This window comes from Bordetella genomosp. 8 (assembly GCF_002119685.1).
In the GTDB taxonomy this organism is placed as follows: domain Bacteria; phylum Pseudomonadota; class Gammaproteobacteria; order Burkholderiales; family Burkholderiaceae_B; genus Bordetella_C.
Genome location: NZ_CP021108.1, coordinates 3,644,909 through 3,756,007 on the forward strand (window position 1 = coordinate 3,644,909; position 111,099 = coordinate 3,756,007).

Annotated in this window: 115 protein-coding genes and 4 pseudogenes (2 of these 119 only partly in view); 48 read left to right on the plus strand and 71 right to left on the minus strand. The window is 63.5% G+C overall.

All coding sequences use genetic code 11. The annotated features are described in order from the left end of the window. A protein-coding gene (locus CAL12_RS16500) for an alpha/beta fold hydrolase (protein WP_232464544.1) crosses the window boundary here: on the plus strand, positions 1-702 show its 3' portion. Its footprint begins 252 nt before the window's first position; 702 of the gene's 954 nt are visible here — the last part of the coding sequence; its start codon lies beyond the left edge, outside the window; it ends in the stop codon at positions 700-702. Continuing rightward, entirely contained in the window at positions 699-1,085 is a 387-nt protein-coding gene (locus CAL12_RS16505; protein WP_086065634.1) for an ester cyclase, read from the plus strand. Before CAL12_RS16500 ends, CAL12_RS16505 begins: the two co-directional genes overlap by 4 nt. 31 nt (positions 1,086-1,116) lie before the next feature. Here CAL12_RS16505 and CAL12_RS16510 read toward each other — a convergent pair whose 3' ends face one another. From CAL12_RS16510 to CAL12_RS16545, 8 genes are all read right to left on the minus strand, one after another. After that, positions 1,117-1,704, minus strand: coding sequence for a DUF308 domain-containing protein (locus CAL12_RS16510; RefSeq protein ID WP_198298256.1), 588 nt, complete (start codon positions 1,702-1,704; stop codon positions 1,117-1,119). A 14-nt stretch (positions 1,705-1,718) separates the two neighbouring features. Beyond that, on the minus strand, positions 1,719-2,492 hold the full coding sequence (locus CAL12_RS16515; RefSeq protein ID WP_086065635.1) for a molybdopterin-binding protein: 774 nt from the start codon (positions 2,490-2,492) through the stop codon (positions 1,719-1,721). After that, on the minus strand, positions 2,489-3,346 hold the full coding sequence (locus CAL12_RS16520) for a cytochrome b/b6 domain-containing protein (protein ID WP_232464545.1): 858 nt from the start codon (positions 3,344-3,346) through the stop codon (positions 2,489-2,491). Before CAL12_RS16520 ends, CAL12_RS16515 begins: the two co-directional genes overlap by 4 nt. A 3-nt stretch (positions 3,347-3,349) precedes the next feature. Then, positions 3,350-3,985: a hypothetical protein gene (locus tag CAL12_RS16525; RefSeq protein ID WP_198298257.1), complete on the minus strand. Its 636-nt coding sequence runs from the start codon at positions 3,983-3,985 to the stop codon at positions 3,350-3,352. 95 nt (positions 3,986-4,080) lie between these two features. Beyond that, positions 4,081-4,731 carry a TetR/AcrR family transcriptional regulator gene (locus CAL12_RS16530; RefSeq protein WP_086065637.1) on the minus strand — a complete coding sequence of 217 codons (651 nt, stop codon included), beginning with the start codon at positions 4,729-4,731 and terminating at the stop codon, positions 4,081-4,083. A 16-nt stretch (positions 4,732-4,747) separates the two neighbouring features. Next, positions 4,748-6,130, minus strand: a complete 1,383-nt coding sequence (locus CAL12_RS16535; protein ID WP_086065638.1) for a pyridoxal phosphate-dependent decarboxylase family protein — start codon at positions 6,128-6,130, stop codon at positions 4,748-4,750. A 14-nt stretch (positions 6,131-6,144) separates the two neighbouring features. Beyond that, on the minus strand, positions 6,145-6,495 hold the full coding sequence (locus tag CAL12_RS16540) for a nuclear transport factor 2 family protein (protein WP_086065639.1): 351 nt from the start codon (positions 6,493-6,495) through the stop codon (positions 6,145-6,147). 99 nt (positions 6,496-6,594) lie between these two features. Continuing rightward, a complete protein-coding gene (locus CAL12_RS16545; protein WP_086065640.1) occupies positions 6,595-7,467 on the minus strand; it encodes an SDR family oxidoreductase in 873 nt (290 codons plus the stop codon). A gap of 141 nt (positions 7,468-7,608) precedes the next feature. Here CAL12_RS16545 and CAL12_RS16550 point away from each other — a divergent pair, with 141 nt between their 5' ends. Next, positions 7,609-8,490 (plus strand): LysR family transcriptional regulator, encoded by an 882-nt coding sequence (locus tag CAL12_RS16550; protein WP_086065641.1) that lies wholly within the window; start codon positions 7,609-7,611, stop codon positions 8,488-8,490. 23 nt (positions 8,491-8,513) lie between these two features. Here CAL12_RS16550 and CAL12_RS16555 read toward each other — a convergent pair whose 3' ends face one another. Next, complete coding sequence (locus tag CAL12_RS16555; RefSeq protein WP_086065642.1) at positions 8,514-8,999, minus strand: PaaI family thioesterase; 486 nt, start codon at positions 8,997-8,999, stop codon at positions 8,514-8,516. A 77-nt stretch (positions 9,000-9,076) separates the two neighbouring features. Here CAL12_RS16555 and CAL12_RS16560 point away from each other — a divergent pair, with 77 nt between their 5' ends. Further along, positions 9,077-10,429, plus strand: a complete 1,353-nt coding sequence (locus tag CAL12_RS16560; RefSeq protein WP_086065643.1) for an aminotransferase-like domain-containing protein — start codon at positions 9,077-9,079, stop codon at positions 10,427-10,429. Positions 10,430-10,440: 11 nt separating this feature from the next. On the opposite strand, the gene CAL12_RS16565 is transcribed toward CAL12_RS16560, so the two are convergent. Beyond that, entirely contained in the window at positions 10,441-11,391 is a 951-nt protein-coding gene (locus CAL12_RS16565) for a GlxA family transcriptional regulator (RefSeq protein WP_086067939.1), read from the minus strand. 202 nt (positions 11,392-11,593) lie between these two features. Here CAL12_RS16565 and CAL12_RS16570 point away from each other — a divergent pair, with 202 nt between their 5' ends. The 4 genes from CAL12_RS16570 to CAL12_RS16585 all read left to right on the plus strand — a co-directional run bounded on the left by CAL12_RS16570 (position 11,594) and on the right by CAL12_RS16585 (position 14,587). Beyond that, a complete protein-coding gene (locus tag CAL12_RS16570) occupies positions 11,594-12,352 on the plus strand; it encodes an SDR family oxidoreductase (protein ID WP_086065644.1) in 759 nt (252 codons plus the stop codon). 62 nt (positions 12,353-12,414) lie between these two features. Further along, positions 12,415-13,638: an MFS transporter gene (locus CAL12_RS16575; RefSeq protein WP_086065645.1), complete on the plus strand. Its 1,224-nt coding sequence runs from the start codon at positions 12,415-12,417 to the stop codon at positions 13,636-13,638. A 143-nt stretch (positions 13,639-13,781) separates the two neighbouring features. Continuing rightward, positions 13,782-14,015: an RNA-binding S4 domain-containing protein gene (locus tag CAL12_RS16580; RefSeq protein WP_086065646.1), complete on the plus strand. Its 234-nt coding sequence runs from the start codon at positions 13,782-13,784 to the stop codon at positions 14,013-14,015. Beyond that, positions 14,012-14,587, plus strand: coding sequence for a restriction endonuclease (locus tag CAL12_RS16585; RefSeq protein WP_086065647.1), 576 nt, complete (start codon positions 14,012-14,014; stop codon positions 14,585-14,587). Before CAL12_RS16580 ends, CAL12_RS16585 begins: the two co-directional genes overlap by 4 nt. Before the next feature lie 10 nt (positions 14,588-14,597). Here the strand turns inward: CAL12_RS16585 and CAL12_RS16590 are convergent, their stop codons facing one another. Continuing rightward, entirely contained in the window at positions 14,598-15,278 is a 681-nt protein-coding gene (locus CAL12_RS16590) for a GntR family transcriptional regulator (RefSeq protein WP_086065648.1), read from the minus strand. A 267-nt stretch (positions 15,279-15,545) separates the two neighbouring features. Here CAL12_RS16590 and CAL12_RS16595 point away from each other — a divergent pair, with 267 nt between their 5' ends. The 4 genes from CAL12_RS16595 to CAL12_RS16610 all read left to right on the plus strand — a co-directional run bounded on the left by CAL12_RS16595 (position 15,546) and on the right by CAL12_RS16610 (position 19,961). Continuing rightward, positions 15,546-16,361, plus strand: a complete 816-nt coding sequence (locus tag CAL12_RS16595) for an enoyl-CoA hydratase/isomerase family protein (RefSeq protein ID WP_086065649.1) — start codon at positions 15,546-15,548, stop codon at positions 16,359-16,361. Continuing rightward, entirely contained in the window at positions 16,354-18,495 is a 2,142-nt protein-coding gene (locus CAL12_RS16600) for an acetate--CoA ligase family protein (protein WP_086065650.1), read from the plus strand. Before CAL12_RS16595 ends, CAL12_RS16600 begins: the two co-directional genes overlap by 8 nt. A gap of 28 nt (positions 18,496-18,523) precedes the next feature. Then, entirely contained in the window at positions 18,524-19,507 is a 984-nt protein-coding gene (locus CAL12_RS16605; RefSeq protein WP_086065651.1) for a Bug family tripartite tricarboxylate transporter substrate binding protein, read from the plus strand. 73 nt (positions 19,508-19,580) lie between these two features. Further along, complete coding sequence (locus CAL12_RS16610; protein ID WP_157793016.1) at positions 19,581-19,961, plus strand: thioesterase family protein; 381 nt, start codon at positions 19,581-19,583, stop codon at positions 19,959-19,961. A 56-nt stretch (positions 19,962-20,017) separates the two neighbouring features. Here CAL12_RS16610 and CAL12_RS16615 read toward each other — a convergent pair. The 3 genes and pseudogenes from CAL12_RS16615 to CAL12_RS16625 form a co-directional block, all read right to left on the minus strand. Next, positions 20,018-20,586 (minus strand): annotated as a pseudogene (locus CAL12_RS16615) (SDR family oxidoreductase). 42 nt (positions 20,587-20,628) lie between these two features. Beyond that, the gene (locus tag CAL12_RS16620; RefSeq protein ID WP_086065653.1) at positions 20,629-21,303 is read right to left on the minus strand and encodes a peroxiredoxin-like family protein; all 675 of its coding nucleotides are present in this window, start codon (positions 21,301-21,303) and stop codon (positions 20,629-20,631) included. A gap of 90 nt (positions 21,304-21,393) precedes the next feature. After that, the gene (locus CAL12_RS16625; protein WP_086065654.1) at positions 21,394-22,164 is read right to left on the minus strand and encodes an enoyl-CoA hydratase/isomerase family protein; all 771 of its coding nucleotides are present in this window, start codon (positions 22,162-22,164) and stop codon (positions 21,394-21,396) included. Positions 22,165-22,303: 139 nt separating this feature from the next. Between CAL12_RS16625 and CAL12_RS16630 the strand changes: the two genes are divergently transcribed. Together CAL12_RS16630 and CAL12_RS16635 are read left to right on the plus strand one after the other, a co-directional pair. Then, positions 22,304-23,221 carry a LysR family transcriptional regulator gene (locus tag CAL12_RS16630; protein ID WP_086065655.1) on the plus strand — a complete coding sequence of 306 codons (918 nt, stop codon included), beginning with the start codon at positions 22,304-22,306 and terminating at the stop codon, positions 23,219-23,221. A gap of 296 nt (positions 23,222-23,517) precedes the next feature. After that, positions 23,518-24,273, plus strand: coding sequence for an SDR family oxidoreductase (locus tag CAL12_RS16635; protein WP_086065656.1), 756 nt, complete (start codon positions 23,518-23,520; stop codon positions 24,271-24,273). Positions 24,274-24,368: 95 nt separating this feature from the next. On the opposite strand, the pseudogene CAL12_RS16640 reads toward CAL12_RS16635, so the two are convergent. Then, positions 24,369-25,154, minus strand: a pseudogene (locus CAL12_RS16640) (arabinose transporter); the annotation flags it as partial. Between the two features lie 52 nt (positions 25,155-25,206). Further along, positions 25,207-25,866 (minus strand): O-methyltransferase, encoded by a 660-nt coding sequence (locus CAL12_RS16645; protein WP_086065657.1) that lies wholly within the window; start codon positions 25,864-25,866, stop codon positions 25,207-25,209. 244 nt (positions 25,867-26,110) lie between these two features. Here CAL12_RS16645 and CAL12_RS16650 point away from each other — a divergent pair, with 244 nt between their 5' ends. Continuing rightward, entirely contained in the window at positions 26,111-26,770 is a 660-nt protein-coding gene (locus tag CAL12_RS16650) for a TetR family transcriptional regulator (RefSeq protein WP_086067940.1), read from the plus strand. Positions 26,771-26,793: 23 nt separating this feature from the next. Here the strand turns inward: CAL12_RS16650 and CAL12_RS16655 are convergent, their stop codons facing one another. Then, positions 26,794-27,201, minus strand: a complete 408-nt coding sequence (locus CAL12_RS16655; RefSeq protein ID WP_086065658.1) for a DUF2000 family protein — start codon at positions 27,199-27,201, stop codon at positions 26,794-26,796. 53 nt (positions 27,202-27,254) lie between these two features. After that, positions 27,255-28,109, minus strand: a complete 855-nt coding sequence (locus CAL12_RS16660; protein ID WP_086065659.1) for an AraC family transcriptional regulator — start codon at positions 28,107-28,109, stop codon at positions 27,255-27,257. Between the two features lie 76 nt (positions 28,110-28,185). Between CAL12_RS16660 and poxB the strand changes: the two genes are divergently transcribed. Then, positions 28,186-29,907, plus strand: a complete 1,722-nt coding sequence (gene poxB / locus CAL12_RS16665; protein WP_086065660.1) for a ubiquinone-dependent pyruvate dehydrogenase — start codon at positions 28,186-28,188, stop codon at positions 29,905-29,907. A 26-nt stretch (positions 29,908-29,933) separates the two neighbouring features. On the opposite strand, the gene CAL12_RS16670 is transcribed toward poxB, so the two are convergent. Then, on the minus strand, positions 29,934-30,959 hold the full coding sequence (locus CAL12_RS16670) for a Bug family tripartite tricarboxylate transporter substrate binding protein (protein WP_232464546.1): 1,026 nt from the start codon (positions 30,957-30,959) through the stop codon (positions 29,934-29,936). A gap of 169 nt (positions 30,960-31,128) precedes the next feature. Here CAL12_RS16670 and CAL12_RS16675 point away from each other — a divergent pair, with 169 nt between their 5' ends. The 3 genes from CAL12_RS16675 (at position 31,129) to CAL12_RS16685 (ending at position 33,570) form a co-directional block, all read left to right on the plus strand. Further along, positions 31,129-31,725 carry a TetR/AcrR family transcriptional regulator gene (locus CAL12_RS16675; RefSeq protein WP_232464547.1) on the plus strand — a complete coding sequence of 199 codons (597 nt, stop codon included), beginning with the start codon at positions 31,129-31,131 and terminating at the stop codon, positions 31,723-31,725. Between the two features lie 98 nt (positions 31,726-31,823). Further along, positions 31,824-33,263, plus strand: a complete 1,440-nt coding sequence (locus CAL12_RS16680; RefSeq protein WP_086065661.1) for an MFS transporter — start codon at positions 31,824-31,826, stop codon at positions 33,261-33,263. Then, entirely contained in the window at positions 33,253-33,570 is a 318-nt protein-coding gene (locus CAL12_RS16685) for an EthD family reductase (RefSeq protein ID WP_086065662.1), read from the plus strand. Before CAL12_RS16680 ends, CAL12_RS16685 begins: the two co-directional genes overlap by 11 nt. On the opposite strand, the gene CAL12_RS16690 is transcribed toward CAL12_RS16685, so the two are convergent. After that, a complete protein-coding gene (locus CAL12_RS16690) occupies positions 33,567-34,508 on the minus strand; it encodes a DMT family transporter (RefSeq protein ID WP_086065663.1) in 942 nt (313 codons plus the stop codon). The two genes, CAL12_RS16685 and CAL12_RS16690, sit on opposite strands and share 4 nt — an antisense overlap. A gap of 82 nt (positions 34,509-34,590) precedes the next feature. Between CAL12_RS16690 and CAL12_RS16695 the strand changes: the two genes are divergently transcribed. Next, positions 34,591-35,460 (plus strand): LysR family transcriptional regulator, encoded by an 870-nt coding sequence (locus tag CAL12_RS16695; protein WP_086065664.1) that lies wholly within the window; start codon positions 34,591-34,593, stop codon positions 35,458-35,460. A 3-nt stretch (positions 35,461-35,463) separates the two neighbouring features. On the opposite strand, the gene CAL12_RS16700 is transcribed toward CAL12_RS16695, so the two are convergent. Together CAL12_RS16700 and CAL12_RS16705 are read right to left on the minus strand one after the other, a co-directional pair. Further along, entirely contained in the window at positions 35,464-36,429 is a 966-nt protein-coding gene (locus CAL12_RS16700) for an NAD-dependent epimerase/dehydratase family protein (RefSeq protein ID WP_086065665.1), read from the minus strand. Between the two features lie 2 nt (positions 36,430-36,431). Next, positions 36,432-36,980: a GNAT family N-acetyltransferase gene (locus tag CAL12_RS16705; RefSeq protein ID WP_086065666.1), complete on the minus strand. Its 549-nt coding sequence runs from the start codon at positions 36,978-36,980 to the stop codon at positions 36,432-36,434. Positions 36,981-37,269: 289 nt separating this feature from the next. Between CAL12_RS16705 and CAL12_RS16710 the strand changes: the two genes are divergently transcribed. Continuing rightward, complete coding sequence (locus tag CAL12_RS16710; protein ID WP_086065667.1) at positions 37,270-38,331, plus strand: aldo/keto reductase; 1,062 nt, start codon at positions 37,270-37,272, stop codon at positions 38,329-38,331. On the opposite strand, the gene CAL12_RS16715 is transcribed toward CAL12_RS16710, so the two are convergent. From CAL12_RS16715 to CAL12_RS16725, 3 genes are all read right to left on the minus strand, one after another. Continuing rightward, positions 38,328-39,215, minus strand: a complete 888-nt coding sequence (locus tag CAL12_RS16715) for a LysR family transcriptional regulator (RefSeq protein WP_086065668.1) — start codon at positions 39,213-39,215, stop codon at positions 38,328-38,330. The genes CAL12_RS16710 and CAL12_RS16715 overlap by 4 nt on opposite strands. 40 nt (positions 39,216-39,255) lie before the next feature. Continuing rightward, a complete protein-coding gene (locus CAL12_RS16720; protein ID WP_086065669.1) occupies positions 39,256-39,831 on the minus strand; it encodes a TetR/AcrR family transcriptional regulator in 576 nt (191 codons plus the stop codon). A gap of 120 nt (positions 39,832-39,951) precedes the next feature. Next, a complete protein-coding gene (locus CAL12_RS16725; protein ID WP_086065670.1) occupies positions 39,952-40,605 on the minus strand; it encodes a glutathione S-transferase in 654 nt (217 codons plus the stop codon). Between the two features lie 242 nt (positions 40,606-40,847). On the opposite strand from CAL12_RS16725, the gene bla reads away from it, so the two are divergent. Then, positions 40,848-41,720 (plus strand): class A beta-lactamase, encoded by an 873-nt coding sequence (bla, locus tag CAL12_RS16730; protein ID WP_086065671.1) that lies wholly within the window; start codon positions 40,848-40,850, stop codon positions 41,718-41,720. Next, entirely contained in the window at positions 41,717-42,850 is a 1,134-nt protein-coding gene (locus CAL12_RS16735; RefSeq protein WP_086067943.1) for an acyltransferase family protein, read from the plus strand. Before bla ends, CAL12_RS16735 begins: the two co-directional genes overlap by 4 nt. Here CAL12_RS16735 and CAL12_RS16740 read toward each other — a convergent pair. After that, positions 42,838-44,037 carry an MFS transporter gene (locus tag CAL12_RS16740; RefSeq protein WP_086065672.1) on the minus strand — a complete coding sequence of 400 codons (1,200 nt, stop codon included), beginning with the start codon at positions 44,035-44,037 and terminating at the stop codon, positions 42,838-42,840. The genes CAL12_RS16735 and CAL12_RS16740 overlap by 13 nt on opposite strands. A 120-nt stretch (positions 44,038-44,157) precedes the next feature. Here CAL12_RS16740 and CAL12_RS16745 point away from each other — a divergent pair, with 120 nt between their 5' ends. Further along, positions 44,158-45,066 carry a LysR family transcriptional regulator gene (locus CAL12_RS16745; RefSeq protein ID WP_086065673.1) on the plus strand — a complete coding sequence of 303 codons (909 nt, stop codon included), beginning with the start codon at positions 44,158-44,160 and terminating at the stop codon, positions 45,064-45,066. Positions 45,067-45,141: 75 nt separating this feature from the next. Next, positions 45,142-45,834: an SDR family NAD(P)-dependent oxidoreductase gene (locus CAL12_RS16750; protein ID WP_086065674.1), complete on the plus strand. Its 693-nt coding sequence runs from the start codon at positions 45,142-45,144 to the stop codon at positions 45,832-45,834. Positions 45,835-45,862: 28 nt separating this feature from the next. On the opposite strand, the gene CAL12_RS16755 is transcribed toward CAL12_RS16750, so the two are convergent. Further along, positions 45,863-46,471 (minus strand): TetR/AcrR family transcriptional regulator, encoded by a 609-nt coding sequence (locus tag CAL12_RS16755; RefSeq protein ID WP_086065675.1) that lies wholly within the window; start codon positions 46,469-46,471, stop codon positions 45,863-45,865. Between the two features lie 82 nt (positions 46,472-46,553). Here CAL12_RS16755 and CAL12_RS16760 point away from each other — a divergent pair, with 82 nt between their 5' ends. Further along, positions 46,554-47,468, plus strand: a complete 915-nt coding sequence (locus CAL12_RS16760) for an SDR family oxidoreductase (protein WP_086065676.1) — start codon at positions 46,554-46,556, stop codon at positions 47,466-47,468. 120 nt (positions 47,469-47,588) lie between these two features. Continuing rightward, a complete protein-coding gene (locus tag CAL12_RS16765; protein WP_198298259.1) occupies positions 47,589-49,160 on the plus strand; it encodes a methyl-accepting chemotaxis protein in 1,572 nt (523 codons plus the stop codon). Positions 49,161-49,196: 36 nt separating this feature from the next. Here CAL12_RS16765 and CAL12_RS16770 read toward each other — a convergent pair whose 3' ends face one another. The 6 genes from CAL12_RS16770 to CAL12_RS16795 all read right to left on the minus strand — a co-directional run bounded on the left by CAL12_RS16770 (position 49,197) and on the right by CAL12_RS16795 (position 53,427). Further along, a complete protein-coding gene (locus CAL12_RS16770) occupies positions 49,197-50,165 on the minus strand; it encodes a quinone oxidoreductase family protein (protein WP_086065678.1) in 969 nt (322 codons plus the stop codon). Positions 50,166-50,188: 23 nt separating this feature from the next. Then, positions 50,189-50,680, minus strand: a complete 492-nt coding sequence (locus tag CAL12_RS16775; protein WP_232464549.1) for a YybH family protein — start codon at positions 50,678-50,680, stop codon at positions 50,189-50,191. Between the two features lie 10 nt (positions 50,681-50,690). Continuing rightward, a complete protein-coding gene (locus CAL12_RS16780) occupies positions 50,691-51,182 on the minus strand; it encodes a nuclear transport factor 2 family protein (RefSeq protein ID WP_232464550.1) in 492 nt (163 codons plus the stop codon). Positions 51,183-51,268: 86 nt separating this feature from the next. Beyond that, positions 51,269-51,715 (minus strand): MarR family winged helix-turn-helix transcriptional regulator, encoded by a 447-nt coding sequence (locus CAL12_RS16785; RefSeq protein ID WP_157793018.1) that lies wholly within the window; start codon positions 51,713-51,715, stop codon positions 51,269-51,271. A gap of 117 nt (positions 51,716-51,832) precedes the next feature. Next, a complete protein-coding gene (locus CAL12_RS16790; protein ID WP_086065680.1) occupies positions 51,833-52,690 on the minus strand; it encodes an MFS transporter in 858 nt (285 codons plus the stop codon). After that, entirely contained in the window at positions 52,687-53,427 is a 741-nt protein-coding gene (locus CAL12_RS16795) for an SDR family NAD(P)-dependent oxidoreductase (RefSeq protein ID WP_086065681.1), read from the minus strand. The genes CAL12_RS16790 and CAL12_RS16795 overlap by 4 nt, the downstream gene beginning before the upstream one ends. A gap of 100 nt (positions 53,428-53,527) precedes the next feature. Here CAL12_RS16795 and CAL12_RS16800 point away from each other — a divergent pair, with 100 nt between their 5' ends. Continuing rightward, positions 53,528-54,160, plus strand: coding sequence for a TetR/AcrR family transcriptional regulator (locus tag CAL12_RS16800; RefSeq protein ID WP_086065682.1), 633 nt, complete (start codon positions 53,528-53,530; stop codon positions 54,158-54,160). Between the two features lie 37 nt (positions 54,161-54,197). Here the strand turns inward: CAL12_RS16800 and CAL12_RS16805 are convergent, their stop codons facing one another. Next, a complete protein-coding gene (locus CAL12_RS16805; protein ID WP_198298260.1) occupies positions 54,198-54,686 on the minus strand; it encodes a DUF417 family protein in 489 nt (162 codons plus the stop codon). A 92-nt stretch (positions 54,687-54,778) separates the two neighbouring features. On the opposite strand from CAL12_RS16805, the pseudogene CAL12_RS28515 reads away from it, so the two are divergent. Further along, positions 54,779-54,877: pseudogene (locus CAL12_RS28515) on the plus strand (1-deoxy-D-xylulose-5-phosphate synthase N-terminal domain-containing protein); the annotation flags it as partial. A 167-nt stretch (positions 54,878-55,044) separates the two neighbouring features. Next, positions 55,045-55,950 carry an NAD(P)-dependent oxidoreductase gene (locus CAL12_RS16815; RefSeq protein ID WP_086065684.1) on the plus strand — a complete coding sequence of 302 codons (906 nt, stop codon included), beginning with the start codon at positions 55,045-55,047 and terminating at the stop codon, positions 55,948-55,950. Between the two features lie 57 nt (positions 55,951-56,007). Here the strand turns inward: CAL12_RS16815 and CAL12_RS16820 are convergent, their stop codons facing one another. The 5 genes from CAL12_RS16820 to CAL12_RS16840 all read right to left on the minus strand — a co-directional run bounded on the left by CAL12_RS16820 (position 56,008) and on the right by CAL12_RS16840 (position 60,026). Continuing rightward, positions 56,008-56,631, minus strand: coding sequence for a TetR/AcrR family transcriptional regulator (locus CAL12_RS16820; protein WP_086065685.1), 624 nt, complete (start codon positions 56,629-56,631; stop codon positions 56,008-56,010). Between the two features lie 15 nt (positions 56,632-56,646). Beyond that, a complete protein-coding gene (locus CAL12_RS16825) occupies positions 56,647-57,138 on the minus strand; it encodes a DUF302 domain-containing protein (protein WP_086065686.1) in 492 nt (163 codons plus the stop codon). A 68-nt stretch (positions 57,139-57,206) separates the two neighbouring features. After that, entirely contained in the window at positions 57,207-58,661 is a 1,455-nt protein-coding gene (locus CAL12_RS16830) for an amidase family protein (RefSeq protein ID WP_086065687.1), read from the minus strand. Positions 58,662-58,791: 130 nt separating this feature from the next. Continuing rightward, positions 58,792-59,292 (minus strand): CinA family protein, encoded by a 501-nt coding sequence (locus CAL12_RS16835; protein WP_086065688.1) that lies wholly within the window; start codon positions 59,290-59,292, stop codon positions 58,792-58,794. 131 nt (positions 59,293-59,423) lie between these two features. Beyond that, positions 59,424-60,026, minus strand: coding sequence for a winged helix-turn-helix transcriptional regulator (locus CAL12_RS16840; RefSeq protein WP_086065689.1), 603 nt, complete (start codon positions 60,024-60,026; stop codon positions 59,424-59,426). A gap of 206 nt (positions 60,027-60,232) precedes the next feature. Between CAL12_RS16840 and CAL12_RS16845 the strand changes: the two genes are divergently transcribed. Together CAL12_RS16845 and CAL12_RS16850 are read left to right on the plus strand one after the other, a co-directional pair. Further along, positions 60,233-61,069, plus strand: coding sequence for a hypothetical protein (locus tag CAL12_RS16845; RefSeq protein WP_086065690.1), 837 nt, complete (start codon positions 60,233-60,235; stop codon positions 61,067-61,069). A 34-nt stretch (positions 61,070-61,103) separates the two neighbouring features. Then, the gene (locus tag CAL12_RS16850; RefSeq protein WP_086065691.1) at positions 61,104-62,081 is read left to right on the plus strand and encodes an enoyl-CoA hydratase-related protein; all 978 of its coding nucleotides are present in this window, start codon (positions 61,104-61,106) and stop codon (positions 62,079-62,081) included. 125 nt (positions 62,082-62,206) lie between these two features. Here CAL12_RS16850 and CAL12_RS16855 read toward each other — a convergent pair whose 3' ends face one another. Next, positions 62,207-62,593, minus strand: coding sequence for a hypothetical protein (locus CAL12_RS16855; RefSeq protein ID WP_086065692.1), 387 nt, complete (start codon positions 62,591-62,593; stop codon positions 62,207-62,209). 418 nt (positions 62,594-63,011) lie between these two features. Beyond that, a complete protein-coding gene (locus CAL12_RS16865) occupies positions 63,012-63,599 on the minus strand; it encodes a TetR/AcrR family transcriptional regulator (protein WP_198298261.1) in 588 nt (195 codons plus the stop codon). A 100-nt stretch (positions 63,600-63,699) separates the two neighbouring features. On the opposite strand from CAL12_RS16865, the gene CAL12_RS16870 reads away from it, so the two are divergent. Then, on the plus strand, positions 63,700-64,605 hold the full coding sequence (locus CAL12_RS16870; protein WP_086065693.1) for an alpha/beta fold hydrolase: 906 nt from the start codon (positions 63,700-63,702) through the stop codon (positions 64,603-64,605). A gap of 66 nt (positions 64,606-64,671) precedes the next feature. Here CAL12_RS16870 and CAL12_RS16875 read toward each other — a convergent pair whose 3' ends face one another. Continuing rightward, the gene (locus CAL12_RS16875) at positions 64,672-65,487 is read right to left on the minus strand and encodes an SDR family NAD(P)-dependent oxidoreductase (protein WP_086065694.1); all 816 of its coding nucleotides are present in this window, start codon (positions 65,485-65,487) and stop codon (positions 64,672-64,674) included. A gap of 203 nt (positions 65,488-65,690) precedes the next feature. Between CAL12_RS16875 and CAL12_RS16880 the strand changes: the two genes are divergently transcribed. Next, a complete protein-coding gene (locus tag CAL12_RS16880; protein ID WP_086065695.1) occupies positions 65,691-66,638 on the plus strand; it encodes a GlxA family transcriptional regulator in 948 nt (315 codons plus the stop codon). 12 nt (positions 66,639-66,650) lie between these two features. Here CAL12_RS16880 and CAL12_RS16885 read toward each other — a convergent pair whose 3' ends face one another. The 4 genes from CAL12_RS16885 to CAL12_RS16905 form a co-directional block, all read right to left on the minus strand. Further along, the gene (locus CAL12_RS16885) at positions 66,651-67,040 is read right to left on the minus strand and encodes a tautomerase family protein (RefSeq protein WP_086065696.1); all 390 of its coding nucleotides are present in this window, start codon (positions 67,038-67,040) and stop codon (positions 66,651-66,653) included. A 501-nt stretch (positions 67,041-67,541) separates the two neighbouring features. After that, positions 67,542-68,099: a carboxymuconolactone decarboxylase family protein gene (locus tag CAL12_RS16895; RefSeq protein ID WP_086065697.1), complete on the minus strand. Its 558-nt coding sequence runs from the start codon at positions 68,097-68,099 to the stop codon at positions 67,542-67,544. 158 nt (positions 68,100-68,257) lie between these two features. Then, entirely contained in the window at positions 68,258-69,169 is a 912-nt protein-coding gene (locus CAL12_RS16900; RefSeq protein ID WP_086065698.1) for a LysR family transcriptional regulator, read from the minus strand. Then, positions 69,170-69,937 carry a helix-turn-helix domain-containing protein gene (locus CAL12_RS16905; protein ID WP_086067948.1) on the minus strand — a complete coding sequence of 256 codons (768 nt, stop codon included), beginning with the start codon at positions 69,935-69,937 and terminating at the stop codon, positions 69,170-69,172. Between the two features lie 157 nt (positions 69,938-70,094). On the opposite strand from CAL12_RS16905, the gene CAL12_RS16910 reads away from it, so the two are divergent. Beyond that, positions 70,095-70,925 (plus strand): NAD-dependent epimerase/dehydratase family protein, encoded by an 831-nt coding sequence (locus CAL12_RS16910; protein WP_086065699.1) that lies wholly within the window; start codon positions 70,095-70,097, stop codon positions 70,923-70,925. A 5-nt stretch (positions 70,926-70,930) separates the two neighbouring features. Here CAL12_RS16910 and CAL12_RS16915 read toward each other — a convergent pair whose 3' ends face one another. Next, positions 70,931-71,689: an SDR family oxidoreductase gene (locus tag CAL12_RS16915; protein ID WP_086065700.1), complete on the minus strand. Its 759-nt coding sequence runs from the start codon at positions 71,687-71,689 to the stop codon at positions 70,931-70,933. A 139-nt stretch (positions 71,690-71,828) separates the two neighbouring features. Between CAL12_RS16915 and CAL12_RS16920 the strand changes: the two genes are divergently transcribed. Together CAL12_RS16920 and CAL12_RS16925 are read left to right on the plus strand one after the other, a co-directional pair. After that, on the plus strand, positions 71,829-72,731 hold the full coding sequence (locus CAL12_RS16920; protein WP_086065701.1) for a LysR family transcriptional regulator: 903 nt from the start codon (positions 71,829-71,831) through the stop codon (positions 72,729-72,731). Further along, positions 72,732-73,628 carry an oxidoreductase gene (locus CAL12_RS16925; protein ID WP_086065702.1) on the plus strand — a complete coding sequence of 299 codons (897 nt, stop codon included), beginning with the start codon at positions 72,732-72,734 and terminating at the stop codon, positions 73,626-73,628. It begins immediately after the preceding gene. 43 nt (positions 73,629-73,671) lie between these two features. On the opposite strand, the gene CAL12_RS16930 is transcribed toward CAL12_RS16925, so the two are convergent. Continuing rightward, a complete protein-coding gene (locus CAL12_RS16930) occupies positions 73,672-74,409 on the minus strand; it encodes an SDR family NAD(P)-dependent oxidoreductase (RefSeq protein ID WP_086065703.1) in 738 nt (245 codons plus the stop codon). Positions 74,410-74,557: 148 nt separating this feature from the next. On the opposite strand from CAL12_RS16930, the gene CAL12_RS16935 reads away from it, so the two are divergent. Further along, the gene (locus tag CAL12_RS16935; RefSeq protein WP_198298262.1) at positions 74,558-74,938 is read left to right on the plus strand and encodes a winged helix-turn-helix transcriptional regulator; all 381 of its coding nucleotides are present in this window, start codon (positions 74,558-74,560) and stop codon (positions 74,936-74,938) included. 78 nt (positions 74,939-75,016) lie between these two features. Here the strand turns inward: CAL12_RS16935 and CAL12_RS16940 are convergent, their stop codons facing one another. Continuing rightward, on the minus strand, positions 75,017-75,796 hold the full coding sequence (locus CAL12_RS16940; protein ID WP_232464551.1) for an SDR family NAD(P)-dependent oxidoreductase: 780 nt from the start codon (positions 75,794-75,796) through the stop codon (positions 75,017-75,019). 118 nt (positions 75,797-75,914) lie between these two features. On the opposite strand from CAL12_RS16940, the gene CAL12_RS16945 reads away from it, so the two are divergent. Beyond that, positions 75,915-76,448 carry a TetR/AcrR family transcriptional regulator gene (locus tag CAL12_RS16945; RefSeq protein WP_269768441.1) on the plus strand — a complete coding sequence of 178 codons (534 nt, stop codon included), beginning with the start codon at positions 75,915-75,917 and terminating at the stop codon, positions 76,446-76,448. A 163-nt stretch (positions 76,449-76,611) separates the two neighbouring features. Next, on the plus strand, positions 76,612-76,782 hold the full coding sequence (locus tag CAL12_RS28320) for a hypothetical protein (protein WP_198298263.1): 171 nt from the start codon (positions 76,612-76,614) through the stop codon (positions 76,780-76,782). Positions 76,783-77,446: 664 nt separating this feature from the next. On the opposite strand, the gene CAL12_RS16955 is transcribed toward CAL12_RS28320, so the two are convergent. The 5 genes from CAL12_RS16955 to CAL12_RS16975 form a co-directional block, all read right to left on the minus strand. Beyond that, the gene (locus CAL12_RS16955; RefSeq protein ID WP_086065708.1) at positions 77,447-77,689 is read right to left on the minus strand and encodes a hypothetical protein; all 243 of its coding nucleotides are present in this window, start codon (positions 77,687-77,689) and stop codon (positions 77,447-77,449) included. A gap of 106 nt (positions 77,690-77,795) precedes the next feature. Then, positions 77,796-78,260: a hypothetical protein gene (locus CAL12_RS16960; RefSeq protein ID WP_086065709.1), complete on the minus strand. Its 465-nt coding sequence runs from the start codon at positions 78,258-78,260 to the stop codon at positions 77,796-77,798. Between the two features lie 679 nt (positions 78,261-78,939). Continuing rightward, positions 78,940-79,590 carry a DUF7002 family protein gene (locus CAL12_RS16965; RefSeq protein ID WP_086065710.1) on the minus strand — a complete coding sequence of 217 codons (651 nt, stop codon included), beginning with the start codon at positions 79,588-79,590 and terminating at the stop codon, positions 78,940-78,942. Positions 79,591-79,594: 4 nt separating this feature from the next. Further along, positions 79,595-81,283: an adenylosuccinate synthetase gene (locus CAL12_RS16970; RefSeq protein WP_086065711.1), complete on the minus strand. Its 1,689-nt coding sequence runs from the start codon at positions 81,281-81,283 to the stop codon at positions 79,595-79,597. Between the two features lie 3 nt (positions 81,284-81,286). Beyond that, positions 81,287-81,832 (minus strand): hypothetical protein, encoded by a 546-nt coding sequence (locus CAL12_RS16975; RefSeq protein ID WP_086065712.1) that lies wholly within the window; start codon positions 81,830-81,832, stop codon positions 81,287-81,289. Between the two features lie 945 nt (positions 81,833-82,777). On the opposite strand from CAL12_RS16975, the gene CAL12_RS16980 reads away from it, so the two are divergent. Further along, positions 82,778-82,972, plus strand: a complete 195-nt coding sequence (locus tag CAL12_RS16980) for a hypothetical protein (RefSeq protein WP_157793020.1) — start codon at positions 82,778-82,780, stop codon at positions 82,970-82,972. A 19-nt stretch (positions 82,973-82,991) separates the two neighbouring features. On the opposite strand, the gene CAL12_RS16985 is transcribed toward CAL12_RS16980, so the two are convergent. Continuing rightward, a complete protein-coding gene (locus CAL12_RS16985) occupies positions 82,992-83,984 on the minus strand; it encodes an MBL fold metallo-hydrolase (RefSeq protein WP_086065714.1) in 993 nt (330 codons plus the stop codon). A gap of 9 nt (positions 83,985-83,993) precedes the next feature. Next, positions 83,994-84,665: an HD domain-containing protein gene (locus tag CAL12_RS16990; protein ID WP_086065715.1), complete on the minus strand. Its 672-nt coding sequence runs from the start codon at positions 84,663-84,665 to the stop codon at positions 83,994-83,996. A 181-nt stretch (positions 84,666-84,846) separates the two neighbouring features. On the opposite strand from CAL12_RS16990, the gene pdxR reads away from it, so the two are divergent. The 4 genes from pdxR to CAL12_RS17010 all read left to right on the plus strand — a co-directional run bounded on the left by pdxR (position 84,847) and on the right by CAL12_RS17010 (position 87,759). Next, positions 84,847-86,256: a MocR-like pyridoxine biosynthesis transcription factor PdxR gene (pdxR, locus tag CAL12_RS16995; protein WP_086065716.1), complete on the plus strand. Its 1,410-nt coding sequence runs from the start codon at positions 84,847-84,849 to the stop codon at positions 86,254-86,256. 119 nt (positions 86,257-86,375) lie between these two features. Continuing rightward, entirely contained in the window at positions 86,376-86,792 is a 417-nt protein-coding gene (locus tag CAL12_RS17000) for a cupin domain-containing protein (protein WP_086065717.1), read from the plus strand. Between the two features lie 21 nt (positions 86,793-86,813). After that, on the plus strand, positions 86,814-87,269 hold the full coding sequence (locus tag CAL12_RS17005) for a carboxymuconolactone decarboxylase family protein (RefSeq protein ID WP_086065718.1): 456 nt from the start codon (positions 86,814-86,816) through the stop codon (positions 87,267-87,269). 121 nt (positions 87,270-87,390) lie between these two features. Next, complete coding sequence (locus tag CAL12_RS17010) at positions 87,391-87,759, plus strand: VOC family protein (protein ID WP_086065719.1); 369 nt, start codon at positions 87,391-87,393, stop codon at positions 87,757-87,759. 383 nt (positions 87,760-88,142) lie between these two features. On the opposite strand, the pseudogene CAL12_RS17015 reads toward CAL12_RS17010, so the two are convergent. Continuing rightward, a pseudogene (locus CAL12_RS17015) lies at positions 88,143-88,742 on the minus strand (LysR family transcriptional regulator); the annotation flags it as partial. Positions 88,743-88,907: 165 nt separating this feature from the next. Beyond that, the gene (locus CAL12_RS17020) at positions 88,908-89,417 is read right to left on the minus strand and encodes a MarR family winged helix-turn-helix transcriptional regulator (protein WP_086065721.1); all 510 of its coding nucleotides are present in this window, start codon (positions 89,415-89,417) and stop codon (positions 88,908-88,910) included. 211 nt (positions 89,418-89,628) lie between these two features. Here CAL12_RS17020 and CAL12_RS17025 point away from each other — a divergent pair, with 211 nt between their 5' ends. Both CAL12_RS17025 and CAL12_RS17030 read left to right on the plus strand, forming a co-directional pair. Continuing rightward, positions 89,629-90,015 carry a nuclear transport factor 2 family protein gene (locus tag CAL12_RS17025; RefSeq protein ID WP_086065722.1) on the plus strand — a complete coding sequence of 129 codons (387 nt, stop codon included), beginning with the start codon at positions 89,629-89,631 and terminating at the stop codon, positions 90,013-90,015. Beyond that, entirely contained in the window at positions 89,969-91,006 is a 1,038-nt protein-coding gene (locus tag CAL12_RS17030) for an AraC family transcriptional regulator (RefSeq protein ID WP_086065723.1), read from the plus strand. The genes CAL12_RS17025 and CAL12_RS17030 overlap by 47 nt, the downstream gene beginning before the upstream one ends. 251 nt (positions 91,007-91,257) lie before the next feature. On the opposite strand, the gene guaA is transcribed toward CAL12_RS17030, so the two are convergent. The 3 genes from guaA to fusA form a co-directional block, all read right to left on the minus strand. Next, entirely contained in the window at positions 91,258-92,850 is a 1,593-nt protein-coding gene (gene guaA / locus CAL12_RS17035) for a glutamine-hydrolyzing GMP synthase (protein ID WP_086065724.1), read from the minus strand. An 82-nt stretch (positions 92,851-92,932) separates the two neighbouring features. Beyond that, positions 92,933-94,393 (minus strand): IMP dehydrogenase, encoded by a 1,461-nt coding sequence (gene guaB, locus CAL12_RS17040; RefSeq protein WP_086065725.1) that lies wholly within the window; start codon positions 94,391-94,393, stop codon positions 92,933-92,935. A 191-nt stretch (positions 94,394-94,584) separates the two neighbouring features. Next, on the minus strand, positions 94,585-96,693 hold the full coding sequence (gene fusA / locus CAL12_RS17045; RefSeq protein ID WP_086067949.1) for an elongation factor G: 2,109 nt from the start codon (positions 96,691-96,693) through the stop codon (positions 94,585-94,587). Between the two features lie 282 nt (positions 96,694-96,975). Between fusA and CAL12_RS17050 the strand changes: the two genes are divergently transcribed. Further along, positions 96,976-97,836: a class I SAM-dependent methyltransferase gene (locus CAL12_RS17050; protein ID WP_086065726.1), complete on the plus strand. Its 861-nt coding sequence runs from the start codon at positions 96,976-96,978 to the stop codon at positions 97,834-97,836. A gap of 26 nt (positions 97,837-97,862) precedes the next feature. Here CAL12_RS17050 and CAL12_RS17055 read toward each other — a convergent pair whose 3' ends face one another. From CAL12_RS17055 to CAL12_RS17100, 10 genes are all read right to left on the minus strand, one after another. Next, positions 97,863-98,411, minus strand: a complete 549-nt coding sequence (locus CAL12_RS17055) for a DUF1415 domain-containing protein (protein ID WP_086065727.1) — start codon at positions 98,409-98,411, stop codon at positions 97,863-97,865. Between the two features lie 3 nt (positions 98,412-98,414). Then, complete coding sequence (locus CAL12_RS17060) at positions 98,415-99,887, minus strand: M20 family metallopeptidase (RefSeq protein WP_086065728.1); 1,473 nt, start codon at positions 99,885-99,887, stop codon at positions 98,415-98,417. Positions 99,888-99,902: 15 nt separating this feature from the next. After that, positions 99,903-103,940: a phosphoribosylformylglycinamidine synthase gene (gene purL / locus CAL12_RS17065; RefSeq protein WP_086065729.1), complete on the minus strand. Its 4,038-nt coding sequence runs from the start codon at positions 103,938-103,940 to the stop codon at positions 99,903-99,905. 114 nt (positions 103,941-104,054) lie between these two features. Then, positions 104,055-104,612, minus strand: a complete 558-nt coding sequence (gene greB, locus CAL12_RS17070) for a transcription elongation factor GreB (protein ID WP_086065730.1) — start codon at positions 104,610-104,612, stop codon at positions 104,055-104,057. Between the two features lie 50 nt (positions 104,613-104,662). Continuing rightward, positions 104,663-105,511 (minus strand): 3',5'-nucleoside bisphosphate phosphatase, encoded by an 849-nt coding sequence (locus CAL12_RS17075; RefSeq protein ID WP_086065731.1) that lies wholly within the window; start codon positions 105,509-105,511, stop codon positions 104,663-104,665. Between the two features lie 35 nt (positions 105,512-105,546). Further along, a complete protein-coding gene (locus CAL12_RS17080) occupies positions 105,547-106,470 on the minus strand; it encodes an alpha/beta fold hydrolase (RefSeq protein ID WP_086065732.1) in 924 nt (307 codons plus the stop codon). 62 nt (positions 106,471-106,532) lie between these two features. Further along, a complete protein-coding gene (locus CAL12_RS17085; RefSeq protein ID WP_232464553.1) occupies positions 106,533-109,073 on the minus strand; it encodes a DNA internalization-related competence protein ComEC/Rec2 in 2,541 nt (846 codons plus the stop codon). 324 nt (positions 109,074-109,397) lie between these two features. Further along, entirely contained in the window at positions 109,398-109,742 is a 345-nt protein-coding gene (locus CAL12_RS17090; RefSeq protein ID WP_086065733.1) for a DUF4148 domain-containing protein, read from the minus strand. A 175-nt stretch (positions 109,743-109,917) separates the two neighbouring features. After that, on the minus strand, positions 109,918-110,727 hold the full coding sequence (locus CAL12_RS17095) for a TatD family hydrolase (protein WP_086065734.1): 810 nt from the start codon (positions 110,725-110,727) through the stop codon (positions 109,918-109,920). A 25-nt stretch (positions 110,728-110,752) separates the two neighbouring features. Continuing rightward, on the minus strand, positions 110,753-111,099 hold the 3' portion of the coding sequence (locus tag CAL12_RS17100; protein WP_086065735.1) for an ABC transporter ATP-binding protein. 328 nt of this gene lie beyond the right edge of the window; 347 of the gene's 675 nt are visible here — the last part of the coding sequence; its start codon lies off the right edge, out of view — the gene reads right to left on this strand; it ends in the stop codon at positions 110,753-110,755.

Sequence of the window (111,099 nt, forward strand, 5' to 3'; positions counted from 1 at the left end):
GGCCAGGGCGATTCCGACCGGCCGCTGGAAGGCTACGACACCAGGACCCTGGCCGAGCGCCTGCATGGCCTGCTCGCCGTCTTGGGCCTGCGTCACTACCATCTGGCCGCGCACGATGTCGGCGCATGGGTCGCCTACCCCTACGCCATGCTGTTCGGCGACGAGGTCCGTCGGCTCGCCCTGTTCGACGCCGGCATTCCGGGGATCACCTTGCCCGACGCCCTGCCCGCGGCGCCGGATCGCGCCTGGCGCACCTGGCACTTCGCCTTCCATGCGGTGCCGGACCTGCCCGAATCGCTGATCACGGGCAAGGAGGAGATCTACCTGGACTGGTTCCTGCGGCGCAAGGCTGCGAACCCGCAAAGCTTCACTGAAGCCGACATGGCCGAATACCTGCGCCTATTCACCAAGGAAGGCGGGTTGCGCGCCGGCCTGGCCTACTACCGCGCCGCGCACCTGTCCGCGCGGCAGAACCGCGAACTGAACAGCAAGGGCCGATTGCAAATTCCGCTGCTCGCGGTCAGCGCCGACCAAGGCTCCATTCCCGACATGGCCGGTCCGCTGCGCGCCTATGCCGACGACGTGCGAGGCGTGCTCATCACCCACTGCGGCCACTTCATCCCGGAAGAACAGCCCGCGGCCGCCACGGCGGCGCTGCTCGACTTCTTCGGCGACGCCCAGGCCCGGGAGAGCGTCGCATGACGAAGACCGAACTGGAAGCACGCTATACCGATTACATCGCCTGCCTGAACCGGCAGGACTGGACCAGCCTGGGGCGCTACGTCCATGACGACGTCTGGCACAATGGCCGGCCGCTGGGCCTGTCCGGCTATCGCGCCATGCTCGAAAAAGACCTCGAACAGATACCGGACTTGCGCTTCCACATCGAGAGGCTGCTGGTCGACCCGCCACGCGTCGCGTGCAGGCTGCGCTTCGACGTTACGCCGAAAGCCGTGTTCATGGGGCTTCCGGTGAACGGGCGGCGAGTGTCGTTCCGCGAGCACGCCTTCTACGAATTCCGGGACGGCCGGATTTTCGACGTGCGCTCCGTCATCGACAAGGCCGCCATCGAAGCGCAGCTTTGAGCCTCCACGCGCGGCCGCCCTGGCAAACGCATCAAACGGCCTGGGCGGCCCTGCGGCGCAGGCTGACGAACAGCCATATCGCCGACACCAGGAAATACACCGCGCCCACGCCGGCGTAGCCGGCGACCCGGGTGATCGACATCGACGCCAGCGTAGGCGTGCGCGACTGCAGGATGAACAAGGTGCCGGCAAGCGCCGACTGCGCGCCGCTCAGGACCATCGCCCATTGCGCCCCGCTGCGCTTCCAGCGCCGCACAGCGGTGCCCAGTTGCAGCAAACCGGCCAGTATGGCCCATACGCCGAACACCGCCAGCACCGAGTTCGTCGTCATCTGCAACGCGACGAAGACCGCGATCGTCGTCACCACGCTGACGGCGACGTTGATGGCCTGCGTGCGGTTCCTGCCCAGGCCGCCGCTGCGCGCCGCATCGAAGTAGTTCGCCAGGGCGTCCCAGGCCGGATACAGGACCAGCAGCACTGCTGCGATTCCCGGAGACTGCTGCCCCACGGTGAACGCGGCAGCCACCCACACCGCCGATACCACGGCGCGAATGAAGTAATAGGTCTTCAGCCATTGTTCCTGGCTGGGGCCGGTATAGCCCATTTGCATGTCAGTCATCTCATTTCCTTTCATCAGATTCCGGCGTACCACTCGTAGCCCCGGTCTTCCCAATAACCGCCATTGCCGCCCCACAAGCCGGCATAGCTGTCCACGATCTCGATCCGCGTGATGTATTTGGCCTGCTTGTAGCCCAGCTGCCGCTCGACCCTGAGACGCAGCGGCGCGCCATGTCCCACCATCAGATCCTGGTCGTTCATGGCATAGGCCAATATCGTCTGCGGGTGATACGCATCGATAAGGTCTATGCTTTCGTAATAGCGCCCGCTGCCATCCAGCGTCTTCTCCAATTCATCCGCGCAATGGAAAACGGCGTAGCGCGCGTTCGGCTTCAGTCCCGCCGGTGCCAGGACGGTCGCGAGCGGAACACCCGTCCACTTGGCGATCGCGCTCCAGCCTTCGACGCAGTCGTGGCGCGTGATCTGGCTGCGGGCCGGCATCTTGCGCAGGTCCGCCAGCGAATACTCCTGCGGGCGCTCCACGAGACCGTCGATCTTCAGGCGCCAATCGGCGAAGTTGCCTTCCAGCAGCCGCGCATACTCCCCGCTGTCCGGCGCGCTCGTGCCGTTCACGCGGAACGACGGCGAGATATCGGCTTCCGAGAACTCGCGGGCGAGCGCGTGGCGTCCTTGCAGCAGACGCTGCGTTTTCATTGTCAGCTGCTCGGCGGAACGGATGAGGCCCGCGACACCATCGTCCTGTACCGCGGCGTCACAACCGCTCAGGACGAGCGCGCCGGCGCCCAGCGTGCCGCCGAACAGAAAGCGGCGGCGTGTCAGCTTGTTCATGCGTCTGGCTCCTGCTGGCGAATGGCATAGCGGCCCGTGATCATCGAACGCATGTTGTTCCACAGTCCCGACAGGACGACCATGGCCACATGCACGACGACGAACAGGACGATCAGCGATGCCGAGATAAAGTGCAGCGCCCGGGCGGATTGGCGGCCACCGAAGATGTCCAGCAGTATCGGAAATACCGCGTCCACACCCGGCGACATCGTCAGACCCGTCAGCACCATCAAGGGCAGCAGACCACCGATCACGACGATGTAGGTCAGCTTCTGCAGCGCGTTGTAGCGCTTGGCTGCCTCACCGGACGGGAAGCGCAGGCGGGCATGGTCGATGATCTCCCGCCAAAGATGCCGGGGCGCCAGCTCATGCCGGTTGGGCGCCAGGTCACGGCGAAAATGACCGCTAAGGACGCCCCAGGCTAGGTAGACCAGGCCGTTGAGAAAGAAAGCCCAGGCGAAGAAGAAATGCCAGCGCCGTCCAAGGGCCAGGTCCTGGTACGACGGCAGCGTGAGCCAGGCGGGAAAAGCGCGCGACGCCAATTCTCCATCCACCTTCGAGACGCCCAGGACACCGGTCGTGGACACGGACAGGCTGCCGATCTTCAGGAAGCCGTGCGGCGTGCCGCCGTCGTCGGTCGACCCGATTTTCAGGAAAGCCGGATCGTCGTCGGCGCCATACTGGCCCCAATGCAGCTGGGGGTAGGCATTGAATATCTGCAGTCCGCTCAAAAGCAGAAAGCCCAGGCACAACACGTTCAGCCAATGCGTCAGGCGCGTGGCCACGGAATGCCGCCGGACGAGCACGGTTCGCTCGCGCGGCATGGGCTGGGAAGCTCGCTTATCCCTGTTCATGGCTTACATCGGCGGGACGACGCCGTTGGTGCCCACCACCACGCGCTGCGCGCTGAGTGCGCCATCGGCGGCCTTGGTGGCGGATACGAAGACAACCGCGCCCGGCTTCAGGTCGGCCTGGGTAGCGGGCGCGAACGTCACGACGGGCGTGCCTTCCGGAATGGCGATCTTCTTCTCCTTGCCGTGATAGGAGACCGTGACGGTGCGTCCGTTCACGCCCTTGACGGCATCCGCGACCGTGGCGTTGGTCATGGTGCTGTTGGGCTTCAAGTCCCAGCCGTAGCTGCCTTCGGCGGTACCCTTCAGGGCGGGCGGGAAGATCAGGACTTCCAGCGCGCCATCGCCGCCGTCCTTGTTCGGCAAGGAAGCAATGCCCACATAATCGCCCGGCTTGATATCGGTAATGGCCGCGCGGGCGACGCTCGACACCATCCATCCCTGCGCAAGCGCGATGTCCACGGTCTGGCCTTCCCGCGTCTTGACCTTCAAGGCCTGTCCGCTGAAGTCGACGATATCGCCACGGACGCGCACCGGTTCCGGCTTGGCGTTCTGTGCGTATGCGGGCGAAGCGATGCCGGCCGTGAGCGGCAGGCTGACGACGGCGGCGGTGAGCAGGCCGCGTACGAATTGCTTGAACATGCTGACTCCTTATACCTACTAGTAGGTAGTTATCTGGCGCGAAAAAACAGGCTCGGACGGCGCGCCCCGCCAGAGCCAGACGACGTGGGCGGCTTCTACCGCCTGTTCGAACCTGCTTGCTTCTTCTGCGTGGCAGAGGAAGCCTTGGTGGGCGCTTCGGCCGCAAGCCCGGCCGTCAGCCTTTCTATGAGAGGGTCGGTAACGACCCTGAACACCTTCGTATCGCCATAGGCGCGGGCCGAAAGCATGGCGCCGTGTACCGCCGCCAGGAAACCTTCGGCCTCTGACTGCGCGCTACCGCGCAACGCCAGCTTGCCCTGCTGCGCGCCCTGTTCCAGGGCGGAGGTCAGCCATCCGGCCAGCAATCGGAAATGCCCGCGTACTTCCACGGCGATCTCCGGCGGCAACACCGGCATTTGCGTCGCAAGCAACGCGCACACGCAGAAGGCGCTGGTGGGATCCCCGATGCATGCGGCCCAATAGCCCGTATACGCCCGCAACTGATCGACGGGATCGGGATGGTGCTGCTGCATCGCGGCGATACCGGCTTCGGCTTCTTCGTGATAGCGCTGCAACAACGTGCGGACCAGATCGACCTTGCTGGGAAAATGATGGTGAATGCTGGCCTTGCGTATGCCTACGACTTCTGAAATGTCGGCATAGCTGAAGCCGTTGTACCCGCCCGCGATGATAAGGGCGCGGGCGCAACGCAGAATTTCGTCGAAGGTGCTGTTCTGAGTGACCATGGCCGTAGACTACCAACTAGTAGGTACGTCCGTCAACGGTTTTTTTCGCCGCACGCACCATGGCTTGCAGGCTGGCCTGGACATCGGCCTCGGTGGTCGCCCAGCTGGAGACACTGATGCGCATCGCGGTACGGCCCTGCCAGACCGTGCCGCCGCACCAGCATATGCCCTCCTCCTGCAGTCTTTCGATCACCGCTGCCGTGACCGCGGGCGAGCCGAAGCTGACCAGCACCTGGTTGAGCGCGACCTCGTTCAGCACCTCGAAACCGGCCGCTTGCAGGCCCTGTGCGAACACCCTGGCGTAGCCGCATGTGCGCTCCACCAGCCCCGCCACGCCCTGCCTGCCTAGATGCAGCAGCGCCGCCCAAATCTCCACCCCGCGAGCGCGCCGGGACGATTCCGGCGTGTAGTGGGATGGCTCCCGCTGTTCCGCGCCGTCTTGCGCCAGGTATGCGGCATTCAGCGACATGGCCGCGCGCAGCGCCGCGGCATCGCGCACCAGCACGATGCCGCTGTCATAAGGCACGTTGAGCCATTTATGACCATCGGTCGCCCAGGAGTCGGCTAGTGCGATTCCCTGTGTCCTGGTGTCGAACTTGTCGCTGGCCAGTGCCCAAAGGCCGAAGGCGCCGTCCACGTGTACCCAGGCGCCGGCCTGCCGGGCCATACGGCAGACCTCATCGGCCGGATCGAAGGCGCCGGTGTTCACATTGCCCGCCTGGATGCATACGATGGTGCGGTCGTCCAGCGCCGGCAATCGGCTGACCTGCATGCGCCCGTGGCGATCCGTGGGCACGACGGTGACCCGCTGGCGGCCCAGGCCCAGCAGCGCCAGGGCCTTGCCCACCGTGACGTGCGTCTCTTCACTGACGATGACGCGTATCTCCGGCGCGCCGTAGAGCCCCTGAGCTTCCACGTCCCAGCCCAGTCGCGACAACAGCGCATGGCGGGCCGCCGCCAGCGCGGCGAAATTCGCCATCGATGCGCCGGTAACGAATGCGCCACCAACATCCGCGGGCAGGCCGAACATCCGGGCCATCCATTGCAAGGACACGTCTTCCAGCGTCGCGGCGACCGGCGATGTGTGCCGAAAGCAGGCATTCTGGTCCCATGCGGTCGCGAGCCAGTTCGCCGCCACCGTGGCCGGCAGCGCGCCGCCGACCACCAGGCCGAAGAAGCGTCCGCCGGCGGTCGCGACCGTCGCGGGCGAGCCGCTTTCATCAAGTAGCCGCAGGACCTCGCGCGCATCGACACCCGTTTCGGGAAGCGGGTGCCTGAAGGCCTCCAGGCCTTGCAATGCCTCGGCCGATACGGCCACAGGCCGGTCGCGCACCGCCCCGACGTACGCAATCGCCCGCTGCGCGGCGTCGCGCAGCAAGGCTTCGACCTCGGCGTTCATAAGACGTGTCCTTGCTAGTTCGATTCGATGACGAATGCATTCAGCTCGGCCATCCGGCCATCGCGAAAGCGCCAGACGTCGGAGTAGCGGTTATTGACCAGCCGGCCGTCGCTGCCCCTGGAAACGATGGTGCCTAGCGCCACCACGTGGTCGCCTTCCGCGATCAGATGCGAAACGGTGAATTTGGGCGGCTCCGCGTACTCCTTCAGCATCGATTGCCGGACCGCCTCTTTGCCGTGCAAGCTCTCGCCCCCCACCGTCGTCCAGATTATGTCGTCGACGCAGAACGACAGGAATCCTTCGATGTCGCCGACGGTGATTGCTGCGTTGGCATTCTGCAGGACTGCTTTATTCTGCTGTGACATGGCCCTCTCCGTGGTTGTGATCGGCGCAAGGGACGCCGGTCGGTCGATGCTGGTCCAAGGTTAACCGGAGTCGGGACCGGCATCGTGCCGACCCGGCGCTCACGGTTTGTCGACCAGCGTCTCCCGGACAAAGTCGCGATAGGTGCGCAAGGGACGCCCAAGCAGCTTTTCCAGGCTCTGGACTGCTCCCGCGCCAGCGTGCATGCCGTGATGCTGGATGCGGTCCATCATCAGCCGCATGTCGTAGGCCAGCCAATCAGGCCCGTAGGCCGCCATCTGCTGTTCGAAGCCATCGACGTCATCGCCCCCGTATTGGACATCACGGTGCAAAGCCTCGCTCCACGCCTGCGCGGCGGTTTGCCCGGTCAGGGCCTCCGGCCCCACGACCTCCAATGTACGGGCCGGCAGCGCGACGGGCGCATGGTGCCGCGCCAGCAGCTCGGCCGCCGCCACATCGGCGATGTCGCGCACATCCACCATGCTCACGCCTGCCTTGCCGATCGGCATCGGATAGACGCCGTAGCTTTCAACGACGGACCTGATGCGCTCGTCGTTCTGCATGAAATAGGCCGGCCGCAGGACGGTGGCAGGCAGATTGAGCGTTTCGATCATCCGTTCGACCGTATGCTTGCCCGTGAAATGCGGCACATTGGTATAGAGATCGGCGTGGATGACCGACAGATACACGATGCGCTCGATGCCCGCATCCCTGGCCAGGTTCAAGGTGACCAGCGCCTGGGTGACCTCGTCGGCGGCCACCGCGTTCAGCACGAACAGGGTGCGCACGGAAGACAAGGCCGCACGCATTGCCTTGACACTGCTCATGTCGCCTACCACTTCCTGTGTACCCGGAGGCAGGGCGGCCTTCCCTGGCGTACGGACCAGCGCTTTCACCTCCACTCCGCTCGTGGCGAGACGCCGGACGATTTGTGAACCTACGGTGCCGGACGCACCAGTGACGAGAATGCTCATGATTGGCTCCATTTGGAAAGTCGATAGGGGGTAGTCGTCAGGTTGGCGACTTCCGTATCGCATAGGTCACACGATAGGCAGTTTCAGAATCAAAACAAAGACCATAAAATATAGACAGCCCGTATCAAAAACGAGACACACATGGATCTGAACGCCCTGGCGGATTTCCAATTGGTCGCCGCCCATGGCGGCTTCGGCCGGGCCAGCCGCGCCAGCGGCCGGTCCAAGGCCACGCTATCGCGGCGCGTCGGCGATCTCGAAGACTCGCTGGGTATCCGGCTCATCGAACGCGGCGCCCGCAGCCTGGAGCTGACCGAGGCCGGACAGATGCTGCTGGCCCGGACGGAAGGACCGATGCATGAAGTCGCGGAAGCGGCGGCCGCGGCGCGCGAAGGACTGGCAACGCCGCGCGGCCGGCTGCGCATCGCCGCGCCCATCCTGTTCTCGCAAGTGGCGCTGGGACGGCTCGCCGCCCGATTTGTCGCGCTATACCCCGACGTGCAGGTCGAAGCCGTCGCCGAAGACCGCTTCGTCGATCTGGTCGACGATCATTTCGACGTGGCCGTCCGCGCCAATCCCGGCAAGGACAGCACCCTGGTCGGACGCTGCTTCGCCAGAGACAGGCTGGTGCTGGCCGCCGCGCCATCCATCCGCAAGCCCAGGAGCCGCGGCGCGCCAGCCCTGCCCGTTCCGGCAGTCGTCATGACCAGCCACCGCGACGGAGAAGTATGGACGCTGCGCAACGGGCAGCTCAGCGTCGCGCCTCAACCGGTCTTGCGGCTGTCTTCCCTGCTGACGGTCCGCGATGCGATCGCCGCCGGCGCGGGCATCGCCATGCTGCCCGAATCCATCATTGGCGGCATGCTGGAAAGCGGCCAGCTGGTGTCATGGGGAATCACGGGCGACGACGTCGAGCTTTGGGCCTTGCACACGTCCCGGCGCCTGCAGAGCCCGAAAGTACGGGCCTTCGTCGACTTCATTTGCGAACAGTACCCGGATGGACGGTTCACGGTGCCAGGCTGACCGACGCACCCGCGCCCACGGTATCACCGGCCCTGGGCACGATCTCCGTTCAGCGTCATGACGGCGCTGGCGATGCTTGCCACGGTCTTGCCGTCGTCCCGCCGGATATCGCAGCGGTAATGGCTGATCGTCCTGCCCCGGTGCTCCGTCCAGGCCTCCGCCACCAGGCGAGCCTGCCATACCGGGCGAAGAAAGGTCGCCTTCAGATCGATGCTGGTGAAGCTCTCACCCGGATCCATCAGTGTCGAATGCGCCGTGCCGATGGCCGCGTCGGCCAGTTCGCACAGCAACCCTCCGTGGACGGTGCCCTGCTGATTGCCGTGGCGGGTGGCGTCCGCATCCAGTTCCAGGGTTGCCGTGGCTACGCCGATGGCGACGATACGCAGGCCCAGCAACCGCGAGATCGCGGTGGGATAGCGCATATGCGTCGTCGCGCCGTCCGGCAGCGTGCCGTCGAGCTGGCGTTGCAGGTATTCCAATACGGGCAGTTGTATGGCGGCTGTAGTCATGAAGGCGTGTTCCTCTTCCTACGCGCAGGCTAATCGCCTAAATTGGAACAATCAAAAAATTGTCCTAGATACATTGCATGCGCCCTTCCCCCCTCTCGCCCATCATCGAGAAACTGGCGGCCGACATCCGGAACGGCAGGCTGGCGCCAGGTGCGGCGCTGCCCACGCACCGGGAACTCGCCGCCCGCCATGGCGTGGCCATCGCCTCGGCCAGCAAGGTCTACGCGCGGCTCAAGGACATGGGCCTGGTCATAGGCGAAACGGGACGAGGCACCTTCGTGCGCGACCGGCCGCGGGAGCGGGACTGGGACCCAGGCGACGAAGCCCGGCTGAGCGCCGCCGCCACCGACCTGTCCTTCAATCACCCGACCTGGCCGGGCCAGGCCGACTTGTTGCGCGGCATGTTGCGCGAGCTGGCGGGCAGCGGCGACCTGGCCGCGCTGATGCACCAGCAACCGCCCGGGGGCCGGCGCCACGAGCGGCAGATCGTGGCCGACTTCCTGGCCAGGGAACGCGGCATCCGCGCGGACCCGCAATGCGTTTTCCTGGTCAACGGTGCGCAGCAGGGACTGGATATCGCCGTGCGCGCATTGCTGCGCGCGCATGACATGGTCGCCGTCGACGCCCTGACGTATCCCGGATTCAAGATGCTGGCCGAAGCGCACGAACTGGTGCTGAAGCCCGTCCCGGCGTCACCGCCGGGCGCGGCCGAGGGTCCGGACCCGCAGGCCCTGGACGCGCTGTGCCGCCGCCATCCCGTACGCGCGATCTACGCCATGCCGACACTGCACAATCCGCTGGGCTGGGTATTGACCGCGCGCCAGCGCGCACGGCTGGTGGAGATCGCCAGGCGGCACGACTGCCTGATCGTCGAGGACGCCGCCTACGCCTATCTCGCCGGCAACGCGCCGCCTTCGCTGGTGACGCTAGCCCCCGAGCGCACCGTCTACGTCTCCAGTCTGTCGAAAAGCCTGGCCAGCGGCCTGCGCTTCGGCTACGTGGTCGCGCCGCCATCGATGGCGATGCGCATCAAGGCGCAGATCCGTGCCAGCTACTGGAGCCTGCCCAGCCTGGTCACCGCCATGGCCACGCGATGGATGCAGGACGGGACGGTGAAGCGACTGGAATCCGAGCATCGCCATGGGGCACGGCTGCGCCAGGCCGTCGCTCGCAAGGTGTTCGCGGGCATGGACATGACCGCCCACCCCAACGCGCTGTTCGTATGGCTGCGCCTGCCACCCGACCTGCGCGCGGACCGCATCGTTATGGCGCTGGCCGAAAGGCAGATAGCGGTGTCAAAGGCGGAAGCCTACGCGACCACCCGCCACGCACCGCAGGCGCTGCGGCTGGGTCTGGGTTCCGTACCCTTGGACGAGTTGCAGGCCGTGCTCGCGCGGGTACGCGATGTCATCGATGCATACCCGATATAGTTCCGTGCGCCTCACACCATCGGCTGACTGCCCATGAGCACGAGGCTGCGCTTCAACCCCGTCGGCGGCTGCCCATAGGTCCTGAGGAAAGCACGGCGCATCCGGTCCCGGTCGGCGAAGCCGGTGTCGCGCGCCACCACGTCCATGGAATGCCGGCCGTCTTCCAGCATCGCCCTGGCAGCCTCCAGCCGCAGAAGCTCGACCGCCTTGGCCGGCGACTGGCCGGTTTCCTCGCGGAAGACGCGGCTGAACTGGCGTGGCGACAGGCTGGCTGCCTGTGCCAATTCTTCCACGTTGAGCGCGTTGCGGAGATTCTCCTTCGCATAGGTCAGGGCGCGTTTCACCCTGTCGGTACGAGGCTCCATCTGCAGCAGGGCCGAGAACTGCGATTGCCCACCCGGACGGCGGTGGTAAACCACCAGCTTGCGCGCGACCTGACGCGCCAGTTCCGCGCCATGGTCGTCCTCGATCAACGCGAGCGCCAGATCGATCGCCGCCGACATTCCAGCCGACGTCCAGATATTGCCATCCCGGATGAAGATACGGTCTTCGTCGACACGCACCTCGGGGAAACGTTCCTGCAGGCGTCGGGCATGCGCCCAATGCGTGGTGGCGGTGCGGCCATTCAGCAGCCCGGCCTCGGCCAGCACGAAAGCGCCCGTGCATACGCCGGCGATCCGCCGCGCCTCTACCGCGGCGCGGACCAGATAGGCCCTTACGCCAGGTGCGACGGGCCCGGGCTTCAACTCGCCCGCCACGATCAGTGTGTCGGGCATCACCCCGAAGGGCACCGACTCGATGCCCGCGCTCATGGTGGATCGAACGATGCCGCCGGCCTCGGAAAGTATGGTCAGCCGATAACCGTCGTCGCCGAGTTCGCCATTGGCGAGTTCGAAGGCGGCGATCGCGGACAAACCCATGAGCTGGAAGCCGTCCTCCAGGATCAACCCTATCTGGCGCATGCGTGTCTCGATATGCTGGATATGTGCCTCCAGGATACTGCAAAGCAGGCAGTAAAAGCCGGATTTCTGGAACGCCACACATATTCATGTCCTTAATTGCCGTTTCAATGACATTTGAGCCGACCTGAAACTACGGCAAAGTGACGACATGCGCGGTGCCTGAACCGTTCGGCGCCTATCTACTCCGCTAAAGGACATCCACATGAAGCTCAGCGACAACACCATCCTGATCACCGGCGGTACGTCCGGCATCGGCCGCGGCCTGGCGCAAGCGTTCCATGCCCTGGGCAATAAAGTCGTCATCGCCGGGCGCCGCCAGGCGCTGCTCGACGAGATAACGGCCGCCCATCCCGGCATGGAGGGCGTGCAGCTCGACATCGCCGATGCCGACGATATCGAACGCGTCGCCCGGACACTCATCGCCCGGTATGCAGGGCTCAACGTCCTGATCAACAACGCGGGCATCATGCCCTTCGACAACGCCGCCGCCGCGGTCGACGACACCACCTCGCGCCGCATCCTGGACACCAACCTGCTCGGTCCTATCCGCCTGACGTCGGCGCTGATCGAACACCTGAAAGCGCAGCCTCGCGCCACCATCATCCACAACACGTCGGTGTTGGCCTATGTGCCCATTGCGACGAACGCCGTCTACTCCGCGTCGAAGGCGGCACTGCACTCCTACGCGCTGTCGCAGCGCTTCATGCTGCGCGACACCAGCGTAACGGTGCAGGAAATCGCGCCGCCCTGGGTCGACACCGACCTGATCAAAAAGAGCGGGGACCCGCGCGCCATGCCGCTGGATGCCTTCATCGCCGAAACCATGAAGGGGCTGGCGACCGACGCGCCCGAAGTCTTCGTGGAAGGCATCAGGGCCTTGCGAGACAACCCGGGATCAGGCGAACACGCCTTCGTGCATGCGTTCAACCAGAGCATCGTCGACAACCCGATTCCGGTCTGACCGAAACGCTACGCCGGCGCTGGGCAAATATCGGCCAGCGCCGTGCAACACAGGAAGTTGCCATGTCCTCTCAATCCTGCACCGCGGATGTCGCTTGCAGCGCGGCGCGTCCGCAAGCCGCGCCGGATGCCACCCTGGTACCGGCGGCATTCCTCGCGCTGGGCACCTTCGCCATAGGCACCGAAGGCTTCATGATCGCGCCGCTGCTGTCGACGATGGCCGCCGACTTCCACATGACGGTGCCGCACGTCGCGCTGCTGGTGGTGGTATTCACGCTGACCATGGCCTTGAGCTCGCCGATATCCACGGTGCTGACGGGCCGGTTCAGGCGCCGTGGCACGCTGCTGCTCGCCATGTCGCTGTTTGCCGTGGGAAATCTGCTCGCGGCGTGGTCGTCCAGCTTCGGGATGCTGATGGCCGCGCGCGTCATGATGGCAGTGGCGTCCGGCCTGTACGTTCCCAATGCCAACGCACTCGCCGGCGTCATCGTGGCGCCAGCCAAACGCGGCAGCGCGCTCGCCATCGTGAGCGGCGGCATGACGTTGGCGATCGCGCTCGGACTGCCCTTGGGTGGCGTCGTGGGACATGTCTTCGGCTGGCGCGCCACCTTCCTCGCGGTCGGCGCCATGAGCCTGGCGGCCATCGTCGGGATCATGGCCGGCATCGCCAGGGATGCCGGCGCGGGCATCCCCGTCGCAACCCTGTCCCAGCGTGTCGCCGTCATCCGGCAACCCGCGATCCTGCGGCTGCTGTCGGTCAGCCTTTTCTGGTCCATCGGCGCCTATGCCGTCTACCCCTACATCGCGCCTTATCTGGCCAGCGTCCTGAATTATGGCGCGACGGGGATCAACGCCACGGTCTCGATGTGGGGGCTGGCCGCGGCACTGGGCGTGACGACAGGCGGAGCGTTGAACGACAGGCTCGGCTCCGATCGCGTGGTGCGGCTGTCCCTGATCGTGTTGGGCCTTTCGTTCTGGGCGTTGGCATTGGCCACAGGATTGCCTCCCAGCGTCGCCGCGATTCCGGTCCTGCTCGGCGTCGCGTCATGGGGATTCAGCGTCTGGGCTTTCTTTCCGGCCCAGATGGCGCGCCTCATTGCCGCCGGCGGCCCTGCCCAGGCATCGCTTGCCCTCGCCTTGAACACGTCGACCATGTACCTGGGATTTTCCATCGGCAGCGCCATGGGGGCCGGCATACTGGGCGCCGGCGCCATCTGGGGCATAGGCCTGCTGGCCGGCGCCGCGGAAGGCATCGCGCTGCTGCTCGATCGCCGCGTCCGCTCCTGATGCGGCGGCTCGCGCCCGGCGGTGCCCTGCGCCGCCCGTGTTTGCATTACAGTGAGGCCTGACCACGCGCCGACGCCGCCGCGCTCGAGTACCCCGTACTCGGCGGAAGGCTGGGTCGGTCGCCACTCTTACCCCTGCCTCAAATGCCCACGATAGATTTCGAACTCGCGCCCGGCCTCCCCTTTATCGAAGTGAACCACCTGCTCAAGGTAACAGGGGTCTGCGATAGCGGCGGCGCGGGCAAGCAACTGGTCGCGGACGGCAGGGTCAGCGTGGACGGTGTGCTGGAAACGCGCAAAACCGCCAAGATCCGCGCCGGGCAAACCGTCACTTGCGGCGACGTCCGCATCGTCGTCGGCCAGGCCCCCGAAGCATGAGGTTCAAACCCTCCAGGAATTCGATTTTCGGCGTGCTGCTGCGCTCTCCGTGGTGGATGAGCGCGGGGATCGCCGCCGCATTGCTCGTCGGCGCCGTCGCGGCCCTGCCGCGCGAGTACTGGGCGATCGGCGTATTCGCCTCCATTCCCTTCGTGGTGATTGCTTTCCTTGCCGGCTGGCGGCAGTTGCGCACGCCGTCCGATAGCCGCGTGGAAGCCATCGCGGCGGCGGCCGCGGCCATGTCCTGGCCCGCCTTCGCCGCCGCCATACGTTCCGGCCTGGAACGTGACGGCTGCCAGGTGGAAACCTATCCTGGCGCCGGCGCCGACTTCGTCCTGAGCAAAGGCGACCACATCGCCGTGCTCAGCGCGCAGCGCTGGAAAGCCGCCCGTACGGGTGTCGAACCTGTCCGGGCCCTGCAAGCGGCCCGCGAACGCCGGCAAGCGCGCGAAGCCATCTACGTCGCGCTAGGGGAAGTTTCACCGTCGGCCCGGGAATATGCCGCGACGCATGGCGTCTCCTTCATGACCGCGCCCGAGCTCGCCAAACTGCTGCGGCACGCGGCGATCTGAAGCCGGACCATCATTCTCCGCGTTCGAGCAGATTGCGCAGCTTCCGTCCGCTGTTGTAGCAATGCGCGCTGGCAAGCGCGCCCGCCTCGGTCGCCATGCCCTGCAGGATGGACTCCACGATGTTCCAGTGTGCCTCGCACACGGAATCGAAAGCCATGTGATGCATCCCCGTCGTGGCGGCGATGTACAGACGGATCTGGTGCGTCACGGGTGCGTAGTGCTGCGCCAGCCGGCTATGCCCGGCCAGATCGACGACAAGCTTGTGCAACGCCAGGTCCGCGTCGATCAATGCGGCGTGATCGGCCTGACTGGCGGCGGCGACCAAGCGATCGTACGCGCCTTGCAGCCGCTCGCGCCCGTGGTCGTCGATGCGCTCGGCGGCCAGTCGCGCCGCCAGCCCCTCGAAGTTGGCGCGCAAGGTGGAAATCTCCCAGGCATCCTGGACGCTCAGGCTGATGACGCGCCATCCCACATAGGGCTGCTGGATCACCAGGCCCTCGGTGACGAGCTTGTGCAGTGCCGCGCGTATCGGGCCGCGTGACAGCGTCATCTGCTCCGCCAACCGGGTTTCCGTCAATCGGCTGCCGGGCGCGATCGCGCCAGTCAGGATGGCTTGCCGCAGGGTGTCGGCAGCGGCCTGGTCGAGGCTGCGTTTGCCCGTTGCGGCGAGTGTGGTTTCTGCTTCCTGCACAGCGATTCATCTCCAGACGCCCGGCCCGGTCCCGGGCCGGCCGACGCCATTATTGCTTGACAAGCCCGGTAGCGGCGCCTACAGTCGCCGCAGACCCAGATTGTTAACAATATACCGCAGTTGCCGCACCGCGTCCTTCAAATGCACCACGATAGCGCGCTGAAAAAGCGCCATTTCTGTGCAGTGGGCAGGTAAGCTATCCCCAGAGCCGTGGCATTGTTAACAATCAGAGTAATTCTTGAGCATAACGACCCACAGGAGAAGCCGATGTCCAACGACCCGGTCGTGCTGTATGAAGTCGAGCAAGGTGTCTGCACCGTCACCCTCAATCGCCCGCGGGTACTGAACGCCATCAACCGCGAGATGAAATCGGAATTCGTCGCCGCGCTGGCGAAGGCGGAGGCCGATGCCGACACGGTGGTGGTCGTGGTCAGGGGCGCCGGCCGCGCATTCTGCGCCGGCGTGGACCTCAAGGACGCCGCGGTGAATCCATGGGACCACACGGTCGCGGGTTGGCGCTGGCACCTGACAGGCTGCCTGGAAATGTGCACGCAGATGTGGAACCTGAAAAAGCCCGTGATCGCGGCGGTGAATGGACACGCGCTGGGATCCGGCTGCGACCTCGCGCTGGCCGCCGACCTGACGATCGCGGCCGATACGGCGACCTTCGGCGAACCGGAAATACGCGGCATATCCGGTCCGCCCGGGCTCTTCATGCCCTGGGTAGCGGGAATGAAGCGCGCGAAGGAACTGCTCTTCTTCGGCGACACCATCGACGCCAACCATGCTGAACGGATCGGCATCGTCACCCGGGTCTGGCCCGCCCAGGATTTCGATGAAGGCGTCCGGCAATATGCGCGGCGCCTGGCGAAAGTGCCCGCCGTCGCGCTGGCGCTGAACAAGCGCACGATCAACAAGACATTCGAAATCATGGGGCTGCGCAACGCTCTCGATTTCAACACCGAGGTCATGATCTCGACCAATATGTCCAAGCCGGCGGGCGACCGCGAGGCTCGCCAGCGACAGATCGCCGAAGGTGGCCTGAAGGCGATGCTGCAGAAGCGGGACGCCGGCCATGAATGACAGGGCGACCGCCCCCCCGATCGTCGACCTGTCTCCGCTGCTTACGCCAGCGTCCATCGCCATCATCGGAGCATCCACCGACCCGAACAAGATCGGCGCCAAGCCGCTCAAGTTCCTCAGGAAATATGGTTATCGCGGCGCGATCCATCCGGTCAATCCCAGAGGCGGCGTCGTCGATGGCCTGACCTGCCACACATCGGTCGCCGAGATCGACGGCCCCGTCGATTGCGCCATCGTCGTGACGACGGCCGCGCACGTTCTTCCGGCGCTGCGCGACTGCGCATCGAAAGGCGTCCGCGCCGCCGTGGTGATCAGCGCCGGCTTCGCCGAAACAGGCGCGCAAGGCATGGCCGCCCAGGCCGAGATGCGTGAAATCGCCGCCGCCGGCCTCAGGATCCTGGGTCCGAACAACCAGGGCACGGTCAACCTCGGTACGGCCACCGTGGTCGGCTTCAACCCCCTGCTGGAGGCCCTCGATGGCTTCCGCAGCGGAACCATCGGCCTGGTCAGCCAGAGCTCGGGGGTCGGTTTCGGCCTGATGGGCCTGGGCCTGGAGCGCGGCATGGGTTTCGCTCATCTGCTGACCACCGGTAATGAGGCCGACCTGACCTTCGCCGACTGCGGGCTCGCCCTGCTCGAACGCGAGGAAGTGCGGGTCATTGCCGGCGCGATCGAAGGCATACGGGATCCGGCGACGCTGCGGCGCCTGGCGCGTCGATCCCATGAGTTGCGCAAGCCGGTCGTGATCCTGAAGGGTGCGACCAGCAAGGCGGGCATGCGGGCGGCGGCATCGCATACGGGCGCCCTGGCCGGGCATGGCGCGGTGTTTTCCGCGTTCTGCCGCCAGGAAGGCCTGATCGAAGCGGACAGCGTCGACGCGCTGCTGGACTACGCGCAGGCTTTCGCATCGCCACGCAGCCGGAAGATCGGTACGCGGACGGTGGCGATCACCGGCACCGGCGGGACCGCCGTGCTGATGGCCGACGCGTTGGAACGCGAGCAGTTCGACCTGCCCTCCCCAGGCGCCGCGGCGCTCGAGAAGCTGCGCGCCACCCTACCCGACATCGCCAGCCTTGCCAACCCGATCGACATGACGACGGCGAACCTGGGCAACCGCGCCCTGTTCACCGATACCGCGCATATCGTCGGCGCCGAGGGCAGCTACGACACCCTGATCGCCGTGGTCGGACCCGCCGTGGCCCAGAGCGGAGTGGACTACGCGCGCCAGATCGTGGCCTCGGCAAACTACCTGCCATCCACCGTCGTGACATGGACGGCGCCCGACGGACCGGGCCAGGACCTGCTACGCGAGAGCGGCATACTGGTGATTCCCTCCCCCCAGCGCCTGGCCGCGGCCATGAGCGCGCTGCGCCGCTTCAATGAATACGGCGCGCACCGTTCGGCGGCGGCAGCGGCACTGCCTGACGCCAGCACCGAGCGACGGCGCAAGGCACGCGATTTCCTGTCGCAGGTCGCCACCAGGCAGTTGGCGGAACATCAGGCCCGGACGCTATGCGCCATCTGGGACCTGCCATTTCCACGGCAGACGCTGGCGCACGACATCGATACGGCTGAAGCCGCCGCCCGCGAGATCGGTTTTCCGGTCGCACTGAAACTGCAATCGGCACAGATCGGCCACAAGACCGAGATCGGCGGCGTCGTGTTGAACCTGAAGGATGCGGACAGCGTCAGGGCGGCGGCCGAACGGCTGCTGAATACGGCGGGCCTTGCCGACGACGTGAAGGTCGACGGCGTGCTGGTCCAGGAATTGGTAAGCGGCGCGGGCGAAGTCATCGTCGGCGGAGTCAAGGATCCCGAACTCGGCATGGCCATCATGGCCGGGCCGGGAGGAACGCTGGCCGAGGTCATGCAGGACGTCTCGTTCCGCCTGGCGCCTTTCGACGCGCGGGAAGCCGAATGTCTCTGCAATGAAACGCGCCTGGCCGCGCTCGTGCATGGCGTACGCGGCCGGCCGGCGTGGGACTCGCCGGCGCTTTATCGAACCATCGAACGTATCGCCCTCATGGCATCGGAACTGGAGGATCTGGTGGATGAAATCGACTTCAACCCCTTGATCGTCCGTCGCGACGGCGAAGGCGTGGTGATCGTCGATGCACTCGTTGTGAAGATCTGATCATTGCTGGACCTACCTTTCGGGACTCATGATGACTATCAACCGACGCACCTTCGTAATGGGCATCCCCGCCCTCGCCATGGCCGGGCCGGCGCTATCGCTGGCCCAGGGCTCGTTTCCGGACCGGCCGATCCGGCTCATCGTTCCCTTCGTCGCCGGCGGAGGCGCGTCGGTCATCGCGCGGCTGATCTCCACGGTCGTCGCCCAGGACATGAATGCAAACATCATCGTCGAGAATCGGCCCGGCGCGGGCGGCAACGTCGCCACGGAATACGTGGCGCGCTCCGCGCCCGACGGATACACGATCCTCAACGGCACGCTGGGCACCCAGGCGATCAATCCCAATCTCTACAAGAACGTCAACTTCGACCCGATCAAGGATTTCAGCCCGATCTCCCGCGTCACCACCACGCCCAACGTCCTGGTCGTCAATCCCAACGTCCCGGCTCACACCCTGCAGGAACTGCTGGCCCTGGCGAAGCAGATGCCCGGCAAACTCAACTACGGATCGGGCGGCAGCGGCACGACGACCCACCTGTCCGGCGAGATGCTGCGCACGATGACCGGCATCAATATCGTGCACGTGCCGTATCGCGGCGACGGACCGGCCATCGTCGACCTGCTGGCCAACCGCGTGCAGATGATGTTCGGGAACCTGAACGGCATGACGCCCCTGATCCAGACCCAGCAGGTGCGGCCGCTGGCGATCACCAGCCTGCAACGATGGCCCACGCAGCCCGACATTCCGACCTTCGACGAACAGGGCGTCAAGGGTTACGAAATCAGCGGCTGGACGGGATGGCTGGCGCCGGCCGGCACGCCCCAGCCCGTCATCGACAAATTGAACAAGGCTTTGCGGCAGGCATTGGACAACCCTTCGCTGCAAGCGCAATTGAAGCAATTGGGCCTGCTCACCATCGGGGATACGCCCGAACAATTCAAGCAGGTCGAGATCGCCGATCTGGCCAAGTGGAAGAAGGTGGTCGCCGACTCCGGCGCGTCCGTCGACTGAAAAGCAGGCTCAACACCGACAACGAGCGTCCATGACGCAACGACAAGGGAAAGAAATGGCATTGGAAACCGGCATGACCCACACCCTCACCGTCAAGGTCGACACCGCCCTGAGCGCCGAGGAATACGGCAACGAAGGCTTCGCGGTCCTGGCGACGCCCGCGCTGGTGGGATTGATGGAAAGATGCGCGATCGAGTCCCTGGCGCCGTCGCTGCAGCCGGGCCAGGGATCCGTGGGTATCCACATCGGCATCGACCACCTGGCGGCCACGCCGCTGGGCTTCACCGCCACGGTCACCTGCACGCTGACCGCGATCGAAGACCGCATTCTGCACTTCGCGATCGAAGCCTCCGACGGCATGGACCTGATCGCTCGCGCGACCCACCGGCGGGCGATCGTCGACATGGCCAAGTTCCAGGCCCGCCTGGGCGCCAAGGCGGCGAAGGCATCCTGACGCCGCGCGGCACTCCGGCGACGATCGACGATCATCGCGGGTGCCGGCCATCGCGCCTAGAAGTGCACCCGCCCCAGTGATGCGCCGCCATCCACGTGCAGGGTCTGCCCCGTCATGAAACCCGCATCGTCCGACAGCAGGAACGCGATGGTGCCGGCGATTTCGTCCGGATTGCCGAACCGGCCCATGGGCACGCCCGCCAGATAGCGGCGTAGGCCGTGCGCTGGGGCATGCCCAGGATGGTCAGGCTCGAGATATTGACGATACGGCCCCAGCGTCGCTCCCGCATGCCGGGCAATGCGGCCTGCGCCGTCAATACCGCGGGATGCAGATTCACGCGGAAGACATCGGCCATTGCGCCCAGATCGACATCGGCCAACAAGGCTGGACGGACCAGGCCGACGTTGTTCACCACGCCATCCAGCACGTAGCGTTGCGAGAGGTCGGACAGGACATTCCGGGTCGCATCGTCGTCGCTGAGATCCACGGCGACGAATGTGCCCGGGAAATCCGGCGGCGCGCTGCGGGCCAGCCCGATCACGTGATGTCCGCCTGCGACAAGGCGACGCGTAAGCGCCAGGCCGATGCCCCTGGTGGCGCCGGTGATAAGGAAAGTACGGGACATGCGTGCTCCTTTGCCGCCCCATGGCGGCGATGCGCGTGCGGATCAGACCGTGTGGCCGGCGGCCTTGCGTATGGCCGGCAGCATTTCCGACGGGTCGGGCCGGCGGGTGTAGTCCGGATTCACCTCGGCATAAACGATCGTGCCGTCCGGAGCGATCACGTACCGCGCCGGCATGGGGAGCGTCCAGCTCGGATCGCCATTGAACGCGGGAAGATCGTTCTTCAGGGACTTGTAGAGCTCCACCAGGTAATCCTGCAATTCGAAGCGCAGGCCGAAGGACGCCGCGACGTCGTTATGCGCATCCGACAGAATCGGAAAGGACAGCGCGTTCTGGCGCACCGACTTGCGGCTGTTCGCCGCCACCTGCGGCGAGATCGCAACCAGGCTGGCGCCGGCCGCTTCGATCTCGGGCAGGGTGGCTTGCAGGGCCTGGAGCTCCATATTGCAGTAGGGGCACCACACCCCGCGGTAAAAGGTCACGACCAAGGGAGCTTTTGCCAGCAGCTCGGCCGAAGACACGGGATGGCCATTCGGATCGATCAGCGTGAAGCCAGGCGCGCGGTCGCCGGCCTTGAGCGCCCGCCGGGCAGCGCCGGAGGCGATAAGTTCGGCCGTGGCGCGATGCATGGTCTCGATGACGGCGGGCGGTACGTTGTAAGGCGGCTTGCCAGCCTGGAAGTCCGCCTTGAAGGCGTCGAGCTTGTCCTGGAGCGACATGGAAAAATCCTTTGCAGAAAAAGTGGGAGAAAAGTCCGGGATCGGCGTTTGGCGTTCGGCGCTGCCGGCGACTCCGGCAGCGCGGCCACGTCAGGCGGACGGATTGAAGGAGCGCGCGACTTCCGCGGCGCTGATGCCTTCAAGGGCCAGTCCGTAGCCGGCGCCTTCGTCGACGATCCGGCGCAACTTCTGGGTCAGCGCGATACGGGTGTAGCGGCTGGTCAGTGGCGGCAGCTTCGCCAATTCCGCCGCGATCTCACGCGCACGCGCCAGCAGGCGGTCGGCCGGAACGACTTCGTTCACCGCGCCCCACTCCTGGGCGGTACGGGCGTCCAGGCGCTGGCGCGTCAGGATGAAGTAGCGGCCGCGCACGCTGCCGATCACTTCGGGCCATAGCAGGTTCACGCCGTCGCCGGGCACGATGCCGAAGTCGAAATGCGGCTTGTCCTGGAACACGGTCTCGGGCGTGGCGAGGACGATATCGGCGAGCAAGGCATATTCCGAATGCAGCAGCACCGGACCGTTCAACGCGGCGATCACGGGCACCTCGATGTCGAGGATATTCATCAGGACCTTCTTGCCCTCGCGGTAGATCTTGTCGTAGCCGCGCGGCGTAAAGAAATCGAACCCTTCCGGGCTGATCTCGTCCATGAAGGCGTCGCCGGTGCCGGTCAGGATCACCACGCGGTTCTCCGGATCGCTGCCGACGTCATGGAACAGGTCGACGAACTGTTCATGCGTGTGGCCGTTGAAGACGAGTTTGCCGCCGTTGGTATGGAGGGCTATCTCCAGCACGCCTTCCGGCGAGCGCGCCAGGCGGGCATTGGGGTAGGCATCGCGGTAACGGTCGAAGCGGGACATGGTTGTTTCCTTTCCGAGAGGGTGGTCTGGCCTGGCGCGCCTCCTCGGCACGTCGATGGCATGGCAAGATTCTGGCTATCCTTTACTTGGAATGGCAGATATCATTCGTCGATATCATTTATTCCGGGTGGGAATAACCATGGATCGTCTTACCGCGATGACCCACTTCGTCCGCGTCATGGAAACGGGCTCGTTCTCCGGCGCCGCACGCGTCCTGGACATCGGGCAGCCCGCGGTGTCCAAGACGGTCGCGCAACTGGAGCAGCGGCTGGGGGTCAAGCTGCTGCTGCGCTCCACCCACGGGCTGACGCCCACCGAAGCCGGGCTGCGGTTCTACGAGCGCGCGCGGCTGGCCCTGCAAGAGGCGGATGAAGCCGAACTTGCCGCGCGGGGTGCCGGCGCCGGCCTGTCCGGCCGTCTGCGCATCTCGGCCGCGCCAACATTCGCGCGGCTCCACGTGCTGCCCCACCTGCCCCGCTTCCTCGACGCGCACCCCGGACTCGATATCGACGTGGTGCTGGACGATCGGACCATCGACCTCATCGCCGAAGGCATCGATGTCTCGCTGCGCATGGGCGTGCTGGCCGATTCCGCCATCGTGGCGCGCAAGCTCGCATCATCGCGTCGCTCGGTGCTGGCGACCGCGGAATATCTGTCCCGCGCGGGCACGCCCCGTGTGCCCGCCGATCTGGCAGATCACCAGACCCTCGTGTTCAGCCAACTGAGCAATGTCTGGAATTTCAGCCGCGATGGCGCCGAAGTCTCCGTGCTGGTGCAAGGCCGGGCGCGCTTCAATGCCGCTGAAGGCATACGCACGGCCGTACTCGCGCACATGGGTCTCACCATCGTGTCGGACTGGATGTTCGCGCCCGAGCTTGCCGACGGGAGCGTCCTGCGGCTGCTGCAAGAATGGTCCCTGCCCGACATCGACCTTTGGGCCGTATTTCCCACCGGCCGCCTGGCCACGGCCAAGGCCCGTGCGTTTTCCGACTTCGTGGCATCGGTGATGCAGACACCGGCGCCCGCTACGGCTGCCCGCGAATCGCAAGCGGGTTGACGGCGTGCCCGCGCGCCGTTAACGTTCGATCCGCAGCCATCTCCATGGCATTGCCGCAGGCGTTATCGTCATCCAACGCGCCCGATACCGAGTGGGCCTCAGCAGAGGGATCTCGGAAGCACAGGCGCACGGCAATGCCCTCTATCCTCCATCCGTTCGATCGCTCTCGCCTATCCTGCCGCCCCGCGGTGGAGCGGCGCCACGCCCCGCTTGGATGCGGTTCGGCGTCGTTCGGGTGCGGCGTCATGACGGTCGCCGTCGCCTTTTCGCCCACACCCTGATGGAAAGGCAACACCATGAAGATGACCGGCAACACCATCCTGATAACCGGCGGCACCAGCGGTATCGGCCGCGCACTGGCCGAGGCGTTTCATGACCGCGGTAACCGCGTAATCGTCACCGGGCGTCGACGCGCCTTGCTCGACGAGATCGCCGCCAGCCGTCCCGGTATCGTCGGCCTGCCGCTGGATCTGTCCGACCCAACCGCCCTGCCCGGCCTTGCCGAACATGTCCGCGCGCGCTATCCGGACTTGAACGTGCTGATCGCCAATGCGGGCATATCGCGGCCCGAGGACATCGCCTCGGATGCCTGGAATGCCACCGACGCCGAAGCGATCGTCGACACCAACATCCTGGGCGTGCTGCGCGTCACCGCGGCCTTCCTGCCCCTGCTAAGGCGGCAGCCGCACGCGGCCATCATGGCGACCAGTTCGGCGCTGGCCTTCGTGCCACTGGCCAGCTTCCCGACGTATTGCGCCAGCAAGGCCTTCCTGCACTCGTGGTTGACCTCGCTGCGCCACCAGCTGCGCAACACGCCGGTGGAAGTACTGGAGCTTTCGCCGCCCTACGTGCAAACGGAGCTGACTGGCGCGGGCCAGGCCAGCGATCCGCGCGCCATGCCGATAGGCGACTACATTGCGCAGGTGATGCGCATGCTCGAGCGCGCGGATCATCCTCGCGGCGAGCTCCTGCTCGAACGCGATCTCGCCAGGCGCTGGGCCGAACGGGATGCCACGTACGATGCGATCTACGGCGCAATGAACCCGGACTGACGGCGTCCCGCCGGCGGCGTGCCGGCACGGCCTGGAAGCAAAGCGTCCAGGCCGCCTTCGCCACAAGTCTTACGGCGTTGCCCGACGCGTGAAGGCCAGCTTCCAGGCGACGACCAGGGCGGACGCGGCGGCGCCCTGCGCACGGCTTCCACCCCGAAGCCGGGAAACGCAAGCGAATAGCCCAAACCCGTCAGCGCCGTTCCAAGATAGGCGGTCGACGCCGTATCGGCGGCCCAGATCAGCAGCTGGCCGAGCGCTTCTATGGCAACGCTTGCCAATGCCACCCTGGCGCCTCCGAGCTTGTCGGGCAAATGGCCGAAGAAAACGCGTGCAAGAATGAAGGCCAGGCCGAAAGCCGTGAATGCCAGCGACGCATTCCCCCAGTCCCTGGCGACGAACAGCAAGGCGATGAAGGCCGTGATCAGGCCGAAGCCCACGCTGGCCAGGGCCAATCCCATGCCGGGCCAGAACACGGCGCCCAGCACCTTGTAGAACGGCGTACGTCGGGTGGCCGACGGCGCCACGGCGCGAACCCGCGCCACGGCGGCCAGCGCCAGCAGCGGAATCACGATGACCGCGACAGCCACGCCTATGAATCCCCATTGCTCGTTCACGGCGACGCCTAGCGGTGCGCCCAAGGCATAGGCGCCATAAATCGCGATGCCTATCCAGACGATGACCTTGCCCGCGTTGCCGGGACCGACCAGCCCCAGCGCCCAGCCCAATGAACCGGTGGCGATCAGGCTCTCGCCCAGGGCCAGCAGGACGCGGCCGCAGGCAACGACCCACACCGATGCGATGGGCTCCGCGACAAAGGCCAGCGAAGCCACATAAACCAGGCCCGATGCCGCGGAAAACAGGCAGCCCGCGACAACGGCGCGGTACCGCCTGCGCCGTGCCTGGCGATAAGAGAGCGCTCCTGGTTCATGCGATTCAGTCCAGGCGCATGGACAATTCCACATCCTCGCCGAAAGGCAGGGACAGGTACCCGCTCCCCGGGGCGCGCACGCGCGCCAGGTAATCGGGGCTGTAGTCCGCGTTATCGGCCACGATAAGCGCGCCCGGTCGCAGCCTTGCCTCGACCAGATCGAGGATGTCGCCATAAAGCGACTTGGCTCCGTCCAGCAGCAGCAGGTCGATGCTGTCGGGCAGATCCGTGGCCAAGGTCTTCAGGGCGTCGCCTTCACGGATTTCCACCAGGTCCGCCAGGCCCGCCTCCACCAGATGCTGCCTTGCGCGAATCACCTTGGACGGTTCGAACTCGCTGCTTATCACGCGGCCACCGCCGTTATCGCGCACGGCCGCAGCCAGGTGGATGGTCGAAATGCCGAACGACGTGCCGAATTCGATGACGCTGCGCGCACGGGCGCTGCGCGCCAGCATGTAGAGCAGCCTGCCGGTCTCGCGCGACACGGGCAGCCAGAAATCCTTCAGCTGTCCATAGAAGGCCAGATATTCCGTCTTGCTGCGCATCATGCGGCCGAGTTCTTCGCGGGAAATCCCGTCCAAGGCAGGGCTGGCCGCTTCGTCGGCCTGCTTGAAAAGGCGGTCCAGCAGCGCCGCCAGGGGGCTATCGGTCAATGTTGACGTCATGACAGTTTCCAATGGTGTTTACGGGTTCAGTACGCCGCTGTATCGCGGCGGGGAGGTAAACGCGACGGCTTCGTCGCATTCATCGAAAGCATACGATCAAATAGTCGCATTCACCATTCGCATTGGAGTTCGCATTTTTCCGGCACTGCCGTGCCCTCGACAGGGCCCACGCAAAAATTGACGCCCTGGATAAAGATGCGAATAATTGATCGCATACATACCGGACCTTCATTCTCACGCCACCATGACCAGCCGCCGTCCGCAGATCGCTTCCCGCAAGCAGCCCCAGCAAGCCCGTTCGACCGAATTGGTCGCGGCGATCCTTCAAGCCGCGACCCAGGTGCTGGCAAAGGAAGGCGCTGCCCGCTTCACGACCGCCCGCGTGGCTGAGAAAGCCGGCGTCAGCGTGGGCTCCCTATATCAATACTTCCCCAACAAGGCGGCGATCCTTTTTCGCCTGCAGGTCGACGAATGGCAGCAGACCACGCAGTTGCTGTGCGGCATCCTGGAGGATGCCGGAAAATCGCCCCTCGAACGGCTACGTGTACTGGTCCACGCCTTCATCCGTTCGGAATGTGAGGAAGCGGACATGCGGGTTGCCCTCAATGACGCCGCCCCGCTCTATCGCGACGCGCCCGAGGCAAGGGCCGCCAAGGCGGCGGGAGAAAAAACCTTCCAGGCTTTCATGCGCGAGGCGCTGCCCAGGGCAACAAGAAAAACACGCACCTTGGCCGGCGACCTGATCACCACGACGCTCACTACCGTGGGGAAAGAGTTCTCGGAGACGCCGCGCACCCCGGCGGAGATCAAGACCTATGCCGACGCAATGGCCGACATGATGTGTGCCTACCTGAACGACCTCGAACAAAAGGCTGCCGTCGACCGCGACCGAAAGAAACAGTAGACGGGTCGCGGGCGCGGCCGGTCTCAGCGATGCAGGGCCAATCCCTTCGTGGCCTTATCCACGGCCTTCCTGGGTCCTCGTATCGCCAGGCCCACCAGGTCCGGATTGGCCGGATCCTCGGCAAGGAACGCCTGGCGATTGGCCTCGTCGTGCCCCGTTGCGAACATCGCGAACACATAGGGCAGCATCGTCACCTGCCGCTCCAATCCCACACGGTGCGCCGCTCGCAGGCCCGCGAGATCCGCCTCGAAAACCAGCATGGGCTGGCCCAGCATGTTTCCGTAGCGATAGCCGTTCGCATCGATATAGGCTTCGCCCATGGCATCCGGCGCCGCCGACGCGATGCCGGTGGCCAGAAACGCCACCACGTTCAGTCTTTGCCATATCGCCAGGTCATTGCGGACAATGAGGGCTACCTTGGTATCGAACACTCGGGACTCCAATCATGCGGGACCAGACAGGCATGATCGGCGGCGGCAGACACTCAGTCTAGAACGTTTGTGCACTGTCGCTGGTATGCCGCGGGCGTCAGCCGATAGGCGCGGCGGAACCAGCGGCCCAGATGGCTTTGATCGGCAAAACCGACATCCATGGCCACCTGCGCCGGCGCCAGGCCTAGCGCGAGCAAGGCCCGTGCTCTGCGCAACCTGAGCCGCACCAGGTAGGCGTGGGGCGACAAGCCGAAGGCCAGCCTGAACTGGCGAGTCAAACGAAATCGGTCCGTCCCGGCGTGGGCGGCCAGTTCGTCCAGACCGATATCCCGCCCCATCTGGTCGTGGAGGTAATCCCTGGCGCGGTCCATTCCGGCCGTCGAGCCGCCCCGCGCCGGCGTCGTCCGCGTGGACCACTGCCCGCACAGGAGACTCATCATGCGGTCCAGGCCCTGGTCGCGCGCCAGCCGCCCTTCTCCGTGATGCACGGCGACAAAGGCCTGCTGTATCGCGGCGCTCAACGCCGTGTCATCCGCCAGCGTGCTGCGAAAAGCAGGTTGGATCGCGGAAAGCTTCAGCCCGGCCAGCCCTTGCATCGAATCGGCCAGCCAAGGCAGCGGCAAGTACAACATGGCGTAGGTAAAACCGCTGTCCTCCGGTGCATGGCCGTCGTGCACGGCGCCGGGTTCGATCAGGATGGCGCGGCCAGGCGTGCTTGTATGGGTCCGTCGATGGCACCGAAAGCGCTGGACGCCCTGCTGGGTGACGCCCACCAACACCTCGTCGTGATCGTGCGGGTCGTAGGCATGGCCGCGGAAATGCGCGTGCACGCTTTCGATGCCGGTTTCCGGATCGCGGCGTATCCTCAACCAATCGCCGACGGCCGCGTTCTGACGCTTTGTATCCATATCGCTCACATGCCTCGCCGCCAGCACACAATACGCTACTATTTTTGCTCTACCGCACCGATCCGGAGAACCACCGATGGCCAAGCAGACGATAGCGGATTATCTGGCGAAAACCCTGGCCGCCGCGGGCGTGCAGCGAATCTGGGGCGTCACCGGCGACAGCTTGAACGGGTTGGCCTACAGCCTGGACCAGTTGGGGTCGATCAAATGGATGCATACCCGGCACGAAGAAGCCGCCGCCTTCGCCGCGGGCGCCGACGCGGCATCCACGGGGCAGCTCGCCGTCTGCGCCGGCAGCTGCGGCCCCGGCAACCTGCATCTGATCAACGGCCTGTATGACTGCCATCGCAACCGCCAGCCCGTATTGGCCATCGCGGCTCATATTCCCTCCACGGAAATCGGCCTGGGCTATTTCCAGGAAACGCACCCGCAGGCCCTGTTCGCCGAATGCAGCCATTATGTCGAGCTGGTCACCAACGCCTCGCAGTTCCCGCGCGTGCTGGAACGGGCGATGCGCACCGCCTTGCAGGAGCGCGGGGTCGCCGTCATCGTCCTTCCAGGCGACGTCGCACTGAGCGAAGGCCCGGATGTCGCGCCAGCCTGGACGCCGGTGGCGCCTCCGGCCATCACCCCGCCGGATACCGAAATCGACAAACTCGCGCGCCTGCTCGATGACGCCGACGCCGTGACGATCATGTGCGGCAGCGGCGTGGCCGGCTCGCACGATGAAGTCGTCGCGCTCGCCGACACCCTGGGCGCACCCATCGTCCATGCGCTGCGCGGCAAGCCCTACATCGAGTACGACAATCCCTACGATGTCGGGATGACCGGGCTGATCGGCTTCAGCTCCGGCTATCACGCCATGATGTCCTGCGACACCCTGCTGCTGCTGGGCTGCGACTTCCCCTACCGGCCGTTCTACCCGCCCGATGCGAAGATCATCCAGGTCGACAACCGGGGGGCGCAACTGGGGCGCCGGACCCCGTTGACCCTGGGCCTGGTCGGCACCGTCAAGGAGACCGTCGCCGCCTTGTTGCCGCGCGTGCAGCGCAAGACGCAGCGACGCTTCCTGGACAACGCCCTGAAGCACTACGCGGACGCCCGCAAGGACCTGGACAGCCTGGCGACGCCCTCCGCGCCGGGCCGCCCCATCCACCCTCAGTACCTGACCCGCCTGGTCGACCAGGTCGCCGCGCCGGACGCGATCTTCACCGTGGACGTGGGCACGCCCACGCTATGGGCCGCGCGTTACCTGACGATGAACGGCCAACGCCAGTTGCACGGCTCGTTCAACCATGGCTCGATGGCCAACGCCATGCCGCAGGCCTTGGGCGCGCAGGCCGCGCATCCGGCCCGCCAGGTCGTATCCCTGTCGGGCGACGGCGGCCTGTCCATGCTGCTGGGCGACCTGTTGACGGCCGTGCAGCATGAACTACCGATCAAGGTAGTGGTCTACAACAACAGCCTGCTGGGCTTCGTTTCGATGGAGCTGAAGGCCGCGGGGTATCTGGACACCAACGTCGATCTGTCCAAGACGGACTTTTCGCAGATCGCCAAGGGCGCCGGCATATGGTCCGTACGCGTCGAGGAGTCCGACGAACTGGAAGGCGCGCTGCGAGCAGCGTTCGCCCACCCCGGTCCGGCGGTGGTCGATGTAGTGACAGCCAAGCACGAACTGGCCATTCCGCCGTCCATCAACTACGCGCAGATGAAGGGCTTCAGCCTGTACATGCTGCGCGCGGTGTTCAGCGGGCGCGGCGACGAATTGGTGGAACTGGCCCGCACCAACCTGCGCTGACGGGCTGCCCGCTCATTCCAGCTTGATCATGCCGGCTTGATATTGCGGTCGCGGATGACACGACCCCACATCGCCGACTCGCGGGCGATTTCCTCGGCGAGCTCCTGCCGGCTACCCGGCGCCGGTGGCAAGCCATGCTTGTCCAGCGCGGCCACCACGTCGGGGGACTTCAGCACCTTGACCAGTGCGGCGTTCCAGGCGTCGAGCACCGCGACGGGTACCTTGGAAGAGGCCACGAAGGCGTACCAATTCGTCGCGTTATACCCAGGGTAGGTCTCGGCGATGGTCGGCAGGTCGGGCAGGGCCGCCATGCGCTTCAGGCCGGTGGTCGCCAGCGGCACCAGCTTGCCGGCATCGATGCCGGGCTGGGCCGTCGCCAAGGTGGAAAAATACGCCGCCACACGGCCGCCCATCAGGTCCTGAAAGGCCGGCGCGCCGCCCTTGTAGGGGATATGCACGATATCCACCTTCGCCATATCGATCAGCAGCTCACCCGCCATATGCGAGGCCGACCCGTGGCCGGTGGAAGCAAAATCGATCTTGCCCGGGTTGGCCTTGGCATAGGCCATGAACTCGGCGAACGTCTTGATGGGCAGGCTGCTGTTGACGACCAGCACATTGGGAAAGTTCACGCCCATGGTGATGGGCGCCAGGTCCTTCACCGGGTCGTACTGCAGGGGCATAAAGTGCGGCGCGATCGCCAGGGGGCCGACCGAGCCGAACAGAATGCTGCTGCCATCGGTAGGACTTTGATGGGCGGCATACTGGTGGGCGATGTTGCCACCCGCGCCGGGCTTGTTCTCCACGACCACGGGTATCCCCAGGTCGTCGGTAAGCTTCCTGGCTATGATGCGCGCCGCGGCGTCCGATGCGCCCCCGGCGGCGAAGCCGACGACGATGGTGGCGGTCTTGAACGGCGGGAACGCTGGCGTCCGGTTTTGGTTTGGCGACGGGTTCGGGCTTTGGGCCACGGCTTGCGCCCGAGCCAGGACAGGGGTCATGGCGAGTGCGACCATCCCCAGGCCAGAAGTAAGGAACTGGCGTTTTTTCATTTTTTATCTCCTCCGCGAGAGCCGCAAGTAAACCACATCCGTGATCTCGTCCCGCCTCCGCTGGAACGGTGAATGGCGCCGCCCGGACGCACGACTTGCCCCGAGTGAGATTCGGCGCTAATATGGGAACCATTCAGTTCCAAATAGCGACATGATCGGTCGAACAACCATGGCACCACAGACTTCCCCCGGACGCCCCCGCGAATTCGAGCTCGACGCGGCCGCGCGCGACGCGATGCATGTGTTCTGGAACCACGGCTATGAAGCCGCCTCCCTGCCCGACCTGATCGAGGGCACCGGGCTGTCGCGAGGCAGCATCTACAAGGCCTTTGGCGACAAGAAAGGCCTGCTGCTGGCCGCCCTCGATGTGTATATGGCCGACGGCCTCAAGCAAACCGCCGATCTCCTGTCCCAGCCCGGCTCGGTCAAGGAAGCCATACGTGCATCGCTGCGACGCTATGTACACCTGTCCTGCGACGCGGCCGGGCGTCGCGGCTGCTTGGTCGTGGCCATGGCCGTCGAACAGGCCGCGCATGACGCCGATATCGCCGAACGCACGGGTCGCATGTTCCGCCGGATCCAGCAGCTCTATGCCGGCGCCATCGTTCGCGGCCAGGCGAACGGCGAAATCCGCGAAGGCGACGAGCAGGCCATGGCGCGTTTCCTGGTTTGCCAGATACAAGGAATGCGCGTGCTCGGAAAGACCGGCGCGTCGGAAAGCGAGATGACCGAAATCATCGAAAACGCGATGCTCGTCCTCAACTGACCTCAATTTTTTTTACCCATTTTGGAACCAAACAGTTCCTAAAAAAGGCGCTTATGTCACCACAACACCTACCCCCCAACCATGATCGCCGCTGGGCAATGTTCGCGGTCCTGCTGGTCGGTTCCTTCCTGCCGCCGCTGGACTTCTTCATCGTCAATGTCGCCCTTCCCTCGATACAGGCGGACCTCGGAACGTCATCGTCCGCCGAGCAGTTGGTGATTTCTTCCTACGCCGCGCTTTATGCCGTCACGCTGATCACCGGCGGACGCCTGGGCGATCTGTACGGCCGCGGCCGCATGTTCTTCCTGGGATTGACCGGCTTCGCGGCTGCGTCGGTGCTGTGCGGCTTCGCCTGGTCTCCCTGGTCGCTGGTCGCCGGACGGGCCTTGCAGGGCGTGACCGCGGCAATCATGGCGCCGCAGGCGCTTGCCTCGGTCCAGGCGATCTTTCCCGAACGGGAAAAACCGCTCGCGCTCAGCCTCTACGGTGCCGTCTTCGGCCTGGCGTCCGTCATCGGACAGGCGCTGGGCGGCATACTGATTTCACTGAACCTGTTCGGCCTGGGATGGCGTGCGATCTTCCTGGTGAATCTGCCGGTGGCGGTGCTGGTCATCCTGTTCGGCATCCGGGTCTTGAAGGAAACACGTGCGCCCCACGCCAGCAAGCTCGACCCCGTGGGCATTCTGCTGTCCATGGCCACGCTGGGCGCGCTGATCGTACCGCTGGTGGAAGGCCGAGAGGCAGGCTGGCCTTTGTGGTCCTGGGTGTCGCTGGTCGCCGCGCCCATGCTGGCATGGCTGTTCTGGCGTTATGAGGCCCGGCTTGCTCGTCAAGGCGGCTCTCCCCTGCTGGACCCCACGGCGCTGCGGGCGCCGGGCCTGGGCCGGGCCCTGGTGATCGCCTTGCTCTTCTACTCGATCGCCGCCTTCTTCCTGCTGTTATCGGTGTACCTGCAGAATGCGCTGCATGTGGACGCGCTGGACGCGGGGCTGGTGTTCCTGCCGTTCGGCGCGGGGTTCCTGCTCGGTCCGCTGGCCACGCCGTCCTTCAGGCGCGTTCTGGGCGACTGGGTCAACCCCATCGGATTGGGGCTGGAGGCCGCCGGCTTCGTCGCGCTCGCCGTGTTGGTCGTCGGCACACCCACCGGGATGGCGCCCGCCTCCGTACTGCTGGGCGCCATTCTCTTCGCCATCGGCTTCGGACAAGGGCTCGGCATGCCGACGCTCATGCGCCTGGTGACGAGCCGGGTGGCCCCGGCTTACTCCGGCATGATCGCCGGCATCGCGAGCTCGACCCTGCAGGTCAGCACGGCGCTCAGCGTGGCCGTGATCGGCGGGGTCTTCTACACCGTCCTGGGTTCGCGGCACGATCCCGCGAGCATTACTCATGCCTTCCTGATCGCGATTCTTTGCATCGCGGTCTGCCTGGGCGCGGGCTCGATATTGGGCACCACATTCGCTCGGCGCAGCGGCGCGACGGCAGATGCGCCGAGCCGGGCAGGCCGCGCCATTTCGGGAGCCTACACCAATGAACGCTGAAAACACCCCCGTCGTCGTCTATGTCTATTATCGGGGTACGCCGCAAACCCGCTTCGACCGCCATTACTACATCCAGCATCACCTGCCCCTGGTCATGAAGTCATGGCAGCGGCACGGATTGATCAGTGCAAGCGCCTTCTATCCCGCCGTGGCGCACAGCGGCACCCTGGCCATCTGCGAATGCGTCTTCGAAAACGAAGCGGCCATGGAGGCCTCCTTCAATTCGCCGGAATCACCCGAAGTGATGGCGGACGTCCAGCGTTATACCGACGCGACACCGCTGCGCGTGCGCGCGGTGGCGCTCTAGGCTCGGCCGCCGGGTTCGGGAATATGCGCCGGCGCGCGCTCCGCGAACCAGATCGCGACCGCGATTGCCGCGACGCCCGTCAGCTGCATCCCGCTAAGGCGTTGGCCCAGCAAGATCCAGTCGATCACGATCGCGACCGCGGGATACACGAACTGGAACAAGGCGATGCGGTCCGTCTTCAGACGCGCCATGCCGCTATACATGAGCGTATACGCCAGCCCGGTGTGGATGATTCCCAGCCCGGCGAGCCATGCCCACGGCTCGCCCCACTCCGGCCAGCCATGCTGGGCCGGCCAGACCCATAGCGTGACGGCGCCGATGGCGCACTGCCACCACGCCAGGACGCCCGCCGGCAGACCGATCAACCGGCGCGCGATGATGGTCACGCATGCCATGCAGAACCCGGCCACCAGGCACAAGGCCACGGCGACCCAATACGCCTGATCATCGATGCCGGCCGTCGGATGCTCGGCGATACCCGCCGCCAGCACCAGGCCGATCATCGCCGCGCCAGCCGCGGCCATGCGGCGCTTGCCTGGCGATTCCTTCAGGCATAAAGCGCCCAATAGCAGCGCCCATATCGGATGCATATTGCATAGCACGATCGCCACGCCTGCCGACAGCTGGTCGATGGCGGTGAAGAACAGGCTCCAGCTGAAGACCATCAAGGAGGCGGCGGCAAGTATCCAAGCGACGGTCATGCGGGTCGGCAGCAGATGGCGGGCGCGCCCGCGCATCACCATCCACGCAGTCATTCCGGCCAGTCCAAACGCGCAGCGGAACCACGTTTCCGTCAGGGGATCGGCCCGGGCCTCGTTTACGAAGACGCCGATCGTCCCGAGCAGCGCATTCCCGAGTACGAAGAGTTGCGCACCCGACCAGGTTCGGGGCGCCGCAAGGCCCGCGCTGGTCTCCACTATCCGCTGGTTCGTGTTCATGCCCGGTAGTTTCCATGTGCCTGGAACCTATGGAAAGCGCATAATTCGCAGTTCAACCATTCGAAATTCGAAAGTATCGAACATGGATCAGCGCAATCTGCAGACGGACTGGCTGCGATGCTTCGTGGCCGTGGTCGACGCCGGATCGTTGTCGAGCGCGGCGACCGAAGTCCACCGGTCGCAGTCGGCTGTAAGCATGCAACTGAAAAAGCTGGAAAGCGCCCTGGGGCTGCGGCTCATCGATCGTGGCTCCCGCAAGCTGGAGCTCACGCCGGACGGCCAGACGCTGCTCAGCTATGCTCGCCGCATACTGGACCTGCACGCGGAAGCGCATATCGCCCTGCAAGGAGAGCAGCTCACCGGCCAGGTCAGGCTCGGCGTACCCGACGACTATGCCGAAAGATACCTGACACCGGTGCTGCGGCGATACGCGCCGCAACACAGCGGCGTGGAAATCGAGCTGGTCTGCGAGCAATCGACCTCCCTGATTCCGCGCATCGCAGGCGGCGAGCTGGATATCGCCTTGGTGTCGCGCGATCACGGACGACGGGGGACACTGCTATTCCACGAACCCATGGTCTGGGTGGGCGCTCCCCAATTCGAGTTGTGGCGCCGCGACCCCATGCCGATCGCCGTCTACGAAAGCGCAAGTCTCGCGCGGCGCAGCGCGATCCAGTCGCTCGCGCAGCAGGGACGGCGGTACAAAGTCGTCTACAACAGTTCCAGCCTTGCAGGGCAGATTGCCGCGGTCGAAAGCGGACTCGCCGTGGCGGCGCTGACTCAATGCAGCGCCCCCAAGCATCTGCGCATCCTGGGGCGCGACGAAAACCTGGGCCCGCTCGAACCGATGGAAGTGGCGGTCTACAGGAGCCGCGAATCGCGCGCTTCAAAGGCCGTCGACAGCTTGCAGGCGCTGCTGGTCAGGACATTGCGGCAGTCCGCGCCGGCCTGAGCCTCACCGTAGACACCCCTGCCCTTGGAGCGTCGCTTCGATCGCTTCGTCGAGCGGCGTGCGCGGTTCACGACCGAGCATAGCCACGAGCCGGGCATTATCCATACGCAGTGGCGTGCGCCACAGATAACGCAGCTCCTTCACTTCGCGGAATGTTTCGTTGAACGGCGCCCCCAGCGTAAACAGCCACCAGGGAAGGCTGGCAACACTCGGCTCCCGGCCTGTGCGCTTCGCCACCACCCGCTTGATGGCAGCGGCGAACTGCGTGCCGTCCTCGTCCCAGTGCCCGCCCATATGAAAGCGTGCGAAGGCATCGAGCGCATCGCGCCGCTCCAACAGTTCGACCATGGCGCGCGCCACATCGGGCAGATACGACCACTGATGCCCGACGCCCGGCGTGCCAGGGTTGGTAATCTTCTTCACGGGCCGGCCCGGCTTGACCAAGGCTTGTGAAAACCAGTTGCTGCCCGACCTTGGCCCGAAGAAATCTCCCGCACGCACAATCAAGCCGCGCGCACCCGACTGGGTCGCACGTTGGATGCGCGCCTCCATCTCGACGCGTATCGCGCCTTTTCGTGTCGCCGGATGCTGCGGCGAGTGCTCATTCAACAATGGAAATGCATCGGGCCCGAAGTTGTACACGGTACCCGGCAAGGCGATGGTCGCCCGCTCGGCCTGCGCCGCCGCGATGGTGTTGTCCATCATGGGCAGCACGAGTTCGGCCCAACGCCTGTACCCCGGTGGATTCACCGCGTGCACGATCACCGACACGCCCTCGGCGGCACGCATAACGTCATCGCGCTTCATCGCATCGCCGGCGATCCACTCGATACCTCGCTCCGCGTCGCCCCTGGACTGGTTGCGACGCAAGCCGCGTACGTCCCACCCCACATCCCGCAATTGCCGTGCGACCTCGCCGCCGATGCCGCCCGTCGCGCCCAAGACCAGAACACGCTTGCCATCGGTCATGGCTAGGCCCGTCCCTGCGTGGCTTGCGTCGATCGCAGCATCTTGCGCAGGGTGACCAGCGTCAGGTCGTCCCGCAACGGCACGCCGACGCTGGGGTCGTCGTACGGGAAAGCCTCGATTTCGCCGGTTCGTTCATAACCTCGCCGCTCGTACCAGGCGATCAGGCTATCCCGAACGTTGATGACCGATATCTTCACGCAAACCGCGCCCTGCGCGCCAACAAAGGATTCGGCGGCGGCCATGAGCGACTTGCCTATGCCAGCGGCCTGGCAGGCCGGGCTGACCGCCAACATCGACAGATACCACTCGTCCTTATCCATTGGGCGGACCGCGACACACCCTTGAATCCGATGCGAGTCCGGGTCTCTGGCGATCAGGATGGTCGTCTGCCCTTCCTGGATCATCCTGGCGAGCGCGGCCTGGTCGACGCGCCGTCCCTGTATCAGTCCCGCCTCGGTCGTCCAACCGCCGGACGAAACGCCGCGATATGCCTGATTGACAAGGTCGGCTAGGCCGTCGGCATCGTCCAGGGTAGAAATCGTCAGTCGCATGCAACTCCTCGTCGGCTTGCCGTTCTTCGAACGATTATGCCCTTGCGACCGCGCTGAACATAAACTTCACCAAAATTTTAACCAGGCGCCGGGCGCTTATGGTCAGCCGCTTCGCCCAGGCCCATGGGGCGCATAGAACGCACGGCGCCCGCGCACTTTCTAAAAACAGAAAATTATCCCTCAATAAACAATCTTTATTTCTTTTCTCGCAAACCTCACACTGGCGCCCAGCCGAGCCAACAGGCGGCGAAACCAAAGGACCGAACCATGGTTCTCTCCAGGAGCGCAAATGAAATACCAAACCTTGGGCAATACCGGTTTGCTCGTGTCGCGGCTTTGCCTGGGCACGATGACCTTCAGCGGCGGCAGCGGCGTATACCAGCATATCGGCAGCGTCGACCAGGCCGGCGCCGATGAACTCGTGAAGGCCAGTATCGACGCGGGAATCAACTTCTTCGATACCGCCGACGTCTATTCGGGCGGTGAAAGCGAAAGCACGCTCGGCCAGTCCTTCAGGAACCTGGGCATCCCGCGCAAGGATTATGTGCTGGCCACAAAGGTCTACAGCCGCATGGGTCCCGGCCGCAACGACGTCGGCGCGTCGCGCGGCCACATCATGGATGCCGTCGACGCCAGCCTCAAGCGCTTGCAGACCGACCACATCGATCTCTATCAGGTCCATGCAACGGACACCCTGACCCCGGCCGAGGAAACGCTGCGCGCGCTGGACGACCTGATCCGCCAGGGCAAAGTCCGCTACATCGGCGTGTCGAACTGGCAGGCTTGGCGCATCGCGACCGCGCTTGGAATCTCGGCCCGCCTGAACCTGGCGCGTTTCAACACGCTGCAAGCCTATTACTCGATCGCAGGCCGCGACCTGGAGCGTGAATTGGGTCCGTTGCTGGAAGAGGAGAAGATGGGCCTGCTGGTCTGGAGCCCCTTGGCCGGAGGCTTGTTGTCCGGAAAATTCAGCCGCGACAACCAATCGCCGGAAGGCTCGCGTCGCACGGGATTCGATTTTCCCATCGTCGACAAGGAACGCGCATGGAATGTCATCGACGTGATGCGGCCCATCGCCGAAGCCCACGGCTGCAGCCCCGCACGGATTGCGCTGGCGTGGCTGCTCTCCAAGCCTGTCGTCACGTCGGTGTTGGTGGGCGCCAAGCGCCTCAGCCAGTTGCAAGACAACATCGCCGCGGTCGATATCACGTTGAGCGAAGAGGAAATCCGGCAACTGGATGCGGTCAGCGAGTTGCCCCCGGAATACCCGGGCTGGATGCTCGCCACCCAGGGCGCCGATCGTCTCGGCCCCGTCGATCTTTGGGGCGGCAAGATGGCGTCCGCCTCCTAGCGGGCCACGGCGAGCCGGGGGTTGGCGTTCACCACCTGATCGGCCAGGAAATCGGCCACTGCCCGTATGCGCGCCGATGCCGCCAGGTCGGCATGGGTGACCAGCCATAACTCGTTGCTGAACACCTGCTCCGGCGGGACGACGCGCACGAAGTCGTCGTCCACGGCCAGGAAATCAGGAATGACGGCCAATCCCAGGCCGGCCCGGACCGCCGCGATCTGGGCGGGCAGGCTGCTGGTGATCAGCGCGATCCGGCAGGCCGGATGCTCGCGCGCCAGCCAGGCCGCCGCGGGCAGGTGCGCATGGCTCTCGTCCCAGGCAATGAAGTGGCGTCCCGCCAGCGGCTCGCCTTCGACAGGCGGATGGTCGTCCAGGTATCCGCGACTACCGTATACCGAATAGGTCATGTGGCCAACGCGCCTGACTTTCAGGTTGCCACGTGCGGGACGGATCACGCGCAAGGCAATATCCGCCTCCCGGCGACCGAGTTCGGCGGTGACCGTGCTGGTAATGATCTCGATGCAGATGCCGGGATATCGCGCCTTGAAGGCGGGCATGGCCGGGATGATGAGATCGGTCGCAAGGTTCTCCGACGTCGCCAGCCTGACCGTGCCCACAGGCATCTTGTCGATGCCCGCCGCCCCGCGCTCCAGTGCCATGACGCTGTCTTCGACCTGTTCGGCGTGCCTCAACACCTCGCGCCCCTCATCGGTCAGCAGATAGCCGGTCTGACTCCTGGCGAACAGAACGATCCCCAGGCTCGATTCCAACTCCCCGATGCGACGGCTGACCGTGGACTGGCTGACGTCCAGTTCGCCCGCTGCCTGCGTCAGGCTTCCGCTGCGGGCCACGCATAAGAAGTACCTCAGATCATTCCAGTCCATGTCGGGTTTGTCTATCGGAGGTGGAGTCTTCACTTTTCCTTCAGGCCGGCAACAACCCAGCCGCCCGATAGCCATCGATCAACGCGTCGAACAGCTTGATGTCGGAACGGCCGCGCGCCATCAGTTGCGCGCCCGCGATTGCGGCGAATATGGCACGCGCTCTTTTCTTCGCTTCCCTGGAATTGCCCATGCCCGCTGCCACAAGCATCTTCTCAAGCCAGGCAACGTTGACGTCGGAAAACGCCTGGACTTCCGTCTTGACCAGGTCGGGCAAATCATCGTATTCAGCGGCCATGAAGCTGCACAGGCATATGCGGTTGCCGTTCTCCAGCGACTTGCGGAATGTCTCCGGATATTTGCGCAGGCAGTCGGCCGGATCGGGAAACCTGGTCGACAGCGCTTCGAGCGCCGCCGCCGAGTCTTCCCAATAACGCCTGGCGACGGCGGCGGCAAGGTCCGCCTTGCTCGGGAAATGATGGTAGAGACTTGCCGCCTTGATGCCCACTTCCTCAGCCAGGCTGCGAAGGTTCAAGCCACCATAGCCATGCGCCTGCGCGATCTTTTTCGCGACCGACAGGATGCGCTCACTTGAGCTATTGTTTGCTTGAATCGCCACGATTCCACCTCGACGAACGTACTGACGAAGCGCAGTATATAACCCGCTATCGCTCGCACATTCCGTCGTCGGCAGCCTGCCCCGGTCACGTCAGGCCGACCGCGTCTAGGCCGACCGCGTCTAGCCGACCGCGATATCCGAAAATGCGGGCTGCCGGTGTACGCTGGGGCGCTGCTTCATGCGCTCGTACCATTCCAATAAGGCCGTGCATTCGGCGGGCACGGGCAGGTCGACGATCCTGGCAAAGACCAGGCCACCGATCACGGTAATGTCGGCCATCGAAAACTCCGCGCCTGCCACATAAGGCTGCTTGCTCAACACAGCGTCGAAGTAATGCATCCCGCGCAAGGCCTTGTCGCGCTGCCTGATTCCCCATTCAGGGTTCTGGTACAGCTCGACCTTGGGCCCCAACCCCGGGGTGCCGTGATGGAAGTACACGCTGATCGCATCGAGCAACTCGATCTCGGCCCGTTTGTTCATCATATGGATGATGCCTTTTTCAAGGGCGCTCCTGCCGGTGAGCGTGGGATGGTTGTCCAGTCCGTCAAGATATTCCGTGATGGCGGTGCACTCGGCAATGCAGGTACCGTCTGCAAGCTCGAGCACCGGCAATGTGCCCGAATAGTTTTTACGCGCCATGAATTCCGGATCCTTGTGCTCCCCCTTGTACAGGTCGACCATCACGAATCGCACACGGTCCTGCAGATTCTTTTCCGCGAGGGCGATGCGCACACGCGTGGGATATGGACCCTTGGGAAAATCATGAACCGTCATCAGCGGCTCGTCCTTCTCGACATTCCTGGCAATACCTGGCACCGGTTTTCTCCTGGTTGACGCCCGTTCCGGGCAAGTTGGCAAAGAGCCATTCCATTACCTACCTAACAGTTGTTAGTCAGAATAGAGGTCCATAGCTGCGTTGTCAAGACCAAGCCCTTTAGAATCCCGGTGCCGATGACGACCCGGTTGGTTGTCCACCGCGCTCACCGCCTTTCTTCAAGCCCATATCGGATCCGACCGTGACTCCTTCCCTCCTCCGCCGAAAACTATTGATTGGATTGCCGCTGCTCGCGGGCATGGGTGCGATCCGCGACGTCCATGCAGCCGGATCGGCGCTGGCCGATATCGAACGCCGTAACGGCGGTCGCCTTGGTGTTTTCGCGGTCGATACCGCTACGGGCCGCACCCTCGCCCATCGCGCCGACGAACGATTCCTGATGTGCAGCACCTTCAAGGGATTACTCGCCGCGCAGGTACTGCAACGCGTCGATGGCGGCGCCGAGCGGCTCGACCGCCTCGTGCGCTACACGGAAAAGGACTTGATTTTCACGTCGCCCGTAACCAAGGCCAACGTCGGACGTGGATCGATGTCGATCGAAGAACTCTGCCGCGCGGTCCTGGTGGAAAGCGACAATACGGCCGCGATCCTATTGATGCGCAGTGCCGGCGGCCCTGCCGGGCTTACCCGGTTCGTACGTGGCCTCGGCGACACCGTCACGCGCTCGGATCGCTATGAACCCGACTCGAACCGCGCGGACGGCGCCTTCGACACCACATCGCCGAAAGCCATCGCCACCGTGGCGCAAGGCCTGCTGCTCGGCGATGTCCTGAGCACGAACTCTCGCGCGACGCTGGAACGCGGGATGGCCGACTGCAAGCCGGGCCTCAATCGGATCCGCGCGGCGCTGCCAGCCGATTGGCAGGCCGCCGATCGTCCCGGAACCAACATCGACAACGAAACCAATGACTACGCACTCGTGCGCCCGCCCGGGCGCACGCCCTTGCTCGTCGCCGTCTACTACGATGCGCCGGGCGTCAAGATGGACAGGCGGGAGGCGGTTCTGCGCGAAGCAGGCAAGGCATTCGTGCAGTGGGCCACGAGCGCGGCATGAGCCCGGACGACCAGCGGAACAGGAAGATCGATCTCCTGCGCGGCATCTCCATCCTGCTCGTGCTGTTCCACCACTTCAATATCGCCTATCGGCTCGACGACACGTTCCTGTCGCGCGTAATCGGATGGGAAGCCGTCCGGGCCGTTGCGCGCAATGGCAACTACGGAGTCACGATGTTTTTCGTGATCTCCGGCTACCTGATCACCACCCATACGATGCGCCGGTGGCGCCGACCCGGCCTTGTCGACGCCAGGGGCTTCTACGCCCTGCGGATCGCCCGCATCGTCCCGTGCCTGCTACTGCTGTTGATCGTTGTGAACGCGCTGGCGATGGGTGGTATCGCCATCTTCCAGAATCATGCGCCGAACGGTGTGCCGGTCTCGCTGTGGCTGGTGAACCTGGCGTCGTTGACATTCTGGATGAACGTGCTGGTGGGTACGCATGGCTGGACCAACTATGCGCTCGGTGTGTTGTGGTCGCTTTCCGTCGAGGAAGTGTTCTACCTGTCGTTTCCGCTGCTCTGCCTGATACTGCGACGAGAATCGCGGCTTCTTGCCTTATGGCTCGCATGCATCGCCGTGGGTCCGATCTATCGGCTTTTCCATCAGGGCGACGAAGGCGGCTATCTCTACGCGTATTTCGCCTGTTTCGATGGAATCGCCATGGGCTGCTGCGCGGCCTTGCTCGCCAGGCGGCTCGAATGGGATGGCCGCGCGCGCCGCGTCGCGACATGGGTGACGGCGACATGCATGGCGGCTGTCTACCTTGCCTGGCCCATCCGGGATAGCAATGTATTAGGTGTCACGGCCATCGCTTTCGGCACGGCGGTCCTGCTCCTGGCCATGCAGGGTCGAGCGAACGAAACAAGGATCCAGCGCACGCATGCGTCCGCCGCATTGGAAGCACTCGGCAGACTGAACTATGAACTCTACCTGTTCCACCTGATCGTGCTGGGGGCATTACGAACGATAGCGCCGCCTTCCACCGTGTTGGGAGACCAGAAAATGGGGCTCCTGGCAGGCTACCTGCTGCTTTCCGTCGGCCTGAGCACGGTGGTCGCGCGGACCTATGCAGATCCTTTGAATCGCTACATCCGGCAACGGCTCCTGGTCGAACGTCATGCTTCCTGATCGGACTGCGACGCCAAGCGCGCGACCCAAGGCACCATCAACATCGCCAGGATGGCAATCGCGGCGGAGACATAACCCACGCGACCCAAGCCCCATTGCGCGATGACCAGTCCGCCGACGATCGCACCCAGCCCGATGCCCGCATTGGCAGCCGACACGTTCAGTGTGCCCGCGAGCGCCTGGGCGTGGGAAGCGGCCTTCATCACCCGAACCTGGCAGACCGGGAACAGCGCGGTGTAGGCAACGCCCCAGACCGCCAACGCGACCACCAGCAGACCCAGCGTATGCGCGACCGGCACGCTCGCGGCCATGCCCAGGCCCAGCAGCAGGGTGAAGACCAGCGTTGCCCTTAACGGCCGCCGGTCAACCAGCCGCCCGCCCAGCCAGTTACCCGCCAGGCCGATGGCACCGAAACCCATCAGCCACCAGCCTACGTGCGCCGGCGCCACGCCCGCTATGCGCTCCAGCGTGTCCGCCAGATAGGTGTAAGCGGTGAACATCGCTGTGAACACCACGACCGACAGCGCGACGTTCGCGATGAAGTGCGGGTCTTTCAGGATGCGAGCCTGCTCGGCCAGGCGCAAGCGCCGCGGCCGGGCCAGTGTCGGCATGAAAATGGCGATCAGCAGCGCCATTGCCAGCGACAGCGCCGCCAGCCCCCAGAAGGCGCCACGCCACCCGATGGCATCCGCCGCCAGCGTGCCTAGCGGGATACCGAATAGCAACGCAGCGGAAATGCCCAGGTACACCTGGGAAACCGCTCGCCCGGCGCGTTGTGGCCCGGCGAGTTGTCCCGCGGTCTCGCTGGCCGTTCCCCAGAAGACCGGTAACGCCAGCGCCGGGATGAAACGCGCCAGCGCCAGCACCCAGATGTTCGGGGCGAGCGCCGCCAGCACGTTCGCGGCGGTAAAGACCAGCAGGATGGCGACGAACAGCCGCTTTCGATCGACGTGCGACAGCAGCGCGGTCAAGACCGGGCCGAACAGCATCACCGTAAAGGCGAACAGCGTGACCAGTTGGCCGGCCAGCGATATCGAGATGCCCAGGTCGCGGGCCAAGGCCGGCAGCAAGCCCACGATCAGGTACTCGGTGGTGACGATGACGAAGGCCGCCACCGCAAGGATGAAAATGGAGAAGGCGCCGCGCCCGGAGGCAACCGCGTCACCAGGGACCGCCAAAGTGGACATCAGGAAGGGGCTCCAGCATGAATCGAGAAGCGGGAGCAAAGTCTATTGGAGAATAAAACTATTATTGATGGAGTTTATTCAAGATATTATGGACTTTCAGTCCAGATTCAAGGTCATCAGATGTTTTCTGCCGAGCGCCTGAAGGGTATCGGAGCCTTCGTGGCCAGCGTCGAGGCAGGCAGCTTCACCGCAGCCGCCGAACGCCTCAGCCTGACCAATTCCGCCGTCAGCAAGAGCGTGGCACGTCTCGAAGCGCGCCTGGCTGTGCGCCTGTTTGACCGCACCACCCGCAAGCTGGCCCTGACCGATGCCGGAGCCGCCTTCTATCAGACCTGCGTGCGCGTGCTGGCCGATCTGGCGGAAGCCGAGTCGGTGCTGGCGGCGGAGCGCACCGAACCCGTGGGCCGACTGCGCCTGGATACGCCTGCCGCCTTCGGAAGAATGCGGGTCTGGCCGCTGCTCCTGGCGTTCATCGGACGTCATCCACATCTGCACCCCCACGTGTCCTTCACCGACCGTTTTGTGGATCTGATCGAGGAAGGCATCGATCTGGCCGTGCGTATCGGCGGCCCGGAACGCTGGCCGCCCGCGCTGGGTCATCGCTATCTGGGCCGGGAGCGACTGATCTTTTGTGCCGGCCCGTCGTACCTGGCACAGCACGGCACGCCGGCTTCGTCCGATGAGCTGGCCGGTCATGCCGCGGTGCTTTATGGCCGCGCCGATGGCAGCACCAGCCCTTGGCTCATCGCCCATGCCGGCGGCACCGTAGAACGCCGGACGATGCAGGGACACATTGTGGTGGGCAGCGGCGAAGCCCAGGTGTCCGCGGTGCAGGCCGGCTGCGGCATCGCGCAGCTGGCGACATGGCTGGTCGAGGAAAAGCTCGCAAGCGGCGAACTGGTCGCCATCCTGCCGGAGCTGACCACCGACGGCCTGCCATTGAACCTGGTGTGGCCGGTCGGCCGCCAATTGCAGCCCAAGGTGGCCAGCGTCGTGACGTGGTTGGCCGATGGCTTGCGTGTCAACTAGGACCCGTGACACATTTACGGCTCGTGATGCAGCTCGTGATGCACCTGTCGCCGACACGAACCGGAGTAGCCAACCATGACGGATATCCCCTATCGCAACGCACTCATCATCGGCGCCGGCTCAGGTATCAGCGCCTCGCTGACGCGACTCCTGACGACCGCGGGCCTTCCCGTCGTCGTGGCAGCGCGGAATGTGGACAAGCTCGGCCCGCTGCTGGAAAGCACCGGGGCCACCGCCCTGGCCGTCGATGCGGCGGATCCGCGCCAGGTCGAGCAACTGTTTGCCGAAGCGGAACAGCGTATCGGCGCGCCTGAGATCGTGGTCTACAACGCGAGCGGCCGGGTGCGCGGCCCGATCGCCGATCTGGACCCCGGCGAAGTCGAGCGGGCCGTCGCGGTGACGGCAATGGGCGCGTTCTACACCGTGCGGGAAGCCGCGCGGCGCATGACGCCCGCCGGCAAGGGTGCGATCCTGCTGACCGGCGCTACCGCGGGCGTAAAAGGCTTCGCCCTGTCAGCCCCCTTTGCGATGGGCAAATTCGCACTGCGGGGACTCGCGCAGAGCGCCGCACGGGAGTTGATGCCCAAAGGCATCCACGTCGCCCACTTCGTCATCGATGGCTCCGTTCGTTCAAGCGAACGTGTGGACGCTGCCGACTCGACGCTCGATCCGGACGCGATCGCTCAATCCTACGTCGACCTGCTTCGCCAGCACCGTAGCGCCTGGTCCTGGGAAATCGAGGTCCGGCCGTGGGTCGAACGCTTTTGATTTCATCGTGAGGTCCGGATGGCACATGTCATTCGACCGCAACCTTCAGCGCCGCGAAGGTTTCCTCGAGGAACGCGGTGATCGGCCGCTCGCCGCTCTGGTTTCCCCAGGCCTCGATGGCCAGGCGCATCGCGCCGATGGAGACCATCGCGACGATACGCAGCGCCTGCCGTCGTTGTGGCTGGCGCCAGACTTCGCACAGCGTTGCGTGCAGCCCGTCCTCCTGTGCCGCATATTCCGCCTGTTTGCGGGCCTTGAGCGTTTCGCTCGCGCGCATCACGCGGTCGATCGCGCGCATTTTCTCCGAGTCGTAGCGCGAAACGTGATCGATCAGCGTTTTGCGCACGGCATCGAGCGGCGCCTCGTCGGGAGAGACTTTCAATAGATCTGCTCGCATCGCGTCCCATGCGCCTTCCTGCCAAGCGAGCAGAATGTCTTCCTTCGACCTGAAGTATGAGAAGAACGTACGCCGAGAGATGCCGGCCGCCTCGGCAACCGCGTCGAGCGTTGTCCCTTCGTAGCCATGGGCCAGAAAGAGCTTCAGGCCCGTTTCCGCAATGCGCAGGCGCGTCTCGCGTTGTTTCTGTTCGCGTAGCCCTCGACGCGCGGGTTGATCGTCAGCGGTTCTCGATGTCACCTAGATTTGCCTTGCAAAATTGCACCAAGTGCATAAATATATGCACTTGGTGCAGAAAATATCAGCCTCAAGAGCAGGAATCATGACCCACTGGACTGCAGCGGACATACCATCACAACGTGGCCGTACGGCCATTATTACCGGTACCGGCGGCCTCGGCCTCGAAGATGCCTTCGCGCTGGCCCGTGCCGGCGCGAACGTCATCATCGCGGGACGCAATCCGGCCAAGGGCCGCGCGGCCGTTGAACACGTGCGCCGAAATGCGCCCGAGGCAACCGTGTTTTTCGAGGAACTCGACCTCGCTCGCCTGGGTTCGATGGACGCATTTGGTTCAAGACTGCGTGCCAGGCTCGATAGCGTGGATATCCTCATCAACAACGCCGGCGTGATGACACCGCCGCAGCGCAAGACCACGGACGACGGCTTCGAGCTGCAGTTCGGCATCAACTACCTGGGGCACTTTGCACTCACGGCACACCTGCTGCCGCTTTTGCGCAATAGCACAAGTCCCCGCGTCGTGACGCTTTCGAGCATTGCCGCCCGCGACGGCGAGATCCATTTCGACGATCTGCAAGCCGAACGGACGTACAAGCCGATGCAGGCCTACGCGCAATCCAAGCTCGCCTGCCTTATGTTCGGCCTCGAACTCCAGCGGCGCAGCGATGCGACGGGCTGGGGCATTGCGAGCATCCCGGCCCACCCAGGCATTTCCCGCACCGATCTGCTGCCTAACGGGACCGGCCCGAACAGCGCTGTCGCCTTGGTGCGCAAATATCTCTGGTTCCTGTTCCAGCCCGCGGCCCTGGGGGCATTGCCAACGCTTTACGCGGCGACGTCACCGGCGGCGCAAGGCGGCGTGTATTACGGGCCCGCAAGATTGGCCGAAACACGCGGATTCCCGGCCAAGGCGAAGATTCCGCGGCAAGCGCTGGACATGGAGAACGCGGCACGATTGTGGGTGCTTTCCGAAAAGCTGACCGGCGTCGCATTTGGATGAGTCCCGGCGAAAAAATTAAGGCTTTCCTGTAACCAATACATTCCAGCCGCCGAACTACAAGTGATGGGCGTCAGCCGACGGACGGCTGACGGCGAGGAAAACTTTGAACCGGCGCGCACGATGCAAAAGAGAAGACTGTCTTTCGGACTTCTGCTGGGTACGGGTTTCGCGGTGGTCGTCCTATTGGGATGCGGAGCGTCCATCCTGGCCAGGCATTACCTGAGCGCGATCAAGGACGACGTGAACCTCCTGGCCAATGTGCCGATCGACAACCTGATCTATGTGCAGCAGATCAAGGATGGGATCGGCGTTCGTTCGCAGATCGTGCGCGACCTGCTCCTGGCGAGCGATCCCGACACCTTGGCCAAGATGGAAGGCCGCCAAGCCGACCTGGCTCGCCAGGCCGCAGCCGCCGCCGCGCAATTGGCGGACCGGGCGCTCGATACGCAAGCAGCGGAACTGGTGCGGCGGCTGGATTCCGCCCGGCCCGTCTATGACGACTTGCTGGCGAAGGCCATGGTCCATGCGGGCAAGCGCGACATCCCCGTCGCCACCGAGGTGCTCCTGAAGGAAATGCCCGCCGCCCAGGCGAACTACCTGAACGTCCTGAACGAAATGGCGGCGTACCAGCAGGATCAGGCATTGGCCGTGTCGGGTGACGCGGAAACGGTCGTCAGCCTGGCTGTGCGCATCATGACCAGTCTCGCGATATTCGCCGCCGTCTTCGGCGCCGCGGTCGCGATCGCCATTATCCGCAAGGTCCTGCGCCAACTGGGCGGCGAACCGGCCTACGCTGCCGCGGTGGCGCGGCAGCTCGCCGAAGGTGATCTTTCACTCGCCATACGTTTGCGCAAGGGTGACGAGTCGAGCCTGCTCGCGCACATCGAATCGATGCGGCACAAGCTGGCTGATATCGTCGATCAAGTCAGGCGCGGCAGCGAGTCGATCTCCGCCGGCACCGGCCAGCTCGCGGCGGGCAATGCCGATCTCAGCCAGCGGACGGAAGAACAAGCGGCGAACCTGCAAGAGACGGCTTCCGCGATGGAGCAGATGGCATCGACGGTTCGCCAGAACGCCGATACGGTTCTCATGACGTCTTCCCTGGCGGCACAGGCAAGCGAGGCGGCCGGCAAAGGCGGAGAGGCAGTGATGGAAGTGGTGCAGACCATGGACGAAATCTCGGCGAGCTCGCGCAAGATCGGCGACATCATCGGCATCATCGATTCCATCGCGTTCCAGACCAATATCCTTGCATTGAACGCCGCCGTGGAAGCGGCTCGCGCCGGCGAGCAAGGTCGGGGCTTCGCCGTGGTGGCCAGCGAAGTGCGCACGCTGGCGCAGCGCTCCGCCCAGGCAGCGCGCGAAATCGCCGGCCTGGTGACGGAAAGCGTGGACAAGGTGCGCAACGGGGGCGAAACCGTCGGCCGTGCGGGATCGATCATCAGCGACGTGGTACAGCAGGTGCGCCATGTGGCCAGCCTGGTCGGAGAAATCGGTACCGCCACGCGCGAACAGGAGCAAGGCATTTCGCAAGTCGGCATCGCGGTCACGCAACTGGATCATGTCACCCAGAGCAACGCCGCGCTCGTCGAACAGTCCGCCGCCGCGGCCGATAGCCTGAACGCCCAGGCCGCCCAACTCGTCACCCTGGTCGGCGCCTTCCGGCTTCAAGCCCATGAGCGGTACGCGTGAACGCGACCGGCTGGCTCGCTCACGCGACCCATGGGCTCAGGGCCGCAGGATTACCCTGCCGAAAACCTGTCTCGACATCACGTAGGAATGCGCGGCCTGGGCTTCCTGCAGCGGAAAGGTCTTGTCGATCACGACCTTCAGTTCCCCTGTCGCGACACGCTCCAACAAGCTCTGCACGCTTGCGTGGACCCGAGCGTGCTCCTTGTCCAGGAGCGAAGGAAAGAACACGCCATGCACGCTTTGGTTTCCCCGCCACAAGCTGACCGGATCCAGCTTGTCCTGGTCCCGGCCGGACACGCCGACCGTAACGATGCGCCCCTTGTACGCCAAGGCCTGGACGCCTCGCACCAAAGTGCTCCCGGCGATGCTGTCCACAATGAGATCCACGCCGCGTCCGCCCGTCAGCCTCGCGACTTCCGCCACGAAATCACTTTTGACGTAGTTGATGCCGGCCGTCATCCCATAAATCCGCAGGCGTGCGAGCCGTGCGTCATCCGACGCGGTCGTGTACACGGTGGCGCCGGCGCGATGCGCCAATTGGATGGCAGCCAGCCCCAGCGCACCGGCTCCCGCATGAATCAGCACGGATTGCCCGCTCTTGAGGTTTCCTGCATCGAAGAGGCACTCATGGGCGGTGCCCCACGCGACGGGCACCGCGGCCGCGACCGCTATATCGAGCGTTTCGGGAATCAACCAAGTGTCCACGGCCGGCGCGGCCACCCTCTGCGCATGCGATCCCCATGACAGGACCGCCACGACGCGATCCCCCGGCTGACGATCTCGCACGTTCCTGCCCGCCGCCTTGACTATTCCCGCGCACTGATAACCCACGATATGCGGAACACGCGCCAGAGGGCGCATTTCCCGATTGATCAGGTCCCCGCCCTCGACGGAGATCGCCTGTATCTCTATCAATACGTCGTCCGGGCCGCACGTGGGCTCATCGACCGTTTCATAGCGGAACACATCTGGTGGGCCGTTTTCATAATACACAGCTGCCTTCATGGACATACTCCTGCGTGCGACGATCACTGCGCCGCGATGGGAACGATCGAAGCAATCCGCCAACCAGCCGCGGTTCGTACCGCGACCTCGTAGACCAGGTATGGCGCCGTGCGCGCATCGGCCGCCGAGCGGCCCAATGTGATTTGCGTGGGCGCGTAGAGCTGGGCGACGTCGCTCGTCAGGGGAATCACGCGCAGCTTGCTCATATCGGGTTCGAACTTCCAAACCCCCTTGAAGGTTTCGCGGAAATGGTCGATGAGCGCCGGCTTTCCCCAGAACTGGTATGGCCGGGCGACGAACACCACCGGGTCGCCGAGATCGTTCGGCCCCGCGAAAACCGCGTCGAATGCCTTCAGGTCGTGCCGGGTCGCCGCTTGCGCCTGGCGCTCGAACACCTGCTGCACTTCCCGCCGATCCGTCTCGGTGAAAGTCGGGGCAGCGACACCGGCGCCAGACACCAGCAGCGCCGCGCAGGCGAATCCACGGCACAACGTGCCCTTGACTGACATTTTCATCTTGCTTCTCCTATTGAGCGGGCAGCGGAAGAATCGCCGTGAACCGCCAGCCTCGCGCGGTGCGTACGGCGAACTCGTTGATCAGGTAGGTGGCGGTCACAGGCGCCTGGCCGGGCGCCCCCAGCGTCACCTTGGTGGGTACGTATATCTGCGTCGTGTCCGCGCCGAGCGGCACGACACGGGCACGCGACATGTCGGGATCGAGCCGCCATGTTCCCTTGAACGTCTGTTCAAAATGCTGCATGACGGCCTTTTTGCCCCAGAACTCGTAGGCCCGCGCGACGAAGGACACGGGGGATGACCCATCGTCGGGACTGTCGGCCAGGACGCCATCCAACTTGGCGATATCGTGCGCGTTCTCCGCCTCGACCTGTCTCAGGAACAGCACTCGTACACCCTCACGATCGGCCGTCGCCGTATCCCCGGCGTGGACGGCGGCGCCTGCCGACATCGCCGCGACGACCAAACCGAACACGCCCTGCGCAAAAAGCTTTCGCATCATACATATAGCCTTATATGCCCATATTGGAGGCATCCTGACGACGCGGGCGTGTCATCCGATGCGTTGAACCTGTCTGCTTGGATTCGCTACTCGGGGCGTTCGAGATCCAGGGTGGTCACCCGCTGCATGACCCGGCGCATCGCCAGCGCGTCCTCCTTACCGAACGCCGCTTCGAATCGACGTTGCGCGCCTTCCCAGGCGATCCTGCCGGCGGCTTCCTTTGCCCGCCCCGCTTCCGTCAAGGTGATTTCCCTTTCTCTGCGGTCATTCTTGCCCACGGCGATACGGATCAGCCCATCGCGTTCGAGTGGGCGCATGTTATGCCCCATCGTCGCCCTGTCGGTGACCAGGATTTCGGCCAGCTCCGCGATCGTCAGCGCGCCGCGGGTGGCCAGCAGATTCAGGATCGCGTATTGCGTGATCCGCACGCCGGTCTGCGCCATGCACAAGTCGTAGAACCGTCCCAGATGGCGTGCTGCCTTGCGGATGGCAGTGCTGTTGCACGGCCCTGGCATGAGGCTGTTCTGGTTCATGCGTGAACGTCTCCCGATAAGTAGGGCAATAATAAGGGCATATAAGTGCTTTCTGCAAGCGATCGGTAATGCCCCATCAGCCAAGCAGCATGTCATCCCACTTGTGCCCTCACCACATCAACGTCGCTGTGGGGTCTGGAAGCTGGGCGCCACGCCACGACCTACCAGGACGAGTAACGGCAACGCGACGATGGCGAAGCCGATGGGCGCGAGACCGATCGCGCCGACCTGGAAACGGTCGATCACGCCGCCACCGCCCAGCGTGCCCAACGCGATGCCCAGGTTGGCGGCGGAGATGTTCATGGTCATCGCGAACGGTGGAGCTGGCTTGCCCGCCAGCGTGACCCGCACCTGCCCCAGCGTCACCAATGCGGTCTGGCTGACGCTCCAGAGGAACATGGGCACGGCCGCCATCGCCATCGAACCGCCGGCAAGCGCGGCCAGGTTGACGCCGGCGACCAGTACGATGATCGCAACGGCCGTCGATCGCAGCACTGCGCGATCCGCATATCGCCCGGCCAAGCTGTTGCCCAGCAGGCCCGCCACGCCGAACAGGAACAGCGTGAACGCGACGCTCGACGGCGACAGGCCGAAGGTCCGCTCGACCCAGGCGCCCAGGTAGGTATAGGCCGAAAACATCGACGAAAACACCGCCACGGATAACGCGAGATGTGCCAGGAACAAGGGCTGGCGCAGCAGGCGCAACTGGCCGGCCAACCCAAGGGCATCGGCCTTGGGCACCTTGGGGAACAGCAACGCGATGACAGGCGCCAGCAGCAATGAAGCCACCGCCAGCACCATGAACGGCATGCGCCAGTTGCCGCCCTGGGCGAGCGGAATGCCCAGGTCCTGTGCGATCAGGGGCAGGAGCCCCACGACGATTAGCTCCGCGCCGACGACGATTGTCGTCGTGGGCGCCATCAGCCACAGGGCCTGGACCAGCATCCGCTGGGAACGGTCGCCAGCGCGCGTCACGCGTTCGCTCCGCCGTCGACGGTGAAGCCGGTCCCGTTCACCGACCGCGCCTCAGGGCTGGCAATGAAGGCATAGAGCGCGGCGACGTCTTCCACCCGGCCATACTCCTTGATCGCCATCCGCTGCCGCTGCGCTTCCGCTTGGGGACCATCGGCCGGATTCATATCGGTATTGGTCGAACCGGGATGGACCAGGTTGACGGTGATGCCACGCGGGCCGAGATCGCGGGCGGTGCCCTTGGTCCAGGCGATGAGCGCGGCCTTGCTGGCGGAGTACAACGCCTTGCCCGCGTCGGGCACCCGTTCGGCGAGGTTGCTGCCGGTGGAGATGATGCGGCCGCCCTCGGACATATGCGGCAGCGCCGCCTGCGTCGCCAGGATCACGCCGCGGACGTTCACCGACAGGATGGCGTCGATGTCCTCGACGGTCACATCCTCGACCGTGCCGTACCGGATGATGCCGGCATTGTTCACGAGGATGTCCAGGCCGCCGAGTTCGGCGGCGGCGCGATCGACCGCCTGCTTGATCGACGCCGGGTCCGCCACGTTCATCTGGACGGCGACGGCGCGACCGCCCGTGCCTTCGATTTCCTTGACGATGGCATTGGCCGCATCGGCCGAGCGCTCGTAGCCGATGGCCACGGCGGCGCCGTCGGCGGCGAACCGGCGGGCGATGGCGGCACCGATGCCGCGGCTGGCGCCGGTGATGAAAGCACGTTTACCTTGAAGCGAAGACATGAGACTCACCTCCATTTTTGAAGTGATCGTTATATAATAGGAAGACCGAATTTCTAGTCAAGCGAAATCTATATCGTTCACTACATAACGGAGGATAGCCATGGCCGGCCGAGGTCGCCCAAGGGCATTCGACAGGGAGCAGGCGCTCGACCGCGCCATGGAAATCTTTTGGGAGCAAGGGTTCGAGGGCACCTCGATGGTCGACCTCACCAAGGGCATGGGGATAGGCGCGCCCAGCCTGTATGCCGCCTTCGGTTCCAAGGAGGAGCTGTTTCGGTCAGCAGTGACCCGCTACGTCCAGACCGACGGCGCGGACATCTGGGCGGCGATCAGCCAAGCGGACACCGCCTATGGCGCTATCGAGGGCTTCCTGATGGAAACAGCGCACAAGTTCAGCCGCCCCGACAAGCCCAGCGGCTGCCTGGTGGTGCTGTCGGCGCTGCATTCGACGGATGGCAACCAGGCGCTACGGGTGGAACTGACCCGCAAGCGCCTGCAAAACACGGCGGACCTGGCCGCCCGCCTGGCGAAGGGCATCGAAACCGGCGAATTGCCCTCTGGGACCGACGTCGACAAACTGGCGCGTTTCTACGTCACCGTGCAGCAGGGCATGTCGATACAGGCGCGTGATGGCGCAGATCGGGCAATCCTGGAGGAAATCGCGCGCTCCGCGCTGGCGGCATGGGGACGCCTGACCGCGACGCCAGCAGGCCGACAGGACGCGCACTCCTGACGGCGCGGCGCGCCTGGCAAAAGGCGCGCCGCGCGGCTCACTGCGTCCGCGGCCCCGACCTGGTCCCGGGCAGCGACGCCAGGAACAGGACCAGGCACACGCACAGCAGCACGATGTCCTTATAGAGAAACTCGCCGGTCAGGTTCCACGCGATCGGGTCCGTGGACAAGCTCCACTTCACCACGCCCGGCGTCGTGAAAAAGAAAGACCAGGTAATGGCGAAAGTGCCTATTCCCATCAGGGCGCCCAAGGCCGACAACAAGGGGAAGTACGCGCCCAGGGCCAGCAGCGCCGCCGTCGCCAGCTCGATGGAGCCCAGCAGATACGCTTCCCCACGTATGCCGAAGACCTGCAGCCAGGAAACGAAGGGGCTGTTCACGATGAACTGGGCGATGCCCTGCGCCGACTGCGGCGTGAACTTCTGGATGCCGAACGAGATGAAGATCAGCACCATCACCCAGCGCAGGATCGCCAGGGGCCAGTAGCGGCCCGCGCCTTTCTCTGCGACGTTGAACTCTTTCAGCATATGGGTCTCCGGGAGGTTGAATGGGTCGTACCACCCTTTCTTCGTTCCCGGAGGCGCCGCGGTTACGTCCACAGATGCAACAGTTGTCGCCAGTGATCCTGAACGACAACGATATGTCGATCCCGCCCCCTGTCGGCGCGCTGAACGAATATCCATCCCGCCTGAGGTCAGGCCACTCCCATGCGGCGTCAAATACGCCCTTTTCCGTCACGCTGTTCGAGGACCTCGGCCTGGGCTATTCTTACGCGGAAGCCGATCAGTGCCGCTTGGCGCGCACGCACGACGTCCTGGTCATCGTCCATTCGATTCGTGAACGTTCTTCCCGTCGCCAATCGCACACCTTGCGGAGCTCCCGTCCATGAATAAATCCATCGGATTCATCGGCCTGGGTGTCATGGGAACGCCCATGGCGGTCAATCTGGCCAGGAGCGGCGCCCCGCTCACCGTCTGGAGTCGCTCCCCCGACCAGTACGACACCCTGCGCGCCGCCGGCGCCACGGTCGCCGAAAGCGTGGATGCGCTGTTCTCCAAATGCGACATCGTCATCCTGATGCTGGCGCACGAAGCGGCCATCGATGAAGTCCTTGCCCGGCGGACGCCGCGGTTCGAACAACGTGTGGCCGGCCGGCTGATCGTCAACATGAGCACGACCTCGCCCGGCTACTCGCGCTCCCTGGGTGACGATATCGCGGCCAGCCAGGGCGACTACGTGGAGGCGCCCGTCTCGGGATCCCGCAAGCCCGCCGAAGACGCGCAGCTCGTCGTCATGCTGGCGGGGCCGCCGGAGCACGTCGAGACGGTCCGCGAGCTGGTCCGACCGATGTGCCGCGAGACCATCACTTGCGGCAAGGTCCCGGGCGCCCTGACGATGAAACTCGCGGTGAATCTCTTCCTGATCACCATGGTCACCGGCTTGACCGAGGCCACGCATTTCGCGCAGCGCCATGGCATCGATCTCGCGCAATTCGCGCAGGCCCTGAACGCCGGGCCGATGGCCAGCAACGTCTCGCGCGTCAAGATCGACAAGCTCGTCACGCAGGATTTCTCGGTCCAGGCCGCCATCACCGACGTCCTGAAGAACAGCCGCCTGGTGGCGGAGGCGGCGCGCGACGTCGGCATTGCCTCGCCCTTGCTGGACGTTTGTCATGCGCTCTATGGGGAAACCGAAGCGCTGGGGCATGGCGCGATCGACATGGTGGCGGTCATCCACGCCATCGAACAGCGGACCGCCGGGCTCGACCGTTCGGCGCCGGCTGGGCAGTGATCGCTTCCGCCTTTCTGGTCGCGCTCGCCGCCTGGGCACGACCGCCACGTCCCGGCCTCAGGGCTGTACCGATTTGGAGGATCCAGGCGGGACTTTACCGGGCGGACCGGAGGGGTGCGCCAACGTCAACGCCGCCTGTACGCCTCCCTCCAGGATGGCTTCCGCAAGCTTGTGATCCGACACCGCGCGCGCGATCTGTAGCGTCCCGACCATGAGGCCAAAAATGGCAATCGCCTGCTCCCGGCGCTTGGCGCGCTTCGGATCGGGAAGCAGACCGGCGAGGCCGTCGACGTAAGCGAGAACGGCTTGCTCGTATCGCTGTCTGGTCGTTTCAGGCTGACGGCCGATCTCGGGCAACAACGCCGCGGACGGGCAGCCCTCCTCATACCCGACCAGGTGAGACGTATTGAGGTAACGCCGAATGGCGTCTTCGATATCGGCCGCCCCCGTATCCTCATTCGTCAACGCATCCTGCTGGTCCTGCAATGCGCTGGAAAGCGCCTCCTTGACCAACGCTTCCTTGGACTCGAAATGGGGGTAAAAAGCCCCGTTGGTCAATCCGGACGCGGACATGATGCCGGCCAGGCCTGACGCCGCGATACCATCCCGTCGGAATTTCTTCGCGGCGACATCGATGATGCGTCTGCGCGTATTTTCCTTGTGGCCTTTTTCAAAACGCATGAGCTTGAACTCTCTTCAGGACGCAGCCTCTTCCAACACCGCCCGCAGATCCTTATCCAGTTGCACCGCCACCGCATCGATCTCCGTACTATTGAATTGTCCGAACATCGACACGGGACGATCGTACTCGAAGGACACAGTGCCTTCATGGTCCTCGCTAAGCAGGACTCGGATGGGAGCATAAAGACCGGCCGCAATCCGATGTCGCGTCATTTTAGATGCCGTCAATGGATTGCCGATGTCATACTGGATCGCAAGACGGCGCGGCCCCGCGATGCCCAGCAGTGCGCCATGATCCCGGAATCCAAAGATCGAGAGCGCGGGCAGCGCCTCCAGTTCCTTGAGCGCGCGCACGGTTTCGCCATAACGCAGCAAGGTAAAAATCCCATCGTCGATCCGACTCACCAAGCCTTCGAGCCTGGCCTTGACCGCGGAGAATGAATGACTGGAACGAATGCGGACGTGCTCGACCGCGATCGTGGTGGTTTCATAAGTGGGCTTGGACATTTTAATCCTTCAGGCAGTGCAGCCCGCCAGGGCCGCGAAACGTGTGTACCTTCGATTCCGTGCCACAGTCAGATGGGCGACGGCAATGTGCCCACCACCGCCTCCACGCGGCGTGCAACATATAGCAGCGACCGATCGCGCCCGTAAGGGCCGTCCAATTCGAGACCGATGGGCAAGCCCTTCTCGGATTCGCCAATTGGAAGACTGACACCCGGCAGGCCCGCCGCACTGGCTGGAATCGTGTTGTTGGCCAATACCAGTTGGCTGGTCTCCTGGCCACCCAACATGATCTTGTCTTCCTGTCCGATCATCGGCGCGGTGGACGGCGTAGTGGGCAGTATCAGCGCGGCCGCGCCAGTCCTTGCGAACGCTTCGGCATACCGGCGCTTGATTTCCGCGCGTTCCCTCCCCTGCGCATGGCGATACTCCTCATCGGAGATGTAGCCTTGCCCGCTCGGCAGCACGAATCGAGTCCATACATTTTTCAGTCCGGGCTTCAAGCCGTCCACGATCCCGTCGAACGTGACGGGGACGTTGTTCTGGCGTATGAATTTCTCCACTGCCGCCTTGGTCTCACGGAAGAAGATATGCCAGGTCGCGGTCAGGGCACGCTCGGAGAAATCCTGCCCCAGGTCGACCTCCACCACATTCGCGCCAGCGTCGCGCAGTTGCCAAACGGTTTCCTTGAAGCGCGCGGCAACTTCGGGCGCCGCCAGTTCCAGGAACTGGTGCGGCGCATAGGCCAGCGTGACGCCTTTCAAATCGGAATGAGTACTGCCGTCGGGGGTCTCGTCACGCGTAACCACGCGATCTATCAGGATGCAGTCTTCCACACGCCGAGCAAACACACCGGTGGTGTCGAGCGTGTGGGAAATGGGCGCGACGCCACTACGCGGCCAACGTCCGGTGGTGGGCTTGAAGCCGACCACGCCACATAGCGAAGCCGGCACACGGACGGATCCGATGGTGTCGCCTCCCAATGCCGCCGGCACCAGGCGAGCGGCCACAGCGACCCCGCCGCCACCGGAAGAACCACCCGAGACGTGATTCACATCGTGGGGGTTTCTGGCTTGACCATAGGCTTCGTTATGACCGGTCAGCCCGAAGGACATCTCCACAAGGTTGTTCTTGCCGAACACAATACCGCCACCATCCTTGATTGCCTGAACCGCGTCGGCGTCGTGCTCCGGCACAAAGCGATCGAGCGCCGCGAGACCGAGGGTAGTACGCAGTCCCTCGGTGAGATAGCTGTCTTTGATGGCAACGGGCACGCCAAGAAGCGGCGCCATGGCGCCGGCGGCTCTGTCTCTGTCTGCCTGCCTGGCGGCTTCCAGCACGGCGACTTCGTCGATGGTGATGAACGCGTTCAGATCCGCGTGATCACGAACCCGCTGCAATAGCGCGCCTGCATACCTTTCGGAAGAAATCTCGCCTTTGCGTATGGCCTGGGCGGCCGCCGCGACGCCCAGCGATGCGAGCGCGTCGGCCGTGGCTGTGTTGTTTGCCTCGGAGTTTCCCTGCATGACATGGCCCCATATCTGCGCGTCCCGGCGTGGCGATCCCAAGCCGGGACAACTATTGAATTACGATCATACTTTAATATTATGATCGTAATCCTAAAGCCGGTGCGGGCGCAAGTCCCCGGCACCGCGTCTAGCCGAGCAGTGGGCCTGGCTTGTCCAGCAACTGGTCCAGCAGGCGCAGGGCCTCGGCGGCGAACACCTGCATGTTCCGCCCGCGATCCGTATCGCCCGTTTCCACGGTGAGCGTCGCGCCGTGCGGACCACGCACGGCCAGGCACGCATGCCCGGGGGCATCGCCATAGCGATTCCCGCTCGGTCCGCTTGCGCCGGTTTCAGCGAGCACCCAGGTCGTATTCAGCTTCCGCTGCAGGCCTTCGGCCAGGAAGGCCGCGTAGTCTTCGGTTGCCGACCGCATCCCATCCGGCAGCGTCAACGGCAGGTCGAGCAGCGCGTGCCGCGACTGGGCGGTGTAGACAATGGCGCCGCCTATGAAATACGCCGAGGCCCCCGGCACTGCCAACAGGCTGGCAGCGATCAGCCCGCCAGCCGAACTTTCGACCGTGCCCAGCGTGTGCCCACGCTGTTTGAGTTTGCTGGCGATGGATGCCGCGCTCGCTTGCAGCTCGTTCATGGGAAATCCTGCTCCTTGGAGAGTGCGCGGCAGGCCATGAAGGGATGCCATCGAAGAGATTGTACTAACTGAGACTGGACACCAGCTCCCCTTGCATGCACGGCCCGCTGCGCGTCGCCTGCCAAGGACCTTCAGCTTTTGCCCTTCAAGCGCCGGGCGGGCAGCGTGCTGGGGACGTTCGCGGCGGGCTTCGTACGGGAATTGGATCCAACCAGAGCACTTTTTGGGTCGCCACCCTCATAACGTCGATCGGTATGAGACAGCCGCCACCGCATCAGGTCGTCCGCGCCAGGCCCCTCTTCGATCGCGATATCTTGACCTGCCACCGGTTCTCCCGTGCTCAGGTCGGTGAAGGTCCATTGGACGTCGGCACCTGTTCGCCGGTTCACGAACTTCAGTGGTGGAGCGGCGGCGCCGGAAAGGTTTAAGCGATCCCCGATCTTGGAGAGAAGCACCATGATCGGCGCAATCTGCCTGCCGCTTGTGGTGAGTAGGTATTCGAATCTCTCTGGGTTCATCTGATAGCGACGTCGCTCGATAAGCCCGTTCGCCTCCAGATGTTTGAGTCGATCGCTCAACGTAGCGTTGGTTACGCCAGACGACCGACGAAGATCGTCGTACCTGCTGAGGCCGAACACAAGATCCCGCAGAATCAGAAGGCCCCAACGATCGCCGATCGCCGCCATCACACCGGCGATCGAACACACCATTCCATCAAAACCTTTTGAACGCATAGATCGGTCCCAAGCCCTCGCGGACTGATGATTGATACTCTAATTATAAGAGATACACGACCTTGAATCCCTTGCTCCCCAGTCACTCTTATTATAAGATTAACTACATGGTCGGCGCACTTCATGACGAACAGCGTGCCGACCGACTAACGGCAAAGCGCTGCGAGGGTGATTGCCCTCCTGTCCATATCCAAGGAGTCTTCAAATTGCAATCACGCACCGCTTCCGGCCTCTTTCGTCCTCTTGGCGCGTTTGTCGGCACGGGGCTGCTTACATTCATCTGGCTGTTCGCACTCGTTGCATCGCCGGGACTTCAAAGGTCGGGAATATCGGTGATCGTCGCGCGGTTCGCCGTGCATTTGATCGTGCTTTCCGGCGCCTGGATGGCGTTATCGCACACATCGTTGACGGAATTGGAACGCCGTCGGACCTGGGCGGCGATCGCCGTTCCTTTGACTATTTGGCATGGGGCCGCCTGGACGATCGTCGCCAAGGGTCTCCTGCTACCAGGCGTAACCTCTATACCTTTGCTGCCGCTGATGATCATCGTCCCGACGGCTGCCGTCATCGCTGTTCTATGGCGCTCGAGCCGCATCGGTCTAATACTGGATGCCATGCCGCCGAGTTGGCTTGTAGGGTTGCAAGCGTATAGGGTGATCGGGGGCGTGTTCCTGGTTGACTGGTTTGCCGGCAACGCACCCGGTGCCTTTGCAATCCCCGCAGGGATTGGCGACGTGATCACCGGGCTACTCGCCCTGCCAACCGCGATACTGCTGGCGAAGGGCCAGCCGGGCAGCATCAGATCTGCCTTGCTCTGGAACTTCATCGGCATTTCGGATCTTGTGATCGCTGTCACCTTGGGCGCACTTACTTCGCCTGGACCGCTGCAGCACCTTGCTTTCGATAACCCCAATCTTCTGACCGGCGCATATCCCACCGCCATCATTCCCGCTTTTACCGTCCCCACCTCCCTCGTTCTACACGCGCTCTCTCTCCGCCAGTTGATCCGGCGCAAGCGGCCCGTAACGACGGCCAACGCCTGACCGTCAAGACCCTCCCACCCGAGCAAAAGACCTTATGGATAACCAACACTTCATTGCGCGCCGAGATTTGATGAAAAGAGCGGCGACGATAGCGACGGCGGTTCCGGCGCTTGTCGCAGCGACATCTGCCCTGGGAAATGAGTCAGGACAACACACCCAAGCTGGCGGACAGGCAAGTTCGTCCGCCACGGCCCCACTGCCCACGACGCTTGCCGAAGTACCAATCAACGCTGACTCCCGCATAACCATCGCCCGCAGGGACCAGCTTGCGTTGTTGGGTCTCAATCGCCCGCAGGCCGGAAATCGTATCGACCCGGCAATGTTCCAGGCACTTGCGAAGGCGCTCTACGACTATGACAACGATCCGTCACTACGCGTGGCCATATTGTTTGGTCACGGTGACGGCTTTTCCCAAGGCATCGACGTAGAAGCCTACAGGGCCGCTGCCAATACCGGCGGACCACTGGCCGGCCTCACGCACGTCGTTAATCCTTTGAACTACGGTGTCCAACGCAAGAAGCCAGTTGTCGCCGCCGTTCACGGTGATACCTGGAATATGGCCCACGAATTATTTTTGTCCGCGGATATCCGAGTAGCGGCGGCCAATACCGATTTTGGCCAGGACGAGAATACGCATGGCCGCTTTCCAGGCGGCGGATCGACCATCCGGTTCGTGCGCGAGGCTGGCTGGAGCAACGCGATGCGCTACATGCTTACCGGTGACCATTGGACCGCCAGCGACGCATTGCGGATGGGTCTTATCCAGGAGATCGCGGATACCCCGCAGGCAACGTTGGAGCGTGCGGTGGCAATAGCGAACAAAGTGGCCGCTTGTGCGCCGCTCGGCGTTCAAGCAACGTTAAGCTCCGCGCACCTGGCGATCGACAATAGCGAGGCGCAGGCTTTTGCGAAGCTTGGGGCCCAGTACAGCGCGCTTTATCGCACGAGGGATTTCGTCGAGGGACTGAATGCGCAGGCGCAAGGACGTTTGCCTGTCTTCCAAGGCGACTGAGTCCCCAATTGATATTTTCCGCCCCGCTGTCGATCCCAATCCAAGCCGCGGTAAGGTGCATGTCGATTCGTTCGATAAAGCCCAGTTCTTGAAAGAAATAGCACCCTCCTCTGCGTATCCGTACGCTAGCCTTCCAACAACTTCCGGGCCAGGGTCAGCGCTTCATCTTTCGTCTCAACGGTCAGCATGGGATAGCCCCAGAATTTCTCATATACCAGGGCGAATGCCTTGGTCGCCAAGCGCTTGGCGGCATTCGGTTCGATGTAGATCCCTGCCTTGACGAAGGCCCGCAATTCGCTTTTGTGGCGCTTCATCCAAAGCGAGGCCTGCTTCATTTCTTCCGGCGAATGTTCGGGTGCACCGCTATCAAGCCCCTCGTCATTGAGCAGAACGAAGACTTCCTTTCTGGCGAGCAATGCCTCGAACTCGGCAAAAGGCGAGGCCCCGGGATCGGGGCCAGGCGCGTTCAATTCCATCCAGACCAAGGGGAACTTCGAGACGTCCATCAACATGCCGGAATGCTCCTTCGAAACAGGTTCAATCGAACGATACCGACAGGTCAATTGGACGTCACTGTGCAATCTGGCCATAATATTTTTCAATCAGGCCAACTTATAAGCGCCGATCGGACGCTTCATACGCATCATGCCCCGCATTGCCACCACCGATCTGAGAGCGATAAACGATGTGGACCATGTCCCCCGGCCGATCGCGCGTTGTTGGATGAGTTGGCGGCGGCTCCCGTGGAAGACCTTCACTTGCCTATGCCCCGGGATCCGCGCTTGCGCCGACTCGCGGAAATGTTATTGGCCGATCCTGCGGACAAGTCCACAAAACGCGATTGGGCGACGCGCATAGGCATGAGCGAGCGCAACATGAGCCGGCTTCTGGTGCAGGATATCGGCATCGTGCTTCACGATCATGCGTTGATTAGCGGCCGAGAGCGGTCTCGACCGCGGCATCGACGATGCCTTCGATAAAGCGGTCATCGAACGCCTCTTTGGAAAACCAGCGCCGAAAAAATAGTGGCCCAACCACCGCCGCGACCAGGTCGGCGGCTGGCTTCTCCGGCTGCACCTCACCCCTGTCCCTGGCTATTTCGACGACCGCGTGAAACGGCGCCATGAAGGCCTTATGCAGTCCGGCCTGCAGCGCGGCGATTTCCGGATCGCGCTCCGCCGCGTCGACGATCGACGGATAGACCGTGGCCCATGCGGCGGACTGAAGCTGTTCCGCGAGCTTCGTCACAAGAGCGTGCAGGTCGGCGCGCAAAGTGCCCGTGTCCGGTGGCGGCGGTACGTCCCCCAGCCTGGAACAGGCATCGATCAGCAAGGCAGCGCGCGAAGGCCAGTGCCGGTAGATCGTCGTTTTCGAAACGCCGGACACGCGCGACACTTCGTCGATGCTGACGCCGCCGATCCCGCTCTGCGTCAACTGCCGATAGGTTTCGCTCAATACGGCTGCCTTGGAGCGCTCCACCCGCTTGTCTGCAATCTGAGCCACCTTCACCTTCCTCATTGACAATATCGATACGCTACGGTAGCGTACTACAAGTACGACACAGTACAGTATTGATGTTAAGGGACAAACCCGCAAGCTTGGGAGGAGCGCTTCAAAGATGGCTGACATGACCGAAGATCGAGACGCCGTCCCGGCATGGCTCGACCAGACGCTCTTTCCCTTCAAGAACCGTTGGATCGATATCGACGGCAATCGCATCCACTATGTCGATGAAGGCAGCGGACCTACCCTGCTCCTGCTCCACGGCAATGGCAGCTGGTCCTTTCTCTACCGGCATATCATCACCAGGCTCGCCCCACATTTTCGCTGCATCGCCTTCGACCATGCGGGTTTCGGGTTGAGCCGGGCCCGACCCGGCTTCACTTTCAAGCCGAGGGAGCACGCGACGGTTCTGGAGGGCCTGGTGCGCGCCCTGTCCCTGAGGGACATCCGCCTCGTCGTGCAGGATTGGGGCGGCCCGATCGGGCTGAGTTTCGCCGGCCTGCGGCCGGACCTCATCGACAAGCTGATCATCTGCAACACCTGGGCGTGGCCCGCCGACGGGATCAAGCACATCGAGAACTGGTCTCGACTTACCGGCGGCGGACTGGGCCGCTTCCTGATCGTCCGCTACAACGCGCTCACCCGGTTCCTCGTACCGATGTCCACGAAACGCAGGCTGACATCGACCGAAAAGGCGGCCTACGCAAGGCCCTATCCGACTCCGGCCTCGCGTATTCCCCACTCGCAGTTCGCCAAAGAGATTCCCGAAAGCCGCGATTTCCTTTCCGAGGTAGAGGCTGGCCTGGCGCGCCTGCGCGACAAGCCCGTCCTCATTCTTTGGGGAGACAACGACCCCGGCTTTCGAGATAGCGAGCGGCAACGCTTCGAAACCGAGTTCCCCGGCGCGGAGGTCCACGTTCTGACCGGCGCCAAGCATTTCGTGCAGGAGGACGCCCCGGCCGAGATCTGTCACGCGATCGAGCAGTTCGAAGCAGCGCACATGGAAGGTAGCCGCCCATGATCGGGGCAACCGTAAGGTCAGCGCTGGCCGCTTGACAGTGTGTCGCCACCTGGGAAGGGATACAGGTCAAGGCTTGGCGGCAGCAACGCGGTAGCGCGGAGCGGGCCTGGCATTGGCGAACTTCGGCGCCAGCGCTCGGCGGTCCGCTTCCCAGCGGGTCCAGTCGTCGCCATCTTGCAGCGTTGGGATAGTCACCCGTTCACCCTGGTCCAGGCCGGCCAGGGCGGCATCCACCAGGTCTTCGGCCGTCATCGTGCTCGCGGCTTCCTTCTGCTTGGCGTAGCCGGCAACATCCCAGAACTCGGTGGCGGTCGCGGCCGGCAGCACGGTCTGGATGCGCACGCCCTTATCCGCCAGGTCGCGCTGAAGTGCGTGGCCGAAGCTCAGGACGTAGGACTTTGACGCGCTGTAGACGCCGTTCAGGGCCTCCACGGCGATGCCGACAGCCGAGCTGATGTTGACGATCGTGCCCGAACCCTTGGCGGCGAAGACGGGTGCGACGGCATAGGTCAAGCGCGTCAACGCGGTGATGTTCAAGTCGATCATCGCTTCCATCTCGTCGGCATCGCTGTTCAGGATCGAAGCGACCGAGCCGACGCCGGCATTATTCACCAGCAAGGTAATGCTCTTGTCATTGCGCAGGATGCTCTCGATCTTCGCGAGATCGGCCTTGTCGTTGAGGTCGGCGGGGATGGCGCTCATGGAGCGGCCGGTTTCCGCGGCCAGCCGCGAAGCCAGCGCCGAGAGCCGCTCGGCATTGCGCGCGACCAGGATGAGATCGTAGCCACGCTTGGCGAGACGGTCGGCGTATACGGCGCCGATACCGGCGGAGGCGCCGGTAATCAGCGCAGTTCCTTTGTGGGTGGTGCTGGAGGAGGTCATGAGTGGTTTCCTTGTTGACGGGTGCATCCGACAGGGTGCCGGGCTGGATGTCATTCTGACCACACCTCCCCGCTTCCTCAATGACGTATATGCAATGATTCAGGTCATTGCCCCTGACCGCTATCTCTGCGACGAGCGTACCCGTCGCGGTATCTCTTTCATGATATGTTCAACGAATCAGGACAACCCTGTATAGCATCGTCATGCACACCATCGGACTCGTCGTTTATCCGAATTTCCAGGCCCTCGGCCTCGCCGTGGCGAGCGTGTTCGAATACGCCAATCTCTTGCGCGGGGAAAGGACGTATCACTTTCGGCTGGTGTCGGAGGATGGCGGCCCCGTGATGACGTCCCAGAGCTTTTCCGTCAATACGGATCGGCTTCGGGACTCGGCGTACGACACGCTCATCGTGGCCGGCGACAATGACTGCCGCCTGCCCCCGGCCAGCCTGCTGGACTACATACACAATGCGCCCAATGAAAGCAGGCGGGTCGCTTCCATCTGCACTGGCACGTTTGTCCTGGCCGCTGCGAGCCTGCTCGACGGCAAGCACGCGACGACGCATTGGTTCCATGCGCAAGCATTCAGAAAGCAGTATCCCAAGGTATTGCTCGACGAGGACCGCATCTTCGTGATCGATGGGCAGATATGGACTTCCGCGGGCATGACGGCGGGCGTCGATCTCGCACTCGCAATCGTAGAAAAGGACTTCGGGTTGGAGACGGCCCGCATGGTCGCGCGCAAGCTCGTGGTGTATCAACGTCGTGGCGGCGGCCAATCACAGTTCTCCGCACTGCTCGAACTGGACGCGAAATCCGATCGGGTCCAGCTGGCTCTGGCTCATGCCCGGGAGAACCTTGGCAGCAATCTGTCGGTGGAGTCCTTGGCCGAAGTCGCGCGGCTGAGCCCTCGTCAGTTCAGCCGCGTATTCCGGGAAGAGACAGGCCAATCGCCCGCCAAGGCTATCGAGCGTCTTCGCGTCGAAGCCGCCCGGTTGATGATGGAGACCACCCGTCACCCGATCGAAGTGATTGCGCGCGAAACCGGTTTCGGAGACCGCGAGCGCATGCGACAGGCATTTCTGCGCGCATTCGGACAGCCGCCGCAGGCGATACAGCGCACCTCGGGCGGCGCGGGGCGGCTACATTGATGACCGCACCGCCTAGGCCTCGTTCTCCGACCACTCAGGGCTGAAGCCACCCAAAGTCGGGTGGTACATCTCGTCGCCGGAATGTTGCGTGAACTCGACGTTCAGCCGGTCTTCCCGCAGGCCAAGAATAGCGATGCAATCGGCGCACAGGGCCTTCGCAACTTCCATCCGCAATTCCGACGGTCGCCCCCTGCGGATGTCGCACATCAGGACGGAGACCGGGACGGCCTCGCCGTCCACCGTCCGCCAAACGCCACCTTCGCCAACCTCCCTGATTGCGATGCTGATGCGGCGGATATCGACCGTCATGAGATCGGCGTAGGTCGTCGCCATCTTCCTGGCGAGTTTCTGTTTGACGTCGACGGGATAGCTGTCGTTCACGTCCAGCTGTAGGTAAGGCATCACGCACCTCCTGAGTCACCCAATGGGGGTTGCTGCAAGGCATACGCGAACGATAACCACGTGGGAATGCATGCATACGCCAACAAACAGGAATTTGATTGCATATGCCACTACCTGTCAAGGTGATGTTTGGGCGGTTCCGCGCCGGGAATGACAAAGGTGCTTCGCGGTATCGGCCGGGCCACAGCCTTAATGCTGGCCGTGGCAGGAGCGCAAGTCCTGGTTCACTACGGCAGCGGCGAGAAAGAGGCGACCGCCGTGGTCGACGAGATCCAGCACGCGGCGCGCGCAGAATCTATTCGCAGACATCACGCGCGGCTGGCCAAGTTTCCCTTCGCCGCTGGTACGACGCCGTCTCGCATCGCGACAGCGCAGCGGCTTGAGCACAGCCCGTACACGCCGCTGACGAACGCGCGCATGGAGAATTGCGCGTGGTCAGAACGGAGCAACCCTTCGAGACCAGGTAGCCGGACGCTTCATATGACGCCCTCCCCCCGGACTTCAGGCGGCCTGACGGGCCCTGGTTTGACGCGGCGGGAACGTCGCGTCGATGTCGGTCTTGAACGTGTTGTTGAAGAGGTTGGTGATGAAGCTGAAAGCGGTCTCGGCGACGATGTCGACGATCTGCTCGTCGGTGTAACCCGCGGCACGCACTGCTTCGATATCCGCGTCTTCAATGTGACCGCGCGACGTGGCGATCTTGTAGGCGAACTGCAGCGCCGTGTCGGCCTTGGGATCGGTCGAATGACCGTCACGATTGAGTTCCATGTCTTCCGGCGTCAGCCCCTGCAGCTTCGCGCCGAGGTAGGTGTGCGCCGACAGGCAGTAGTTGCAGCCGTTCACTTCGGCGGTCATCACGTGGATGCGTTCCCGAGTCTTGTGGCCGAGACTCTTGCCGAGTGCGCCGTGCATGTCGGCGATCGCCTTCAGGGCGTCAGGAGATTTCGAGATCAGGGCGAAGAAGTTCGGGATCACGCCGAGAACTTTTTCGTAGTTCGCGAGGATCGGTTGCGCTTTGGCGGGAGCGGCTTCTTTCGAGGGGATTGCAAGGCGGGCCATGAGATTTCTCCGTTAATCCGAGCCACCGTGGCTTCGGTAGGAGAAATAGTACAGACTTCCATTCAAGACAATAATTAGTCAATTTTGAGAACCAGTATTCCATCAAATGAAAGTATTAAGGAACTGGAAAAAAGCGCATTCGGCAAGGCGGAGGCCCGTCAGGCCCCACCCAGCTCGGACATCGCCGACCGCAACCGGTCGACTGCGAAGTCGAGGAAGACTCTCATCTTGAGCGGCAACAGCCCGCGCTCCCCATGGACGAGACTCACAGGTATCGACTCGACATCGAACTTCGGAAGGACGTGGACAAGCTCCCCTGCGCGGAGCGCGGCATCGCAGTGGTAGCGGTACACCCTCGTCAAACCGGTGTGACGGAGCGCCGCCTGTACCGCGGCCTCGGCGGTGGTCACCGACAGGCGCGGGATGATGTTGACGCTGAAATCACGTTTGGTCGCCGGATCCCGAAACCACCATGTTGCGGTGGAAGGGCCAGCGAAGACAACGCATGGAAGCTTTTCCAGGTCACTCGGGCGTTTTGGCTTGCCGTGCGCAGCAAGCAGGTCCGGCGAAGCACACACCAGTGTATCCATCGCGCCAACACGGGTTGCGATCATGTTGCTGTCCGGCAAGATGCCGATGCGGACTGCCATGTCAACGTGATCATCGTAGATATGAAGGTTCCGATCGGAGAGAACCAACCGCACGTTGATCTCGGGATAGGCAGCCAGGAAGTCGGTGACAATGGGCAAGATATACATATGGCCGAACAGCACTGGCGCGGTGAGAACCAGTTCTCCCCGAGGAGTGTTGTACTCGCCAGCCGCAGCTCGTTCGATTTCCTCGATGTCTTCCATGACACGTTTGACCGACTCGACATAAGCTTGGCCGGCATCGGTCAAGGTCAGCTTGCGCGTCGAACGATGCAGCAGCTTCGTGCCGAGGTACTCTTCGAGTTCCGTGACCTTCCGGCTAACGGTCGGCAGCGGCATATTCAAGGCCTTTGCGGCCGCGGTAAGACTACCTTTTTCGACCGTGAGCAGCACGATAGCCATCGCTTCCAGCCTGTCCATTCAATATTCCACCCAATGAAAGACCTCCAACGGGCCTAGCTTTCGGTCATGAGCGACGCTGATTTCGTGAATAAACGCCTCGGGCGTCACACCCGTGAAGTGGCGAAATTCTTCGATGAGGTGGGCCTGATCGTAAAACCCGGCTTCCGCGGCGATGCTCGCCCAGTTCGTGCGGCGGTCCGCACGCGCCAGGTCGGTCGCACGCGAAAACCGCCTCAGCCTGGAGAACATCTTGGGGCTCATGCCAACCGCTTCGATAAACACGCGCCGCAGATGCCGCTCGCTGATGCCGAGGCCGGCCGCAACCTCGTACACATTGGCGTCGAGCAACTTTCTTGCGGCTTCGCGCACGAGCAACGTGCGATCGCCAGGAGGCCGGTCGGGCAAGCACCGTCCCGCAATCGCGCGTTCGAGAATACGCGCAGCGTCGTTGGGGCTAGCCGCCGAGGCAAGCTGGTCGTATATCGCTCGCGCTTCACTTGCGCCCCAGACGTCTTCGACCGGCACGATAAGGCCCGAGACCGCGGATGCCGGCATCCCGAGCACCGCGGCGGCGGTTCCCAATTGAAGACGCGCGACGACAGTCAATTGCCCCTTGCGAATAGTCTTGCGCGTGACGTACCGACGGGCGCCGAGCACATGCATGTCCAATCCTCGCTGGGCCGAAGCTCCCACCCTGACGACGAGATGCACCTCCGGACGAGGAATCGCTACCATCGACTCGTTCGCAACGCATTCGTCGACGATCATCGATTCGATAAAGGACATGGGGTGCCTGCGCGACATGGAAACGGGATGCATGGCCTTATAGTAGACGACGCCTGGCCGTCGCACGACGCGGGCTCGCCCTGTCCGTTTTTTCCAATGCATGCCCGCCATAGCCCGATACAGTTTGCGTATCTCGCACCTTGGCTGGAGGCCTTGCATGACAATTCTCGTGACCGGTGCAACCGGAAAAGTCGGTAGCCGCCTCGTCAAACGGCTGGTACAGCGCGGCGACCGCGTGCGTGCCCTGATACGCGACCGCACTCGTGCGGCTGAACTGAACACGAATCAGGTCGAGCTCATCGAAGGCGACCTTCTCGATCCCGATTCGCTGCGTGCGGCGGTGCGCGACGCGGATGCAATCGTCCACTGCGCGGCGTTCTTTCGCGGTGCGACGCCGGAGCAAGCTCATAGCGTCAACGATCTGGGAACGCAGTCGCTTGCCGTCGCCGCGCGCGACGCCGGCGTGAAGCGGTTCGTTTTCCTGAGCACAGGCCTCGTCTATGGTTCAACCGGCGGACGCCCTGCATCGGAAGACGACGCTTGCGCGCCGACGGTCGCCTATCCGGTGAGCAAGCTGGCCGCCGAGGGCTTTCTTCTAGGTATGGAACACCTGGATGTGCGCGTGCTGCGTCTGCCCTTCGTCTACGGCGACGGCGATCCGCATATTGCGGAAATCGTGCCCCACATGCAGGGATGGCGGCCAACTCAGCGGATGTCGATCGGCCACCACGCGGACATCGCCCAGGCCGTGATGCGCTTGCTCGACAAGCCGGACCCGACGTATCGCATCTATAACGTGGCCGACGACGACGCGCCCGAGATTGCCGAACTACTGGCGGCGGTGGGCGCCACGCCGCCGGACGGATCGGCGGCCGAACGTGGCGCGGCATTCGATGCGCTACTCGACTGTCGCCGCATTCGCGACGATCTCGGCTTCAAGGCAATTTTCCCGCGTCTCGCGGATGCGATTGCGGCGGGCGCCCTCTAGCACCGTCAGTTGGCTGTATTCAACAGCCTGCCGCCATCCACGACAAGCTCCGCACCAAGCGTCCAGGCCGATTCGTCGGAGGCAAGATAGATCACCGCTTTTGCCACTTCGTCTGGCTTGCCGAAACGGCCGAACGGGATGGTGCGCACGATGTCCTGATTGACCTGGTCGCGATAAGCGTCGGGAATACCGAGCTTATCGTACAGCGGGGTTTCGACCGGGCCGGGACTGACCGCATTGACGCGCACACCGCGATCCAGCAGTTCGCTCGACAGCGTCTTGGAGAAGTTGAGGAACGCCGCCTTGGTCGCCGCATACACCGATGAACGCGCCGCGCCGACGTGCGCATTGATCGACGTGTTCAGCACGACCGACGCAGGATTGGAAAAAACCGGCAGCAGCGCCTGGATCAGAAAGTACGGTCCCTTGACGTTGATGGCGAACGAGCGATCGAACGTATCTTCCGTCCATGCCTCGATCGGTTGCCAGACCGAAACGCCCGCATTGAGGAAAGCGACGTCGAGCTGGCCGTAGTGCGCCTTGACGGCTTCGGCAAGCTGGCATTGCGCCGCGACGTCGGCGGAGTCGGCACGCAGTGCGAGCACGTCGGGGCCTAGCTCCGCCCGCGCCCTGGCGATGCTATCGGGGTTGTTGCCGGTGATGACGACGCGCGCGCCTTCCGCGAGAAATTGCTTCGCTGTGGCCAGGCCAATACCGGTGGTGCCCCCGGTAATGAGGGTGCGTTTGCCTTGCAGACGGGACATGATGGTGCTCCTGAGTGAACGATGCCAGCGCGCGGATGCGCGGCTGGCCCAGTCCGCAGGATGAACCCATGCCCCAGATAGGATAAGACTCGATAGCGACATATAATTCATGCCTGAATTGCATGAATAGAGGGCTGATTTGGATCGCTTCCTGCTGATGACCTGCTTCGTGCGAGCCGTGGAAACAGGCAGCTTTTCCGCGGCGGCGCGGGACCTGGGCCTCGGCCAGCCCAATGTGAGCCGGTATGTCGCCGCGCTGGAAGAGCATTTGCAAACGAGGCTGTTACTTCGTACGACGCGCCGGCTTACGCTGACCCCCGAAGGCGAGCGCTATTACGCAGAAACCCGCCAGATACTCGACGCGGTTGCGGAGTCGGAATCCTCCCTGCGCGACGAGGCCGAGCCCACCGGCCTGCTGCGCGTCGCATGTCCAACCGCATTGGCGCACACCTTCGTCCTGCCACAGGTGCCGGCGTTCCTCGCGCGGTACCCCGGCCTTGCGCTCGATCTTCAGATTGGTGATCGCTATGTCAACCTCGTCGACGAAGGCGCGGAACTGGCGATCCGCATCGGGCATCTCGAGGACAGCGCGTTACGCGCGCGCCGCATTGGACAGTTCGAGCGTATATGCGTCGCGAGCACCACTTACCTTGCCCGTCATGGTGTGCCGCGCGAGCCGGCCGATCTGCGCACGCATGACTGCATCGTCTACACGCTGTTATCGTCGGGAAGCAGCTGGCACTTCCGGGACGGCGACATTCCCGTCTCGGGAAGACTTCGGGTCAACTCGCCGCAAGCGGTCCAGGAAGCGGTCGATGCCGGCGTCGGTGTCGCCTACGGGCCGGCATGGTTGTTCGAGGCGGGGCTGGCCAGCGGCAACCTGCAACGGGTGCTGCCCGGCTACGAAGCACCGCTCGTACCGATCCAGATTCTGTATGCGGCGAACCGCCTTTTGCCCAGGCGCGCCATGGTATTCATGGATTTCATCGCTAAAGTGTTTGCAGGCATCGGCACACTCAACGCAATTGGGACGGCACGCTAAATGACGATTTCAGAAAATCCAACCATCGCCCTGATTGGGCCCGGGGCCATCGGTACGACCGTGGCGGCGGCCCTGCACGAGGCCGGGCGCACACCCGCCATTTTCGGCCGCTCGGCGCACGAACGCCTGGAACTGCGCTTCGACGGCGGTCATATCGTGGTACCGGGACCCGTGCGCACCAATCCGGCCGACGTTAAAGCAACGTTCGACCTGGTTTTTGTCGCGGTGAAGTCCACACAGGTGGACGCCGCAGCATCGTGGCTTTCTGCCCTGTGCGGAAACAGGACCGTGGTCTGCGTATTGCAAAACGGCGTTGAACAGGAAACGCTCTTTGCCCCATATGTGCCTGGTAGCGCAGTCCTGCCCTCGGTGGTGTGGTTTCCTGCTCAACGCGAGCACGACGCCTCGGTCTGGCTGCGGGCCAAGGCGCGGATTACATTGCCAGACACGCCAGGGAGCAGCATCGTCCAGACGGCCTTGAGAGGCACCCGGTGTTCAGTCGACGTCGTGGCGGACTTCAAGTCCGTCGCGTGGCGCAAGCTTCTACAGAACGCGGTCGCCGGCTTGATGGTACTCGCAGGGCGTCGCGCTGGCATGTATTCCCGTGCCGACATTGCCGGGTTGGCACTCGCGTATTTGCAGGAATGTCTTGAGGTTGCCCGGGCAGAGGGTGCGACGCTGGGCGACGAGGTTCCGCAAGAGATCGTAGACGCCTTCCAAGGCTACCCGGCCGACCTCGGCACTTCGATACTCGCCGACCGGCAGGCTGACCGCCCGCTTGAATGGGACTGCCGAAACGGGGTCGTGCAGCGACGGGGGCGATTGCACGGTATCCCTACCCCGATCAGCGATCTCGTCGTCCCGCTTCTTGCGGCCGCGAGCGATGGACCTGGCTGACATTTCTGCCATTGAGCGAAGTCACTTCGCTCAGTGGCCCCCTTCAAACCTGCGCCATCCCACCGTCAACGGCCAGTTCAGCGCCAGTCGTGAAACTGCTGTCGTCGCTTGCAAGGAAAAGCGCCGCGGCGGCGACCTCCTCAGCCCTGCCCAGGCGGCCGAGCGGGATGAGTTCGGTTAGCGTATCGCGCACCTCGTCCGAGACGGCGGCGAACATCGCGGTATCGATCGGCCCAGGACTGACGACGTTGACGCGGATGCCCCTGGGCGCAAGTTCGTTCGCCCACGTGCGAGCGAAGGAACGCACCGCGGCCTTGCTGGCGCCATAGACGCCATAACCTTTTGTGCCGATCGCGCCGGCGATTGAGCCGATAAGCACGATCGCCGCACCCGCCGGCATGAGATCGGCGGCGCCTTGCGCGGCGAAAACCAGCGAGCGAACGTTCAGGCCGAAGGTCCTATCGAAATGATCCTCGTCGATGCCGCCCAGCGGCGCGAATTCCGAAATGCCGGCATTGAACACCAGCACGTCGATCCGCCCTGCTTCCAAGCGGACCTTGGCGAAGACCTGTTCAAGATCGACGAGGCTGCCGGCATCGGCGCGAATAGTCCGAATGCTGCCTTCGCCCTGTTGCGGTGACGGTTTTGCAACGCTATCCGTGGCCGCGCGGCTGGTTGCGTAGACCTGCGCGCCCTCGGCCGCGAACCGTTGTGCGATGGCACCCCCAATGCCGCTGCCTCCGCCGATCACGACGGCAACCTTGTTCGCCAGTTTGCTCATAGGAACCTCGTCTGAAATTGATGAGGCTCATGATATACAGATTATACTTACGGTCAATTACGCACTATATATAGCCTAGATATCACTAAGTAAACCTATGCCTGACACTCTCCCGCAGTCACCGGCCCAGCCAAGCACGGCGCACCAGATGGAACATTGCGTCGAGGACGAAGCGCTGATTGATGCCCAAAGGACGCGGCCTATCCTGGAGCACATCGCCAACAAATGGTCGGTGCTGATCCTGACCGTTCTCTGCTCGAGGCCGTCACGCTTCAACCAGATCATGCGCCGTCTCGACGGCATCACGCACAAGGCGCTCGCCGATGCGCTGAAGCGCCTGGAGCGAAACGGCCTGGTCAGGCGAGAAGTGCTGCCCACGACGCCGGTTGGGGTCGAATACACGATCACGCCGCTCGGACGGTCGCTCCAACCGCCTTTCGCCGCGCTCTATGATTGGGCGCTGACCTATGGACCCCAACTGGAACGCGCTCAAGCGGAATACGACAGCGCGCGGGACAATGCACGCTAGCCGCGGATGATCCCGAATTCGACGCTGCCCGGCGTCCCCAGGGCGGTATCGGCTGCGGACAACACCTTCCGCGTCGGCTCAAACCTGCGCGAAACCACCGTCCGCCTGTATATCCGCCCCATTGATATAGCTCGCCGCGTCGGATGCCAGAAAGGCGACGACAGCTCCCATTTCTTCTGGCTGCCCCATACGCCCTGAGGGAACGGCGCCGACGATCCTCTCCTTGTACACCTGCATTGCTTTCGCGTCTGTCAGCGCAGCCGCCAGCGCGGGCGTCTCGACGGGGCCCGGGCTGACAACATTGACCCGAATACGACGGTCCCTCAGTTCAGTGACCCAGGTTCGCGCGAAGCTGCGAATGGCGGCCTTGGTTGCGGCGTAAACGGTGCGCTCGGGCAATCCCTTTGATGCGGTAGCCGAGGACACCAGAATGACCGATGCGCCATCGGTGAGCAGAGGAAGCGCCTGCTGCACGGTATGAATCGTGCCTTTGAAGTTGACGGCAAGTTGGAAGTCCAGGGCGTCGTCCGTAATCGAGCCCAACCCCTGCTTGACCTGCACGCCGGCGTTCGCGACCAGGATGTCGAGCCGGCCGCTGTGCGCGCGCACCGTTTCATAGAGCCGATCCAGGTCGGCGGGCTTGGCGACATCCGCCTGTACGGCGACAGCATTGCTGCCGATTTCCGCTGCTGCCTTGTCGAGCTCAGCCTTCCGGCGTCCACTGATAAAAACGGTAGCCCCATCTTCCGCGAGTTGCCGCGCGATCCCGAACCCGATGCCAGTGGCGCCACCAGTGACGACCGCGACCTTGCCCTTCGAAGACGTACCCATGAACCGCTCCAGTTTTGTAACGTTCATAACATAACCTGCCGCACCTGACCAGGCAAGAGAATTATGTAATGATCATCAAAATTGATAGGATCCTCAGATGGCGCGGCCGCGAATCTTCGACGAAGCACAGGTTCTGGATCGGGCAATGGAAGTTTTTTGGCTCCACGGATACGAAGGAGCATCCATGGCCGAATTGACCAAGGCAATGGGACTCAACTCACCCAGCATCTATGCGGCCTGGGGAAGCAAACGAGGACTCTTTGACGCGGTTCTGGCGCAGTATCGCAGTAGACGAACCGCGCGCCGGGACTATGTTCTGGCTGGAGCAACCGCGCGCGAAGTTGCGGAGCGAATGCTGTTCGACACCATCGATTGGCTCGTCGACCCGAACGAACCCCTGGGTTGTTTCCTGATTCAATCCGGACTTTCAGCCGGCGTCGGCAACGACGATGTTCCCCGCGCCTCGGCTGCCCAACGACATCGAACCAGGGAAGCACTGACGGAACGATTCGAGAAGGCGAAAGCGGATGGCGACTTATCGCCCAGCGCCGACCCAGGGGCGCTGGCGGCGTATCTTCATATGATTGCATTGGGACTCGCCGTTCAGGCACAGGATGGCGTCATCAAGGAACAACTGGAAGAATCGGCCAGGCGCGCTCTGACAGGCTGGCCTGCCTGAACCGCGTCATCCCGGCATAGAAGTTACACCGGGCGAACACGGATACTTCCTGGCGAATCCGGGCGCCGTCGCGCTGAGCAGATCGATGACGTGGCGCTCCGCATAGCGGATACCATCGTCGAACTCGTCCACTTCGGGACAGCCATTGCGCTGGCCCTTCAGTATGGGCTACCGGCTGGTTGAGCTGAGCCCCGATGCCTCGGTGGTGATCGACGCCAGCGACGCGGTGGCCCTAATCATCGCGGCGGGTGGCGGGATTGTATTTCACCGACCTAGCATGGCGCTGGGTCAGCGCTCGTCGCTCGTCGATATGGGCAATGCGGACATCAACTAGGCAGCGGCCAACCTGGCGCGGTCCGACCGCACGGCGTCCTTCAACACCGCAACGATTTGGCTTTCTGTAAACCTGCTTTTCTTCAAGGGAGTCTCCGACTCTTGGAGGCCCCGAAATTCTACTGGCTGATGTCTACGCAGTGGGGGAGCTTACGATCGCACTGAAAGAGCTCGCCGTTCTCGCGAACACAAAACGCGAGGGAGACGCGGCGGCGTGGCTCTCTTGGAGGGTGCTTCATGTCATCCTGAGAGTGCGCACAGATCAGTCCTGCGGGACAGATGAGCGGGCCAGCTCGATGGGAATGAAAGACAGCGGGAGGCGGGAGCCAATCCAGGCACGGCGCGAACAGAACCGAATTGGTATATATGCAGGTGGAAGTACGGATCCACCGCTATCTACTCCAGTTTGGTAAGGCGCGGTCGGCATGGCCGATTTCAAGGAGATTCATGGTGGATGGAGCGACAAGCTACACTTGAGATACTGGACCGTTCATCTTGAAGCGGCCCACAAGAAACGCAGGTCCGGCTACTACCGATTCGACGTGGGTCACGCTGAAACCAGCTCTCCAACCTACAGGAGACCGGCGCTTGCAGAATCCTTGGGCTGGGGCCCATACGATCCGCGAACCTAGCGTCAGTAGCATCGCACACAACCTACGCAGGGCCTAACAGCGACGGTTGGGCTCAGTTGCATTCTGATTGTTCATCTGCGCAACGACCTGGAGTATTGAAATAAGGCTACGGAAGATGACCTTTACTGTCATATAGAGAATGACTGCCGTCGCAAGTATGCAAACAGCTGACACTATCCCTTGATTGTCATGCAAGACCTTTGAAACCACATCGAACGCGCCTTCATCGATATTCACTGCTGTGCTGATCGTGATCAGCGGCTTAATTTCACTCACCTGGTCTCCTACACGTCTGCCGAGTGCTACAGCGGCCCTGATGTGCATTAAAGTGGTTAGCACCGAATTTTTCTAGGAAACAACTCAGGAGAATTCTTGCCAAGTTTCAGCCCTTCAGGCGGGGATCAGGGATCTTTTGCGCCAACACACCATCGCAATACTTGCGCATGTGTTTTCCAAGGGCATTCTCAATAGCCTCAGTGGAAACGTCGCACCGTTTGGCAATTAGCTCGCGCGCCAAGTTCTTGGAGATGCCGTACTCCACGACCAACAAGAAGAACGCCCATCTGACATTAGCGCGTGAAATTTTCGGAATAGCTCCCGCGGACCGTACTGGTGGCTCGAAGTCAGGTTCACCTTCGAAAAGCAAAATAGCGAAGGGACGCGACCACGGGAGGTCCGGGAAGCGCATCGGTTCTGCTGCAACCATACGAACGATCGCAGCGATCAACGTAGGGTTCCAAAGATATTGGTCTGCCTCGATCTCATCCGCCATCTTACGAAGGTGCTGCGCCCGACTATCCATCAACTCATCAATTCGTAGACAGCCGCCAACGATCTTGTCGCTCATTAGTTCGAAGACCGAGGCAGCTACGGTCTCATCTCTCTTTCGTCTCGCTTGACGAGTCAGCTTTACGTTTGCATGCGGCATTGCGCTAGCTCCATGGCTTCCGATGTAGTGGGAGTACTGCTTATAGGTCGAAACGGAAATCGATGGTCGTTAGAAGCGCGGACCAGTCAAGCACGTTACTTCTAACTCGGTGCTCGGGTACTTGTGGGGTCGCAAGACGTCCATGCGTCCAGCTAGAATGGAGGTTCAAGCCGATCCGGGGAGCGCCCGATGCAGGTGGCACGGCCGAACGTACGGTGGTTCTCGTCCGACCAATCCGGCTCAACAGCCAGATTGCCACGGCATCCAGCGTGGACAGTGCGCTGCCAGCAGAAGAGCGCGTATTTCGTCAGCTATGAGTACGTTTATGTGCTGACCGATTAAAATCCTGCGCAGTCGTAATCGAGGAAACGACTTTGAGCACGGAGATGAAGGAGACGCGAGTATTTGACAACAAGCACAAAGGCGCACTAGCGCACACCATCATTCAGCCCAACACGACGGTGGCGCCTGTCATTACACAATCTCGCGTCATCCCGCATTTCCGGCTTGAATCCCATCGAATACATTGGGGTCGACATGCAACCGCGTCGCGCGTATCTTAAGCGGATTCGTATCATACGGACCACGCCGGTCAAGGTTACAGTATCCGACCGAGCACCTCCTCGCCCCTCATTCGATGCACTTCGATCACATAGCGTGCGATATCCGGTACGCTTTGATCGACCACCAGTTCTGCCACCGGCTTAACTGGCTTTCCCGAAGCCTTCGCAGGATAGTCAGCAATCCGACGGAACGTATCCGTCCCGCGCTGGTGGGGTACCGGCCACGTGTTGCCAGAATTCATATGGCAAAGCCATATTCGATCTCTGTAGTGGCGGATGAACGAAGCCGCATCGATTGTCAACACATCATGCTCAAGTGCCCGATAGTCTCTCGCATTGAGCAAACCTATCAATCTCTCCCGTGTCGCCCAAAAGAAAACCTTGGCATTGATCATGCGGTACCACGCTTCCGGGGTAATCCCGTCCTGCAGAGCGGCCAAAAGCCGGCTTCGAGGCATCGGTTTTTGATCACGGAGCACAATTCCTTCCGGATGCTTAGCAAGCACTTCCATTTTTCTCGGACGCTGCATGCTCTCGTAGGGTGCCCGGTCATCACCTTCTAATTGAAAGTAGTCCAGCACAGCACTTGCGCTTAGCAGCCCGCGCGCGCTTATACTCTCCCATGTACCGCACTCCGCCATGTGATATAGCCGCGGGTACAACTCAATCAGTTTATCTATTTCCATGCTGTTATTTTGAGTGGGTACGTGCCATCCAGTTTCGTCGATCAATTAGCGAGCGCAGATCTTCGGTACCATCCTCTTCCCGAGGGAAACGCGTGTTAATAAGGGAAACCGGAGCTTGCGAAACCCGCTCCAGCTCCTCCACGAACTTGATGGTGTCAGGGGTCAACTGTTCGAAACGCCGCGCGTTTCGATTACTAGCGTCGAGATAGTCTGCGAAGGTTAAGACGATATCTGTCGGAGCATTCAGCGCGCAAGCCTTCCGGAATTGCTCCCACTCAAACCATCCGACCCGGCGTTTCCGCTTTGTCGTGGAAGTCTTTTCTGCCCGATGCAACGCCGTTGCGTCAAGCTTTGCACGTTTGGCAATCTCGTCAAACGTTGTATCGTGCTTCAGAGGACCAGATGTATGTCCTTGGTCGCCATCAGGATCGCCCACCCGGATCGGCATCGGCCGTATCACCATCAGGATTTTCCGTACCCGGCTTGGGGAAATGCCAGCCTCGGCAAGACACCCCGCGACATTGGTATCGCGTGAGGTCACATACGGGTAGGTCCCATGGAAAAGACTCAGCCCGCTCCCCTGGGTACCCTCAAGCAGGATAGATTGTCCTTTACGGTAAGCCTCCTCAAGCCTGTCTGCAGTCGTACCATGGTAATTACCTTTCGTACCCACGTACGGTGCGAGCGCCGGAACGTCTTTGGCCATACGAAAATTCGACTTTCCACGGCTCAATATACGTCGCGCTGTCGCCGCGCCGCTGCCGCTACCTGTCGATGCGATCGTCGAAACGAGATGCGCTCCCTCTCTCTCGACATCCTCATCTTCGATGATAGTAGCTTGCGGGTCTATAAAAAGCCGGTCCGGCCCAATATTGCAGTCGCAGATCTCATCAAAGAGCCCCTTCAGGCGAATTGTCATGCCGGGACCAAGCAACAAGCGACTGTCAACGTCGCGCGCACCGGAAGGCAGGTGGTGATAGGTGTATGGTCCCTGCGTGCTCGCGACCGTATGCCCTGCGTTTGGACCGCCAACCCTCACTATGACGTCATATTCGCGAGCGAGGTAAGAAACAACATTACCTTTGCCTTCGCTTCCATACTGACCGCCAATCAGAACGTCAACACAACGAATCTCGGGAGGCGTATAGAGATGCAAGCGGGCAGCCACCCGGACCAGCGTATCCCTTGCATCAGACCGCGTGGTGTAGATACGGACATCAGCATCGTCCTTGAGTGCGCGGATGTCCTCCTCGTCCTTCAGGTGGTCGATCTCGGCATACGCGGGCGCGCCTTCCCGCTGTCCCTCCGTGTGTGCGTAGCGCTCCTGCAGTGTCTGGTTGCTCGCATACAGATGCACATGAATCAAGTCCTCTCCGAAAACCCTCCGAAATTGGGCGACTTGCGCAGGAGTGCTGAGATGGTCAACAACAATCGATCTGTCTGGATCCAGTCCCCTCAAAACCTCTTGGGTCGCGTGAAGCAACCATTTTGAATCGGTGGCTTTGTCGGCTGTCACGCCACGCGCGATCAATGTCTGCCTGTCATCCCAGAATTTTTCCGGATTATCGAGTTTGGCCAATACCTGTCTGGTACGCACTACCCGGAAGTGAAACTCCCTTTCGAGGAGATTTGCCAGCCCTGTCTTGCCACTGCACGTCTTTCCGCTGATGACCACGATCTGGCGATTATGCATGGGTCAGGCTCTCCAAAGATGAATGATCTGCTTTGCGATCTCCAACGCCGAAGCTTGCGAAGTGTCGAAAGTTTGGTCAGCAAAGACACCTAACGAACTGGCGGCCACTTCATTCGGGTGTGCAATCGCGGACGAATAGGTAGGGTCGCCCGCCGAAAGCCCCGCTGCATACCGGACCTGCAGGATCGACTCTGGTGCGTAAAGGTGAACATGCCGCACAGCGTAGGGAGACCACGCCCGGAAGTGCTCGACTTGGCGTGGCTTTCGGACTGCGTCGATCAACCAGCTTTCAGTTGCGGGCGCTGCCTCCATTGCAGGAATAGCGACCGAGTCAACAACCCATGCAAAATCGGTTTCCTGGTCTAGCTGATCGCCGAGATTTTGCATCCACGAACGCGTGACGTCACCGCTCGCTGGGTGAATATGACTCTTGAGATACCCACTGGTGCTAATGCCTTGAAAATTATAATTTTCCTTAAGCACCTGTGCGAGCGAGCTTTTTCCAGACCGCATTTGGCCGCTAAGAAGCAGCAATCGCTTGACCGTCATGACCATTCTCCCGGGTCGGCGCCGTCCCATCGTCCGCAACTGCAAAATTCAAAAATGCGACCAAAGTTACAGATGAGGTAAGCCAGCCAGCGGAAAGATAATCACCCTTTCACCTTTAGTCAATCAATCATCGCTTGATCCGCTGATAGGCGATTAAAGCATGTTGCCGAAACAAATCTTGATCACCTAATACAACATTCATTTGAGTTATCTCGATCGAACTGGCTCCTATGTGAGGCGTTGCAACTGCACGACAGTCCAATCAATGGGGTGCGTCGACCGCCTTTGCTGGGCATGAGCCTGCCCTAATCTTTTGTCGCGACGTGAATTTTAGACAAAGCGAATCCGATTTCACAAGACGGAATGGCGGCTGAACTGTAAAGAAATCGAAGCACACCGAGCAGAGTTGCCGTCGCTGAAGCGGGGCGAGCTGGGCACGCCGGTGCCTGAGCTTTACCGCGAGATGTGTGTTATCGAGGCCGCGTTCTATAACCGGCAAAAAGGCTCTGAAGCCCCGACAGCGCCTTGGACTGGCGGACAACCTGAAGAATCGCTATGACATAGGCGTAACCAAAACATCCGCACGGGTGATGATGTCCGATCGCGGTATCGCTATGAGCATAACAGCGCGACAGCGACGCCCTAATAATGCGCACCCATGAGAGCGCGCACACTAGGGTGCATTATGAATACCTGCACGTGCACTTGATGTCGTGTCGTGAAGGCTATCAGGACAATCAAAAGCGGATTGCCAAGGGGAGAATTGACGCCTGGCGGACGTACTATAACGAGGCTCCTCCCCGCTCCGGACTGAAGCGGCAGATACCTGCCGAATACGCGCGCCAGCATTCGGCCAACGGTTAAAACGCTGTCTCCAATAGGCCGGAAGTTTATACTTCTGATTTGGCCGAGTCGAGATACGGGTCAGGCGATCTGGTGTTCCAAATGGAAGGCATCGATATCCCTGCGGAGAAGCCCTGGATGCGGCGTTGGCTGATCGGCGAGAAGGACGCTGAGGTGCACACGGATATCGCGCTCATCAGAGCCATTCGCGAAAAATTGCCCCAAGTACATCCAGTTCCGGCGCATGACTCCCGAGGCTACGCCGCGATTCCGGTCTACCCCGCATCGGCGCACTGAAAGAGCTCGCCGGACCCGCCTATAGACCCGCGTACACCATCTTCGTGAATTGATCGCCGTTGAACACGAAATTGCCCCATTTGGCGTCGAAAGCGGCCGTAGGTTTGGCGGCGACGATTTCGTCGAGCGATTTTCCCTGTCGTTTCAGCGCGGCCACGTTGTCGCGGACGGCGACCAGCATGTCCCGGAATTCGATCAGCTGAGCGCGCGTGCCGACGGGCCCGTGACCGGGAATGACTATCGTGTGCTCCGTCGTGCGCGCGACAGCCTCGTTGGCCCAATGGATCGCGCCGTCGATGTTGCCGCCGTCTTCATTGTCTATATACGGATAGAAACCGTTCCAGAAGGTGTCTCCCAACGCGAGTACGTCAGCCTTCCTGAAATAAACCCATAGGTCGCCGTCGGTATGCCCACCGCCGAAGTTTTCCACGTCGATTTCGGTTCCTGCGAACGTGAACGTCTTCTTGTGATTGACCAATAGCGTCGGCCGCGCTTCCACTGGAACGGGATAGAAGGTCCAGTTCCATGCATTGACGTGTGTCTTTTCGCTCAGGTGCTTCAGCGTATTTCCGTGCGACACGATGGTGGCCCCCGCCGCATGCATCCATCCGTCGCCATCGGTGTGATCCCAATGCCAGTGCGTGTTCACCACGTACTTCAGCGGTGATGAACTGATATTGTCCAATGCGGCCCGCAGCTTCTCGTGCGACTTGCTGATGCCGGCGTCGACGAGGAACTTGCCTTCCTTGCCGGACAGAACGGTTATGTTGCCACCGGAGCCCATCACCACCGAGATGTCTCCGCGCAAGGGTTCGATCGTGAGATCCGAATCAGCCCGCCGCAGGTATCGGGCGCCTGCACCCGTGTGGAAATAGTCATCGGGCGTCGCCGTTTGGCTGCTGGCAGATAACGCCGTCTGGGCGGTCAGCAGCGAGGTAGCGGCGATGGAGATCGATACCAGCAAGAGCCGGCTCGGTTTATTAACGAACGATTGGATATGGCGACGAGACATGGGACTTCTTCAGTGAGTGGGAAATGTCCACGGGGAACTCAAAATGATGCCGCACAGGTTCACGCGCTCGAAGTCCGGGTCCTTGTATGCCAGGAAATCGTCGTTGAACGTGCCGAACGTCGTGCCCGGGCGATGCTTCATGCCTTCGTAAAAGGCATCGATCATCCTGTCCGCGAAATCAGCGCCGCGCGGAAATCTCGCGATGACCGCCGCGCGCTGTTCCTGGGTAAAGTCGTCAAAGCCCCGTCCCGCCACGTCCATCCCCGCTCCGGCCTGCACCAGCGAGATTTCGCCGTGCATGTGCTCGGGAATGCCCGGCGTCGTATGGAGCGCAACTGCGCTCCATACCTTCGCGACATCCGCCTCGTCGACGTGATGACTGCGCAGAAAATCGCGCGCCGCGTTGGCGCCGTCAACTTCAAAACGCAATCCGCTTTCGCGATAGGCTGACGTCAAGCCAATATCGTGGAACATGGCCGCAACGTAGAGCAGCTCCGGATCGAAGGCGACACCCTTTCGTTTCCCCAGCAGCGCGCCCCATAGATAGACCCGTGTCGAGTGGTTGAAAAGCAATTCGCTTTCGGTGTCGCGGATGAGCTGTGCGGCCTCGCGCGCCAGCCGGCTGTCGGGAATGATGACGCCGGCCATGTCGTTCGCCGGTGTTTCTTTATCCTGGTTCATCAGGTGCCTCGAGCGATGAATAGCGGTCGGTTTCCGCGACACGCTGGACTTCCGGAGGGCGCCGCCTGGTCCGGAGACATCGCATGGGAATGCTCCGGCAGCGCCACACCGGCAAAGTTACGCTGCCCTTGGGTCATGCAAAAGACCCAAGTTTGAACAATCCGAATGTACTATCGCGTCCATGAGCAAGCTTTCCGTCGGCCTCGACCGCTCCGGGCGTATTTCTCTGTCGGCGCAAATCTACGGCTCGATTCGAGACGCGATCGGGTCGGGCCAGCTTGCCGCCGGCGCGCGGCTGCCCTCCTGGTCGGATCTGGCCGCCCAGCTCGGGGTGTCCCGGGGCACGGTGCGGGCCGCCTATGAACGTCTGATCGACGAGCAGTACGCGATCGGCCTGGGCGCGGCAGGCACCCGAGTCGCCGCGCGGCCCTCGCCAGCGACGACCGGGTGGTCGCCCGAGACGCCGCCGCTGCCTGATCTGTTCTACGACTTCAATGCGGCGCCTTTGGCATTTCAAATGGGTGTGCCCGCCCAGGACGCCTTTCCATTCAAGCTCTGGTCACGCATACAGGCGCGCGCGGCGCGCCGCGCGGCGGCAACTCCGGTCGGCTACCTCGATCCCCGTGGCGAACCGGACTTGCGACAGGAGATCGCGGCGTATCTTGGTGTCTCACGCGGGCTTCGATGCAGCCCGTCCCAGGTCTTCATCACGGCAGGTTTCTCCGGCGCGCTCAATCTTGCGATTCGTGCCCTGCGCGTGGAAGGCGGACAAGCCTGGATGGAAGACCCCGGATTCCCGCTCACGCGTACGGCGCTCGGGCTGGCGGGAATGACCGTGGCGGGCGTGCCGGTGGACACGAACGGGCTCGATGTCGACGCAGGCATCCGGATCGCCCCCGAAGCCGTCCTCGCGGTGGTGACGCCGGGCCAGCAGGCCCCGCTCGGGATGACGATGTCCCTCGCCCGACGGATGTCACTGCTCGGCTGGGCCAGACGACACGACGCCTGGATCGTCGAAGACGATTATCTCGGCGAGTTGCAGCTGAAAGGACGGGCCGCGCCGGCATTGGCCTCGCTGGATCAGGACGGGCGGGTGCTGCACGCCGGGACCTTCAGCAAAACGATCAACCCGGCGCTGCGCCTGGGGTTTCTCATTGTCCCGCCGGCCATGGCACGCCACTTCGACGACGTCGCGGCGTGCCTGTCCCCCGCCCCGGCCGCGCCTGTGCAGCACGCCGTCACCGAGTTCATGCACGAGGGACACTATTTGCGCCATCTGCGTCGAATGAAACGCCTCTACGCCGCGCGGCAGGAAGCGCTCGTCCGTTGTCTGAAGGAACAGGCCTCGGAATCACTCAGGGTGCAGGCCGCCGCCGGCATGACCGTCGTGGTCGCGCTTCCCCAATCCGCATCGGACGTCGATATCGCCTCGCGAGCGCGCGCTTTCGGGCTGGCGCCGGTGCCGCTTTCACCTTGGTACATGGGCGATAAGAGGCAGCAGGGGCTACTGCTCGGCGTGACGAATCTGGATGAAAGAACCCTGCCAGCCAACTGTTCCCGCCTGCAGGAAATCGCTCGTGGGCACCACTGACGGACCCGCGAGATCTGCTTTGCCACCGCTTCTTGGTACAGTGAAAATGTTCACTCCTGGTGCTTTTGCGTGCGCGCATGTGACACGACAATGCAGAAACGCAAAGGAGCCGGATTTCAATGAACATTCAATCCATCGCAAGAGCCGCCTGCACAGCCATGGCCGTTGGCATCGCCGTGCCGGCCTTGGCGCACGGCGGGACTGACACAGTCACACCGAACTTCCAGCACGCCATTCCCAATATCCCGGGCAAGTCGTTGACCGCCGTCGTCGTCGACTATGCACCCGGGGCAGCGTCTTTGGCGCACCGGCATGCAGGCTCGGCCTTCATCTATGCCTATGTCGTGTCGGGCGAGATCGAGTCACAGGTCGATGACGGGCCGAAGCGTGTCTACCATGCCGGCGAGAGCTTCTTCGAGACACCCGGCGCCGTTCATCGTATAAGCCGCAACGCGAGCGCAACAAGACCCGCAAAGTTGCTCGCCGTGTTCGTCGCGGACAGCGACGACAAAACCTTGACTACTCCCCTCAAGTAACCCCGCTCCAGGAGTCACATCATGAGCAAGCGCCTCGACTATGCACAGATTTCGCCCGCGGGCGTCAAAGCCCTCGGCGGCGTCTACGGCTACGTCATGCAAAGCGGCCTGTCGCCGGTTCTCGTCGACCTGGCTTACCTGCGCGTCTCGCAGATCAACAACTGCGCATATTGCCTGGACATGCATACGCGCGACCTGCTGTCAAAAGGCGTAAAGGTCGAGAAACTCGCCTTGGTGCAAGCGTGGCGGGAAGGCGGTGATCTCTTCGACCTCCGCGAGCGCGCGGCACTCGCGTGGGCTGAATCGGTCACGCTGGTGGCGCAGACCGGCGTGCCAGACGCCGCCTACGAGGCTGCCCGCGCCGTGTTCAACGAACGCGAACTGGTTGACCTGACCATCGCCATCGGCTTGATGAATACCTATAACCGTATGGCCATCAGCTTCCGGAACACGCCACAGGCCGTGATGGAACAGTAAAGGGTCCCCGTCATCGGGCTACGCCTACACCACGTCACACAGCCGGGTACACTGGAAACGATCGCGTGCGCAGAAGCCGAATGCCACCTGTCGCAACCCACACGATCGAGGATGGAAGCTCATGTTTGACCACATAGGCATACGCTCATGCAACCCTGAAAGCCTGGAGGCGTTTTTTCTTCGCGCTCTGGCGCCATTGGGCGTAACGATCGCCATGCGGGGCCCGCATGGCTCAGGGCTTGGAATGAGCGGAAAGCCCTCACTGTGGATCTACGCGACCGCTGAAAAGCCGACGCCGCTGCACCTCGCGTTCGCCGCCGAGCACCGCAGCCAGGTGGATGCGTTCTACGCGGCGGCCATCGCGGCTGGCGGTCAAGACAATGGGCCTCCCGCACTGCGGCCGCACTACCACCCGCACTACTACGCCGCCTTCGTCATCGGACCGGACGGCCACAACGTCGAGGTAGTCTGCCATCGGCCAGAAGCCTGATTCCGATGCCCCTCGGACCCGCCACACCTGCCGAAGCAGAGTGCAGTGCAGCGTCGGTCAGCATCGAGGTCCACGAAGGACGTCAAATCACTCCCACTCGATTGTCAACAGGTCTCGCAAACCCGCGTGGTTAAAGGGATTGCATAGATCGTCGCCTACCTAGTACGGTCAGCTTTGCACTGCTGTCGTAGCCGCTGCAGTCTGTCTGGACTACCGGCAAGCACTTCTACCGTCTCTGTAGGCTCAGCCTTGCTGCACGCGGCCAGAAAACACCACAAGTAAAAAAAGCATGAGCTTTTTCATGGTTCAATTTCTTCCGAAACATCGATGCCTTGTAATGCAGCAGATGTTTCCGTTGCAGGCGGTTCTAGTGTGCTTGTCCTTTCGCAAGCCTGAGGATCCGCGAGCACTAGCGGGTGGCCCAAAACCTCCTCCAGCGGGATGCGCTTGTACATCAATAGCGGGTGCCGTGCAGGCACGGCAACCACTAGTAGGTCATCCCAAACAGCTTCGGCGATGAGGCCATCGTCTACATGATTCGATCGAGCAAAGCCCAAGTCGTAAAGATCATCGTGCAGTCCTTTGATGTGCTGCACTAACGGAACCTCGAATAGCCGTATCTCTATTTCCGGGTCCTCCTCTCGGCACAGCGCTAAGAACGTGGAAAAACGTGACGGCGGAATGCCATCAGAAATCGCGAGACGCAGTTGGTGATGAAAGCCATTGACAGCAGCCTTAGCGCTGTCACGGGCCTGCTGCAACGCTGCGAAGACACGCGGAACGTGCTCCAAGAACAGTTTTCCGGCTCGCGTCAATCCGGTACTTCGGGTGGTTCGCACGAAAAGCTGCACACCCAACTCGGCTTCCAATTCCTTAACTGCTCTGGACAACGGGGACTGTTCGATGTGCAGCCGTTCGGCCGCACGAGCAAAGTGAAGCTCTTCGGCAACAGCAAGAAAGCAGCGAAGATGGCGCAACTCCATAGTCAATCCCTCCTCTCGCTCTCTAAATTCTTCGAATTCAAGGTCGATCGTTCACTCGGCCCGGCCTCCAGCCATTCCGAACACCTCATCGAGGCAGAACGTGTGACCGATCCATGCCTTTCAGAAACGGCTGTGGGCTTTCGGACTCACAGTGCGGCGTGCGCTTCAGTCACTCTCCAACGCCTCCTCGACTGGACAGGCGTCACATGATTTCCGGTCGCACAAACGGCACACTTGGTAGGCCTTATCCACGTTCTGTATCAAGCTTCCCAATAGCTTCTCGGCTAAGCGACCAAATATTTCTCGCTCTTCGCCACTCAGCGACTTCAAGGCGCACGCGATGCTTTTCTGCCTCGCATCCAGTATGGCGGCGAAGCTTGCCTCTCCCGCGTGTGTGAGATGCAGAGCCACAGCGCGCCGATCCTCAGAGCTGGCCTGGCGCTCGACAAGACCGTCCTTAGCAAGGCGGTCTACCAAACGAACTGCCCCAGGATGTGAGAGACGCAAAGCGCGGCGAAGCTGCTCAATAGCAAGCCCCGGCTCATGGCCTATCAATGCAATGGCGGCAGCGGCTGGCCCGGGCTCGGGGGCCTGCGCCTGCGTATCGACATGCAAGGGGTCGGACAGCGCCAAAGCCAGCGCACCCACAACGTTCTCGATCTTGCGTTCTTTCATGCAGAAATTTTATATGCGCCAAGCATGTAAATCAAGCCGAAATGATGTATGCTTGGCGCATATAAATAACATCATGCAGGGACCAAGGAGCCCGCCGACATCGCTTCAGCTCCGAAAAAGACCTTCATCCGTGCATTGAGGTGGTCGCGCTGCTCGGTTCGGCGACACCCATCGATCCCAGACTTCACCGAGAAATTTTCAAGGAATGACTATGACTTCGCACATCAAACCAATCGCTACAAGTGAGTACGACGCCGTAATTGAGGCCGCACAGGCGTACATCGACGGCTACCGCGCCGGAGACATCGCCGGCATCGAGCGAGCCTTTCATAAAGACTCAGTGATGTGGGGCTACAGCGGCAATGACCTACTTCAAGGCCCCGCTACCCCGGTATTTGCGAGCTTCTTTAAGTCGCTGGGGGCCTCGCCAAACGTTCGCAGCCGCCTGGATATTTTGGCTATTGCTCCCACGGCTGCAGTAGTCCGAGTCGATATGGAGAACGACGTTATGGGGGCCAGCTTCCACGACTTTCTTTCTCTTCTCAAAATCGATGGTCAATGGAAGATCATCTCCAAGATATTTCAACGATATTCCTGATGAATCCGTGCCGCCTCAACGGCGGCGCCTTCCACATTTTTCTTGGATGACTGAAAGCGTGTCGCTTCAATCAGACTGGCTTAGCCGCCTACTTGGAATACTAGCGATACGCGGGTTCTTTGGTGCCAGAACATCGTACCGAAATCATTGGCAGATAGGGTTCGATCTGGCGATACCGGGCGAAATTCCGTTTTACATTATCCTCAACGGCTACGCGGCATTGGAGTACCCGAATGCGGAATTGCGATCTCTATATTCTGGCGACATTGCCCTTTTTCCGCATGGGACACCACATCGTTTGTATGATCGCAGTCAAGTCCATGACCGCGCCTCTACCAGACGACGGACACGGCGGGTTCCAAGTCCCGAAGCGAGTACAGACGAGCCGAGTCATACGGAAATAATCTGCGGTCGCCTGAACATAGCCCACCCGCACGGTGCGTTTGTCCGCAAATATCTGCCCGAAAGTCTGATCGTGCGATCGTCCGATGCGATGAGCGCTACTACCAGTCAGCTAAGAAGCCTCGTGAAGATTATTCACGAAGAATCGCGTACGAATGAAGAAGGGCCGCCGTACAACCTTGACGTCCTAGCACCTGCCCTGTTTGTGATGTTATTCCGTGCGCTGAGCGAGGTAGAGGAACCCCCTACAGGTTTAATAGCGGTCGCAGGATGCAAACAGTTAGTCCCCGCGCTCGAAGGCATTTTTGCTGAACCTTCCGAATCCTGGACACTTTCCGATCTCGCCGCTCATTGCGGGGTATCGCGCGCGACCTTGCTCCGTCGTTTCCAACATAAGCTCGGTTGTTCCCCAATGGGACTGTTGCTGGATATTCGCATGGCACTCGCGGCGAACGACTTTGGGAAGGCTCGTGTCTCAACGGACGAAATTGCACGAAACGTCGGCTACAAATCAAGCACAGCTTTCAGCCGCGCCTTCACCAAGTACTTTGGCATCACATTGAGGAACTGGAAGCATTCGCAGCGGTGAAACGGGTTTTGCCGAGGCGGCCGGTGTCGAGACCAATTAATGGCGTGGTGAATCATATTGACGATGTAACGGAGCGCGTAGAAAACATTTTCCCTACGAAATTGACACCCCTCGTTGCCGACCAATCTCCCAAGACACACTGCTGCCGCGCGCTGTCGCGGCGAGCTGTTGCTGCCGTGACGTATTTGTTCTAGATCAATACGTCATGGCAGTTTTTCGATAGCTAGTGATAGTCCTCGAAGGACGTCAAATCACTCCCACTCAATCGTCGCAGGCGGCTTGCTGCTCACGTCATACACAACCCGATTGATCCCCCGCACCTCATTGATAATCCGCCCGCTGACTTTCGCCAGCAAGGGATAAGGCAACGGCGCCCAATCCGCGGTCATGAAGTCCGACGTCTGCACCGCGCGCAGCGCAACGACATAGTCATACGTCCGCCCATCGCCCATCACCCCCACCGACTTCACCGGCAGGAACACGGCGAAGGCCTGCGACGTCAGGTCATACCAGGACTTGCCGCTGACCGGATCCAGCGTGCTGCGCAATTCCTCGATGAAGATCGCGTCCGCGCGACGCAGCAGGTCGGCGTATTCGGTCTTCACCTCGCCCAGGATACGCACGCCCAGCCCCGGCCCGGGGAACGGATGGCGATACACCATCGAATGCGGCAGGCCCAGCGCCACGCCGAGTTCGCGCACTTCGTCCTTGAACAATTCGCGCAGCGGCTCCAGCAGCTTCAGGTTCAGCGTTTCCGGCAGCCCACCGACGTTATGGTGCGACTTGATCGCCACGGCCTTGCCGGTTTTCGCGCCGGCCGACTCGATGACGTCGGGATAGATCGTGCCCTGCGCCAGCCACTTGGCCGCCTTCAGCTTGCCGGCTTCGGCCTGGAAGACTTCGACGAACTCGCGGCCGATGATCTTGCGCTTGGCCTCGGGATCCGACACGCCCGCCAGCTTGCCCATGAACTGTTCGCTGGCGTCGATGTGCAGGATCTTCACGCCCATGTTTTCGGCGAAGGTCTGCATGACCTGCTTGCCTTCGTCCAGGCGCAGCAGGCCGTGATCGACGAAGACGCAGGTCAGCTGATCGCCGATGGCCTTGTGGATCAAGGCCGCGGCCACGGACGAATCGACGCCACCGGACAGGCCCAGGATGACCTCGTCGTCGCCGACCTGCTCGCGGATGCGCTGCACGGCTTCGGAGACGTAGTCGGGCATGTTCCAGTCGCCCTGGCAACCCGCGATATCGCGAACGAAGCGTTCCAGCAGGGCCTTGCCCTGGATGGTGTGGGTGACTTCAGGATGGAACTGCACGCCGTAGAAGCCGCGCTCTTCGTCCGCCATGCCGGCGATGGGGCAGGACGGCGTGGAGGCCATCAGCTTGAAGCCCGGGGGCAGCTGGGTGACCTTGTCGCCGTGGCTCATCCAGACCTTCAGCATGCCGTAGCCTTCGGGCGTGGTGAAGTCCTCGATATCCGTCAGCAGGCGCGTGTGGCCATGCGCACGGACTTCGGCGTAGCCGAATTCACGATGGTCCGACCACTCGACCTTGCCGCCCAGTTGCTGCGCCATGCTTTGCATGCCGTAGCAGATGCCCAGGACGGGAACGCCGACTTCGAACACGGCCTGCGGCACGCGCAGCGAGCCCTCGTCATAGGCCGAGGCGTGGCTGCCGGACAGGATGATGCCTTTCAGCCCCTGCGATTGCTGTTCGCGCACGAAATCGTCGCCGACGTCGCCGGGGTGGATTTCGCAGTACACGCCGGTTTCGCGCACGCGGCGGGCGATAAGCTGGGTGACCTGTGAACCGTAATCGAGGATCAGAATGCGCTGGTGCATGGTTGGCTCTAAATAGAAAAGCGCACCGGCGGGAAGCGGGCTTCCTCCGGTGCGCGGATGCTGCATGGCGGTGCGCCGGATATCAATCGGCGCGGTAGTTCGGCGCTTCCTTGGTGATCTGCACGTCGTGGACGTGCGATTCGCGGAAACCCGCGGACGTGATCTGCACGAATTGGGTCTTGGTGCGCATCTCGTCGATGGTGGCGCAGCCGCAATAACCCATGGAGGCACGCACGCCGCCGGCCAGTTGGTAGATGATCTGCAGCACGCTGCCCTTGTACGGGACGCGGCCTTCGATACCTTCCGGCACCAGCTTGTCGGCGTTGTTGGCGGGATCCTGGAAGTAGCGGTCGGCCGAGCCATCCGCCATCGCCCCCAGGCTGCCCATGCCACGATACGACTTGTACGAACGGCCCTGGAACAGGACCACTTCGCCCGGGGCTTCTTCGGTGCCGGCAAACATGCCACCCATCATGCAAGCGAAAGCGCCGGCCGACAGGGCCTTGGCGACGTCGCCAGAGTAGCGGATGCCGCCATCGGCGATCAGCGGGACGCCCGTGCCTTCCAGCGCCTTGGCGACGTCGGAAATGGCGGTGATCTGCGGCACGCCCACGCCGGCAACGACGCGCGTTGTGCAGATGGAGCCCGGGCCGATGCCGACCTTGACGCCGTCGGCGCCGTATTCCAGCAAGGCGCGGGCGGCTTCCGCGGTGGCGATATTGCCGCCGATGACGTCGACCTTGGGGTAGTTCTTCTTGACCCAGCGCACGCCTTCCAGCACGCCCTGGGAATGGCCGTGGGCGGTATCGACGATGATGACGTCGACGCCGGCGGCGACCAGTTTTTCAACGCGTTCTTCCGTGCCCGCGCCCACGCCGACAGCGGCGCCGACGCGCAATTGGCCCAGGGCATCCTTGTTGGCTTGCGGATGCGCGGTGTTCTTGACGATGTCCTTGACGGTGGCCAGGCCACGCAATTCGAAGGCATCGTTGACGATCAGGACCCGCTCCAGGCGATGCTTGTGCATCAGGTGCTGGGCTTCGTCCAGCGTGGCGCCTTCGCGCATGGTCACCAGGCGTTCCTGCGGGGTCATGATGGTGCGCAGGGGTTCGTCCAGGCGGGTCTCGAAGCGCAGGTCGCGGTTGGTGACGATGCCGACCACCTTGCGCCCTTCCACCACCGGCAGGCCGGAGATGCCATGCTGCTTCTGCAGGGCAATCGCGTCGCGGACCTTCATCTGCGGCGTCACGGTGATCGGGTCGATCACGATGCCGAATTCGTGCCGCTTCACGCGGGCGACTTCCCGGGCCTGTTCATCCGCCGTCAGGTTCTTGTGGATGATGCCGATCCCGCCTTCCTGTGCCATGGCGATCGCCAGGCGCGACTCCGTCACGGTGTCCATGGCGGCGGACACGAGCGGAATGTTCAGGGTGATGTTGCGAGTGAGGCGGGTGGCCAGCGACGTGTCGCGCGGCAGCACCTGGGAGAACGCGGGCACCAACAGAACGTCGTCGAAGGTGAGCGCGGTTTGGATGAGACGCATGGGAAACTCCGGGCGCAAAGCAAGATTATACGCGTTCCGTCTGGAATTTCTAGGTGTAACCCCTAACATACCGCGGTATGCGGTTATACGCGCGGCGCGCCCGCGCAACACCCGCCGGGCGGCCCCGCCGGGGAACCGCGCCGGCGTCCGACAGGCCGGGCCAGGGATCTGGCCCGGCGCCACCGTCCCGATTACTTGCCACCCTTGGACGCCATGACTTCCTCGGCGATCTGGCGCGGCACTTCGGCGTAATGCTTGAACTCCATGGTGTACGTCGCCCGGCCCTGGCTCAGGGAGCGCAGCGTCGTGGAGTAGCCGAACATCTCGGAAAGCGGGACTTCGGCCCGCACCAGCTTGCCGCCCCCGCCCGCGATGTCGTCCATGCCCTGCACCATGCCGCGCCGCGAGGACAGGTCGCCCATGACGTTGCCCATGAAGTCCTCGGGGGTTTCGACTTCGACGTGCATCATGGGCTCCAGCAGCACCGGCTTGGCACGCCGCATGGCTTCCTTGAAGGCCATGGAGCCCGCCATGCGGAAGGCGTTTTCGTTGGAGTCCACGTCGTGGTACGAACCGAAGGTCAGCGTGACCTTGACGTCTACCACCGGGTAGCCCGCCAGGATGCCGGACTTCAAGGTGTCCTGGATGCCCTTGTCGACGGCAGGGATGTATTCGCGCGGGATGACGCCGCCCTTGATGGCGTCGACGAATTCATAGCCCTTGCCCGGCTCGTTCGGCGCCAGCGTGATGACCGCGTGGCCGTACTGGCCGCGACCGCCCGACTGCTTGACGAACTTGCCTTCGACATCGGTCGCGGTCGCGCGCACGGTTTCCCGATACGCGACCTGCGGCTTGCCGACCGTGGCTTCGACACCGAATTCGCGCTTCATCCGGTCGATCAGGATTTCCAGGTGCAATTCGCCCATGCCGGAAATGATCGTCTGGCCGGATTCCTCGTCGGTGTGGACGCGGAACGACGGGTCTTCCTGGGCCAGGCGATTCAGGGCGACGCCCATCTTTTCCTGGTCGGCCTGGGTCTTGGGCTCCACCGCCTGCGAGATCACCGGCTCGGGGAAGATCATCTTTTCCAGGACGATGGCCTGCGCCGGATCGCACAGGGTGTCGCCGGTCGTGACGTCCTTCAAGCCCACCGCGGCCGCGATATCGCCCGCGCGCACTTCCTTGATTTCCTTGCGCTCGTTGGCGTGCATCTGCAGCAGGCGACCCAGGCGTTCTTTCTTGCCCTTGCTGGAGACCAGCACCGTGTCGCCGGAATTCACCACGCCGGAATAGACGCGGAAGAACACCAGCTGGCCGACGAAGGGGTCGGTCATGATCTTGAAGGCCAGCGCCGAGAACTTTTCATCGTCGGCGGGATGGCGCTCGATCTCCTTGTCGTGATCGTCATGGCCCTTGATGGCGGGCACGTCCACCGGCGACGGCAGGTAATCGATGACGGCGTCCAGCATGGCCTGCACGCCCTTGTTCTTGAAGGCGCTGCCACACAGCATGGGGACGATCTCGTTGGCGATGGTGCGCGAGCGCAGGCCCTGCTTGATTTCGTCTTCGGTCAGCGTTTCGCCGCCCAGGTACTTGTCCAGCAGGGTTTCGTTGGCCTCGGCGGCGGCCTCGACCATCTTGTCGTGCCATTCCTGGGCCTGCTCGCGCAGCTCGGCCGGGATGTCGGCGTACTGGAACTTGACGCCCTGGCTGGCATCGTCCCAGATGATGGCCTGCATCTTGACCAGGTCGATGACGCCCTGGAAATGGTCTTCGGCGCCGACCGGAATCTGGATGGGCACCGCGACGCCCTTCAGGCGTTCGCCGATCTGCCGCTGCACGCGGAAGAAGTCCGCGCCGACACGGTCCATCTTGTTGACGAACGCGATGCGCGGGACTTTGTATTTGTTGACCTGGCGCCAGACGGTTTCGGACTGCGGCTGCACGCCGCCCACCGAGTCGTAGACCATACACGCACCGTCGAGCACGCGCATGGAGCGTTCGACTTCGATGGTGAAGTCCACGTGTCCCGGGGTGTCGATGATGTTGATGCGGTGTTCGGGATAGTTGCCGGCCATGCCACGCCAGAAGGCGGTCGTCGCGGCCGACGTGATCGTGATGCCGCGCTCCTGCTCCTGCTCCATCCAGTCCATGGTGGCGGCGCCGTCGTGCACCTCGCCAATTTTGTGGTTCACCCCGGTATAGAAAAGAATGCGCTCGGTGGTCGTGGTCTTGCCAGCGTCGATGTGCGCGCTGATACCGATGTTGCGGTAATTCTCGATGGGGGTCTTGCGAGGCACGATTTTCTCCAGGGATGGGACCATCCGCGGCCGGCCGGACCGGGTAAGCCAGGCCGACGAGCGCGATACACGCGCTTCCGGTAGCGTGACAACACTACGCACGCGGAACTCCGCCCGCTATATTCGCCTTGCCATACGGAAAGCGCAAGGGACGGAGAGGCGAAGTAAATGGGGCGTTTCCCAGGCTTTCAAAGTTGCGTCCCTTATTATTGGGACCAGGAATCCCGCCAAGTAAAATGAGCCCGTGCCGGCGCGCGACGCCGGCTTGTCTTTCCGCGCAACATGTCCAATACCTACGAAATCCGCCCCGGCCAGTCTATCGAGCTGCTGAAGGAGCTCCACATCCTGACGCGCGACGGCAAGATGAACCAGGACAGCCGGCGCAAGCTCAAGCAGGTCTATCACCTGTTCCAGTTCATCGAACCGCTGCTCAAGAGCCTCAAGGAAGAAGGCCGCGATATCTCGCTGGTCGACCACGGCGCGGGCAAGTCCTATCTGGGCTTCATCCTCTACGACCTGTTCTTCAAGGATCTGCGAGACGGCTCGCATATCTACGGCATCGAAACGCGCGAGGCGCTGGTGAGCCATACGCGCGAACTGGCGCAGCGGCTGGGCTTCGCGGGCGGCATGTCCTTCCTGAACCTGTCGGTGGCCGAGGCCACCGAATCGACCGAACTGCCGGCGTCGGTGGATGTGGTGACCGCCCTGCACGCCTGCGACACGGCGACGGACGACGCCATCCGCTTCGCGCTGCGCAAGCAGGCGCGCTATATCGTGGTGGTGCCCTGCTGCCAGGCGGAAGTCGCGTCGGTGCTGCGGCGGAACAAGAAGAGCGTCATGGGCGACCCCCTTTCGGAAATCTGGCGTCATCCGCTGCATACGCGGGAGTTCGGCAGCCAGGTGACCAACGTGCTGCGTTGCCTGCAACTGGAAGCCCATGGCTACCAGGTCAGCGTGACGGAACTGGTCGGCTGGGAGCACTCGATGAAAAACGAGCTGATCATTGCCCAGCACAAGAATTCGCCACAACGGCGGGCAAGCGAACGGCTGAATGCCATGTTGGAGCGCATCGGGTTGGATGAACTGAAAGCGCGCTTCTTCGCGCCGGCCGCCACGGCCGGCGCCGCCGCCCAGTCGTCCTGAGCGCCCGGCGGCGGTAGCGGCCTGCCCTATTCGCCCGTCATCAGCTTGCGCCAGCCTTCCCATCCCAGGCGGCGCATGGTGTCCTGATTGCGTTCGTAGATATCGTCAGGATCCGGATAGGCATCCACGGCCCGCGCAATGCTGTCTTCGCGCAGAAGGTGCAGGATGGGATACGGCGAGCGATTCGTGCAGTTCTCGATATCGTCCGGCTCGGTGTCGGCGAACTGGTAGTCCGGGTGGAAGCTGGCGATCTGCAGGACGCCTCGCAGACGCAGTCGCTTGAGGATACGGTCGGCCTGGGTCAGGAAATCGTTGTACTCGGCGAAATCCCGCAGGGCGGACAGCAGGATAAGCAGCGTCGTATCGATGCTTACAGGATCGCTGCCGGCCAGCAGGCGGAGTTCGCCTTCGAGATCGGTGGCGACCGCTGTCGCATCGGCGGCCGCGCTGGCGACATAGCGTATCTGTCCCTTCACATGCACGGCCTTGGCGAAGGGACAGAGGTTCAGACCGATGACGGCGCGCGCCAGCCACGCCTGGGTGGCGGCGATGGCGGCATCCGCTGACACCGGCACCGCTCAGGCCGCCGGCATGGCCGCGATGGTCTGCGCCACAGCGGCGGTCAGCTTCTTGCCATACGGCACGTGCAGGAATTCATTCGGCCCGTGCGCGTTCGACTTGGGGCCGAGCACGCCGCAGACCATGAACTGCGCCTTGGGAAAGCCTTGCTGCAGCGTATTCATCAAGGGGATGGTGCCGCCCTGGCCGATATAGCCGCAGGGTGCGCCGTAGTACTGTTGGGACGCCGCGTCCAGCGCCGCGCTCAGCCACGGCTGCGAAGCCGGCGCGTTCCATCCTGTGGCCTGCCCTTCGCTGGGCTTGAAGATGACCTTGGCGTTGTACGGGGCGTCGCGCTCCAGCAGGGATTTCAGCTCCTGGGCAGCGGCGACCGCGTCGACCAGCGGCGGCAGGCGCAGCGACAGCTTGAACGCGGTGCGCGGACGCAGGACGTTGCCCGCGTTCGAAAGCGGCGGCAGGCCATCGGCGCCCGTGACCGACAAGGTGGGCCGCCACGTGCGGTTCAACAAGGCTTCTTCCGGCTCGGTCGTCATCGGCAGCACGAAGCCGCCGTCGGCGCCGCAGCTCCAGGGGAAGCGGCGCCAGACTTCGTCACCCAATATTTTGGCCGTCGCATGGACCTGCTCGATGCGCTCGGCGGGGATTTCGCAATGGAAGCTCTGCGGCAGCAGGCGGCCGGTGCCACTGTCTTCCAGGCGATCCAGCAGATGGCGCAGGATGCGAAAACTGGAGGGCACGACGCCGCTGGAATCGCCGGAATGGACGCCTTCGTCCAGCACCTGCACTTCCAGCGTGCCCGATACCATACCGCGCAGCGACGTCGTCATCCACAACTGGTCGTAATTGCCGGCGCCGGAATCCAGGCAGACCACCAGCGCGACATTGCCCAGGCGTTCGCGCAAGGCATCCACATAGGGCAGCAAGTCATAGCTGCCGGATTCCTCACAGGTTTCGACGATGCCGACGCAGCGCGGCCGCGGAATGCCCTGTTTGTCCAGCGCCAGGATGGCGGTCAGGGACGCATAGATGGCGTAACCGTCATCGGCGCCGCCCCGGCCATACAGCTTGCCGTCTTCATACTTGGGCGTCCACGGGCCCAGCCCGGCGCGCCAGCCGGAGAATTCGGGTTGCTTGTCCAGGTGGCCGTACAGCAGCACGGTGTCGCCGTTGTCCGCACGCGTCGCGGGCGCGTCGAAGAAGATTACCGGCGTGCGGCCGGGCAGGCGCACGACCTCCAGCTTCAGGCCGCCAACCTTCTGCGCCTCCACCCACTGCGCGGCATCGCGCACCACGCGCTCGATATAGGCATTGGCTTCCCAGTCCGCGTCGAACGCGGGACTCTTGGCGGGGATCGCGATGTAGTCGGTCAGCGCCGGCAGGATTTCGTGGTCCCATTTCTGGTCGACATAGGCCTGCAGGGCCTGCGGATCGATGGGACCGGAATGCGCGGAATCGGGGACTCGTGCGTTCATGGAAGTTCCTTTAGATTACTTCATCCAGACACGGGCATTGCGGAAGGCCCGCATCCACGGACTGAACGCGCCGCCGCTGTCGCGCTCGCCCCATTTTTCCGGCGCCCAGGACATCATGACGTTGCGGGTGACCCGCTCCGGGTGCGGCATGATCGCGGTGAAGCGCCCGTCCGGCGTGGTAACCGAGGTGATGCCACCCGGGCTGCCATTGGGGTTATAGGGATAGGTTTCGGTCTGGGCGCCGCGATTGTCGACGAAGCGCGCCGCGACGATGGTCTTGGCCGGATCGCCCTGCCGCGCGAAGTTCGCATAGCCTTCGCCATGCGCAACCGCCACGGGCGTACGGGTACCCGCCATTCCCGCAAAGAAAATCGAGGGCGATTCGGCGATCTCCACCATGGCCAGGCGGGCTTCGTACTTTTCCGACAGGTTGCGCGTGAAGCGCGGCCAGGCCTGCGCGCCAGGGATCATGCTGGCGAGCGCAGCGAACATCTGCGCGCCGTTGCACACGCCCAGGCCGAAGGTATCCTGGCGGCCGAAGAACGCGGCGAACTGGTCGGCCAGTTGATTGTGGAAGCGGATGGTGCGCGCCCAGCCCTCACCGGCGCCCAGGACGTCGCCATAGCTGAAACCGCCCACGGCCACCATGCCGTTGACGGTGCGCAGGTCGACGCGGCCGGTGAGCAGGTCCGTCATGTGCACGTCGACCGCCTCGAAGCCGGCGGTGTCGAAGGCCCAGGCCATTTCCACCTGGCTGTTGCAGCCCTGCTCGCGCAGGATGGCGACGCGCGGACGCTTGCCGGTGGCGATGTAGGGCGCCGCCACGTCTTCCTGGGGGTCGAAGGTGACCAGCGGCGTAAAGCCGGGATCTTCCTTGTCCTGCCACACGTCGAATTCGGCCTGCGCGCAGACAGGGTTGTCCCGCCGCGCCATGATGCGATAGCTGGTCTCGCTCCACGCGCGGCCCAGTTCGGCGCGCGGCTGGCCCCAGATCTTGCGGCCATCGCGATAGAACTCGACCTCATCGCTGTTGTTCAGGCCGCCGATGACATGGGCGAATTTGGACAAGCCGGCGCCGCGCAGCACCTGCATGACGGCATCGCGCTGGGATGCCGGCACCTGGATGACCGCGCCGGCTTCCTCCGAGAACAAGGCCTTGAGCGTGAGTTCTTCGCGCTGCACGGCCACCTGCTCGGGACGGATCTTGTAATCGCCCCAATCGGCGGAGTTGGCATCGAAGGTCAGCATGTCCAGGTTGACAGACACGCCGGTATGGCCGGCGAAGGCCATTTCGCAAATCGTGGCGAACAGGCCGCCATCGGAGCGGTCGTGATAGGCCAGCAGCGTGCCGGCCTCGGCCAACGTCCGTATGGTGATGAAGAAGGCCCGCAGGTCCTGCGGCACATCGATGTCCGGCGCTTCCGTGCCAACCTGGTTGTACACCTGCGCCAGGATGGAGCCGCCCATGCGATGCAGGCCGCGGCCAAGATCGATCATGATCAATACGGTATCGCCCGCGTCGGTGCGCAGGCGCGGCGTCAGGCTCGCGCGCGCGTCCTCGACCGGCGCGAAGGCGGTGACGATCAGCGAAACGGGAGAGACCACCTGGCGCTGCTCCCCGTCCTGCGACCAGGAGGTCCTCATGGACAAGGAGTCCTTGCCCACCGGGATGGACAGGCCGACCGTCTGGCACAGCTCGCTGACCGCGGACACGGTGTCGTACAGCGCGGCGTCCTGGCCGGCCACGCCGCAGGCGGCCATCCAGTTCGCCGACAGCTTGATGTGTTCGACCTGGCGTACGTCGGCCGCCGCCAGATTGGTCAGCGCTTCGGCCACGGCCATGCGGCCCGACGCGGGCGCGTTGATCATGGCGATAGGCGTGCGTTCGCCCATCGCCATGGCTTCGCCGCGAAAGCCTTCGTAGTCGGACAAGGTGACCGCGCAGTCGGCGACGGGCACCTGCCAGGGACCGACCATCTGGTCGCGCGACGACAGCCCACCGACGTTGCGGTCGCCGATGGTGATCAGGAAGGTCTTGTTGGCCACGGTGGGGTGGCGCAACACGCGATAGGCAGCTTCGGTCAACTCGATGCCGGCCAGGTCCAGCGGCTCGGCAACGCCGGGCAGGCGCTGGACGTCGCGCGTCATGCGTGGCGGCTTGCCCAGGATGACGTCGATGGGCACGTCCACCGGGCGCACCGGCCCCGCGGCCTGCCCCTGGGGATCGACGCCCGGCAGGCCTTCGCCCTGCACCACACGCAGTTGCCGTTCTTCCGTGGCCACGCCGACCACCGCGTAGGGGCAACGCTCGCGCTTCGCGATTTCGTCGAAGCGGGCCAGGTCGTCCGGCATGATCGCCAGGACATAGCGTTCCTGCGATTCGTTGCTCCAGATCTCGGCCGGCGACATGCCGGACTCTTCCACCGGCACGCGCTTCAGGTCGAAGACCGCACCGCGGCCCGCATCGTTGACCAGTTCGGGGAAGGCATTGGACAAGCCGCCAGCGCCGACGTCATGGATGGCCAGAATGGGATTGTTGCCGCCCTGCTGCCAGCAGCGGTCGATGACTTCCTGGGCACGCCGCTCGATTTCCGGGTTACCTCGTTGGACCGAATCGAAATCGAGGTCGGCGCTATTGCTGCCGACGCCCATGCTGGACGCCGCGCCGCCGCCCATGCCGATACGCAGGCCGGGGCCGCCCAACTGGATCAGCAAGGCGCCGGGCGGAATCTTTTCCTTGTGGGTCAAGCCGGCATCGATACTGCCCAGGCCGCCGGCGATCATGATGGGCTTGTGGTATCCCCAGCGCGTACCGCCCGCGGTCTGCTCGAAAGTCCGGAAGTAACCCAGCAGGTTGGGCCGGCCGAATTCGTTATTGAACGCGGCGCCGCCCAAGGGGCCGTCGATCATGATGGACAGCGGCGAGGCGATGCGGTCCGGCAGCCCGTGATGATCGCTTTCCCAGGGCTGCGGCGCATCGTCGAAACGCAGATGCGAGACGGTGAAACCCGTCAGCCCGGCCTTGGGCTTGGAACCACGCCCGGTGGCGCCTTCGTCGCGGATTTCCCCGCCGGCGCCGGTGGATGCGCCAGGGAACGGTGCAATGGCGGTGGGATGGTTGTGCGTTTCCACCTTCATCAGCGTATGGACGACGGCGTCCCGGCGCCGGTACGTCAGCGCGTCGTCCGATGTGCCGGCGGCGTCCGCGTGGAAGCGCTGCGCCATGCCGCCTTCCATGATGGCGGCGTTGTCGGAATACGCCACCACGGTGCCGCCGGGCTGGGCGGCGTGCGTGGCCCGTATCATGCCGAACAGCGTCTTGTCCTGCGCCTGGCCGTCTATGACCCACTGGGCGTTGAAAATCTTGTGGCGGCAATGCTCGCTATTGGCCTGGGCGAACATCATGAGCTCGACGTCGGTGGGATCGCGCTCCAACCGGGCGAAGGCTTCCGCCAGGTACTCGATTTCGTCGTCGGAAAGCGCCAGGCCCAGCGTGGTATTGGCCTGCTCCAGCGCGGCGCGCCCCTGGGCCAGCACCGGCACGGTGCGCATGGCACGGCCTTCCACCGCGGCGAAGAGGGCCTGGCCATCGAACTGGGCGTCGACCACGGTTTCCACCATACGGTCGTGCAGGCAGGCGGCCGCGCGCGCCAGCATGGCGTCGTCGAAGGACTTGGCGCCGAGCAGCCCGCGCTCCGGCGTGAGCATGTAGCGCACGCCGCGTTCGATACGGCGTACGGAGGAAAACCCGCAGTTATGGGCGATATCGGTGGCCTTGCTGGCCCACGGCGAAATCGTGCCCAGCCGCGGAATGACCCGCAGCACCATGGCCTTGGCGGGTTCGGCGCCTTCATAGGGATCGCCGTAGTCCAGCAGGTCGGCCAGCCTTTGCTGGTCCGCCGCCGACAACGGGGCATCGCACAGCACGAAATGCTCGTAGCGGGCGGAGACATCCGCGACGGGCAGCCCGGCCTGTTTCAGTTGGGCGAGCACGCGCTCACGGCGAAAGTTGGACAGGACAGACGAGCCGGGGAGGTACTGAACGATGGACACGATGCGGGCGCCGTAGTGGGAAGGGCAAAAACTGGATTTTACCCGTTACGGCCGGCGTTTCCGGCGCGCCGGGACGGTTTTGTCCGCCGTCCCCACCCTGCCTTGCCGGTGCGCCTAGCCGGCTTCCGGGTAATGGACTTCCAGGATATCCAGGCTTTCCACCCCGCCGGGCGTACGCAGCGTCACGGTGTCCCCTTCCCTGGCCTTGAGCAGCGCCCGGGCGACCGGAGATATCCAGCTGATCTTGCCCGCCAGCGGCTCGGCCTCGTCCACCCCGACGATGGTGACCTCATGCTCCTGCCCGGCCTTGTCCAGATAGAGCACACGAGCGCCGAAAAACACCTGGTCCCGATTGGGCTGCACGGCCGGATCCACCACTTCCGCGATATCCAGGCGCCGCGTCAGGAAGCGCATGCGGCGGTCGATCTCGCGCAGGCGTTTCTTGCCGTAGAGGTAGTCACCGTTTTCAGAGCGGTCGCCATTGGAGGCGGCCCAGGAGACGACCTGGACGACGGACGGCCGCTCGACGTTCATCAGGTGGGTAAGCTCATCGCGCAGCCGCGCATAGCCTTGCGGCGTGATGTAGTTGCGCGTGCCGGGCGGTAGCGCCTGGGCCTGCGGAATATCGTCGTCTTCGTCCTGGTCGGACTCTTTGACAAATGCTTTGTTCATGGCGGATTCGATTGCCTGGGCGGCCCGGGGCGGGCCGCCGCGAGATGCTGTCAGAACCAGTCGTGCCAGACCGGCTTCAGATCAGCGGGCAGAGGCGGCAGCCTGCCGAGGTCGACCCGGCTTTCATGGGGGCTGTGGAAGTCGGACCCGCGCGAAGCCAGCAACGAGCGCTCCCGCGCCACATCGGCGTAACGGCGGCATTCGTCGGAATTGTGGCTGCCGGTGGTGACTTCGACCCCTTCGCCGCCCAAGGCCTGGAACTCATCGAACAGGGCCGCGGTTTGCAGGGGCGTGTACTTGTAGCGGCCCGGATGAGCCACCACGGCGCGCCCGCCCGCATCGTGGATCCAGCTCACGGCATCGGCCAGCGTCGCCCACTGGATCGCCACCTGCCCCGGGCAATCGTCGCCCAGGTATTTGTTGAAGACGGTCTGGACGTCGGGGCAGAACCCGGCCTCGACCAGATAGCGGGCAAAGTGCGTGCGGCTGATCAGCTCCGGATTGCCGGCGAAGGGCAAGGCGCCTTCAAACGCGCCTGGCATACCCATGCGCGCCAGGTTTTCGCCTATGCGCCGTGCCCGGTCGGCCCGGCCGGCTCGCGTCCGGCGCAAGCCGTCACGCAAAGCCTGGTTCAGGGGGTCGAATCCCAGGCCGACGATATGCACTGTCTGATTGGCCCAGGTGACGGAAATCTCCACTCCCGTCACGAACCGCAGGCCCGCTTCCCGCGCCGCGTCGGCGGCCTCTGCCAGCCCGCCGATCTCGTCGTGATCGGTGAGCGCCCAGACGTCCACGCCGTTGGCCCGCGCGCGCAAGGCGACGTCGCGGGGCGACAGCACGCCATCCGAAACGGTGGAATGGCAATGCAGATCGACGTTATGTGCGGTTGAGAGTCCCATGACCGTATTGTAGGCGGCCGGCCAGGGTGTGTCAGTCAGGCGCGTAAAAAAGCGGCGACGGGTTCGATCTGCCCGTCGTCCATCAAGGTCGGCGCATGGCCAACGCCGGGCACCTCCACGACGCGCGCGGCGGGGTTGCGACGGGCCATTTCGCGCGCGGTCTCGGCGCTCAACAGGTCCGAATGCTGGCCGCGCAGGACCAGGATGGGGCAATCGATGGCCTCATAGGAATGCCAAAGCACCTGCTCGCCGGCCGCCAGCGCCGCGCCGTCCTGGACCGCGAAGGGGACGGCCAGCCCCAGGTCATAGTGCTTGACCCAACGGTCGCCGCGCCGCAGGAACACATGGGCGGCGAGCTCGCGCCATTGCTCATCCGTATGGTCGCCGAACGCCGCCGACACTTGGCGCAGGTAGGCCACGGCCTCTTCGAAGCTGCCGAATTCCTGGCCCTGCCCCACGTACTGGCCGATGCGCGCCAGGGCGTCGGGCGCCAGGCGCGGCCCGACATCGTTCAGGATCATCTTGTCGAAACGCAATCCCGGCCCCTGCAACGGACCGCCGCCGGCCTTGCCGGCCGCGCGAGCCCGCGCCGACATGGTCGCGGAGCCGGCCAGGACCATGCCGATCAGGCCGCCCATCGATGTGCCCACCCAGTGCAGGGTGGCCGGGCGCAGGCGGGCGAGCAAGGTGACCATGTCGCCGACATACTGCGGCACGGTGTAGTAAGCCGGGTTCAACAGCCAATCCGAAGCGCCCCGCCCCACCACGTCCGGGCACACCACGCGATATTCACTGGAAAGCCGCCGTGCCAGGGTGTCGAAGTCGCGACCGGTACGCGTGAGACCATGCACGCACAGCAATACCTTGTCGTTTTCTGGATCGCCCCATTCCCAGTACGCCATGCGGTGCATGCCAGCCGGGCTGGCGCAGGTCACGAAATCTAGGCGGGGGGTCTGCATGGGTGCTCCGGATGGACGGCAGGACAAACCATGTTATCGCAAGGCCGCGACACGCCGTCGCGCTACATGGCCGCATGCCAGTACCGCCGCCCCAGCGTGCGCTGGCACCGGACCACCAAGGCATCCGCGCCCGAAGTCGCGATCACCGCGCCATGATGATCGGTGCGCCAGAATGATGCCCCGGCGCGCCGCCAGCGCCGCTCCACGGCCGGGGCCGGATGCTGAAAGCGGTTCGAGTAGCCGACCTGCGCGACGACATGGCGTGCCTGCGACGCCTCCACCAGCGCGGCGCCGGAGGAAGTCTTCGAACCATGATGCGGCGCCACCATCACGTCGATGGGCGGCAGGGCCAGGACGAAGTCGTTCTCCTGCGCCACCCCCACGTCCCCGGGGAGCAACGCCCGGTGATGCCGCCCTTCCACCAGCAGGACGCAGCCGTCCGCGTTCGAACCGGCGGCACGCCCCCGCCGGGCCTTGCGTGGACGCGCCGCCTCGCGGGCAGCTGTCGGCGCCCGCGGATGCAGAAAAGCAAAACGCACGCCGTCCACCTCCCATGCCTGGCCCGCCTCGCAAGGGCCGGATACGGCCGGCAACGGTGCCTCGTCCGCCAATCCGCGCAGGCGGGCGTCCCGCCGCACGCGCCGCGCCACATCGAACGACGCATAGGCCTGGTCCACCGGCACTGCGCGCAGCAGGCTATCCAGGCCCCCGGCGTGATCATCGTCGGCATGGGAGATGACCAGTGTGTCGATGCGGCGGATGCCGCGTGCCCGCAGATAAGGCCACAAGACCCGTTGCGCGCCGTCCGTACCGTTGCGGTGCAAGGGACCGCTATCGAAGACCAGGGCATGCGTGGCGGTCTCCACCACCACCGCGCCGCCCTGCCCCACGTCCAGCGCGGTCAACCGCCATTCGCCTTCCGCCGGACGGGCCGGCCGCCAGCACAACGCCGGCACGATCAGCAGCCAGGCCCATCGGCGCGACGTCATGGCCGGCGGCAGCAAGGCCCATGCGATGCCGATCGCGGCCAGGGCGAGCAGGATCAGCGGCGGCGCGGCCACGTCCCATACGGACCACCCCTGTGCCGCCAGGCTATCGATCCAGCGCATCACCAGGCCGAATACCGATTGCGCGCTCGCCCCCGCCCACGCCGCCGGACCGATCGCGCCAGGTACGAGGCCCGCCAGCGCGCACAGGGCCGCGCATAACAAGGCGAGCGGCGTCACGATCAGGCTGACCGTCGGGATGGCGATCGCATTGGCCAGCGGCGAAGCCATCGACACTTGCTGCGTCAGGAATGCGAGTACCGGCGTGAGGCTCAATGTGACCACGCATTGCAGCCGGCCCGCCCGCGCGCAATTGCGCAGCCATTGACGGCAACGCCATACGCCCGCGCCGCGCTCGGCATTGCCGGGGCCGACAAGGTCAGCGTCGCGCGCCCCATGCCCCCACGCCAGCACCGCGACGACGGCGCCGAACGACAACCAGAACCCCGGCGCGATCGGCGCCCAGGGATCGAAGGCGACGACCACACAGGCCGCGAACAGCAACACGGCGTCGCGCGACAGGGGCAGGCGCAGCAAGGCCGACCCGCCAGCCACCGCCAACATGAAGAAGGTGCGCCGCGCGGGGATGCCCCACCCGGCCATCAGGCAATACAGCCACGCGATGAACAGCGCTACCGCAATGCCGGCCAGCGCCGCGGGCATACGCTCCGCCAGGCACATGCCGCGCCAGCGCACACGCCGCCAACCCCACGCGACCGCGCTGCCTGCCATGCCCGCGACCAGCGTCACGTGCAGGCCGCTGATGGAAACCAGGTGCGTGATACCCGTCGCATTGAAGACCCGCCAATCGTCGCGCGCCACGCCGGCCTGGTCACCCAAGGCCAACGCGATGACCACGGCGCCATGACGCGTGTCGCCCAGCAGCGACCGCATGCGTTGCCGCAATGTATGCCGCGCGCGATGGATGCCGATCATCCCGAAGCGATAGCCTTCGTCCAGCACGCTTTGCGGCTTGCCGCGCACGGTGGCGGTGGCCCGCACATCGAGCTGGAACATGCGCGCTTCACCGTCGGGCGCGTGCGGGTTTTGCAATGCATGCGGACGCTTGAGCACCAGCGCCATCTTCCAGTGCTGTCCCGGAATCACCGGACGCGACACACTGGCGTCGCCATGGATCGGCAAGGGCCATGACACCCGCAGCCGGCGTGGCAACGCCGCCGGCGCCGAAGCCAGGACTTCAGCGTCGAAGCGCAGCGCATCGGGTGACGACTCCACCAGCGAAACGACGCGCACGGTCGCGCGCGCCACGTGGTTTTCCTGATCGGGCGGCAAGGCGTCGTCGAGGCGCCATTGCGCTCGTTCGATGGCATACAGCGCGCCAGCACCGCCGGTGCAAGCGCATAACAGGGCGGCGCGCAACCATGGCGCACAAGCCGGGTGGCCGGATGAGGTCGCGCGTAGACGCCACCGCAGCACCAAGGCCGAGCCGGCGAGACAGCCCAAGACCCAGCGCACAGGCGGGGAAGGCAGCGCCGCCATAGTCTGCACGCCGGCGATCGACGCGATGAATACCAGCATGGCCAGACGCCCTTCCATTCCGTCTCCCGCGAACCGAAAGCATGCTAGCCGCGCGGGCGCGCTCGAAAAGCGAAAACAGGATGGAAACGACGCACTGCTGCCGTGGTGCGGGCAGCGCGCAAAAAAAGGCGGCCCCGCTTGCGCGGGGCCGGTACTGCACGAGAGGGCTACTACACAGCAACCCCGCCTCTCACCGGGGCAACCATGCGGACAGCAAATCCGCATGGCCAGGACTTCCTGGCCACACGTACTACGAAACACGCATGGCCCGAAAGCGAGCCGGACGGTCAGGGAAGCGCCTGGCGATCATTCATCCGCCAGACCGGTTCCCCACCAGGCGCATCAAGCGCCCTGGAACGGCTGGTTGTCGATGTCGCCGAAGGCGATGTCGGTGCTGCTGCCGGCATGGTCGACCGCGGCGGCGGCCACCTGCGCGCGCGTCACGCCGCTGTCCTGTTGGGCGACGAAGGGCGCGTTGTCGATATCACCGTTGTTGCCAGTCAAGCCGGCGCTGCGGGCTTGCTCCAGTTCAGCCAGCACCTGGGCGCGGCTGGCGCTGGCCTGGTCCTGGCCGTAGGTCCCTTGGAAGGGCTGGTTGTCCGTATCGCCGCGCGGGGTGCGGGCCTGGGCGGCGCCGATGGCGGCAAACGACAGAATGACGGCGGTGGCGATGGTCTTGATCTTCATGACGGTACTCCTGGTCCTGTTAGTTGGAAGGGCCGGACACCGTTTTTGCTCCGTGAGCGTGGTTCGCGGCGTCCGTTGCTGTTCCCCATGAACTGCATTCTGCGCCGCCAAGGACTAGGTATAAACCCGCATAAGCGGGAATGTTTTTTCCAAATTCCGTTGGAATCCGGGAGGATCAGGCGACGACCGGGACCAGGCGGGGCAATACCCGCAGGGCGGTTGCCGCCGTCCCTGCCGTCACCGCCGCCGCATCGGTGCCGCGCAGTTCCGCCAGCGCCTGTGCCACGCCGGCGACTTGCGCGGGCGTGTTGCGGCGATCGGGCTCGTGCAGCCATGCCGGCGGGATATCCGGCGAATCCGTTTCCAGGACCAGATGTTCCAATCCCAGTTGCTGCGCATGCCGGCGTATCTGCAGCGACCGCGGGAAAGTCATCGCGCCGCCTATCCCGAGCGCGAAGCCCAGGTCGACGAAACCGCGCGCCTGCTGTTCGCTGCCGTTGAAGGCATGCGCGATACCGCTACGCACGCCCGGCTGCCGGCGCAGGTGCTTGAGCACGATGTCCTGCGATCGACGGACATGCAACAGCACCGGCAGGCCGAATTCGGCCGCCAGGTCGAGTTGCGCGGCGTAATAACGCTCCTGTTTGTCGCGGGCTTCGCCGCTGGCGATTTCCTTGACGAAGAAATCGAGGCCGATTTCGCCGATGGCGACGAAGCGTGGATCGTCCATCGCCGCTTCGACGGCGTCACGCAGCGCCGTGAGATCGTCATCCCAGGCCGCGTTCACGAATAAGGGATGGATGCCCAAGGCATAGGCGCCGCCGGGCATGGCGTGCGCCAAGTCACGCACCGCCTGGAAATTCCCACGGCCCACGGCCGGGATCACCACCGCCCGCACGCCAACTTCGACGGCGCGGGCCACGACCTGCATGCGGTCCTGGTCGAACTCCTGGGCATCGAGATGGCAGTGGGTGTCGATCAGCATGGGGACTCCTGGTGCCCGTTTGCCGCTACACCAGACGGCCCTGCTCCATGGCGAGTTGCCGGTCGGCGCGGCTGGCCAGTTCGCGGTCGTGCGTGACGATAGCAAAGGCCGTACCCGATTCCTTGTTCACGCGGACCAGCAATTCGAACATGCTTTGCGCGGTATTCCGGTCCAGGTTGCCGGTGGGTTCGTCCGCCAGCACGCAGACCGGCCGTGTGACCAGCGCCCGGGCCAGGGCCACGCGCTGCCGTTCGCCGCCGGACAACTGCCCCGGAAAGTGCAACGCGCGCGCCGCCAGGCCGACTTGTTCGAGCACCGCCTGCGCCTGTTTGCGCGCGGCGTCGCGGTCCATGCGCCGCACGATCAGCGGCA

Excerpts from the sequence above, each read along its gene's own strand:
- CAL12_RS16585 (WP_086065647.1), top strand. The coding sequence starts at position 14,012 with ATGAGGTTCAAACCCTCCAGGAATTCGATTTTCGGCGTGCTGCTGCGC.
- CAL12_RS16885 (WP_086065696.1), bottom strand. The coding sequence starts at position 67,040 with ATGCCTTACCTACAGCTGGACGTGAACGACAGCTATCCCGTCGACGTC.
- CAL12_RS16515 (WP_086065635.1), bottom strand. The coding sequence starts at position 2,492 with ATGAACAAGCTGACACGCCGCCGCTTTCTGTTCGGCGGCACGCTGGGC.
- CAL12_RS16725 (WP_086065670.1), bottom strand. The coding sequence starts at position 40,605 with ATGACGGTTCATGATTTTCCCAAGGGTCCATATCCCACGCGTGTGCGC.
- CAL12_RS16915 (WP_086065700.1), bottom strand. The coding sequence starts at position 71,689 with ATGTCCCGTCTGCAAGGCAAACGCACCCTCATTACCGGGGGCACCACC.
- CAL12_RS16570 (WP_086065644.1), top strand. The coding sequence starts at position 11,594 with ATGAAGCTCAGCGACAACACCATCCTGATCACCGGCGGTACGTCCGGC.
- CAL12_RS17005 (WP_086065718.1), top strand. The coding sequence starts at position 86,814 with ATGAGCAAGCGCCTCGACTATGCACAGATTTCGCCCGCGGGCGTCAAA.
- CAL12_RS16635 (WP_086065656.1), top strand. The coding sequence starts at position 23,518 with ATGAAGATGACCGGCAACACCATCCTGATAACCGGCGGCACCAGCGGT.
- CAL12_RS16695 (WP_086065664.1), top strand. The coding sequence starts at position 34,591 with ATGGATCAGCGCAATCTGCAGACGGACTGGCTGCGATGCTTCGTGGCC.
- CAL12_RS16685 (WP_086065662.1), top strand. The coding sequence starts at position 33,253 with ATGAACGCTGAAAACACCCCCGTCGTCGTCTATGTCTATTATCGGGGT.
- CAL12_RS16975 (WP_086065712.1), bottom strand. The coding sequence starts at position 81,832 with ATGACGGTCAAGCGATTGCTGCTTCTTAGCGGCCAAATGCGGTCTGGA.
- guaB (WP_086065725.1), bottom strand. The coding sequence starts at position 94,393 with ATGCGTCTCATCCAAACCGCGCTCACCTTCGACGACGTTCTGTTGGTG.
- CAL12_RS16820 (WP_086065685.1), bottom strand. The coding sequence starts at position 56,631 with ATGCGTTTTGAAAAAGGCCACAAGGAAAATACGCGCAGACGCATCATC.
- CAL12_RS16680 (WP_086065661.1), top strand. The coding sequence starts at position 31,824 with ATGTTCGCGGTCCTGCTGGTCGGTTCCTTCCTGCCGCCGCTGGACTTC.
- CAL12_RS16940 (WP_232464551.1), bottom strand. The coding sequence starts at position 75,796 with ATGAACGTTACAAAACTGGAGCGGTTCATGGGTACGTCTTCGAAGGGC.
- CAL12_RS16965 (WP_086065710.1), bottom strand. The coding sequence starts at position 79,590 with ATGGAAATAGATAAACTGATTGAGTTGTACCCGCGGCTATATCACATG.
- CAL12_RS17080 (WP_086065732.1), bottom strand. The coding sequence starts at position 106,470 with ATGCAGACCCCCCGCCTAGATTTCGTGACCTGCGCCAGCCCGGCTGGC.
- CAL12_RS17030 (WP_086065723.1), top strand. The coding sequence starts at position 89,969 with ATGGTCAATGGAAGATCATCTCCAAGATATTTCAACGATATTCCTGAT.
- CAL12_RS16700 (WP_086065665.1), bottom strand. The coding sequence starts at position 36,429 with ATGACCGATGGCAAGCGTGTTCTGGTCTTGGGCGCGACGGGCGGCATC.
- CAL12_RS16620 (WP_086065653.1), bottom strand. The coding sequence starts at position 21,303 with ATGTCGCTCCAGGACAAGCTCGACGCCTTCAAGGCGGACTTCCAGGCT.
- CAL12_RS17050 (WP_086065726.1), top strand. The coding sequence starts at position 96,976 with ATGTCCAATACCTACGAAATCCGCCCCGGCCAGTCTATCGAGCTGCTG.
- CAL12_RS17010 (WP_086065719.1), top strand. The coding sequence starts at position 87,391 with ATGTTTGACCACATAGGCATACGCTCATGCAACCCTGAAAGCCTGGAG.
- CAL12_RS17095 (WP_086065734.1), bottom strand. The coding sequence starts at position 110,727 with ATGCTGATCGACACCCACTGCCATCTCGATGCCCAGGAGTTCGACCAG.
- CAL12_RS16705 (WP_086065666.1), bottom strand. The coding sequence starts at position 36,980 with ATGCGACTGACGATTTCTACCCTGGACGATGCCGACGGCCTAGCCGAC.
- CAL12_RS16550 (WP_086065641.1), top strand. The coding sequence starts at position 7,609 with ATGGATCTGAACGCCCTGGCGGATTTCCAATTGGTCGCCGCCCATGGC.
- CAL12_RS16745 (WP_086065673.1), top strand. The coding sequence starts at position 44,158 with ATGTTTTCTGCCGAGCGCCTGAAGGGTATCGGAGCCTTCGTGGCCAGC.
- CAL12_RS16670 (WP_232464546.1), bottom strand. The coding sequence starts at position 30,959 with ATGAAAAAACGCCAGTTCCTTACTTCTGGCCTGGGGATGGTCGCACTC.
- CAL12_RS16735 (WP_086067943.1), top strand. The coding sequence starts at position 41,717 with ATGAGCCCGGACGACCAGCGGAACAGGAAGATCGATCTCCTGCGCGGC.
- CAL12_RS16605 (WP_086065651.1), top strand. The coding sequence starts at position 18,524 with ATGATGACTATCAACCGACGCACCTTCGTAATGGGCATCCCCGCCCTC.
- CAL12_RS16815 (WP_086065684.1), top strand. The coding sequence starts at position 55,045 with ATGAATAAATCCATCGGATTCATCGGCCTGGGTGTCATGGGAACGCCC.
- CAL12_RS16835 (WP_086065688.1), bottom strand. The coding sequence starts at position 59,292 with ATGAACGAGCTGCAAGCGAGCGCGGCATCCATCGCCAGCAAACTCAAA.
- CAL12_RS16625 (WP_086065654.1), bottom strand. The coding sequence starts at position 22,164 with ATGTCCCGCTTCGACCGTTACCGCGATGCCTACCCCAATGCCCGCCTG.
- CAL12_RS16805 (WP_198298260.1), bottom strand. The coding sequence starts at position 54,686 with ATGCTGAAAGAGTTCAACGTCGCAGAGAAAGGCGCGGGCCGCTACTGG.
- CAL12_RS16830 (WP_086065687.1), bottom strand. The coding sequence starts at position 58,661 with ATGCAGGGAAACTCCGAGGCAAACAACACAGCCACGGCCGACGCGCTC.
- CAL12_RS16710 (WP_086065667.1), top strand. The coding sequence starts at position 37,270 with ATGAAATACCAAACCTTGGGCAATACCGGTTTGCTCGTGTCGCGGCTT.
- CAL12_RS16930 (WP_086065703.1), bottom strand. The coding sequence starts at position 74,409 with ATGAGCAAACTGGCGAACAAGGTTGCCGTCGTGATCGGCGGAGGCAGC.
- CAL12_RS16800 (WP_086065682.1), top strand. The coding sequence starts at position 53,528 with ATGGCCGGCCGAGGTCGCCCAAGGGCATTCGACAGGGAGCAGGCGCTC.
- CAL12_RS16740 (WP_086065672.1), bottom strand. The coding sequence starts at position 44,037 with ATGTCCACTTTGGCGGTCCCTGGTGACGCGGTTGCCTCCGGGCGCGGC.
- CAL12_RS16675 (WP_232464547.1), top strand. The coding sequence starts at position 31,129 with ATGGCACCACAGACTTCCCCCGGACGCCCCCGCGAATTCGAGCTCGAC.
- CAL12_RS16630 (WP_086065655.1), top strand. The coding sequence starts at position 22,304 with ATGGATCGTCTTACCGCGATGACCCACTTCGTCCGCGTCATGGAAACG.
- CAL12_RS16985 (WP_086065714.1), bottom strand. The coding sequence starts at position 83,984 with ATGTCTCGTCGCCATATCCAATCGTTCGTTAATAAACCGAGCCGGCTC.
- CAL12_RS16595 (WP_086065649.1), top strand. The coding sequence starts at position 15,546 with ATGTCCAACGACCCGGTCGTGCTGTATGAAGTCGAGCAAGGTGTCTGC.
- CAL12_RS16575 (WP_086065645.1), top strand. The coding sequence starts at position 12,415 with ATGTCCTCTCAATCCTGCACCGCGGATGTCGCTTGCAGCGCGGCGCGT.
- CAL12_RS16780 (WP_232464550.1), bottom strand. The coding sequence starts at position 51,182 with ATGATGCGAAAGCTTTTTGCGCAGGGCGTGTTCGGTTTGGTCGTCGCG.
- CAL12_RS16690 (WP_086065663.1), bottom strand. The coding sequence starts at position 34,508 with ATGAACACGAACCAGCGGATAGTGGAGACCAGCGCGGGCCTTGCGGCG.
- CAL12_RS17090 (WP_086065733.1), bottom strand. The coding sequence starts at position 109,742 with ATGAAGATCAAGACCATCGCCACCGCCGTCATTCTGTCGTTTGCCGCC.
- CAL12_RS16750 (WP_086065674.1), top strand. The coding sequence starts at position 45,142 with ATGACGGATATCCCCTATCGCAACGCACTCATCATCGGCGCCGGCTCA.
- CAL12_RS16560 (WP_086065643.1), top strand. The coding sequence starts at position 9,077 with ATGCGCCCTTCCCCCCTCTCGCCCATCATCGAGAAACTGGCGGCCGAC.
- CAL12_RS16900 (WP_086065698.1), bottom strand. The coding sequence starts at position 69,169 with ATGGACAGGCTGGAAGCGATGGCTATCGTGCTGCTCACGGTCGAAAAA.
- pdxR (WP_086065716.1), top strand. The coding sequence starts at position 84,847 with ATGAGCAAGCTTTCCGTCGGCCTCGACCGCTCCGGGCGTATTTCTCTG.
- CAL12_RS17085 (WP_232464553.1), bottom strand. The coding sequence starts at position 109,073 with ATGGAAGGGCGTCTGGCCATGCTGGTATTCATCGCGTCGATCGCCGGC.
- CAL12_RS16660 (WP_086065659.1), bottom strand. The coding sequence starts at position 28,109 with ATGGATACAAAGCGTCAGAACGCGGCCGTCGGCGATTGGTTGAGGATA.
- CAL12_RS16875 (WP_086065694.1), bottom strand. The coding sequence starts at position 65,487 with ATGACCTCCTCCAGCACCACCCACAAAGGAACTGCGCTGATTACCGGC.
- CAL12_RS17000 (WP_086065717.1), top strand. The coding sequence starts at position 86,376 with ATGAACATTCAATCCATCGCAAGAGCCGCCTGCACAGCCATGGCCGTT.
- CAL12_RS17060 (WP_086065728.1), bottom strand. The coding sequence starts at position 99,887 with ATGAACGCACGAGTCCCCGATTCCGCGCATTCCGGTCCCATCGATCCG.
- CAL12_RS16895 (WP_086065697.1), bottom strand. The coding sequence starts at position 68,099 with ATGGCCCGCCTTGCAATCCCCTCGAAAGAAGCCGCTCCCGCCAAAGCG.
- CAL12_RS16715 (WP_086065668.1), bottom strand. The coding sequence starts at position 39,215 with ATGGACTGGAATGATCTGAGGTACTTCTTATGCGTGGCCCGCAGCGGA.
- CAL12_RS16870 (WP_086065693.1), top strand. The coding sequence starts at position 63,700 with ATGGCTGACATGACCGAAGATCGAGACGCCGTCCCGGCATGGCTCGAC.
- greB (WP_086065730.1), bottom strand. The coding sequence starts at position 104,612 with ATGAACAAAGCATTTGTCAAAGAGTCCGACCAGGACGAAGACGACGAT.
- CAL12_RS17025 (WP_086065722.1), top strand. The coding sequence starts at position 89,629 with ATGACTTCGCACATCAAACCAATCGCTACAAGTGAGTACGACGCCGTA.
- CAL12_RS16825 (WP_086065686.1), bottom strand. The coding sequence starts at position 57,138 with ATGTCCAAGCCCACTTATGAAACCACCACGATCGCGGTCGAGCACGTC.
- CAL12_RS16520 (WP_232464545.1), bottom strand. The coding sequence starts at position 3,346 with ATGAACAGGGATAAGCGAGCTTCCCAGCCCATGCCGCGCGAGCGAACC.
- CAL12_RS16785 (WP_157793018.1), bottom strand. The coding sequence starts at position 51,715 with ATGAACCAGAACAGCCTCATGCCAGGGCCGTGCAACAGCACTGCCATC.
- CAL12_RS16960 (WP_086065709.1), bottom strand. The coding sequence starts at position 78,260 with ATGAGCGACAAGATCGTTGGCGGCTGTCTACGAATTGATGAGTTGATG.
- CAL12_RS16540 (WP_086065639.1), bottom strand. The coding sequence starts at position 6,495 with ATGTCACAGCAGAATAAAGCAGTCCTGCAGAATGCCAACGCAGCAATC.
- CAL12_RS16545 (WP_086065640.1), bottom strand. The coding sequence starts at position 7,467 with ATGAGCATTCTCGTCACTGGTGCGTCCGGCACCGTAGGTTCACAAATC.
- CAL12_RS16905 (WP_086067948.1), bottom strand. The coding sequence starts at position 69,937 with ATGTCCTTTATCGAATCGATGATCGTCGACGAATGCGTTGCGAACGAG.
- CAL12_RS16945 (WP_269768441.1), top strand. The coding sequence starts at position 75,915 with ATGGAAGTTTTTTGGCTCCACGGATACGAAGGAGCATCCATGGCCGAA.
- CAL12_RS16600 (WP_086065650.1), top strand. The coding sequence starts at position 16,354 with ATGAATGACAGGGCGACCGCCCCCCCGATCGTCGACCTGTCTCCGCTG.
- CAL12_RS16645 (WP_086065657.1), bottom strand. The coding sequence starts at position 25,866 with ATGACGTCAACATTGACCGATAGCCCCCTGGCGGCGCTGCTGGACCGC.
- CAL12_RS16535 (WP_086065638.1), bottom strand. The coding sequence starts at position 6,130 with ATGAACGCCGAGGTCGAAGCCTTGCTGCGCGACGCCGCGCAGCGGGCG.
- CAL12_RS16880 (WP_086065695.1), top strand. The coding sequence starts at position 65,691 with ATGCACACCATCGGACTCGTCGTTTATCCGAATTTCCAGGCCCTCGGC.
- CAL12_RS16925 (WP_086065702.1), top strand. The coding sequence starts at position 72,732 with ATGACGATTTCAGAAAATCCAACCATCGCCCTGATTGGGCCCGGGGCC.
- CAL12_RS16990 (WP_086065715.1), bottom strand. The coding sequence starts at position 84,665 with ATGAACCAGGATAAAGAAACACCGGCGAACGACATGGCCGGCGTCATC.
- CAL12_RS16840 (WP_086065689.1), bottom strand. The coding sequence starts at position 60,026 with ATGCGTTCAAAAGGTTTTGATGGAATGGTGTGTTCGATCGCCGGTGTG.
- CAL12_RS16935 (WP_198298262.1), top strand. The coding sequence starts at position 74,558 with ATGGAACATTGCGTCGAGGACGAAGCGCTGATTGATGCCCAAAGGACG.
- CAL12_RS16765 (WP_198298259.1), top strand. The coding sequence starts at position 47,589 with ATGCAAAAGAGAAGACTGTCTTTCGGACTTCTGCTGGGTACGGGTTTC.
- CAL12_RS16775 (WP_232464549.1), bottom strand. The coding sequence starts at position 50,680 with ATGAAAATGTCAGTCAAGGGCACGTTGTGCCGTGGATTCGCCTGCGCG.
- CAL12_RS16530 (WP_086065637.1), bottom strand. The coding sequence starts at position 4,731 with ATGGTCACTCAGAACAGCACCTTCGACGAAATTCTGCGTTGCGCCCGC.
- CAL12_RS16510 (WP_198298256.1), bottom strand. The coding sequence starts at position 1,704 with ATGACTGACATGCAAATGGGCTATACCGGCCCCAGCCAGGAACAATGG.
- guaA (WP_086065724.1), bottom strand. The coding sequence starts at position 92,850 with ATGCACCAGCGCATTCTGATCCTCGATTACGGTTCACAGGTCACCCAG.
- CAL12_RS16610 (WP_157793016.1), top strand. The coding sequence starts at position 19,581 with ATGACCCACACCCTCACCGTCAAGGTCGACACCGCCCTGAGCGCCGAG.
- CAL12_RS16970 (WP_086065711.1), bottom strand. The coding sequence starts at position 81,283 with ATGCATAATCGCCAGATCGTGGTCATCAGCGGAAAGACGTGCAGTGGC.
- CAL12_RS16760 (WP_086065676.1), top strand. The coding sequence starts at position 46,554 with ATGACCCACTGGACTGCAGCGGACATACCATCACAACGTGGCCGTACG.
- CAL12_RS16565 (WP_086067939.1), bottom strand. The coding sequence starts at position 11,391 with ATGCGCCAGATAGGGTTGATCCTGGAGGACGGCTTCCAGCTCATGGGT.
- CAL12_RS28320 (WP_198298263.1), top strand. The coding sequence starts at position 76,612 with ATGGGCTACCGGCTGGTTGAGCTGAGCCCCGATGCCTCGGTGGTGATC.
- CAL12_RS16555 (WP_086065642.1), bottom strand. The coding sequence starts at position 8,999 with ATGACTACAGCCGCCATACAACTGCCCGTATTGGAATACCTGCAACGC.
- CAL12_RS16650 (WP_086067940.1), top strand. The coding sequence starts at position 26,111 with ATGACCAGCCGCCGTCCGCAGATCGCTTCCCGCAAGCAGCCCCAGCAA.
- CAL12_RS17075 (WP_086065731.1), bottom strand. The coding sequence starts at position 105,511 with ATGGGACTCTCAACCGCACATAACGTCGATCTGCATTGCCATTCCACC.
- CAL12_RS16865 (WP_198298261.1), bottom strand. The coding sequence starts at position 63,599 with ATGAGGAAGGTGAAGGTGGCTCAGATTGCAGACAAGCGGGTGGAGCGC.
- CAL12_RS16855 (WP_086065692.1), bottom strand. The coding sequence starts at position 62,593 with ATGTTGATGGACGTCTCGAAGTTCCCCTTGGTCTGGATGGAATTGAAC.
- CAL12_RS16580 (WP_086065646.1), top strand. The coding sequence starts at position 13,782 with ATGCCCACGATAGATTTCGAACTCGCGCCCGGCCTCCCCTTTATCGAA.
- CAL12_RS17020 (WP_086065721.1), bottom strand. The coding sequence starts at position 89,417 with ATGAAAGAACGCAAGATCGAGAACGTTGTGGGTGCGCTGGCTTTGGCG.
- CAL12_RS16850 (WP_086065691.1), top strand. The coding sequence starts at position 61,104 with ATGGATAACCAACACTTCATTGCGCGCCGAGATTTGATGAAAAGAGCG.
- CAL12_RS16770 (WP_086065678.1), bottom strand. The coding sequence starts at position 50,165 with ATGAAGGCAGCTGTGTATTATGAAAACGGCCCACCAGATGTGTTCCGC.
- CAL12_RS16505 (WP_086065634.1), top strand. The coding sequence starts at position 699 with ATGACGAAGACCGAACTGGAAGCACGCTATACCGATTACATCGCCTGC.
- poxB (WP_086065660.1), top strand. The coding sequence starts at position 28,186 with ATGGCCAAGCAGACGATAGCGGATTATCTGGCGAAAACCCTGGCCGCC.
- CAL12_RS16795 (WP_086065681.1), bottom strand. The coding sequence starts at position 53,427 with ATGTCTTCGCTTCAAGGTAAACGTGCTTTCATCACCGGCGCCAGCCGC.
- CAL12_RS16910 (WP_086065699.1), top strand. The coding sequence starts at position 70,095 with ATGACAATTCTCGTGACCGGTGCAACCGGAAAAGTCGGTAGCCGCCTC.
- CAL12_RS16980 (WP_157793020.1), top strand. The coding sequence starts at position 82,778 with ATGGAAGGCATCGATATCCCTGCGGAGAAGCCCTGGATGCGGCGTTGG.
- CAL12_RS16525 (WP_198298257.1), bottom strand. The coding sequence starts at position 3,985 with ATGTTCAAGCAATTCGTACGCGGCCTGCTCACCGCCGCCGTCGTCAGC.